Raw genomic sequence first — 115,343 nt, 5'->3', positions numbered from 1 at the left:
CTTTGACCCATTCCCCCAATTAACGGAACTAAGTGGACGTGCGGTGTTTCAGTACCCTGAAATCGATCAACCATCGATCGGATCGTCTTCCCCCAGGAAATTCCGAGCGTTTGAATAGTCGGCAGCTTATTCCGCAAATAAGCTGATGCCGCTTCGCCCATGGCCCTGCGCGTTGCACCGGGAAATTCATCCGAATCCGAAACGACAATCGCTTCGGTCAACGCGTATTGTCGTTCGAGTAAGCGTTCCAATTCAACGGTATGAACGGTTTCGTCCTTAATATGAATTTCGACAATGTTTTTTTTGCGTGCTTGCTTCAGTAATTTGGAAACAATTGGTCTGGATAAGCCGACTTTTGTGCAAATTTGGTTTTGTGTCCAGCCTTCGAGATAATACAATTTGGAAACTTTCTCCATGAGCTGGCGTTCTTTGATCGTAGTTGCCATTACATTTTTCCCCCTGACGTTCCACGCGTTGTTTATATTTCAAATCTATTAATATGAAAGCCCTTTATTGACTTACTATTTTAAAAGGAATATACTAAAATTACAAGCATTTACAAATGATTTGATACATTACGTTTGTAAAGGATGATACATCTTTGCTGGTTACAGCCGGCAGCATCACACAAAAAGAAAAACAGATGGGGTGTAAAAAAATGGGGAACAACACATTTTCTTCGACTTTCCGTGGCACTGCCATAAAGGAAATGGAGAAGGAGCGCTTTGATGTATTAGTAATCGGGGGTGGAATTACCGGAAGCGGAATTGCGCTCGATGCCGCAACACGAGGTCTGAAAGTAGCTTTAATTGAAAGAAAAGACTTTGCATCCGGCACAAGCAGCCGCTCCGGAAAGCTCATTCACGGGGGGCTTAAATACCTGCAAAAATTGGATTTCCCTGTGGTGCGCGAAACGGGTCAAGAACGGGCGATTGTGTATAACAATGCGCGTCACCTCGTCTACCCGATTAACATGAATTTTCCAATCGTTAAAAAAGAATCTTATAACTTAGCGACATTAAAAGCTGGTTTGTCGATTTACGACCGGCTCGCAGGCGTTGAAAAATCCGAGCGCCATAAACTTTACTCAAAACGGCAAACGCTGAAGCAGGAGCCGTTGTTTAACCCAAAAACAGTCAAAGGAAGCGGCATCTATGTTGAATACCGGACGGATGACAGCCGGCTGACGATGGAAGCTGCCAAAACCGCTGCTGAAAAAGGCGCTTCGATTTTGAATTATGCGGAAATGACCGATGTATTAAAAGATGAAAACAACCGAATCAAAGGTGTCGTTGCCCGCGATCGTATCGGCGAACAAACATTCACAATCAAGGCGGCACACGTCGTCAATGCCGCCGGGCCATGGGTTGATAAGGTGCGGGAAAAAGACCGCCCTATTACCGGAAAATATATGGTGCTTGCCAAAGGGATTCATATCGTTTTCGATTATGACAAGCTGCCTGTTGCCTCACCGACTTATTTTCAGCATAAAGGCCGCATGATTGCTGTCATTCCAAAAGGAGATAAGACATTCGTCGGTTCTACGGAATCCCTCTACGATGACAATATGGATGATATTCACGTGAAACGCTCGGAAGTCGATTATTTGCTGGATTGTCTGCATGCCATTTTCCCATCGCTGGACTTGAAGGTAGATGACATCACCTCTAGCTGGGCAGGCATTCGACCGCTGATCGGCAAAGACGGCGATAACCCGTCCGAGTTATCACGGCATGATGAAATTTTTGAATCCGACAGTGGTTTGATTACGATCGCCGGGGGCAAGCTGACCGGCTATCATAAAATGGCTGAGCGGGTCATGCAATACATTGAAAAGCGTGAGAAACAAAAACCAACTCCTTCAAATACAGACCGGGTGAAATTTTCTGGTGGTAATTTTACATCCAAAAAAGATATGACTGCTCTGATTGATCAGCTGCATGAACAATACAGTCACTTGCGCCTGACCAAAGAAATCATTCGAGCGTATGTCACACAGTATGGAAGCAATACCGAAACACTTTTAAAAATCATAAAAGATTTCGATGATCTGTACAACGATGATGAACAACGAAACGTAGCTGCTGAGGTACGATACGCTGTTGACTATGAGATGGCTGCAACACTTGCTGATTTTTATGACCGGCGATCAAGCTATCTGTTATTCGACCTTGAAAAAGTAAAGCGGACAATGGCAACAGCAGCCGATGAAATGCAGTCTGTGCTCGAGTGGGACTTTGAAACACGGCAAAAACAGCTCGCCAGTATGGACTATCTTATTGCAAAAGCATTAACATTTCAGCAGGAATAATTGATCTTAAGGGGGAAACATCTATGCAAGCAGTCGCCCTGACAGGCAAACAGCAATTGGAGCCGCAAAAACGAGACGATCCGGCGGTTAATCAGGATGAAATTTTATTAAAAGTGCATGCCATCGGGGTATGCGGCTCGGACTTGAGAGTTTACAACCATGGCGATGACCGGATTGACTACCCGCGGGTTATCGGCCATGAGATTGCCGGAGAAGTTGTGGAAACAGGTGAGCGGGTGACGCGTTTTAAACCCGGAGACCGCGTAACGCTTGGGGCACATATTCCATGCGGCGAATGTATTTATTGCCAGCAAAACGAAGGCCATCACTGTGTCAAAGGCCATTCGATGGGTTACCAGGCAGACGGTGGTTTTGCTGAATACGTGGTGCTTCCCGCGGCTTTCGTGCAAAACGGATCGATTCAAAAAATTGCCGATACCACGTCATACGAGCTTGCCAGTTTATCTGAACCCTTTTCGTGTGTCCTGAGCGGGTTAGATGAAGTGGGCACCAAACCTGGTGAAACAGTGGTCGTATACGGCGCTGGGGCTATCGGATGCATGTATATTGCAGCTTTAAAACGAATGGGAGCTGCCAAAGTCATTGCTGTCCAGCGTTCTAAAACCCGGCAGCAAAAAGCGAAAGAAGCCGGGGCTGATGTGGTGATTGATCCATCGGCTGAAGATACCATCGAAAAGGTCAAAGCGGCAACAGGCGGACTCGGAGCTGATACTGTTATCGTCACCGCCCCATCTGCCGATGCACAGCGCGAATCATTGGAAATCGCCCGCACGACCGGAAAGGTGTTATTGTTCGCCGGGATTAAACCGGTGACGGAAAACCCGATTAACCCGAACCATTTTATCTATAAACAATTGAAGGTGGTCGGCACGCACGGTGCGCCGCGGCACCTGCACATGGAAGCTGTGAAATGGATTGACGAAGGTCTGCTTGATTTTTCATCATTTATCACGCACACATTTTCATTAGAGGAAACAGAAAAAGCCTTCCAAACGGCACTCGGCAAAGAAGGACTGAAATGTGTCGTGAAGCCGAGTAAGTGAGGTTGAAACTAAAAAGAGGCGAAACGTGCAGGCGAAGACCCCTGAGCTTTCGCTTCTTTTAGTTTGCGCCGCATGTAACCGCCAGCTATTTATGAATCACAGCTATTGTATCAACGCTTGGGCAGTCTGGTCATCAATAATTAGGGTATTGAGGTAACCGCCGCTTAAAGCTGCTTCAATACTGTCCAGCTTATATGATCCTTCGACAATCCCAATGACTTGTGGGATATTTTTTATTTCCTCCAAATTAAGCCCGATAACTTGATTGTTCAATGGGTGATCAATTTCCTCCCCTGCTGCGTCAAAAAACCGGGAACTGATATCGCCAACAGCGCCGGCCTTGCTCAACGAATGAATATCATCATCATCCAAATAGCCGATCGATTTCATGGTAGAACTTTTATAAGGTGTTCCGACACTGACAAACGCCATGTCCACATTTCTCGCTCGCTCAAGAACGTGGGCAATATCCTTGGAATTGACGAGCCGTTCTTTCAAGTCATCCGATTCCACCATTGCCGGTGCATATAGGTAAGAACAAGCTGTATTCATCTTCTGAGCCAGGTGGAACGCAAGCTGATTGGAATGAATATGAACATCTTTCGTTCCCATGCCACCGACGATCGGAACAATTTGAATATCATCGCGTCGTTCATACGGGTATTCTTCGACGAGCGATAAAAGTGTTGTCCCCCAAGAGATTCCGACACTTTTCACGTTTTGCAATTTCTTCCCGACATAAGCAGCAGCCGTCTTTCCAAGCTGCCGTTTCGCCATCACCGGTTCATAGCCGGCCGTGGAAACCACAATCACTTCATCAAGGCCATACATCTTTTCCAGCTTCTGTTCCAAATCAACCGTGTGCACGGTTTCATCTTTAATGTAGATTTCCACAAGCCCCTCTTTTTTAGCGTTGTTCAAAAGCTTGGAAATCACCGGGCGTGAAACATTATTTTTTCGGGCGATCTCCGCCTGTGTCCAGCCTTCGAAGTAATATAACTTAGCCACTTTGACCATTAACCGGCGTTCTTCCCAACTTAACATACGATCGCTCTTTTCTTTAATATATTATAGTATCACTATTACATTCGTTATTCGTTGTTACGTTTGTAAGAATGATAAAATATTAGGGCGGTAATGTCAAGAGGAAAACGGGGTCAAAACGGGGTCAGTCCCCCACCACTTTAATACGTCACCGTGGTGGGGGACTGTCCCCGCAATAATTTAGCCTTCTTCTGGATGAAACATTACTTTCACGTAATTGCCTTTGCGATTAATCAGATTATCAAAGGTTTCTGGTCCCTCTTCCAATTTCAAGCGATGGGAGATCATTGGTTCGACATTGATTTGACCTGTGCTCATATAGTGGACAGAGGATGTCCATTCTTTTCCGGGGAATGGTGAAGAAATCGCATTCCAGGAGCCGAGTACTCTGAGTTCATTCCGTACAATCCGCTCAAAATAGAAACGTTCAATATTAATATCAGCATAAGGAATGCCCATAAAAACAACTTCGCCGCCTTTTTTCGGCAAAGCGAAAACTTGTGCGGACGTGATCGGTGATCCTGCCGATTCAACTGCCAGATCAACACCCTTACCATCAGTATGCTCAGCAATCTGTTCGTGTGGCGGTTTTTCCTTAGAATTGATTAAAACATCAGCACCAACTTCTTTGGCAACTTCCAATTTCGTGTCATCGATATCAATCGCATACACTTTTTTGGCTCCGAAAATTTTAGCCCATTGAACAGCAAGCAGGCCAATACTGCCGCAGCCCATAATCGCTACTTCAGCGCCTGGCTGGATGCTTGTCTTGTAAAAGCCGTGGGCAACAACTGATGATGGTTCAACCATCGCTGCTGTATCGTAATCAACATTATCCGGAAGATGAATCACATTTTCAGCAGGAAGCTTGACATATTCCGCATAAGAACCGGGAATCCATGCACCAATAACATGCAGATTTTCACAGCGGGCAAGTTCACCCTTTTGGCAGCTTTCACACTTGCCACAATAAAATGCCGGACAGCCTGCGACACGATCGCCTTTCTTTATTCCCCCTGCTTCATCACCGACCGCTGTCACTTCACCGGAAAATTCATGACCGAACGTCATGCCTTCCACATACGGTCCCAGTTTTTTATAGCGCGAGATATCAGATCCGCAAATGCCGACCGATTTCACTTTAATAATCACATCATCTGCGTTTTCGATGACGGGTTCTGAAGTGTCTTCAAAACGGAGGTCCTGTTCACCGTATAGATTAAGGGATCGCATTGATTATCACCCTTTCGTAATTTATTCTGCTGTTTTTTCAGCGTTCTTTTTACTGAATAATAGTTTATAAAGTGCAAATCCAACAATCAGCGTATTAAAATAAATTTGGTATTCAACGTAAAAATCAGTTATACCGCGTAAAGGCCCGAGCATAAATTCCAGCATCATTTCGACCATTTTAAACCCTCATTTCTTTTGACTCATGTCAGCAAGACCGGAACGATTGAACAACCTACTTCTGCTCAATCGCCCCGCCTGAGCCCTTCATGTGTTAATAAGCAGCATTTGATTTACCACCGGTTACGATAGCAATCGCGCCGCTTGCACCAATTCGATCTGCGCCGGCTTCGATAATTGCCAGTGCATCTTCATACGTGCGGACGCCGCCGGCTGCTTTGACGCCGAAATCTTCACCTACAACGGATCGCAGCAGTTTTACATCTTCAACCGTTGCCCCGCCGCCATTAAAGCCGGTAGCTGTCTTAACAAAGTCTGCGCCTGCTTCAACAATCAGTTTGGCAGCTGTTATCTTCTCGTCATGACTCAACAAACCATTTTCAATAATTACTTTGGTCGTCAAACCTTCTGATACTTTAACCACTTCTGAAATATCATGCTTCACAACATCGTATTCCTGAGATTTCAAAGCACCGAGATTAATCAGCATATCGATTTCTTCTGCACCATTGTTAATTGCTTCCTTTGTTTCGGCAACTTTCGTCTTTGTTGTCGCCCCACCCAGTGAGAAACCAATCGGTGCGCCAACTTTAATGCCATGCGGGGATAAAAGTTCATATGCGTATGGCACATAATACGGATTTACAAATACCGTTTTAAAACCATATTCAATCGTTTCTTCGCAGAACGTTTTAATATCTTCTTTATTAGTGGTGGGCTTTAACAGCGTGTAATCAATAATCTCAGCAAGCTCCTGCTTTTGCATTGCTTTCAGCTCACTTTCTGGTATTAGTCGATAGGTGAGAGCAACACTTTAATGGCTTCACCATCTTTAATAGCCTTATATCCTTCATCCCATTGAGAAATGTCGTATTCATGCGTTACCATGTCGATTGCGTTAACCGAGCCATTATTCATTAGTTCGAGTGACGGCTCCCAATCAGCCGGCTTCTGGCTACGACTGCCGACAACACGGATTTCTTTCTGAATTACTTTTTCCATATCGAATTGAACAACCGCTTCAGGGAAAATACCAACTTGTGCGTATTGACCTTTTTTGCGAAGCAGATCAAGCCCTTGTTTGGCAGCAGGTACAGCGCCTGAACACTCAAACACAAGGTCGGCACCATAACCATCTGTTAAACGATTAATGAGTTCTTTCACATCTTGTTCCTGCGTATTCACAACATAATCGATTCCCAGTTCTTCTGCTTTATCCAGCCGAACTTTATCATTTGTAAGTCCGGTAATAATTACTTTAGCGCCACGGCTTTTTGCAACCTGAGCTGTGAATAGGCCGATTGGTCCCGGTCCAATAACGACAGCAACGTCCCGATCGTTAATCTCTGTTTTATCCACCGCATGATGCGTGCATGCCAGCGGTTCTGTCATGGCCGCTTCTTTATAGCTGACGTTTTCAGGTAAACGATGCAAGCTGTCTTTTCGGGCAATTAAATACTTGGCAAATCCGCCATTCTGCTGTGTCCCGAGTCCTTTCCGATGATTACACAGATTATAGTCACCGGCCTTGCAGTATTCACATTCACCGCATATATAGAATGTTGTTTCAGAAGTGACACGATCGCCCGGCTTGTAATCTGTGACGTCTTCACCAACTTCCACAATTTCACCGGCAAATTCATGGCCTAATGTGACAGGTGCTGCAACTTTGTAATGACCTTCATAGGTGTGAATATCAGAGCCGCAAATACCGGCGTGCTTAACTTCGATTTTCACCTGGCCATTTCCCGGTTTGGGTTCTTCGACGTCCTGAAGCTCCAAATTTCCGAAACCAAGTTCTGTTTTAACTAATGCTTTCATGAAATGCTTCCTCCTATCATTGTCTATTTATCTAGCAGTCTGGCAGAGGAATTGACTTAGTTAAATAACTCAAAGAATTTCCAGATAACCCAGTTAATTAAGTTACCGCCCTGATCAATACTTGATATCTTGGCAGACCCTTCAGGCATATCAAATGATGCATTTTCCGCCATTGTTGTAAAGACATTGGCGATATCGGTTGCCATGTAAAGCGACAATGCGATCATGATCGACCCGACGATAACTGAGTGAACAATATTACCTCGTGCTGCACCGACAATGAACGCCACAACAAACGGAATCGTCGCCAAGTCACCAAACGGAAGCAATGCGTTACCAGGCAAGATTACAGCGAGCACAACGGTAATAGGCACAAGAATTAATGCACTTGCAATGACAGAAGGATGTCCAAGCAAAACAGCAGCATCAAGCCCGATATAAATTTCTTTGTCGCCGAATCGTTTATTCAGCCACTCACGTGCAGACTCGGAAACAGGCATTAACCCTTCCATCAAAATTTTAACCATTCGCGGCATCAATACCATTACGGCCGCCATTGCCATACCAATATTAATTACTTCCCCGACGCTGTAACCTGCCAAAGCACCGATTGCAGCACCCAGGAACAAGCCGATGAAAATCGATTCACCGAAAACACCAAAACGTTTTTGAATCGTCTCAGGATCAGCGTTCAGTTTATTAATCCCAGGGACTTTTTGCAATAATTTTACGAGCCAGATACCCGGGGCGTAGGAAACAGTACTTCCGGTTGCAATTGACACACCCGGCAGTTCATAAAAGTCACTGACCATTGGTGCTGTCCAGTCTGCAATCTTCAGTGTAATAACCTGGAAGATAACAGCGGCAATTAAGCCTTGGACCATACTGCCTGAAATTGTGTAAACGACTGCTGCCATGAATGTATAATGCCAGAAGTTCCAAATATCCACGTTCATCGTTTTCGTTGTTTTCGTCACAAGCATTACAACGTTAACAACCAAACCAAGCGGAATGATAAATGCCGCGACTGCGGAAGCCCACGCAATAGAAGAAGTGGCAGGCCAGCCAACGTCAATAACGTTTAATTCAACCCCTAGTCGGTCAACCATTCCCTGAGCTGCAGGTCCTAAGTTTTCAACCAGTAAATCGACCACAAGAAAAATACCGACAAATGCAACACCGATTGTTATACCGGAGCGAAAAGCCTTACCTGGTTTTTGACCGAATAAGAGACCTAACAAGAATATAACAACGGGTAAGATAACGGTTGCACCTAAATCAAGAAATGCTTGAATGACATCTACAAAACCTTGCATGGTCTTTCACCCTCTTTCGTATGATGAATTCTCGGTTTCCAAGTCGATGGAAACCGAGATTATTCGTGTTATTTCTTAAGTTCTTCAAGAATTTGTTGTTTTGTATTATCTGTTCCGATTCCTGTCAGGAATGATTGTGCGTTGATAACAGGGAATGGAAATTCTTTTTTTGTTTTAGCTGTTGTAACCAGTAAGTCAGCAGTGTCTTCGTAGCTTGACACTTCAGCAATTTTAATTTGTTTTAAATCAACATCAATTTTATGTTCTTTAGCCATTTCTTCAATGGCGCTGTTTACAACAGTAGACGTTGCGATGCCTGCACCGCATGCTACCAATACTTGTTTCTTTTTCATTTTACTTCACCTCCTTCAAAGGATTTAAGTTCGAGGTTTTCCTCCAGTAAGTCTTTAAGTTCAGACTTATCAGTCGTGTTTGCTAATTTTTGGAGCAGCTCTTGATCCTGGAATACCTGCATTAATTTTTGCAGCAGGGAGAGTTGGGAATGGGCCTCTTCCATCGCGAGCATAAATACAACTTTTACGGGTGTTGTTTCGCTGTCATCACCCATGACATTGAAATCAACCGGGTCTTTCAATATGCCGACGCTGATCGTTTTTTGATTAACGTGTTCCACATCAGTATGCGGAATGGCAACCGGGATGTCACCTGTTGGCAGACCCGTGGCAAATTCGTTTTCTCTTGAAACAATCGCTTCCGTAAAGCTTTCTTTTACAAGATTTTTATCAATGAGGTTTTTACTCATCCGGGTCAGAACATCTTCTTTTGAATCGCTTTCCAAATCTAATAGAATAACAGATTCATTAAAATATAATTCACTCATTTGCAAAACTCTCCTTCATGTATACTTCAAACGCCAGTTACTTAATCCGAGGAATAGGACTGGATTATCGAATAAATCGCTTCTTTTGATTCAGCCTTAATCAATCTGTTGCGATCCGTTTCTGATGAGGCAAGTTCCATCAGCTGCATGAGAGCGTGCAAGTGCTGCTGCTTATCGACAGCAGCGATAACGATAATTAAATGAATGCGATAATCAGGCGTAAAGTTAACACCCTCATCCAGTTTCAACAGGCTCATCCCCACCTCGTTAACGCCATCTTCAGGGGAGGCGTGCGGGATAGCGACATTTGGACTGATTACAATATAGGGATCTTGTGAATATGAAAATATTGCTTCAACATAATTTGGCGTTATTATTTCTTTTTCAACGAGCGGTTCAGCACTGGTCCAAACTGCTTCTTCCCATGATTCAACGTTATTTCTGATCGCAATCATCTCCGGCGTAATCAACTCATCGAGATTGAGCGTGGGCTGTTCGCTATGCTGATGAACCGAAGATGCGTCATCCTGGTTTATATACTGCTGCAAATCGGCTTCTAACGCTTCTTCATTTTCAATGACTGCATGGTTCCGAATAATCCCAATCAATTCACTAACATCGATGTTTTGCGGCATAAAACCATGCAATTCAAGCATGACCTGTTTCCTGAGACGCTGTTTATCTTCCCGGCCAAGAAATGCTTTTGCAATAAATAATTTTTTGCTCGTTTCCAAATAAGTTGGTGCAAATACAATGTCATAATCCAACTTATAATTTAAAAATTCACGGACTGACAGCGAGTCAAGAAACACAAACTCCGGGAACAGCTCGCTTAATTCATTGAACATCAGCCTTGATACGGATACACCTTGCGGACAGACGACAATAGCTTTCGTTTTTTTCTCAATACTTTCACCCTGCCGCTTCATCCATCCACCAATCAACATCGTTATATAGGTAACTTCACTGTCCGGAATAGCACTGCCGATTAAATCCTTTAATGGGCCTGTTGATTGCCTGACAAGATGGTGTAATTCTTTAAATTCTTTGCTTAACGACCCTTGAAGCGAAACCGTCTCCGATAAGTGATACTTAATCCTGTAATATGCCGGTTTTAAGTGCTGCAGCAATTTATCCATCAGTTGCTCACGCTCCTGTAAATAAATACAGGCACTTTTTTCAAACAATCGCAGCATGTTATCGATTGCCGGCACTAGATTCGGAACCTCACCCTCTTCTGTCGGAAACTCAGTTCGATACACATTAGTTGTCAACAAGTGCAGTGTTATGAATAATCGCTCTTCCATTGGTATCTGTTCAGCGTCCTGAAAAATTTCTTCGGTCGCCTGATACTCTTTTGTATTGGATAGTTCCTCATACTCAATCGAAAATTGATTAACGGAATACCCTTTTGTGATTCTTCTGAGTATCAAAATGAGAACATAAGGCATCGTTTTCACTTTTTCATCCGTAAACTTTAAGTTCAGCTTATTTTCGACGTTTTCGATGCGATCCAAATATTCAGCTATTCCCGCTTCATCAATGGACGTGATGGACTTAAGCCGATTTGCCCCGTCGTGCATTTGCAGCACTTGATAAGTAATCGTGATGAGCAATTTACGGATTTGGAATTCCCTGCCTTCAAGCAAGTAACCAAATTTTCGTGTGTACCGAATGTTCAGATGATAGTTATCAAGCAACGTCTGCGCATCTTTCAAATCATTCAATACTGTGTTTCTGCTTACATCGAGTTCACTTGTAAAATGGTTAAGTGATAGTTCTTCTTCACTGCCCGCTAGCATCATAATGATTAATTGCACGCGTTGTTCACTTGTGAGAACGGCTGACTCAATTGGCGTGTTTTCAGTTTCAGCACCCAGACTGGTCATAATGGATTGATCCATTATGAAATAACCTTGGCGCGTTCGTTCAATACTTGGAAGGTTTTGATTGATTAACCAGTCATTAATTTTATTAATGCTGTAACCAAGCTGCCTGCGCGTTAAGCCGTATTTTTTCTCCAGCACATGACTTGTCGTCCCGGGGTTTCGAATTAACTCTTCAAACAATTTATTATCACGTTCACTTAACGGCACTTTGTTTCCCCCTCCTGCACTTTTATTATAGCATCCTTTTTTGTCTTAATGAATACGTTTTCAGCACAAGTTGTTGAACATTTAATGTACAATGTTGTGATTTACATAAATGATACCATGTTGCACATCAATTATTCACATTTATTGTATTGTACTTTCTTGTTTTCGACAAGTTTTCATTGTAATATGAAAGTGTCTTAAAATTTTGTGAAACATCTAACATAGTCTCTTACAGGAGGAATAAACGATGCCAAACACTACTGAACAACTGTCAATCGATACAATCCGAACATTATCAATTGACGCGATTGAAAATGCGAATTCCGGTCACCCGGGGCTGCCAATGGGCGCTGCGCCGATGGCTTATACGCTATGGACCGATTTCATGAACCACCACCCGAAACATTCGAAATGGTTTAACCGGGATCGCTTTGTCCTGTCTGCCGGCCATGGCTCAATGCTTCTGTACAGTCTGCTTCATCTCTCTGGTTATAACGTGACAATCGATGACCTGAAAGGCTTCCGCCAGTGGGGATCCAAAACACCGGGGCATCCGGAAGTTCATCACACAGACGGTGTTGAAGCGACAACAGGACCGCTTGGCCAGGGCATTGCCATGTCTGTCGGAATGGCGATGGCGGAGGCGCATTTGGCGGCGAAGTTTAACAAGCCGGATTTGCCAATCGTTAATCATTACACATATGCACTAGTAAGTGATGGGGATTTAATGGAAGGGATTTCGCATGAAGCAGCATCACTCGCCGGACACCTTGGTCTCGGTAAGCTGATTGCACTGTATGATTCAAATGACATTTCCCTCGACGGCGATTTAAATCGATCATTCTCTGACGAAACGCAAAATCGTTTCGAAGCGTATGGCTGGCAGGTGCTTTACATAGAAGATGGCAACGATACCGATGCAATCCGCAAAGCGCTTAACGAAGCTCGGCAAAATACGGAGCAGCCAACCTTGATTGAAGTTAAAACGGTCATCGGCTACGGTGCACCGAATAAATCAGCTTCTTCAGCTTCCCACGGCGCGCCGCTTGGGTCAGAAGAAGTGAAAGCAACGAAAGAATTTTATAAGTGGACGCATGACGAATTCCATGTACCTTATGCGGTCTATGCTGATTTCCAGGAAAAAATTAGTGAGCGGGGTGAAAAAGCAGAAGCTGAATGGAACGACTTATTCACGTCATATCAGGCAAGCTACCCTGATGCAGCACATGATCTTGAACGCGCTATGAATGATGCGCTTCCAGAAGGATGGGAAAAAACGCTGCCTGTATTTGAGCCGGGTGAAGATACGGTGGCCACACGGGCCGCTTCCGGAAAAGTGCTCAACGCTGTTGCCAAAACAGTGCCAAACTTCTTCGGCGGCAGTGCTGACCTTGCCGGATCAAATAAAACGACCATTAATAATGAAGATGATTTTTCACGCCGCGATTATGCTGGGCGCAATATCTGGTTCGGTGTACGCGAACATGCGATGGGAGCTGCTCTGAACGGGATGGCCCTCCACGGCGGACTAAACGTATTTGCCGGCACATTCTTTGTGTTCAGTGACTACTTGAGACCTGCTATTCGTTTGTCATCGATTATGCAGACGCCTGTCACTTACGTCTTCACCCATGATTCAATCGCGGTTGGTGAAGATGGCCCGACACACGAACCAATCGAGCAGCTGCCCGCCTTACGAGCAATGCCGGGACTATCGCTGATCCGCCCGGCTGACGGCAACGAAACGAGTGCCGCCTGGCGATTGTCGCTGGAATCTGACGATCAACCAACAGCACTTGTATTGACACGCCAGAACTTGCCAACGCTGGAAGGGACCAAAGAAAAAGCATATGACGGCGTTAGAAAAGGGGCATATATTCTTAGCCCAGCAGATAAAGACACACCCGATGCGGTCCTGCTGGCGACCGGTTCAGAAGTGCAGCTAGCTGTAAATGCTCAGAAAGAATTGAAAGAAAAGGGTATTGACGCAAGTGTTGTCAGCATGCCGTCATGGGACCGATTTGCCGCACAGGATGAGACGTATCGGAATTCAGTTATCCCGCCACACGTTAAAAACCGTGTCGCTATTGAAATGGCCGCATCATTCGGCTGGGAACGCTATGTAGGCGAAAAAGGCAAAGTCATCGGCATCGACCGTTTTGGCGCATCGGCTAAAGGTCATAAAGTTATTGAAGAATATGGCTTCACCGTTGATAATGTCGTAAAAATTGTTGAAGACTTTGTTGAATAAGAATTGATTGATAGAGATAATCTGAAGCAGCCGGTAAAAAGGCGTCTTGGTGTTTGAAAAGGGGTCAGTCCCCCACCACGTTAAAACGTTAAAGCGGTGGGGGACTGACCCCGCCTGCTTCTTTAATACAATTTCCGGGCTGTATTTTTGCTGATACCCATTTTGATTTGTTCGGCGTGGTTGTAGTTTTTAATGGTGAGTCCGGTGCAGATGAGGTCGATCAAGAATAACTGCGAAACTTTGGCCACGAGGGATCCGCTGTCGAGCGGGCTTTCTTTCGCAGATGACAATAAGACGTGATCGGCATATTGTGTCAGCGGTGATTTGATGTAATTGGTTAGCGCAATCACGGTTGCGTTTTGCTGTTTGGCGATTTCCACCGAATCCACAATGTCTTTGGTACTGCCAGTCAGGCTGAGGGCGATGACGACCGTCTCGGCATTCATGGATGACGCGCGCATGAATTGAAAATGCGGATCGGTTACGGCACTCACATGCTTGCCGATGCGCATAAGCCGGTTTTGCATGTCCAGTGCTGCAATGCCTGAAGATCCTACACCGAAAAGCACCACATCATCTGCGGCATTAATTGTTTCAATGCATTGTTGCAAGATATCGTAGTCGATTACTTCATGTGAATTCTCAATCGCTTGAACCATGTTATCCTTGATTTTATCGGCATATGTCGCCTCATTATGCCTTTCATCGTACACGGCCATTTCCTGCGCGTACAAAAATTTAAAATCCTGAAACCCTTTAAACCCCAGCTTGCGGAAAAAGCGAAGAACCGTTGCTTCCGCTACACCGCTTTCCTCTGATAACTCGGTTAATGAATGATACAAAACTTGCTGACTGTTGGACTGAATGTACTGGTATATTTTTTTCTCGGATTTCGTGAAACTGTGTTTGTACTGCTCCATTGTGATCGACGGTTTAACACCGTTTAGTTGATTAAGTTCCATCATCATCAGCCTCTTTCATTCAAAAAATGTTTCACCGCGCCCAAAAGATTGGCCTGATTGCCGTTTTCCGCCACCCGGACGTCGAGGTTCTTCCCATGATTCGGCATAATCTTTTGCTGCAATGACGCTTTGATGGCATTCACGAGGAAGTCACCTTGTGCAGATATTCCGCCGCCTATGACAATCAATCCCGGGTTCAGCATATGAACCATCGATTTCAAGCCCGTCGTCAAATCATCAATCCAGCGATTGAACAATGGTACACAATCCTCATCACCATCGCGCAACCGGTCAAAAAAATCTCTTAATTCCATTTTAACGCCTAAGTGCTCAAATAGCATCTCCTGCAACGCAGAACTCGAGGAATATTTTTCCAGACAGCCTTCATCGCCACACGTACAAGCCTTGCCGCCGGGATACAATGTCATATGTCCGATTTCACCGGCAGAAAACCCTGATCCCGTGTAAAGCTGCCCACCCGCAAACAATGCGCCGCCGATACCAGTACCGATCGTTACACAGACAAAATTGTCCGAATCGCTTGCTGCTCCGTTCCAATGTTCTCCGAGCGCCGTACAGTTCACATCATTCTCCACTGTGACAGGCAGTGCAACAGCTTCCCCGATCCGTTTGACAACATTCATGCCGGTGTAGTCGGGAATGGTGTCGGTGGCATGAACGACAATCCCTGTTTTATTGTCAATCTGCCCCGCTGAACTGATGGCGACACCATCGAGCTGCCAGTCGCGCTGCAACGTTTTTACTTTGTCAATTATCGTTTGCACAAGTGTTTCGCCACCGAGCTGTGCGTTTGTCGGAAAAGCATCCTCGATCAGCAAATCGCCTTTTTCCGTGGCAATGCCATACTTTACGGATGTTCCGCCAATATCAAAAACTGCAATGTACATAACATTACTCCTCTTCCATAAAAAGAGAAAAACCACATTAGGTTTTTCTCTTAAATAGTGTAAACGTCCCCTATTCATCCAAAAATTGATACGTTGTTGTGGTACCCTCACGAGTAATAAATAATCGTTTATCGTATGAAGCATCTTCTTGCGGGTAATCTTCACGGTAATGGGCGCCACGGCTCTCTTTTCGTTCGAGCATAGCCCGAAGCAATAGGCGAGCCATTTTAATAACGTTTCGCCCTTTCATTGCAAGCTTTCGTGACTGTTTGTGTTCCAGAAGCTCGTTGAATCGAAAGCCTTTTTCAAGTTCTGCGATTTGCCTTAAGGCTTCAACTAATCGTTCTTCTGAGCGGACGACATTTCCATCATACCACAGAATTTCTTTAATTTGATCAATCGTTTGATTAGCGGTTAAATCGCTCTCTTCTACGACGTCCGGCAACATAGATTCGGACAATCTCTCCAATTGTGTCAAACCATCTGCTTCACTCAACTCAAGGCGTTCAGCTGTCTGCAGATACGCGTCACAATCCATCGCCGAGCGCTTTCCAAACACCATGCAGGCTCCTGTAGAATTGCCGCCGAGTCTGTTGGCGCCTTCGATGTTAGCGGACAATTCACCGATCGCATAAAGACCGGGGATACTTGTTGAGCCGTTTTCATCAATCGATACACCGCCATTGCTCGCATGTGCGAATGGAGCAATCTTCACTTCCTGTTCAGTTAAATGAACATTTTTTCCTTTTAACCAATCGAGATAAACTTTATAAAATTCCTCTTCGTTATCATACAGTTCATCATCATACAGTAACGTAAATCCATTCTCGTTCTTCGTTTTAATAATGTTTTCCATCATGGCAATGTCGAAGTACTTGGATTCGAGTGAATGTGTAAAAGGACCATGCGTGCTTCTGATTTCCAACGCTTCATTTTTGGAAAGGTTCTCCGGAAGATAGGGATCAAGCAAACTTTTTCCTTCGTCATCCACGATATCCCGGCAATACATCAGCGTATGCTCGCCAAAAAGCGTTTTATAGCGTGGGGTGGTAATACCCGGAATAAACTGGATAAACTCCATGTTCACCAGGCGCGCACCTGCTTCAAGCGCGAGCATATGACCGGAGCCATCGACATCAGCCGGATTCAAGTTATGCTTGTAAATACTGCCAAAGCCGCCTGACGCGAGTATGACGGCTTGACATTCAACCATGACGAATTCGTTTTTGTTATCGAGCAAAACCGCACCTGCGATTTGCCCGTCTTTTTTAATCAATGATACAACGACCGTTTTTTGCATCACAATCAGATTGTCATATTGATTAAAGATCTCGGTCACATTTTTGCGAATCTGATCCCAGTCACTCAGCAGGTATATGTCCCGGGAGTGATTGGCAAAACAAGCTTTACGTTCGCCATCGAGTTTTTTGGCGTTAACGCCTATGTCAGGATATTCCGTCACACGCTCGGGAATATCGTTCACATAGGTTTCAGCCAATTTTTGATTGTGCATCCCCCTGCTCAAGTCCTCGATGTCGTCGAGGAAAACGTCTTTATCCGCTTCATTTTTTGTCACTTGAGTGCCCAATGATGCTTTTAACGGATAGAAGCTGGAGCCTGAAGCCAGCTTCGTCTTGGTCACCAGTAAAACGTCACGGCCCCGATCGGCCAATTCTTTAGTTGCTTTGATGCCGGAAAGACCGCTGCCAACAACCAGCACCTCTGTTGTAATTTTTCGTGTAATATCCAATTCAATCCCACCTACTTTACTTACTGTGCATAATAATCCTCATTGCGCTCGCTTTCATCAAACAATGTTTTTTGGTCGTAATATGTGAGCTCCAGACACTCATCTTCTGCCTTGCTTTTACCGCTGAAAATCAGGCTGAAGACATAACCGAAAACTAGTGAATTCACCAGGTTAATGATCGAATACGCCCAAAGTGAAATATCGGTGAAGTATGACACGTAAACGGCAATGATTGATGTGGCGATAAAGCCGAGCATTGCGCCTTTGGCATTCGCTTTGCGTGTCATGACACCAAGTGTAAATGTACCGCCAACAATACCAAGCACAAGTCCCATTAAGCCATTGAACCACTCGTAAGCGGAACTGATATCCGAATAAGCGAGTACAATCGCAAATAATATCGCAAAAATACCGACAATAGTCGAAACGGATTTGGCGATTTTCGTGCTCATCGCATCACTTAAGTCCGGTTTGATCACTTTTTGAATATCGAGCGTCCAGCTTGTGGCCACACTGTTCAAACCGGTCGACAGCGTTGATTGCCCCGCTGCGAACAAGCCGGCGATCAACAGACCGGAAACCCCGGCAGGAAGCTCACTGACAATAAAGTTTGCAAAAATCAGATCCGAGTTGCCGGTTGGAATATCACTTCCCATTTGCTGGGTGTAAAAGACGAACAAAGCGGTTCCGATGAAGAAGAATAACGTCGCCGTACCGAGTGACAGCACCCCGTTGCCGATTGTCATTTTGTTCATCTGTTTCAAGTCTGTTGTCGTCAAGTAACGCTGCACCATATCCTGACTTGAGATATAGGAAAAGGCAGTCGACAAGCCGGCCCCGATAAAGATGATGAACAGGCTGTCATTGACGAAGTTCGGATCAAACAACACTTCTTCACTGAAGAATTTATCATTTTCAAGGCCTGTGCTGAAGATTGCCGGCACACCGCCTTCGATTGAAAAAATCAGCACAATAAGCGCGAATATCCCGCCGCCGATTAACACAACGCCTTGAATGAAGTCCGTCCATAATACCGATTTGATCCCGCCGACAGTTGAATAAATCGTAGCGATAATACCCATAAACAAAATGATAAATACCGCATTAATCCCTGTTACAGCTGATAACGCAATCGCCGGCAGATACATAATAATCGACATGCGGCCAATCTGGTAAATGATAAACAAAACACTTGCCAATAGGCGTAAATTTTTATCAAAACGCCGTTCCAAATATTCATAAGCCGTGTCCAAGTTCAAATTACGATAAACCGGCAAGAAAAAGATGATCGCAACCGGGACCGAGATAAATAATCCAAGTTGAGCCACCCAAAGCTGCCACGAATCGGAATAGGAATTTCCGGCCAGTGACAAGAAAGAAATTGGACTCAACAGTGTCGCAAACAAACTGACGGATGTTACCCACCACGGAATTTTCCCGTCACCTTTAAAAAATTCTTTCCCTTTCATCCCTTTTTTGGCGACGGCCATTCCGATATAAAGAATGAATAGTAAGTACCCGATTAAAATAATATAATCAATAACCTCGAATTTACCTGGCATATATGACGCCCCTTCCGTTAATAGTTTATTTTGTCCTTAAGATATAAACCGTTTTCATGATTTAGTGAAAGTATGGTTGTGAATGACAGTTGTCATTATTTTCACAACCATGATTAGTAACTTTCAATTTGGCCCAAAAAAAATTAAAGATGTCGTTCGGCGATTTGTTTTGCCTGCTTAACGCCCGCTGCGTCGAGTGCTTTCATCGGCTTGCGGCAATAGCCGGCATCTACCCCTTGAACTTTTAAGATTTCTTTAATTGTTGGATAAAGTCCATTATCCAGAATAGCAGCGATCAGGTCATTGGTAACTTTTTGAAGTTCACGTGCCTCCCCAATCTGACCGTTTTGCGCTAGTTCAAAGATTTGCTTGGCGCGTCGGCCGTTTACGTTAAATGTGCTGCCGATTGCACCGTCAACGTTTAATACACTTGCTGACAAGAGCATTTCATCAAAGCCGGAATAAATTAATTTATCCGGATAGGCATGTCTGATGCGCTCAAGCAGGAAGAAATCAGGTGCTGTAAATTTCACTCCAATCACTTTTTCATTTTCAAACAATTCGCCGAACTGCTCGAGGTTCATGTTGACACCTGTCAGTGCCGGAATCGAATAAATAATCAAATCGTTATCAACACTATCCAGAATCGTATTGTAATAATCTTTTATTTCGTCAAAGTCAAACTTATAGTAAAACGGTGTCACAGCCGAAATGGCATTATAGCCGAGGTTCGTGGCGTATTGCGCAAGTTCCACCGCTTCATCAAGGTTAAGCGCGCCTACTTGTGCGATCAGCTTGACGTCGTCGCCTGCTTCATTTTTCACTACATCGAAAATCTGCTTCTTTTGTTCTTTGGAAATGAGGAAGTTTTCCCCGGTACTTCCATTCACATAAAGGCCATCAACTTGCTGGACATCAATGTTATACCTGACAATCTCCCGCAAGCCTTTTTCATTCACATTGCCCTTTTCATCAAATGAACACATGAGTGCTGTATATAAGCCTTTCATTTTATCACCTTTCCCTTTTTGGATTTGTCATCAAATTCGCGTAAAGCCTGGCTGAATTTTTCCGTTATCACTTGCGGGCGCGTAATCGCGCTGCCGACAACGACGGCGTGCGCGCCCATTTGCAGCGCGTTTTTCACTTTTTCCGGCGAATCAAAATTCCCTTCTGCAATCACCGGAACGGACAAATGGTCGAGTAAGTCGCTCAATAGATTCATAGGAACGGCGCCTTCTGAATAGTCCGTATACCCTGCCAATGTTGGGGCGACGATATCAACGCCTGCTTTTTCTGCGTTAATCGCTTCGTCAAGTGTGGAAATATCTGCCATAAACAGCTGATCCGAATAATTTTCTTTGATATCCGAAAAGAATGCTTGAAAATCTTTGCCATCCGGCCGCATCTGTTTCGTGGCGTCAAATGCTATAATGTCCACCCCTTCCCGGTACAGCGCATCAACTTCTTCAATTGTTGGCGTGATATAAACCCCGCTATTGTCAAAGTCTTTTTTTATAATGCCAATAATCGGAAGGTCCACTTCTTGTTTTATTGCCTGAATGTCCTGTACCGTATTGGCCCGGATCCCGGAAGCCCCGCCTTGTTTTGCCGCTAACGCCATCTTTGACATGATGAACGAACTATGCAGCGGCTCATCTTCCAGCGCCTGACACGACACAATTAATTTCTTGCTGAGTTTTTCCAATATGTCCATAAAAAGTCCCCTTACTTATTTCTGCCACTTTATTAAAACGATTTCATTGATAGCAATGTATCAGATTTGACTACTTACTGTCAACATAAATTTTATTTTGACAATTAATGGTCATTATGTGGGAGAGGCTTGATTGCTGTGAGGTGGGATAAGATGCATGAAGGGCAAGGGGTGTAAAAGGGGAGCTGGGCTGAAACAAAAAACCCGACTTTGCCGTACGTGGTGAAGCATGTGCTGCACCGATTGGGGGGTGTTTGCGGACCGTTTCCGAAGTCATTGTCGCACGATTTTTCGGTGTTCCCGCACGGTTCGGAGTGGTTGTCGCACGATTTCGGGAACTTCTCGCACGGTTCCGATGTGTTCTCGCACGGTTTGGCGATGACCCCGCACGATTTCGAGGCGTTCTCGCACGGTTTGGCGATGACCCCGCACGATTTCGAGGCGTTCTCGCACGGTTTGGCGATGACCTCGCACGGTTTCGAGGCGTTCTCGCACGGTTTGGGGTTGCTGTTGCACGTTTTGATGGTCATCCCGCACGTTTCTGAGTTGATCTCGCACGGTTCGGGTGCGTTCTCGCACGGTTCAGAAGCGCTCTCGCACGATCCGGTGCTGAGCACGCACGGTCCAGAAGCGCTCTCGCACGATTTGGCACTGATCCCGCACGGCTCCGAAGCGTCCTCGCACTGCCCCGCCGCCCCCTGCGCGAAACAGCACTCCTCCCACATCCAAAATAGGCAGCTTCATGCCAACCGTTCAGCGCAAACGAAAGCCGGGGTGTGCACCACCCCGGCTTTCAATTTACTTCACTGTATTTACGGCTTCTTTCACTTCCAACCGTCTTTTATGCAAAATCGGCTCGGTGTAGCCGCTCGGTTGTTCGCGTCCTTTAAAGACGAGGTCGCATGCTGCCTGGAATGCAATCGAGCTGTCATAGTCGGGCGCCATTGGACGGTATGCGGCATCGCCGGCATTTTGCCTGTCAACGACTTTAGCCATCCGCTTCAGCGTTTCCATCATCTGCTCCTCGGTGCAGATGCCATGGTAAAGCCAGTTGGTGAGCATTTGACTGGAGATGCGCAATGTCGCACGATCTTCCATCAACGCCACATCATTAATATCAGGCACTTTTGAGCAGCCGACACCCTGTTCGACCCAGCGGACAACATAACCGAGAAGGGTCTGCGAGCTGTTGTCCAGTTCTTCCTGAATTTCGTCTGCGGACCAATTTGTCTGCTGCGCTACCGGAATCTGCAAAATATCGTCCTGATAGTTTTGCAGGCTGTTCTCGATTTCCGCTTGTATTTCTTTCACATCAACCTGATGATAATGCAATGCGTGCAGCGTCGCGGCCGTCGGTGACGGCACCCACGCGGTATTGCCGCCTGCTTTCAAGTGACCAATTTTTTGCTCGAGCATGTCAGCCATCAAGTCCGGCATCGCCCACATGCCTTTGCCGATTTGTGCTTTGCCTTTCAAACCGGTACTGAGGCCTGTTGCCACATTATTTTTCTCGTAACCGTTCAGCCAAGCCGATGCTTTCATATCACCTTTTCGAATCATCGGACCCGCTTCCATTGATGTATGAATCTCATCACCGGTACGGTCAAGGAAACCGGTATTAATGAACACAACACGCTCGCGCACTTCGTTAATGCAATTTTTCAAATTCAGTGTGGTTCGGCGTTCTTCATCCATCAAACCGATTTTCAGCGTGTTTCGCGCCATGTCGAGCATGTCTTCAACACGGCTGAACAATTCATTGGCAAACGCTGCTTCTCTAGACCCGTGCATTTTCGGCTTTACGATATAGACCGAGCCGGTTTGCGAGTTTTGATATTTGCCATTCCCAAGCAGGCTGTGCTTCGCCATCAAACTGGTGAATATACCATCCATAATGCCCTCAAACACTTCATCCCCGTTTTCATCGAGGATGGCATTGTTGGTCATCAGGTGCCCGACATTGCGCACAAACATAAGCACACGGCCGTTCCGACTGATTTCCTCACCATTCGGTCCGGTATATATCCGGTCAGGGTTCAATTCACGTGTTACCGTTTTTCCATTTTTGCTGAACGACGCGGTTAAATCACCCCGGCTCAAGCCGAGCCAATTGCGGTAAATGTGCGTTTTGTCTTCCGCGTCAACGGCAGCCACCGAGTCCTCACAGTCCATAATGCTCGTTGTTGCCGACTCCATGAAAACGTCTTTGACACCGGCGGGATCAGTCTTGCCGATCGGATGATCCGGGTCAATTTGAATTTCGACGTGCAAACCGTTGTTCACGAGCAAGACCGCTTCAGGCGTATCAGCTGCCCCCTGATAGCCTGCAAACTGGGACGCATCTTTCAACCCGATAGTGCTGCCGTTCTTCAAGGTCACCTGAAGTTTTCCCGATTGAACCGCATAACGTGTCACGTCTTTGTGAGAGGCGGATTCAAGCGGCAGATTGTCATCAAGAAAGTCTTTGGCAAATGCGATAACTTTATCACCACGCACCGGGTTATACTGTGCCGTCTTCGCAGCACCGTTTTCTTCGCTGATCACGTCGGTGCCGTAAAGCGCATCATACAGCGAACCCCAGCGCGCATTGGCGGCATTCAAAGCATAGCGCGCATTATCAATCGGTACAACCAATTGCGGTCCGGCCTGTTTGGTAATGACCTCATCGACATTTTCGGTAGTAATATTAACGTCTGCCACGTCAGGCTCCAAATAGCCGATATCTTTCAGAAACGCCTTGTATTGATCAGGTTCAAACGTATTTTCCTTGTGCCACTTATCGATCTGTTTTTGCATCGCTTCACGCGTTTCTAACAACGCTTTATTTTTCGGCGTTAAATCAGCGACAAGCTGTTCAACATCTTCCCAAAATTTATCCTGATTCAGCCCTGTTCCCGGCAGCGCCTCTGAATTGACAAAGTCATAGAGTTCCTTGGCGACGTGCAAGTTTCCTGATTTGATATAATCTGTCATCGTTGAATCCTCCCCTTTGTTCTTTTCTCTATTATAATGGCGCCTGCGCTAAAACTAAAATACATGTTTTGCATAAACACTATTCCTTTTAGCTATACCTTGATGTATGATTGGACTTAACAACACATTGAGGGGCGTGGGTTCGCATGGATATCAGGCAATTGGCGTGTTTTGCCGAAGTCGCACGAGAACTGAATGTGACACGCGCAGCACAAACGCTGCATATTTCACAGCCTTCATTGAGCAAAACGATTAAAAATCTGGAAGCCGAAGTCGGTGCTGCACTTTTTGATCGGGGAGCTTACCAGCTTGAACTGACCGATGCGGGAGAAGCTTTTTTGAATAATGCCAAAAAAGTGCTCGACTCATTTGATAACCTGACATCAGAGCTTGAGGATGTGATCGATTTAAAGAAAGGCGAAATCAAAATCGGCATCCCTCCCATTATCGGTGCTGCTTTTTTTGCTGCTTTAATCAGCCGCTACAAAGAAGCCTACCCGTCTATTGATCTGCTGCTAACCGAAGTCGGCAGCAATACAATCAGAGAAGGTATCAGTGAGGGTGACCTCGACATCGGACTTATCTGCAATCTGCCGGCTAAACGGGATAATTTGGAAACGATTTCGCTCTTGAAAGACCCGCTCATGCTGATGGTGCATAAAGATAATCCGCTCTCTGAAAAAGACGAGATTGATTTTTCGAGGCTCGAAAATGAGCCGCTCATTTTATACCGGCACGACTTTTCACTCCATGACCGGATTATGGAAGCGTGTGCCTATTACGGATTCGATCCAAAAGTCGTCTGTGAAAGCTCGCAGAAAGACTTTATGATCGAAATGACGGGTGCCAAGCTCGGAAGTACACTTTTGCCAAGCCGGATTTGCAAGCAAATTGAGAATGATAAACTCGTGGCCATTCCATTCACACAGCCCGTTGTTAACCTCGAATTGACGATGATCTGGAATAAAGAAAAATATATGCCATACGCCGTAGAAGAATTTATTAACATGGCGGAAACGTTTAAGGCATAAAGCGTTCGCATGGATATGTAGATTTATCAATTTTGGTCGGCGTTTGAAATACACCCCCCCTAAATTTATTAGGGCCACACGTGAAACGAACCCGGGCTATTCGAATCATATTAATTTAAGCCTAGTCATTAAGAACGAATTATGCTTTCCTTCCGTTTAAACGATCGTTTTCCCGGTAAAATTGACAGTAAATTATCAGGAAAGGGGTTTTTGAATGAAACGCTGGATATTCCTGCTGATGCTGTTAACGGTCATCGTTGTTCTAACAGCTTGTGGAGGGAGTGGAAATAATGATTCGGACCAGCAAAACAATACGGAGGAAACTAGCAGCCAGCAGGAAGAAAGCAGTGGAGAACCTGTAACGGTTGATTTAATGAACGGAGATGATGAATCAGTTGCCACGGCCGAATTGCAGCAGACCTCAAATGGCGTCAACATTACGTTTGAAGGGACAAACATTCCAAAAGGCACACACGGTTTCCATATACATGAAAATGGCCAGTGTGAAGCACCGGACTTTAAATCGGCAGGCGGGCATTTCAACCCCGATGATAGCGACCATGGATTTGATACCGAAAAAGGGCCGCACGCAGGTGACTTGCCAAATATCACAGTTGGCGAAGATGGAACGGTAAGAATGTCTTATCTGGCAAAAAACGTCACACTGGAAAGCGGCCAGGACAACTCACTGCTTGGCGATGGCGGTACAGCTCTGGTCATCCATGAAGGCAAAGATGACGGCGAATCACAGCCATCAGGTGATGCCGGTGATCGCTTTGCATGCGGCACAATCAGCGAATAAAACGAAGAAGGGGTCAGACCCCTTCTCCGTTTTATTTATCCTAACTCGATTTCCTCAACTGTTCGTTCAACGATTCGTGCTTCTTTGATCGAAACGACGTCACCGCCTGTGGATGTGAAGGCGTTCTGGGCAATAATTTCGTCCATCGCCGATTTAATAGCTTGCGGATCAGCTGGTTCAATCGGCTCCTCCAGCGAATATGTCACGGTTTTGCCGTCTTCGTTTAAGAATTTCAACTCAAGCTTCCTCATTTCGTCACCCCCTCCCCCTGTCACGTGTACGAGCAACGCACCAAATTTAAGCCGCCGGAACGTGCGTGAAGCTCATCTTTAACAAGCAAGCTCACACGTGCCACCGCTCGCTTACACGGCTGTGATTTCGGATTCATCATTACGCTCCACAGTTATAAGTGGGCGCTCCTGCAGTCCCGTCACCGCTGTTGCGATCGCATAAAGCTGGTCAGCAGTCGCTGACGTTTTTACATTATTGAATCCTTTTGACTTAAAAAGCTGCTTACCGGACGTCTCATCAATGCCATCATCCAGAACCAAACGCATCCGTGAACCAACCATCTGTTGTTCAGCCATGTCTGTCACCTCCCTTCACCTCTATAATCGAAGGGAAAGGCGGGACGGGGGTAAATATTTTTAGAAAACTTTCTTACGACTGGGTCCTATCGTTTAATCAGAAGGGGTTGTTCGGAAATGGCAAATTGATGCTAAAGAAATAACCGGGGGACATCGATCACGTCCCCTTGTCCCCCGCTCTTGTCCCACTCACTCGGGGGACAGCGATGCCGTCCCCTTGTCCCGGGGGAGGTGAATCATGTTGCCGAGTGTGTTGAGGGTGGTTTCGTTATAATGTGTGGCCATGCCGCGATCGGGGGTGAAGGTCATTTCGCCCAGGACTGGCTGGCCGTCTGCATCGTAAAAGTCGATGCGGACAAAGAGAAAAGGGGTTGCGAGTTTTTCAGCGTAATACAGCATGTCTTTGAAAGATTTTGGCGGTGTGACGTTGTCGGGCTCTGCAGTCGCTGATCCTTTTTCAAAATCGATTGGGTTCCAGTCCAGGTCAAAAAAGAAACGCTTAACTTCAGTTGCCCGGTCGAGTGCCACCAGCACCAGCCTCGGCGTCCCATGAAAGCAAAAAATTTTATAATCAATGGGAAGCGCGCCGTCTTCTGTCTCGATAAATTTTTCACATATGATGCGTGGGGTCATTTTGGAGTAATGCAGTTCGGCACGTTCCAGACCATAGTCGATTTGCAGCCAGTGATTCAGTTTTGCTGCTGCAGCTTTCTTATCCAGCTGTTGTTTATCCGGACACACAATATTAAACCCGCACCCGCTGGTCACCTTCAATACAAACTTTTGCGGAAGAGCAGCCCAATCAATTTCTGACGCATTTGCATAAACACCATATAAATCATTTAAAATAACCTCGCATCCTGCCTCTTTGGCATAATGACGCAGCTCGTACTTATCACCGCAAGTTACAACGAGTGGATGCTGCCAGTACAGTTTCAGCCACTGAATCTTTTCGTTAAAATTAGTTGGATTCCGTAAATTAAGCGGTTTTTTCGTGGCCCTTTTGTAGAGAAATTTCGTTGCTAAATATGGTGAAATCTGAATGAACCGTGGGATAAACTGTGAATAGGCCCGGCTGAAAAGTGCATTGTTCTTAAGCTGTGTTTTGATCTGTACCATTTAGTTAACCTCTTTTCTTCTTGCAATTCGCAGTGTCATTACAATCAAGCCGATACTCAAAAGAGCCGCTGCAGCACTGAATGAAGCAATTGCCGCCACATCATCAGCAAACAGCGCGTACCCGCTCAGCATAGCGCCTGTCCGTATGATGACTGTTACAACCGAATATTTCAGAAAAAATCCTTGCGCCTTGAGTACCGGCAACGCATTAATTGCCGGCTGATTGATGAATATAAAAAAAATCCAAAGTGACATCCAACGCGCATATTCACCGGCAACTCCCCAATCAGCACCAAACACAAAGCTGAAGAGCCATGGCCCCAACACGATCATGATGCCGAATGGAATAACGCCAATTGCGGCAAGTCCAAGCGTGGCTTTTCCGATTAAGCGTGCAACATTTTCATTGTTGCGTTTTGCCTCGGTAACGCGTGGATAAAACACATCACCGGCTGATTTGCCGATTAATTGGATGGGAAGACTTAAAACTGTCCGTCCTAAGCTGTAAAATCCCGCCGACGCAGGTCCAAAAAAACTGGATAACAGCAAGACAGGTATATTTTGCGACACACCATTCAGTAAAACCTGCGGCGCGCGGTATGATGGGAAGTCTCTGAAACGCTGGGCAAGATCACGATAAGCTGACAGCTCATCATCTTGATCGCTGCGGAATTTCCTCTTTAATAACACCATCAAAAGTGCTTTTACGCCATTTCCCATAGCAGTCAACACAATAAGCACAGCCGGAATGGGGTAAAAAACCCCAATACCGGCTTTCCCGCCCTGCACGACTAAAGCCTGCAGAAATGCGGCTTTAGCGGAAACCGCGAACTGATGTGTACGGACAAGCCACTGTTCCTGCGTTTGCAAAAATGCTGAAAATAGGATAACGAGCGGGATGAGCAGTAAAAATGGTTCGATGGCTTCAATGCGGAACAGCTGCACGATCAGCTCATCAAATACGACAATGACCATGGTGGAGAATAGCGACAAACCAACCGCAATATAGATTCCCAACTGCATTAACCTCTTGGCATCCATGTCCCGCTCCGGGAGCACGATCGCAAGTGGATATGTGAGAGCAGCGACTGGTGCAACCGTTTGAATAATTGCCATGAAAACGCCCATCAAACCATAGGCTTCAGGCCCATAAAGCCTCGTGATGATTGGTGTTAAAGCCAATGCCACTGCCTGTGCTGCAGCAGTTCCGGAAGCCATGATGAATACATTTCGCACAAACGGACGGTTTACGAGTGTCATGATTTTTTGTTTCATCTGTAATTCCTTTTATTTATTAATATAATAGGGACGCTCGCGCCTGCGTTTTCTAAGGATAACCATCGTTTTTTCAACAAAACGGACCGGGTTTAAGAGTTTTGCTTCTAAAATGCGGACCCTATGATACTTAAGCTTTAAAAAAACGGAAATTGGTTTTTTCCACCCTATATCAACTGCTTTTATCAGCAATGGTCGGCCGCTCAGGCCAAGTAGTTTAAAATCCGCTTTGGAAAGTCGTTTTCTTAAGAATTGGTATTGTCGAATAAACACATTCAGTCTTACATCAAATACTGTGTCATTTATCGTCATCGTCAGGCTCCCTTTATTCGTGGTAGCGCAGTATATGACCTCTTCTGATATGTCATATGCGTTTAAATACCAGCCGGCTTTTGTGGCGAACATAACGTCATTTGCTGCAATAACGTCATCAAAATCGATAGAATACTTATTTACGAACGCCCGCCGCATTAATTTTGACCAGGGCACAATGAATTTATATCTTAGCGAAAGCTCGCTTTTTTTTGAATTGACTGTGCTGCCTGCATCACTGATCAGTTTTGCAAAAGGGATATGCCGGCTTGAAACTTCACCTGTATCAGCTATAATGCTCGTTGGCCTGAAGTAAACGACATCCACTTCTGACTCGAAATAACGCTGAACCGTTTCATAAAAACCATTTATAAAATAATCATCCGCGTCTGCAAATAAAAGCCATTTTCCTTTCGCATTTTTTAAGCCGATGTTGCGACAGGTCCCAGCCCCTTTTTTTCCTGACGAATTATGATAAAGCTCAAAGTTTTTGGTTTGGTGGAGTTTCATCAATTTCTCCTGGTGGCTTAGATCACTTTGATCATCTATTACAATGGTCTGTATGTCAGCCGACACCGGAATTGTATCAAGCAGTTCGCTTAAAGACGCCGTGTCATTAAAATGCGGAATAATAATTGTGAGCTGCAGCATGACAACTGGCTCCTTTTAATTTTATCCATAGTATTAGCAATAAATGCCGGTTATAAAACACCATTGTTTTTTAAGTGAGGAGTGGTACAATCGCGAATCAACAAATTTTGTTTTAGCTGAAACATCTCACTGTAACGTTTCGTCTAACAGTCGACATCCGATTGCAACCCGTTTCTAATCGAATTGTCATAAAAAACTAATTTACTTAACTCCCGATTCATAGTAAAATTAAGATTGGTCTATTATTAACTGAATGTAAATTTTTGAATAAATGTTTATTAAGTTTTTACTGGAGAGGACTATTCATATGAGTCAAGAAACAAGAAAATCAATACGAAAAAGGAAGAAACGCAGACTGCGAAAAAGAGCGTTTTTTATATTAATCCCGATGTTTTTAGTGGTGGTCGCTTTGTCATACGGCACTTATTTATATGTCAAAGCTGATTCCGTGTTCTCTGAATCCTACGAAGAAGACAGCCAGGCGAAATCCGACCTTCGTGAGGAAAAAGTTGATCCGACTGAAGACAATGTATCGGTTTTAATTGCCGGGGTTGATTCCAGCGATGTCCGCAATAATTCGGATAATGCGCGGACCGACACACTCATGCTCGCAACGCTGAACAAGAAAGACCACAGCGTCAAAATGCTGAGCATTCCGCGCGATTCGCTTGTTTATATACCCGAAGTCGGATACGAAGATAAAATTAACCATGCCCACGCCTATGGCGGAATGGATGCAACCCGCGAAACGGTTGAAAATTTGCTGGATATCCCTGTCGATTATTATGTAAAACTAAACTTTGAGGCGTTTATTGACGTGGTTAATGCAGTGAACGGCATCACCGTTGATGTTCCTTATGAGCTATCTGAACAAAACTCAAAGGATGAGGAAGGTGCCATCCATCTTATGCCGGGTGAACAGACGCTGAATGGCGAAGAAGCTTTAGCACTTGCCCGCACACGAAAACTTGACAACGACATTGAACGCGGCAAACGGCAGCAGGATATTATTAAAGCCGTTGTCGACAAGGCGATGTCGATGAGCTCTATCTTAAAATACGATAATATTATCGATGCGGTCGGCACCAACATGACAACGAACATGAAGTTTGGAGAAATGCGGAGCTTTGTTTCATACGGGACAAAGGGAAAGAATCTCGATTTTGAAACATTTACCCTTGAAGGAAGCAATTATATGCCGGCAGGAACGTATTACTGGCAAATTGATCAGACCGCGCTTGCCGAAACACAGCAAGTCCTGAAAAATCATCTTGATCTCAGTACGTCCGCCACCGCATCTGACAGTGATGGTACAACCACGACAAGCGAAGACCCTGAAAGTGAGAGTTCAGATTCATATTAAAAAATTGCCGACCTCAATTGAGGCCGGCAATTTTTTTATGTGCTTTTTCGAAATATAATTCTAAACATAAATTCGAATACCTTTAATATCCGCTTAAAGCGGGTCGGTTGCTTTAACAGGCGGTACAGCCATTCCAGGTTTAATTTGATCCATATGTCCGGCGCCCGTTTAAAGGTGCCGGCAAGTCCGTCAAGGCTGCCCCCTACCCCCATAAAAAGGCCTTTGGAAAATTTGTCAATATGCCGTGATATCCACAACTCCTGCCGCGGCAGCCCCAGCGCTACGAACACAAGGTCTGCTTTCGACCGTTCAATCTCTGAAGTGATCGTTTCGTCATCGATATCAAAGTATCCATGGTGCCTGCCGGCTATATGAATGGCCGGGAATTGTTTTTTCACTTCAGCAACAGCTTTTTCATTCACTTCTTCCTTAGCGCCGAGAAAATAGCAGCTCAGCTTATGCTCATTTGCATACTGAAGCAAATCAAGCATTAAATCATACCCTGCAATCCGTTCTTTTAATGGCAGTTTCAAATATTTTGCCGCCATTAGAACGCCTACACCATCGGGGGTGACGTAATCGGCTGACTGGACACTTTTTTTATAGCGTGGGTCTTCCCGCGTCTGCATGACAATTTCCGGATTAGCCGTAACTATAAAGCTTTTTTTCTCAGCTTCCAAGCGTGGCGCAATATGATTTTGCAACAGTTCCTTTTGTGTTGTATTGACAAAATCGATATCCATTATCGTTATCGTGTCGTTCATGATTTGCAACCTTTCTATTAGGCTGTTTTCAAATAAATTGTCATTATCTTCTGCGTACAAGATGTAAAGTGCGAACTTGTGAAAATTTCATTAGCCTCCCTGGCGACGCAGCTGGAATATACTCGCTTTCCGTGGGCTCACCACGAGCCTCCTCGTGAGCAAAAACCGCTCACTGCGGGGTCTCTTAGGCTCGCTGTCCCACAGGAGTCTCGCATATTCCAGCTGCTGGTGTGAGTGTATAAATATCATCACTGATTAAACATGTAAAACTTCAATGAGCAATTGTGAGCGAAGGAAATACATGCCGACTCCCTCCGGAAAGGTTGATATACCAGTGTTTATAAGGTGGCAAAATTTCTTTTAAAAAATTTTCGTTGTCAAAGAACGGCAGAAAGCTTTCTTAAAGGAAAAAAATGGAAATAACCCTGACGCGTTGCGGTCGCTAACAATCTCGTGTTAACGGAAAAGCGTATTCCGATGCCCTTTGGATCTCCGCACATCTTAGGAGAACGTACCCTCCCAGGTCTCTTGGCGTCGTGCGCATGCTTTCCTTCATTGGGTCTCATCCTAAGGCGGAGGCCGCATAATGCTCCTGCATGGACTCGAGGTCGTATGTCGACGTTTGGCGGCTTCTCCGGATCATCTTTGTTGTTATAAACAGGGGGACGAGAGTGCACGGAAACGCTATGCCGCTTGGTTCACTGGAAGATGACTCGATAGATCTCGTCTCATTTGATCGCCGTCAAAAGGGCACTGGTGTTTACTCATCCCGTAGACAACTTGCAGGATCTTTCGGCATAACGCCACCTTCGCTTCCTTCTTCTTGAGTGGATTGTCAGAACGATCGATATAATACTGATAGATAGCCTTAAACGCTTCATTATTAGGAAGAATGGTCGTCACCATCCGGAACAGGAGCGCTCGCAGGGCTTTTCGTCCTCGCTTCGACAGTCGTTTCTCGCCTTCCCGATCACCGGAAGAGTCATCCCGCAGCGTCAATCCCGCTAATTTAATCAGTTGGCGTGGATGACTGTATTGGGAAAGTGGTCCGGTTTCGGCAAGGAGCTCAGCTGCCTGAAGGTCACTTACTCCGCGGATAGATGCGATCCATTCGAAATCAGAAAGCTGACGGGCATAGAAGCAGAGCTTTTCTTCGATCGCCTGGATTTGTTTTTCCAACAAGGCATATTGATCTAAGAGGTTGACCAATTTGAAATAGGCCATCTCCTGTCCTTGCGTGCGGCCAATGGATAATGATGCCCGTTCCTTGAGCTCAGCTATTTTGTTTCGGGATAAGAATCGGGCGCCCTTGTCTTCAAGGTATAAAGCCATACACTCCTCGACTGAACGTGTCTGGACATCTTTGGGATACGGGGTATACCGGAGAACGGTACGTGCCTGAATACCCCAGTCTTTAAAGACTTCCGTAAATTCCGGAAAGTATTGATCGGTCCAGTTAGCCAGCTTATTTTTTAAGCTCGCCCGTTCATCAATAAGATCTCGCCGCCACATGGTGCACTCACGAAGTTCTGCTTCGATGTCTTTCAGAAAGCGGTGAAAGGTAAAGTAGCCATTTTCGACGAGACGGGCAATCAACCGAGCGTCTTTTTTATCATTTTTGGACTGGTTGTTATCCTCGAACTCTTTGGAACGCTTGACATGCATCGGATTAACAATGACATACAAAAGTTCTTCGTCCCGTAAGCGTTCCGCGAGATTTTTCCAGTAATGACCGGTGGCTTCAAAGCCAATGAGCACGTTCGTTTTTTGATGTTTGGTTTTCAACTCATTGATAGCCTGAATAAAGTTTTCGAAACCTTGATATGACTGTTTAAACGAAAAGGCGCGCTTAAGCTCCCGCCCGCGGTCATCAATCGCACAGGCATAGTGTTTTCTCTTAGCGATATCAACACCAATAATTAACGTGTCTTCTGTCACTTGATTAATTTTGTCATTCACTTTATCATGCATTGTAAGGTCCTCCTTAGATGTGTGGTGTTGTATATCTGCATCTTAACGGAGGACCTTGTTTTGTTTCAAGAGGGGGAATGCCTCCCCCAATAGGAATGCTCCTGCGGGAGCAAAGGCATAGGTGAGACTTCGCGTGCGATAGCACGAGAAGGCTCATCAGCCGCCCGCGGAAAGCGGCGTGTATTTCCGGAGCGGTGGGATACACACAACCTCAATCTCAAAGTTACGTTACATTTTATGGAAACTGCGAAGGTTAACAAGCAACAAAGTTTCTGAAAAGAGCCTTCTATAAAGACGGGGACCGTAATGTCCACAATTCCGGCAACAAGTGCACGGCTTAGAACCGGATGCCTGTCCCTTAAGGCCGCTGCCGCAGCAATTTCACAAAATTAGTAAGCGGCTTGTAATCACTATTAATCATTTCAAGATTTTCAATTAGCACTTGCATTGTCAGCAATGTAATCGAAAAGATGACAATCGATCCCCACACTGTTGTCATTGAAAACAGGATGGCCGAGATACAGAACATAGCGCTTAATGCGTAAATAAACAGCACCGTTTGCTTATGCGTGAACCCGGCACGGATTAGCCGGTGGTGCAAGTGCGCACTGTCCGGGCTTGACAACGGCTGTTTGTTGATAAAACGCCGTATCATCGCGATCAGTGTGTCGGTAATTGGCACACCTAAAATGAAAATGGGAATGATGAATGAGATAACGGTGACATTTTTAAAACCGAGCAGTGCCAGTACTCCAATCATATACCCTAAAAACAAGGCACCGGTATCGCCCATGAAAATTTTTGCCGGAAAAAAATTGTAGCGCAAAAATCCTGATGTACTGAAAAACAGAATAAATGCCATTGTCGCCACATACACATTTCCCATAATGACAGCCATCACGGCCAGTGTTAGCAGCGCTATTGAGGAAACGCCTGCAGCGAGTCCATCCAGTCCATCAATCAGGTTGATGGCATTCGTAACACCAACAATCCATAATATCGTAACAATCGAGCTGAAGAAACCAAACTCAATCTCGCCACCAAACGGCAGATTGATAAATTCCATCTGCAGACCGCCCCAATACACGACAAACAAGGCCACGGCAAGCTGTGTGATAAATTTAGTCTTTGCCGCCAAATTAAATATATCGTCAAAGAAGCCTAATCCCACAATGACAAAGGCACCTGTTAAAATTGCAACGTGGTAGTCACCTGCCGGTTGCAGGATTAAAACGCCTATTAGAAAACTCACGAAAATCGCGAGCCCGCCCAGCGTTGGAATCGGTGCAGTATGGACTTTTCGAAAATCGGGTTTATCTGTTGCTTTAACCCAACCCGCAAATTTTATCATAACTGGTGTGATTAAGAGTGACACCAGCATTGTTATAAAGGCTAATAAAAAGATTTTGGCCACTTAGCCCACCTCGTTTATTTTGTCTCTCTCATTAGACGTTCGTAACAGCAAAAATGTTTCGCTACGCTTTACATACAATTTACAAACATACGTTAACTATACCTTATAACCATTGTTGTTGGAAGACTTTTTCATTTATTTTCCGTATATCTTAATAATGCGTTAACTTATACGTAACATACCCGCTTACCTTCTCATTCATGCGTCACGTTCGTACAGTGTGCAGGATAATCTTTTGAAAGCCGTTTATGTCGACGCTATACTGTAATCAGACATAACAAATTGGAGTGAAAAACATGCCATTAAATTTTGCCCATCGGGGCTCACTGACCGAAGCGCCGGAAAACACACTCCCCGCGTTTCATAAAGCAATTGAACACGGGGCAAGAGCAATCGAATTGGACATACAATTATCCAAGGATAATCATTTAGTTGTCGCCCATGACCATAAATTCGCCCGGTTCAACAAAAAGTTTGACGGGCTAATAAACGATTATACGCTGGAAGAAATCCGGCAAATTGATGTTGGGTCTGCGTTTGGAAACGAGTATGCCGGCACAACGCTCCCGACACTGGATGAGGTGCTTGATATTTGCCCGCCTGAACTTTTTCTGAACATTGAAATCAAAAATATTCCGGTTATTTATGATGGCATTGAGCGGAGACTGCTTAATACGCTGAATGCGCACAACCGACTTGAAAATGTCATCATTTCGTCATTCGACCACGTCGCTTTGAAAAAAGTCCAGGACATGCATCCTGGGATCGATCTGGGGATGCTTTTTTATTACCGGATGCTTGAACCATGGATCTATGCTGCGAACAGCGGTCTAAACATAAGAAGCCTGCATCCGAATCACGTGTATGTTGATCAAACGTTTGTTCAAGAAAGCAAGCAGCAGGGCTATGAGGTTTATCCGTTTACTGTGAACGATACCAAGCGGTACGACGAGCTGCTCCAATACGGCGTTGACGGTGTGTTTTCGAATGAACCGGTGATTTTTAAAAAATAACGCCCTGCAAACACAGGACGCTAATTGTTACTAAGAGAGATGATAGTATTCCGGAAGATTTATATTGTCCCTTTTTGCGAGCTTAAGGTTATCTTCTTCATAATACTGATTGATCTCATCCTGCAAGGTTTTGGGTAATTCATACCGCTTGTAATGCAGCTTGAAACTTAAGTTATTTTTCAGGAGTGTTCTTGGCGATATGGTGACTTTTCGTTTTGGTTTACCGGTTAATATTTCAGCAAGTTTCCTGCTGTTTTTCCGCTTGAGTGTAATTGAAAACTGCGGGATTTTTCCCTTTGGGTTTTTCTTTGATTTAAACAGTTTATTAAGCAGGCGGGCAAGCTTTGCCTGAAGCACACCATAACTGCGATTCAACCTCACATTGTTATATTCCGGAATGTTTTCCACACCTATGTAATTTAATAGTCTTAACAAGTAGTTTTCTTGTTCTTTTTTAAAATTTTCATAGATGAAAACAAAATAGTTATCTCCAAAAAGCTGTTCAACAGTGGTCAAATAATCATTATATAAATAATGCCTTAGTTTGTTATTCTTCCTGAGCTCTTCAAAATACGCCTCTTCTGTTTTAGTGCCGCCCTGATGCAGAAATTCCACATATAAGGATGTCATAATATCTACTTGCTTTCGGATGCCAATAATAAGGTGAACATCATAATGTTCTTGCGGAAAAAGCCGGTGCAAATCCTTTAAAATTGTATAGGCACTTTTGGATTTTTTCTGTGAGAAAGGGCTGCCCGTCCATCCCTCATAGGACACGAGAATCGGTCCGCTGTCTGACACCTTACTTTCAAGTCCGGATCTGATTCGTTTGATATCATTATCGCTTAATTTTTTTAACCGCACTTCGGTCAACAGTTTTTTGGCATCTGCCTTTTTTATTAAATTAACTTCACTTAATTGGGGAAATACCTTCCATTGCAGAAACGTTGTCGCTGTTTTATGAAACCCGACATGCAAATAAACGATTCGTTTCAAAAAAACGCTCCTTCACATCAATTTGTTTCCCTCTTATCTTCATAATAGTAACTTGGCAGGTTTATCCCTTCCCGCTGCGCAAGTTTCTCATTATCTTCATTAAAGTAACGGTTGATTTTTTTCTGCAGGTTTTCTGACATATGATATCGTTTGTAGTGCAATTTGAAACTTAACTTGTTTTGCAGCAATGTCCGCGGAGACAGCGTGATCGTTTTTTTCTTTTTGTCCAACAGTTTTTCAGCCATTTTTTTACTATAATTTCGTTTTAGTTTGATTTTTATTTCAGGTATCTTTCCATCAGGGTTCTTCTGGGTCTTGAATAATGTGTTCAGTTTTCTTGCCATTTTCGCCTGAAAAACGCCATAACTGCGATTTACTTGCTGATTGCTGTATTCAGGAACTTTTTTAACCCCGAGATAGTTTAATAGCTCCAATAGATAGTTATCTTTTCCTTTTTTAAAATTCTCATAAATGAAGATAAAATAGTTTTTGCCAAACAGTTTCTCTACAGCATCCAGGTAATCATTGTACAAGTAGTTGGTAAATTTATTATTGCGTTCAAGTTCGTCGATGTAGTCTGCTTCGGTCTTATTTCCCCCTTGGTGAAGGAACTCAATATACAAGGATGTCATCAGGTCCACCTGCTTCCGGATACCGATAATCAGGTGAACATCATAGTGTTCCTCCGGGAAAATTCGTCTCAAATCTTGCAAAATACTGTAAGCGCTCTTTGATTTTTTCTGGGAGAACGGGCTCCCGCTCCAACCCTCATAGGAAATTAACGTCGGTTTTTTGTCAGAGCCTTTCTTGTCAAACGCGTTTCGGATTCTTAGAACGTCGTCCTCATCTAATTTACGCAACCGTACTTCATTCAATAAATCCTTTGCATGGGTCTTTCGAATAAGTTTTACTTTTTTCAGCTTCGGAAAGATACTCCATTGCAAAAATGTAGTTGCTGTTTTATGGTAGCCTATGTGCAAATAAATCGTCTTTTTCACAACTTGTCACCCTCGTTTATGTAATTAAAATTAACGCTATCTTATGGACTGCTGAAGCCGATTGCCGAATCTCACCTATCAGGCTCCGGTTAACCGCTTTCAATATGAATGGCTTTAAGAGTTGGAACAAAAAAGTAATCACTAAAAGAACTGCCAATAAGTGCGAATTAATTAGTGCTCAAAAAATATACGTCACTTCGTTCGTCTTTCCAAAGCTCTTTTAGTTATGTCCCAACCTCCTATGCTGGCGACTAGTCCCATTATACTATTTACTCTTCTCCTTTTAAACAAATGTTCACTTATTTTATCAACTTACACGCTTTCGCAGATAAATAATGAAGACCACCAGCAGAATGATTGCAATGCCCCCGGCAATGTACAGCATGGTATTGGCTTGCTCATCGTTTTCTGAAGCAATATTCGTTTTCTGTGCCGATTCATCTTTGGTAAAGTCAGTCAATGGAACAGCGTACACATTAGAATCCTGACTCCCTATAAAAAGTGTATCGTTTATAATAACCGGTCCTGAGGGCGCCAGTATACCATTCAGTTCTTTCTTCCCGATAACTTCACCGGTTTCAGTATCAAGTGCATACACCATTCCTTCTTTGTTTGAGAAATATACAATGCCATCCTGGGCTGCTGGCGGGGCTTTAATCACTTCATTTTCAAATTCCCAAAGCTTTTCACCTGATTCCAAATCATAAGCATAAAATGTTTGTGTTATTGGACTGCCGACCAAGACCTTATCGTCATAAATGATTGGTGCGCCCGATTTGTTATTTCTGACAAATGCACCGGTCCCCAGGCTTTCTTCCCAAAGTATCTCACCGGTTTCAGCATTTAGCGCATAAAGCCAGTGCTCCGGACTGTCAATGTCTCCCGTCACTGCTGTTGTCACGACTGTGTTATTGGCAACTGCCGGCGGAACATCATCCAGACCTGCAAACACATCAGGAAATTCCATCTGCCATTTAAATACATCTTTTTTCACGTCATAAGCATAAAATGTATATGGCAGAGGTCCGCTTCCACCCATATAAAGTGTTTCATCTGTTATGTTGGGGGAGGACATGCTGACGGTTGATCCAATTTCAGCTTTATGCAGTAATTCGCCTGTTTCAGGGTCAAGCTTATAAAGATGTTTGTCCCCGGTTGCAATATATAAAGCATCCTCATAATACGCCGGAGTTGGCATAACTTCTCCCTCAGTGGTAAAAGTCCACAGCTTTTCTCCTGTTTCGGCATCGAGTGCTATGACACCGTTTTCTCCTGTCCCCCGAATGCCATTACCTTGAAAAAAACGATTTCCAAAACCAACATATACTTGCCCGTCATTGTAAATCATTTCGGAATGAATCCAGTTCGGCGCTTGATTTTGCCATAACTTTTCACCGGTCAGCACGTTAAAAGCAAACAGGTCGCCTGTATTATGGTTGCCAACGAACAATTTATTTCCCGCGATTACCGGTGTCGCTCTAATTTGATCAGCTGTTTGATAAGTCTGGTTTTCAAGCGGAGGTCGTCCATTATCGAACACAGCATTCTTGTCACTATTCATCCGGTATTGATGCCATTCTTCAGGACCAAAGTCATCTGCAGCGTGGATAACAGGTCTTGTAAAGAGGCTCACTATAAGCATTGCTAATAATATTGAAGAGCATTTTTTAGTCATCTGCACAACCCTCTCACATTTCTTCCATCAATCAGTCCTGTAAATGGTTCTGATGGATCCACACGTATGCCCCATTCAGGAAACCATGGTACCATATATTCCCCCCGACTTTTTCTGTTTTATTCACCTTGAAAGGAGCATTTTCAAAGGTTGCCAAATCAGCAAAAACCAGGTTTTTCTTGCCACCCCATGGGCGCTCGAAGGCTTTCCCTGTTCCTTTTAATACAAATTCCTTCGAGTCATGATCAATCACGACATGGTTGCGAACGGCAACATCAGTTGCTTTGACCCAGCCAATCACCCCCTGCTGGGCACTGGGCTCATTGCTTAACAAATAATACAATTCATCGTTATAGAACAGCTGCTTTTTTACGTAATAAACACTGTTTTTATACTCATCTGTCTCAGATTCGAACGTGTGCTGGACAGGATCACTGTAAACATATGATTTGGCGCCCTTAAAATGGCATAAAAGGCTTGTGGGACTCTCTGTATAGCTGGATTCATTATTACCTTGTTCTTCAACATAATGGCCAAGGAGTTCATCTGTAGGTTCGCCTGCCAGCACTTTATCTTTATACAATCCCCGTTCTTTTTTTGACATCTTCTTCCATATGGTTAAAAACTGTTCATATTTTGGGATAATCTCCCCTGTTTCCCCAAAGTCTTTGACCTTTCCATACTCGAGCCAGAGGATTTTATGACAGAACTGTTTCATTTGAGCGGTTGAGTGGCTCACAAAAATGATTGTTTTTCCGCGTTCCTTGAATTCGTTCATTTTGTTGAAGCTTTTTTCAGCAAAGGCTTTATCTCCGACTGATAATGCTTCATCAATTACCAGGATTTCCGGATCGATGTTAACGGAGATAGCAAAACCGAGTCTTGATTTCATCCCGCTGGAATATGATTTAACCGGCTGGTCAATAAAACTTTCCAACTCAGCGAATTCGATGATATCCGGTTCAAGCTTCTTAATCTCGTCCCTGTTAAACCCCAGCATCAGACATTTCAGTTCAATATTGTCTCGGCCTGTTAAATCATTTTTTAAGCCGGATGCCACAGCAATAAGGGACGTTTGGCCGTTAACTGCCATATCCCCTGACGTTTCCGGCACAATCCCTGCAATAATATTCGACAGCGTCGATTTACCGGAACCATTAATGCCGATAAAGCCGATGACATCCCCTTTTTCAGCCTTAAAATCAACTCCGTTCAGTGCATAAAAATCATCACCATAGTTTTTCGGCGTGACAAGGTCCAGTATTCTCTCTCTCATGCCGTGGTATAATTTATATTTTTTCGTTATATTTTTCATTTCAATTGCATTTTGCATTCCCATCACATGCCTTTATAAATAATCAATAAAGTGCCGTCTGAATTTGATATGAATCTTTGCACCTATCAGGAATAAAACCGTGACAACGCCCCAGAAGAAAAGTGTATACTCCCAGTGCGTTATGAAATACCAATCAACGCTGAACAAGGCATGCCTGTATCCTTGCAACAAGTAATATATCGGGTTTAATTGCATCAGATTCATCAATGTTTCAAAATCACTGAGCAACGTCAGCGGCCAAAGCACTCCGGATAAATATAGCATCATTCTGAGTGTTGACGTCAAAAACATGTGAACATCCCGGATCATCGTTGACAAAGTCGACGTGATGAGTGATACCGCAAAAAACAGGCAAAACGCCGCAAATATAAAATAAATCAGCTGCAAATAGTAAATACTCGCATGGTAGCCGACCAATTGAAAAATTACAATTGTAATACCGAGAAGCACTAAGTGAACGTAAAACCTTGAAAAAATCACATAGTTTGGGATAACACTTATTGGAAAGTTCATTTTCGATAACATTCGCAGTCTTGAATAAATCGATTTTGAACCTTGAATTGTTGACTGATAGAAGAATATCCAAAGGAAGAATGCTGCAATCAGCCAAGGAAAAAATGGCACAGTCTCCCCGCCGACTTCAACCGGTTCGCGTGACCTTAGCGTGCTGAAAACAAACCAGTAGATTGTTACCTGAATCGCAGGGCTGATAAGTTCCCACAGCATCCCCAGATAATTGTTGTTGTTTTGGCTTTTCAGCTCAAATAAAGATAGTCTTCTGACTAAATAAAAATAATGGATCTGTTCTTTTATAACCGTGATAGCTGATTTCATCGTTTTACCCTTTCACATCAGATGTTTAGCGCCATTAAATTATACAAGGTTCATTGTCAAATGACAATGTCCAAAAATAAAGCCTATACCTGACTGGTATAAGCTTAATTCCCGATAAAGACTTCTTCTGCCACCCGGCGGCTTGCATTGCCGTCTTCGAGATAACAGAACTTCTGGTAAAATGCTTCAGTCGTGCCATAGGGTTCATACCCTTCCCGGTCAATTGCTTTAATTTCGTTCAACAGAGCTTCGGTGGTTTTGACCAATGGGCCTGGCGCTTTATTTTCAAAGTCAAAATAAAAACCGCGCAAATTATCCCGATAATCATCGATATCATACACATAGAACAGCATCGGCCGCTTTAAGTTTGCGTAATCAAAAAAGACAGAGGAATAGTCGGTTATCAACATATCAGATATTAAATAAAGTTCCCGGATATCTTCATGAGCCGACACATCATAAACGAAATCGTCGTAGCCTGTTAAATCAAGGTTTTCAGCTACCAGGTAATGCAGCCTCAAGAGCAGGATATAATCCTCGCCGAGCCCTGCACGCATTTGGTCTAAATCCATTTCCAGATTGAATTTGTACTTGCCGCGGCTGTAGAATTGGTTATCACGCCATGTCGGTGCATATAACATCACTTTTTTGTGTTCCGGAAGGCCAATCTTCTGTTTAATCTGCCTTATCGTTTCTTCATTGTTTGAATTGATTAAAAAATCATTTCGCGGATAGCCCGATTCGACCATTTTTTTATCAAATTGAAATGCTCTGCGAAATATTTCCGTGGAATATGCGTTTGGCGAAACCAAGTAATCCCATTTACTGGACGCCTGTAAAAAATTCCGCTTATACTTCTCTGTATTTGTCCCCGGCATGTGAACTTCATCCATATCAGCTGCCAGTCTTTTCAATGGGGTGCCGTGCCACGTTTGCAAATAGGTCGTATGCCCCGGTTTTGGGATCCATAACGGCAAACGACTGTTGGACACCCAATACTCAGCGCGTGACATTTTAAGCAGCCATCTAATTGAAAACCTTCTGATATACGGGACATTTTTATTCTCAAAATACGCAAGATGCCGTCGATCGGCACTCCAGTACATGTCAAAGTCCGGATGATGCGTCTTCATATACTCGTAAATAGCCCTTGGACTGTCACTGTATTGCTTGCCAAGAAAGCTTTCAAACATAATTGTTTTCTTCCGCACCGGCAACTGACCAAGAATTTTAAATGCAACTTTATATAAATATTTTAGTTTTTCACCTCTGCGGACTTTCACCCAGGCTGATTTTAAATTTCCGATCACTTCATTTTTAAAATTATAATCAGATAGTTTAAATGACAAATAGTGAGAGGTCTTTGTCGGTTTGATTAAAACTTTTCTTTTAACATTTCTTCCAGGCATAACCTTTTTAATATAATGCTGAGGTTCTTTACGGACGCGAAGCCTGGGACTTCTGCGTATACCCGTTGTTCCATCAGTTGTCGTATAGTGCATTTCCAAATAGAATTTGAAAAACAACTGTTCACTTTCTTCTAAAAAACGAGAAAAATCAAACGTTCCGTTAAACCCGGTCCGTAGCATTTCATCATTTCCGTCATAGTTATCCGCTATGTCCTTCCGTGGCACACGTTCAACAGGTATCTCCACCTCTTCAGCCGACTCACCGACTGTCACAATCATCTTCAACTGATCAACTGTATAATCAGTCGTTTTATAAAGCGGTGGAAAGTTAAATAAGCCGCTGATGTGCAGCTGCGTTTCTTTCAATGTGAGCTTCTCAATTTTGGCATATAAAAAATAGTGATTTAACCGGAATGATAACTTTCCTTTATCAGTCGTATAGGGGTAAAACATTTTCTCTTCTTCAGGAAACAGAATCGTAAGAAATCGGTAGTCATCACGATCGGCTTTAATGCGACTTCGCTCAACATCGTTGCCTTTCCGGCGGTTAAGATACAGGTCCCAAATATCATGACGCATGAATGTTTGTTCATGATCTGAAAAGGGTACAAGCAATCGAATAACACTATAATCGTCAACTTTTTCGTTTATTGAATAATCTATATGTAGCGTTTGATCTGTGTCACGTTCTTCCAAAGTAAAATAATAATCGTCATAATCATCTAAAGCAGATGCTTTTAAAGGAAGCGTTATTTCATATGTACGGTCTGACAGTTGAATATGCTCAGCTTTGTTATGGCTTCGTGTAGACATGTTAAGAAAATACACCTTTCCTCAATAACAGTTGTAGTCAATATTATATATCTGTGTCGTTTGATTTTCAAACTGGAAATTAATATACTCTTTAAAGATATTTGGTATATACTAATTGCACACTTAAATTTATATCAGTCGTTAAACACAATTAAAAAGTGAGGAGCAGCCATGAAACCAACAATTTTTTTCCTGATTAACTCAATCAATCTTGACCGTGGCGGTCTGACACGAGCTTCATTGAAGCAGGCGTCTTTTTTTGCTGAAATGGGCTACAAAACCTATATGCTGACATTTAACTTCAATGCAAATTACCCGAAAATCCGTAAGAAACTATACGATATGGGCAAAGTTCATAAAAATGTTGTAATTCCGAATATGTATGAAGAACTTGAAGGGTACGACAAACCTCTGATTGCCAGACGACCGCCAAAGAAAGCTTCACTGACAGAACTTTCAGAAGGCTATACGCTGGAGAAGCGTTCTGACAGGAATGCGTACAGAGTGCATAAGAATGGTCAATACTACAAGTATATAGCTCTGAATAAAAACAACGTATTAAATTTCATTGATTATTACAATGAAAACCGTTACCGCATCAAACGCGAAACGTTTGATCTATGGGGAAATATGAAAAAGACGGCCTACATGGATTTCGCGACCAATAACGCTCGCCAGATTGTTTATTATGATTTGAACGGCCATGCCTACTTGTCACAATGGAATCATCCGGCAAAGAACACCGTTCAGCGGCTTTTTTTATTCGATAAAGATTCATCCGTTAAGGCAGCATATGTTAACGACGATATCTCACACAAAGTCGATTGGCTCCATCATACGATTGAACGCCTGGGCGGCAATAAATCGGTTGTCATATCTGATACCAGAAGCACTGATGAAGTTTTGCTCCAACTGAACCACCCAAAAGCGGCCAAAATTTGGCGAATGCACAGCAGTCACCTGGAAGTACCATTCACAGAGGATGCACCTATATCCGATAAGGTGGCCCCAGGACTTAACAATATTGAAAAGTTTGATTCAGCTGTATTTTTGACTGAAGAACAGAAAAGAGACGTTATTGATCGGTTTGGTGACACCGGCAATATAAACGTTATCCCACACTATCACGCCTCCCCGGGCACGAAGATGGATAAGATTAAATCCTTTTTCTCCCGGGATGAAAAAGACAAAAAATTGGCTGTCATCATAAGCAGATTGTCTTCGCTAAAGCGAATTGACCATTCCATTAAAGCTTTTAAAACGGTGGTTGAAAAAATGCCCGACGCAAAACTGGAAATTTGGGGGACAGGTGAAGAAGAAAAGAAATTGCAGCACTTAATTAACAAATCAGGGCTGAGTCACAATGTCATTTTAAAAGGTTACACACATGACCCTGACAAGATTTATCAAAGAGGTTTGTTCTCGTTAATGACTTCGAAAAAAGAAGGGTTCGCCCTATCTGTGCTGGAAAGCATGTATCACAAGACACCGGTCATCAGCTACAAAATCAAATACGGCCCGAGCGACATGATTGTTAATAATGACAACGGCTTTATTCTGGATCATGCAGATATTGAAGCATTGGCTGACAGAATGATATACATGTTTGAAAACCCTGAAGAAACAATCAAAATGGGCGAAAATGCCCGTCGCTATATCGACAAGCACTTTAACAAAACGGTCTATAAAGAAAAATGGATGGCTACCGTGGATGCAGCACTGAAAAGTAAGTTCGGAAAATAACCCCGGCTGCTAATCCGGCCTGGCACTGCAAAACCAACGGGGTAAAAGGAGCAGGTGAGACCTTGACGGTGTATCACCGAGCTCCTGGACTGTGCCAATATATATCGATCACGCACTTATACACCCGCTGGTTCAAGTTTTCACTTATCCCTTTTGTCCAGGTTGTGACGAAATATGGCATACCAGGACGAACTTTCTGTATTTGTGCTATTTTTACATTAAATTCTTGTTTATATTATACGAGATACATAGTATAATAAAAGATAGTGTATGAAGGATTTTGTGAATTGAATGTAAAGCTGACACAAAAAACATCTGCAGAAATACAATATCCATTCAATGGAGGTTTAATAAAAAATGAAAAAAGTTATCACGTATGGAACATTCGATTTGCTCCATGTCGGGCATATCAATATTTTGCGACGCGCCAAAGAGTATGGTGATTATCTGATCGTAGCAATTTCATCTGACGAATTCAACGCGATTAAACATAAAGAAGCCTATTATTCTTTTGAACAGCGAAAAGCAATTCTGGAAGCCATTCAATATGTGGACGAAGTGATTCCGGAGCATAACTGGGAACAAAAAGTTCAAGACGTTGAAAAGCATGAGGTCGATGTATTTGTGATGGGAGATGACTGGAAAGGCAAATTTGACTTCCTTAAAGACTATTGTGAAGTCGTTTATTTGCCGCGTACAGTAGGCATTTCAACCACTCAAATTAAAGAAGATCTGAACGGCAAGGCGAATAATGGTTAGAGAACTGGTCATTACACTGTATCTTTCTGTTTTTCGTGCGATCTTTATCATCTTTAAACAATTTCCCCAAAAGAAGAAAACAACATTTGTTGCTTCATTTGGGGAAAATATTTTGTACACTGTACACGAGCTCGAAAAACAGACAAACGATCAGGTTGTTATTCTTAAAACCTCCCAATGCAAAACCGACTTTGGTTCTGAACATTTAACATTAAACTTTGAAACTAGCAGTCTTACTGATTGGATACGTTCAGTCTATCATTTGGCAACCAGCGAAAAAGTTTTTATAGACAATTACTTTGGCTTTCTGGCAGCAGCTCCGTTCAAATCGAATGTCGCATGCATCCAGTTGTGGCATGCTGCAGGAGCAATTAAACAGTTTGGCTCAAAAGATCCTGCAATCGTCGGGCGCTCCAAACGGGCACACGAGCGGTTTAACGAGGTATATCAGCAGTTTGATCATGTTGTGGTCGGTTCGGACCAGATGGCATCTATCTTTCGTGACAGTTTTAATTTGCCCGAGGACAGGATGCTGCGAACGGGCGTTCCCCGAACGGACTTTTTCTTTGATGAAACAGCCAGAAAAAAAGCTGAACAAACACTGGCAGAGAACTATCCGGTGATTAACGAGAAGAAAGTCATATTGTACGCGCCAACCTATCGTGATAATCAACTGAATTCAGCTGACCTGGCATTGGAAATGGATAAAATGTATCAGAAATTGAAAGATAAATATGTCCTATTCCTGCGGCTTCATCCCGCTGTGAATGCCGATTTTCAGAATAAGTATCCTGGTTTTGTTATTAATGTTTCTAGCTATCCTTATTTAAATCATTTATTAACTGTCACGGATTTGTTAATAACCGATTACTCATCGATCCCTTTTGAATTCGCTTTATTGAATAAACCAATGGTTTTCTTCGCTTATGACCTGGACCGATATACGATGGATAAAGGGTTTTGGACCAGTTATGAAGACCTTGTTCCCGGTCCCGTTGCTGAAACCACCCGAGATCTGGTCTCTATCATTGAAACCGAATCATTTGATATGAGTCGCGTTCGCAGATTTGCGCATGAATGGAATAAATATTCACAAGGAAAATCAAGCGAGCGATTAATCAAAGCGATTTATACCGAAGACGAACAAACAGAATTTAACAAAGAGTTTGTTAACAGCTGACCCGGACGTGTAAACGCCCGGGCCAGCTTTTTTCATATGTTTTAGTATTTTCCGTTGTTCCTGATCGACGTCAAGATACGTTCATTATTCTTATTATCAATATGTTTAAAAATTGATCTTTTCTTCCGTTTGAGTGCCTCGCTCTCATTAAACCCGTTTTCAATGGCTTGTTCAATTGAATCAACCAGCGTTTTTTTATCAGTACATATTTCCCCCAGGAAGGTCTTATCGGCAGGCCGCAGCAAACCGTGCTTAAAAAACCGGCTAAAATCAAAATGATAAAAGAGAACAGGTTTTGCCATGTAATTAAAATCAAACGACACCGAAGAATAATCCGTTATCAGCAGTTTACTTCTGATTAAAAGGTCCTGAACATCCTCTTCACCAAATTTGATAATATTAATATAATCCGAAGGCGTATCCTCAAAATAACGGATATATGGCTGCATGCGGTAATGAACATAAAAGTCCAGTTTCACTTGATGTTTTTCCAATAAACCATTGAGCCTGCTGTCATGCAGAAGCGCTTTGTATTTTTGGAAGTATTCTGAGTCAGTAAATGTCTCGTCTTTAATCCAGTCCCGCCAGGTCGGAATCAACAAAATCGACCTTTGTTCATTCCGCTGTTCCATTAACCGGTCAAAGCGTGATAGTCCGGTGATTGTCACTTCATTCGTCTCGTATCCCATTTTTTTCGTAACGAGATTAAATTCCGGTTTTGAACTGACACAAAACAACGAGAACGGGTAGCGGTAATAGTGTTTGTAATAGTCAACTTTCTTCCTTCCAAGTACGCCATGCTGCAGAAACACACGTTCACTTTTTTGGTAATTGGGCCAGTCCACTGCTTTTGTAGGCAATATATACTCCAGGTCGTGAGAGCCGATAAATATGTCCGCTGCTGCTGCCAGCCTAAAATGTTTCCATGAGCCAAAGGTCACAACATTCCCAAGCCCCTTTAAGTTTTTTTTGTCCGGCGAGTCAGCGCTTATTACATAATAAGCTTTAATTTCAGGATGGTTTTCCCGGCAGTATTTAAAAAAATGATAACCTGTGTCTTGTGCTGTATCAGGTCTTTCGCCGATCAGCCATATATCTTTGGCGTCCTTCAAGGGATGTGTTTTCCGGTATGACATATACTTCAATTTGCCAAGGGAATAAGTGTACGTTTCCAGTTTTAAATATCCTGCAGGTGTAAAAAGCAGAAAAGCTCTTATACCACTTAAGCGGTGCTTGAGCGAATCTGTCGCCAGCGGCTCATCTACGATGTATTCATACTCTTTGCATACGAGCCTTTGTTCATATGTTTGATTATGATAAATGAGACAAATCGAAAAGTCATAAATCCCTGTTGGATTCTCCTGCATTGAAAATATTTGATTCAGAGGAATTCTTGCGTCAAACCCGGCAGATCGATAGTCGGGTTCAATCTCCAATTCGTTAAGCATTTCATTGTCAATCGGAAACAAAAGCTCCTCATTTGTTTGCCTCTTCTTGACTTTTATATACCGCTTCAATTTATTGGGATCGTCAAACGTCATTAAATCAAAATATGCATACCCTTTAAAATGAATGTGGTGATTCTCAATGCTATACGACACGACGTTTCGTTTCATCGTTAATGTCACAAGGTTTATCGAAAGATTTCCATTAATGGTTGAATAAAGATAAGTCTGATAGACCTCATCTCCATATAATTCAACACATGTTTGTTTTTCCAGGTTCGGCTCGTTTTCCAAATGCACACGGAATAAGTAATATGTACCGGACAATTCAGCTTTTAAATAAATATCCCATCTCATCGGTTCCAGCTTTTCCGGCAGGATGTCACGATAATTGAAAGTCAAAACAGTGGTGTCTTCCGGGTTAAGCTGCAATGGGGCTTCATACGTCTTATGACCGCCTCGCTGCTGAATAAGGAGTTTGGTGTCAGACGCAGAACCAAGTAAATCACTATCAGCAGTCCTGCCAATTAATTGGATTGTTTCGGCTGCACTAACACTGCTTCTCAGGAGATTAAAACCGATGATCGGCATATAAATGGTTGAGGAAAGCGAATCTTTTTCCGTTATGTAGCACACGAGCTCATGTGACATATTCTCACTATTAAATAACGCTTTTCTATCCCAGTCAAAAATACATTTATCGTCAATTTTTAATCGATATTTATGTTCGTTTTGATAGAGCAAGTAATAATCCCATGTACCATTTGAAAAATCGAAATCATTGAAATTAATCGTTGCCTCCCAACAGTCTTTACTTAGCCATGTTATCGGAAACAAGAAATAGGTATGGGACTTTCTTTTTTTGACCATTAATTGAATGGTATTATCAATAAGTTCATCTGATTTGATTGTCCCCTGCACGGTTAATAAACCATTTTTGCTCATTTCTACAGATTGAACAACATGTATGACAGGTGCTTCAGGATTAACCACGCAATGCCCTCCTCTTCTACAACGTTCCTCCCACTATAATTAAGTTAACTATATCAAATAGCGTATTGTATCGTCACGCTTAAATCGTTATATTTACATATTGTTAATGATTTAGGCTCTTTTTGTAAACTAGTTTATTTGTTAACCTTCGCAATTTCCATAAAATGCGACAAAGTGCTTGTTGATTTCCGTTCCAGGCATTCGCTTTCCGCAGCGGTGGCATAGCACTTACTGAAGAATTTTCACTGGTTCGCAGTTTACATCGAATACGGAGAAGATAACAGATTTATGCGAAAAAGAGACATGATTTATTTCGCTTCGGCTGCAAAGGATTTTTAAAAACAACAATTCAATCGATTAACTTATCGCAAGCAATGCATACTATAATTAATACGAACTTTTTTCGATTCGGAGGTCAGACAGGTGCGAAAAGTTATCACATATGGTACGTTCGACATCCTTCATACCGGGCATATTAACTTACTGCGGCGTGCTAAAGCATTCGGTGATTATTTAGTCGTTGCGATTTCGTCGGATTCGTTTAATGCCTTAAAAGGGAAGCAGGCATATTATTCGTTTGAACAGCGCAAAACGATTCTTGAAGCGGTCCGTTACGTTGATGAAGTCATCCCTGAACATGTTTGGGAACAGAAACAGGATGACATTAAAAAGCATCAAATTGATGTGCTCGTTATGGGAGATGACTGGGAAGGCAAGTTTGATGATCTGAAAGCGTATTGTGAGGTCATTTATTTGCCGCGAACGATTGGAATTTCGACAACTAAAATTAAAACGGACTTGAACAAGCCGAGCCATGATTAGAGAAATGGTGATTGCTGTTTATTTGTTGGCCTTTCGAATGGTCTTTGCTTTTTTTAAATGGTTCCCTAAAACGAATAAAACAACGTTTGTCGCTTCATTCGGTCATAATGTGTTATACACCGTGAGGGCTTTGGAAAACATGACGGATCAGCGCGTGATTATTTTAAAAACACACAAGTGCTGCATGGCGTTTGATGACAGCCCGCGCCGCCGTGTCATTCGGTTTAAATTCCCGCACGTGTTGCACTGGCTGCGCGCGATTTACCATTTAGCCACATGCAAAAATGTCTTTGTTGACAATTATTACGGCTTTCTTGCCGTAACTCATTTCAGGACAAACGTGTCTTGCATTCAATTATGGCATGCAGCAGGCGCCATTAAAACGTTCGGATTAAAAGACAAAACAATCAAGCATCGCCATCCACTTGCGTTAAGGCGCTTTAAAAAGGTTTATAACCGATTTGATTATGTTGTGACGGGCTCTGAAAAAATGGCGTCTATTTTTGAGGAAGCTTTCGGTTTATCGGGGGAACACATTTTAAAGACAGGTGTACCACGAACGGATTTCTTTTTCGATACAGAAGATCAGTTCAGAAAAAAATCAGCGTTGACCGGGCAGTTTCCTGGTATAGGCCACAGAAAGATAATACTCTATGCCCCGACATACCGGGATGGCGCGTTGGATGATTCAGATCTCAGGCTTGATATCGCTAAAATGTATACTGAACTGCACCGTGATTATGTTTTATTTTTAAGTCTTCACCCGAAAATGCGTGTGCAGACGGCGTATGCCTATCACGATTTTGTCTATGATATATCCGGTTTGGAAAACATTAACCACATGCTCTTCATGACAGATATTTTAATTTCGGATTATTCATCGGTGCCGTTTGAGTTTGCCCTTTGCTGTAAACCAATGGTGTTCTTCGCATATGACTTGGAGGAATACAGTGAATCGAAAGGCTTTTGGACCAATTATGAGGAACTTGTTCCCGGACCTGTGGTGAAAGACACTGAATCACTCATCGACGTGTTGAAAGCGGGGCGTTTTAACATTGAAGAGATCGGGACTTTTAATCATGAATGGAATTACACTTCAACGGGACGCTCAAGCGAAAAACTAATCCAAACGTTATACCATCCGAACGACACATCTACACCTCATCGATAAAGTTCTCGATTAATTGATGAATTTGTCCCTGGCCGGATTGAAACGGACTCGGCTGAAACGCATCAGCTTGTCTGAGAAGTGTTTCAAGACTGGTCGTTTCATCAAGGCTTAATAGGTGTCCCTGTCTATTGAGTGCTGAGGCAATCTGCAGCTGATGATCATCATTGTGTTCACCGTATTCGGCGCGTCTGGGACAGGCGATCACGCATTTTTCTTTTTTCAGGCCTTTGATAATTGACCCTGTACCGGCGTGCGTAATAATTAACCGTGCCTGTTCATACAACAGCTCCATTTCGTCAAAACTGACAAATTGTTTGAGAATCAGATGTTGGCTTTCGTAAGGTGTATGCCCATGCTGCACGACAACATCGTCGGTAATAATGTTCGATTGCTTTAAACGCTCAACTTCATTCAATAACCGGGTAAACGGCAGTTCATGGGTTCCTAACACAACGAGTATCAATAGATCGGCCCCCCGTATATGGCATTTGGATAAACGCGTTTCATCGATTCCCACTGCACGATAAATAAATCTGCAATCGGATAAACCAATCTGCCCGATAACGTCGGACTGTCCGTTTTAGCGAAACTTTCAATGAATATGATCTTTTTGCGGAAAAATTTCGCAATATAACACATCGGGACTGCTGTATGAGCGCCGGTTGTGATAACAATATCGGGTCGAAGCCGTACAAAAATACAAAACGTTTTAATCATGTTATAGGAAAACTTAAATATGTAGCGGAACAAATAGTTTCGAGCGCCGTAAACAAGCATGGAAACAGGATGTTTTTCTTTAAGATCCAATGTGACAGCACATTTTTCGGTAACAATATGATATGGATAATGTTTAAACAAGGGTTCCAGCTCCAATAGCTGAGCTAAATGCCCACCGACTGATGATATAAGAAGCAGTTTTTTTTGCTGCATCATCTCAGCACTCCTATTTCTGATGGTATAGGTCGATCAACTCTCCAACCATTTTCGCTTCATGGTAGCTTTGAGCTTTTCGCTCGCCATTACTGATCAGCTCGTTCTGCAGCGTTTGATTGGTCAGTACGCTTTCAATTCCCTGCATCAGGGATTGTATGCTCCCCGGTTCGACGAGCACCCCGGCGCCGTCTCGCAGCAAATAACTTAAGCCACCGACGTCACTTCCAACAACAGGTGTATGGCACGCCATCGCTTCCAATGCAACCAGTCCGAACCCCTCCATATGCGACGGAAGGACAAAAACGTCGGCGGCAGACAGCCATTCTGCCAAAGTCTGCTGATTTTGAGGCGGATGGCAGTGAATGTATTCCGATTGAGAGATATCTGTTTTAATTTGCTGTGAAAACGACGGTTCCTTTTCCGGACCAACCAAATGAAGTTCCAGGTCAGGATGCTTTTTTTTCAGATGATGACAGGCGCTAATCAGTTCAGCGATCCCTTTTGCCCGAATTAAGTTTCCTGCATACAAAACAACTAAGGCAGAAGGATTAAGACCGATGCGTTTTCTGGCATCGTTGACCGGCTTGAAAACGTCGCGATCAACCCCCATATTTAGCACCGTGATTTTAGTCTTATCTGTATTAAATCGGTTAATCATGTCATCTTTAAGTTTTTCACCGACAGCAATAATCGCATCAGCACCTGAAAGAACTTGTTTGGTCTGTCTGAAAAAAAAATTTCCTTTAGCGGGCATCTTGTCGAGATCACCACCATGAGCAGTTATAATGACACGGCTGCGAAACATTTTTTTGAACAAGAGTGCCAGTTTTCCGCTTGGATACACATAATGGGCATGGACAATGTCATAGCTCTTGCCCTTTAGCAACAACAGGAAAACGACTTGCGCAACCAACAAAGTGTATTTCAAAAACAGCGCAAGCAACGTTGCTCCCGGATTTTTGACAGCTGCAACTTCGACTGAATATCCACGTTCGCGGAGAGCTTCAACCTGGTTTTTTACAAAAATGCCAAAACTGGGATGCTTATCGCTGGGATACATCGTACTGATTACTAATATCTTCTCCATCCTCCCCGCTCCTTTATACGTTACTTTGCCAAGAACCTTCTCGGCCGGCCAATGTATGCAAATAACCGATAAGAACCGCCAAATAAATGCTTACAGCAGGTGATGACAGAACGTGTCCGGCGACAAAGGCACTGCCCATACCTAAACAAACGGCCGCTCCTGTGAATATTATAGGAGCGGTTATGTCGCTAAAACGGTATTTGAATAGCGAAGACAAAATCCTAAAACCGATGCAAAGCAATGGTAAGAACAAAAGAACAAAACCAATCAAACCGAAATTAAAATACCAATCCAGGAAGTCCATCTCGATTAATTTCGGGTGAATCGTGTAATTCCCGCCAAAGCCCATACCAAGCAGTTTTTGCGAAAGGGGAGCTTTACTGTATTGCGCGGTCATGTCATATAAAAAATCACTTCGACCGCTTAATATGTTTCGCCTTGCTGTTCCCTTTTCACTTTGACTGACATCTGTTTCTTGTTTCACAACGTTTGTGCCGAATGTCAAACCAAGATTATTTCCAATTGGCGTCGCCGGGGTCATGAGCAGCGATGCTGTCAGTAATACCAATAGAATAATGATATTGAGCCAATTTTTCAGATTATAAATTGTTTTTATGCTGTAAAATGTCAGGGCTATTCCCAAAACGATGATGACTGAACCAAAACTCACCTTCGTGCCCACAGTCAGCATCGCCCAAATCACGAGAATGGAAACGGGCAATAACAGTATTTTAGATCGCGTGGATTTAACCTTAAGTATGTACAATAGCATAATGCTGAATCCCATCCCCAAAATGACACTCAGCTCATTAGCGGAAAAAAACCAGCCGGAATGGCCTTCTTTAGCAAGCGCACCGTAACTTCGATGGCCGCTGTTCGTCATATTTGCTGCCAACATCACAAACGATATAACCAGCAAATTAATAAAAACGATTACCTGCAGCACTTTTTGCCAATTTTTCTGTTTTGAAAATGACTTTATAACAAACACATAAACAATCAGCATGACAATAAAATAAACGGTTTTTAACACATACGTCAGTTCAATCGATATACTGAAAGGCGCTTTAACCATGTGATTATTCAAGATATGGCAAATCATAAAGGCTCCAAGTACGATCAGGTAGGTGATCGATAACTTCTTCCATTTTCCATCAGGCAAACACAATAAATAGCCAGCAGCCACGCCGATTGCCAATCCCCGTAAAATCGTCGAAACCGGGACATTCACGTAAGCCAGTATATCCAGAGCCGGCTGCGCGAGAATAAAAAAAATAAAGGCTTTTTCCACGTAATTCATAAACATACGATTTGTTTGACTCAAGGCCATGAAGCCGCCCCTTTCCCATTTTTCATCTTTTTCCTAGTATTTGACATTACCAGGAAAAATAAAACAAGAAAAAAGATGCCTTGTGAAAGGCACCTCTAGCTGATCGGAAATATTGCCGGACGGCCAATTGAGTAGTATTCCATTCCATTTTCTTTCATTATTTTTAAGGAAAAGCAGTTGCGGCCGTCAAAAATAATCGGCCGAGCCAAATGCTTTTTAAATAATTTAATTGGATAATCTATTATTTCCTTCCAATCAGTTATAATAATCGAACAATCAGCGCCTTTTAATGCCCCATCGATCGTTTCGTAATAGAAAACCTTATCAGACAATAGCGTTTTGGCCGTTTCTGTTGCAGCGGGATCAAACGCGTTTATGTTTGCGCCATTCTCAATAAGTTTTTGTATTAACGGAATGGAGGGAGCATTGCGCATGTCATCCGTGTTCGGTTTAAATGACAGACCCAATACAGCAATTGTTATTCCCTTAAGTCCTCGAAACCTTTTACTTACTTTTCCAGCTAATATGTCCATTTGTTTTTCATTGACACGCTGCACACACTCCAGAATCGACAGTGGCTGTTCCACTTTTCGCCCATATGCAATGATGGCGCTCAGGTCCTTAGGGAAACATGATCCGCCATATCCCGTGCCCGCTTTTAAAAAATGATTGCCAATCCGTTTATCCATGCCAACTCCTCGTGACACATCATCAATATTGGCGCCCGCACGCTCACAAAGATTGGCAACTTCATTAATGAAACTGATTTTTGCTGCCAAAAAAGCATTTGACGCGTACTTTATCATTTCGGCACTGCGCAAATCAGTTTTAATGATAGGGATATTAAATGGCTGGTAGACTTCCGCAACTGTTTCCACCGCCTCGGTATTTTCACCTCCGATTACAATACGGTCACCATGAAACGTGTCTTGAACAGCTGACCCCTGCCGCAAAAATTCAGGAACAGAAACAACACTCACAGCATTATTATTTACAGCATGTTGTTTAATATAGTCCTGGATACGCTCATTTGTTCCAATTGGCACTGTACTCTTCGTCACAACAATTACATCTGTGGATAAATGTTCTGCAATTGCTCTGCATGCTGAAAAAAGAGCACCTAAATCAGCTGAGCCGTCGTTTTTCTGAGGCGTGCCGACAGCCAGAAGTATCATCTGTTTATCAGCCAGACCCATGTCATAATCTGTTGTAAATTCGATTCGTTTTTGTTGCCGATTTTCCCTTAGCAGCTTATCCAAACCTTCTTCATAAATAGGAGAGTGCCCTTTTTGCAGCTGGTCAATTTTATTAGTATCAATATCAATGCACGTGACATAATGGCCCACCTGTGCTAAACACAAACCTGTTACCAGCCCGACATAGCCGGTGCCGATCACTGCTATATTCACATTTCACCCCACCTAACAAAAAATTGTTTTACTCTCGTTAATGTTTATGATGCGGGAGGTTGATTTAGTAATAGCCTTTAGTTTTCGTGTATTTATAAAATGTAAGGGGTAGATGAAGACCTGCGGAACGAAAAGAGACGCGGTGCTGCTCTGGTATCACCCGCTTATCACAAAAAATAAAACTGTGCAGCAGCCGACTTAAGACGTTGGCTTACACAGTTTTATAGAATAGGCTTCTTATTGGACGGGATGAGCAAGGGGGCATTCGCTTAATGCAAAGTCATCATGAGGCTGAATCTGGATTTGCAGCTTTATCATCTGAACGTTTGCTGGATGTTTTCTCATCTGCTGGTTTGCCTGAATTCGCCCCATCTTCACCGTTAGTTTCGCTATCCTCGCCTTTTGGATCTTCAGGAGGTTGAGCATTGTCTTTTGGATCTTCCGGTGTGTTGTTATCTTTCCCGGATGACGATTGCTCCTCCTCTGAATCGTTTGGTTCGTTGTCTTCCGCAGATTTATCGGTTGATTTTGCCGGATCCGTTGTTGATTTATTTGTTTCGTCATTGTCCGTTCGCGTGTTATCCGATGATGACGAACTGGCAGTCCTATCAGCTTGGCTATGCGATGTACTGGATGAAGAACTTCCGTTTGAATAGTCCGCAGAGGAATTTACAGAATTGGCTTCAGTTTCATAATCGGCACTGCTTTCTGATTGAGGGGCCTTTTCTTCATCGCTCAGTGTATTTGCTCGATGATTTTCCGCTGCTTCGTCTTCTCGATTTTCTTCCTCATTTTCTACTGTTGTTGCTTCTGCTTCTTTTTCAAATGGCAATATGTATTCTTTATGATTGCGCTCGGCATTGATGACAGGCTGGAGGCGTGCTGTTTCTGTCTCAACGCTAGTTACTTCTGCTTCCCCCGGCGCTTCGCTCACCACAGCCGGGCTTGATTTATGTAATGAAATAATTAATATAATGGCTATGATACCAAAAATATTGCCTACTATTATGATTTTCCTTATAGTTGGCCCGCCCATATGACACCTCCGAATACAAGATTGTCTTCATCATATATAATTTTTCATAAAATGTAAAATGCAAGGGAATTTTGTTGGAATGCCATAAAATTACGTTCGTTTTATGTTATATTTATTCTGGATAATGTTCACGTCTTTGAAGGAAGTGAAATATTTGATAAAAAAACTACTAATCTCTTTCAGTTTATTCACGCTTATTTTCGTTGCAGGAAGCAAGAGAGCAAACGCGCCAAAGCGAAACATACGAGTTGACAGCGTCCCCCTCTACAACCAGTACCCCGAACTTCCTACAGGATGCGAGGCGACGTCGCTTGCTATGCTGCTTAGCTGGGGGCTTGAGCGGCCTGTGAGCAAATTTGGGGTGGCCGATGCGCTCTCAAAGGGGCCAAAAGTGCATAAAACAGACAAGGGCTGGCGGGGCGCCCACCCGAATAAAGCGTTTGTCGGTGATCCGTATACTGATTCGGAGGACGGCAGTTACGGTGTGTTTGAAAAACCGATTCTTGATACGCTGGAGACATTCAGCCCGGAGACAGGCGTAAATCTGACCGGCAGGCCGTTTCACACGATTCTGGATACGGTTCGCTCGGGAATGCCGGTCCTTGTATGGACAACACTTGAGCAACGGGCTTCCTATTATGGGTTGTCTTGGTCGGATAACGAAGGCGATGTGATCGACTGGTATGAGAATGAACATGCTGTGGTGCTGGTTGGAATTGAGGATGATGCTGTCGTTGCACATGATCCGCATACAGGTCAGGCAGAACGTTATAACCGGGAGTTGTTTGAGCGAAATTGGCGTGCGATGGGGTGCAGGGCAGTGACACTCGAATTGAATAAAAATTTGAAAGCCAAGGCCCTTGGTGGACAGTGATCGTGTCCCTTTGACCCAACAAAAAATTTTGAGGAGTCGAATAATATGAAGCGATTTATTATCGGGGGAGTCATAGGCGTTATTGGGTTGGCCGTTGTGGTTTTTCTGATGAACACAACTGACAATCCTGCAACTGACGAGCAAAACACAAATGAGGAAGCAAGTCCTGATGAATATAAATATCCGCCCGAAAAGGCTCAAAACCTTCTGGACGAACAGGATGAATTGGAAGCTTCCATTTTAGAAGAAAGTAAAGGCAGCACGTTTGACGATCCTTATGTCAGCCATGATCCATATGACCGAAGCCCGTTGTCAGCGCTTGTTATTTTTGACACAGAAGAGCCGGCGAAAGTTTCGTTTACGGTTAAAGGCAAAACGGAAAAAGCCGATATTACAAAGACTGCCGATTCTTACAAAACACACCATGAACTGCCGGTTGTCGGGCTCTATCCTGATGAGGAAAACACCGTGTCGATAACAGCAGAAACAGAGAACGGTTATAAGATGGAAAATACCGTTACGGTTAATACAGAACCATTGCCTGACTATATACCAACGATTCGTATTAAAACGGCTCAAACTGAAAAAATGTCTATTGGCGACAGTGAATTGACGTTTGCGATTCCGAGTACGAAATTCGTCTACGGTTTTGATGTGAACGGGGATGTCCGGTGGTACGGCTCCGGGTATAACAGCCATGTGCTGCAGGAGCTGAACAATGGAAATCTCTTATATTTAGGCAAAGACGATAACAGCGGCAGTGCGTATAACCGTTTATTTGAAACAGACTATATCGGCAAGCTGTATAACGCCTTCAAAATCAGTGAGGCTGCCGCTCAAGCTGAAAGTGAGGAGCTGGAGTCGACGCTGATCCACCATGACGCTGAAGAACTGCCCTCAGGCAATTTGATCCTGACGGTTAATGACGGTGAAGGCGACTATATGGAAGATATTATGGTTGAAATGGACCGCGAAACGGGTGAAGTTGTTAAAGAAATCGACCTGAAAGACATTTTTCCGGCTGAAGCATACGAAGAGCATGACAGCACGGAACCGAAAGATGGTCTCGTTGACTGGTTCCACCAAAATTCAGTGACCTATGATGAAAGCGACAACAGCATTACCATTTCCGGCCGCAATAGTGACACTGTGATGAAAATTGATTATGAGACGGAAGAAGTTAAGTGGGTTCTGGCACACCCTGAAGGCTGGTTTGACGAAATGGAAGATGATCGTTTGAAAGGTGTCGGGGATAATTTCAAATACCCTGCCGGTCAGCATGATGCCCGAATTTTGCCGGACTTCGATGACAACCCTGATACACTTGATCTGCTAATCTATGACAATAACATTGTGGTCACACGCGGTAATGAGGAACTGTCGAAAGAATACAGCGCTGCCAGCCATTACCGTATTAATGAAAAAACGAAAGAAGCCGAGATGATTTGGAGTTTCGGTGAAGAACTCGGCGAAGATTACTTTACAGCTATTGTCGGCGGCTCCCGTTATCAGGAAAACACCGGAAACATCCTGATCAATTTCGGCCACGTTGATGATGGCAATCAAAGCAATATCGTCGAAGTCACACGCCATGACAACCCCGAAATTGTATTTGAAGCAGAGCTGACAGACTTCCCAACAGGCGCATGGGTTTACAGAGCAAAACGAAACGCCCTCTACACCAACACATGGGAAGACCAGTTCACGTTGAGTGACCAATAGTTGAATGGGACAAATGGGGGTCTGACCCCTACAAATGGGGTCAGACCCCCTTGTCCCATTCCTAATTCCGGTTTTTGGCTTCGATTTTTTTGTTGCCGAGTATCAGGTAGTTGAGTTCTTCTTTTGGTATGTCTTTTAATTCTTTCCGGTTCATTGAATAGAATATGACACCGAGAATAATCCAGATGACAAGTGCGATGAACGACTCCATGCCTAGAGCTGCGGGTGATCCCGGAATTAAAAGCAGGCCCAGGAACGTGACACTCGCGAGCATTCCCAGCGCGGCAAGGATCTTTTTGCCCGGTGCCACAACGTGTTTTTTTGGATTGAATGATTTATCTTTGGACCGCTTAAATAACGTAAACGCGGTGTAACACGTATAAAAATAAGCAATCGTCACACCGACCGATGACATATCAACAACCCATGTCAGCGCCTGGCGCCCGAACCAAGGTGCGAGCATCGTCACAAGAACTGTAAAGATAATCCCGACATATGGTGTTTCGTATTTCGGATGCAATTTGGAAAATGCTGCCGGAATAATTTTGGCCCGCGACATGGCGAACAAAAGACGGCTTGATGAAATCGTGAATCCGTTGAGGCCGGTGAAAATCCCCATTGTCAGCGCCGTTACCAGTATCACAACACCCATATTGCCGAGTGTGCCCTGAATTGCTTCTGCGGTGCCCCATGTCTCTTCCTGAGCAACAGCTACCTGCCATGGCCCCGTCATGGATGTGGCAATAATCATCATGCTATATAAAAGCGCGGCAAAGAAAATCGCCAATATGATCAGTGTGAAAGCTTTTCTCGAGGAAAAGTGAAATTCTTCTGCGGCTTGCGGGACATTATCAAACCCGACAAATGCCCACGGCGCAATCGCCACAATTGAAATGACAGCAGCAAATGCGGTCGTATCCGCCGGGAATAGCGGATCGATAGTAGTAAGTCCTGTCCCTGGCTGTGCCCCCACCATGAATGTAATCGCCACGACGCCAATTATCATAATCGAGCAGAATATAAACTGCATACGTCCGGAAAAACTCGATCCTCTTACATTAAAATAGCCAAAAGCGCCAAGCAGGACAGACGCAATAATTACTTCAGTAAAATAAACATCCCATCCTGCAATCGAATACATATACATGTTTTCGAGAATGGAAGGGAATACAAATTTAACCATTAATGCAAATGCGGATGCGTTCAACGCCACGATACATAAGTAACCGAGCGTCAGGAACCAGCCGCTGATAAATGCGTGTGTACGTCCAAGACTTATGTACGAATAAGCGAATTCCCCGCCTGATACAGGAAAACTTTTAATCAGGAAACCATAGCTCACGGCAATCAGCATCATCAACAGCGCGCCGATGCCGAAGCCCAGAATAACGCCGAGCGGACCTGCCGTTGACATCCAGCTCGTCGGCTGCACAAATGCTCCCCAGCCAATCGATGAGCCCAGTGCAATCGCCCAGACCCAATGCGGCTTTAATGAACGTTTCAATGTTTTACGTCGTTCCATACTTCGTCTCCTTTAGTGTCCTCTTTATTAAGATACCCTTCTTTTGTATCAAAATTCGAATTCTGACGCAAAGTTCATTTGGGTGGGAAAACCGGTATTATCCAATATGAATAGGAAATAAATAGTCTTTATTTGATCGTCAATTCAAATCTCAGCCCTTTTTGCATGTATTTCAGTCGAGATCATATAAAAAAAGGTATTCGACCGTCGCCGAATACCAACATCTTAAAAATTATTTTTTGGATAAACAAATGGTGCACCTCTGCTTTGAATAGCTGCCGCCCCATATTTTTTAATATGCTGAAGTCTTCCATAAAATAAATATGATGCAACAAACACAAGCGGTGTAAACATAATATTCCAAATGAGTGTATCTTGCACACTCACTATATCTATTCGGGTAATCACGACTTCAATTGTTTCCATAATAAATACATGTGATACATAAATACCTACTGCGCGGGACCCAATCTGTGACAACCGGGTGCCTTTTCCGATTGAATTATGCTTCATGATGAACATAAACAATATGCTGATTAATGGAATTGTCGTCAAATAGTATTCACCAGTGTTGCCACCGAATAGTTTAATGGTTACGTATCCTTCAAGTAATTGCATCAGAGTAAGCATCACAAACAATACAACGTAATGAAGATCCGGAATATCATTTGCTGCATGTTTTAAACGATCACTGTAACGGGCAAACAACCCGCCTAGACCCGTGTAAAACCCCCCAAAAAACAAAGCATCCCTTGTACTGAATGGCAGATCCAACACAAATGAATACGATTGACCGGTGAGACCATATATATTTAGGCCCAAGCCGATTACAACAAGCACGCGAACAAGTCTGGCTTTTGAGAAAATGAAAAGCGCTATGACGGACCATATTAATGCAAGCAAAAACCACAAATGGTACTGACTATGCCCCGCTCCATAGTAAAAGGTTTCCAACGACAAAAAACTTTCGATATAATCATGGTACATAGCCAAAAGTGCTGTCCGGCTTTTTTCCGTTTCGATAAAGTTTATGACAAGATCAAAACAAAAATAAAATGCAAACCAAGCCGCCCATAGCTTAATCAATTTTATAATATACTTATTGGCATAACGCCACTGTGCCTTAACCCCATGGAGCGTAAGCAACTTCTGATAAAACAAAAATCCGGATGCTGCAAAGAAAAATGGAACAGCAAAACGCGCAGCTGTGTCGATAATAAAATCAATTGTTGCACCATCAACGACGGTGCCCTGCACATCCTTTAGAGTCCCTGTATGAATACAGACGACAGCAAAAATAGCAAAAAATTTTACGAAATCAATACTATAATTGCGTTCCATTGCACTGTACACTCCCTGTTACGATCATTCACAACTTACTAAAAATCATTCGAAAGCGCGTCTCTGGTACAGGGTGTGATACAGTTTACATTCCAATAACAAAAAAGCCACTGTCTGTAATGTGGCTTTCGTCAGTTAGATCCCTTTTTCATTATGTAATTTTTGTTGCAGTTCCTTCAAATAATTCATCAGCGGCTCACGCAGGTCTTCCCGCGACAGCGCAATTTCAATCGTGGTCTGGATAAAGCCGAGCTGCTCCCCGACATCATAGCGTCTGCCGTCAATTTCTAGTGCGAATACCTCTTGAGTTTTGTTCAATTCATGAATCGCATCGGTCAATTGGATTTCCCCGCCGGCGCCGATTTTTTGCTGATCAAGGAAATCAAATATTTCAGGCGTTAGAATATACCGGCCAATGATGGCCATGTCGGATGGCGCTTCACCATGTGGCGGTTTTTCAACAAAATTCCTCACCTGATGGAGATTTCCGAATTTTCCCTGCGGTTCAATAATCCCGTAACGATGGGTTTCATCCTCTGGCACTTTATGAACACCGATAATCGAGCTCTGGGCTTTTTCATACTCACTGATCATTTGACTTAAACCCGGCTCATCACTTTGAATAATATCATCACCCAACAGAACGGCGAATGGCTCATTGCCAATGAATTTACGCGCGCACCAGACGGCGTGCCCAAGTCCTTTTGGTTCTTTTTGCCGGATATAATGGATATCAACATTGGCTGATTTTCTAATCCGTTCAAGCAGGTCAAATTTTTCCTTTTTCATCAGGTTATCTTCCAATTCAAGCGAGTGATCGAAATGATCTTCAATCGACCGCTTGCCCTTGCCGGTGACGATAATAATATCTTCAATGCCTGACTTGATCGCTTCTTCGACAATATACTCAATCGTTGGCTTGTCAACGATCGGCAGCATTTCTTTCGGCATTGCCTTTGTTGCCGGCAGAAACCGTGTGCCGAGCCCTGCTGCCGGTATAATCGCTTTTTTGATTTGCTGCATGTGACTACCTCCATTCAAGTTTTATTGTAGCTCAATTTGTGTAATCGTGCATTGAGCAACTAACAAAACGAATTGACGATCTTAATTCGACACGATTTATTTTTAATATTACCCGGGAAATATTTTGTCGGAAATTAGCGCATTAAAATTTTCCTTAAAGTTAATCTATTACATGTCGCTGTCCCTTTTTCGAAAGGCTTTTCCCAACTTATCAATGACAGGTTTTTTTCCGCCCAAAATCAACCCGCCAAATTCAGCGAATATATGCAGAAGGACGAGAACGAAAAATGTCACGATAAGCGCAGTTGTTAAATTGGCATAGGAAAACAGTATCGCCATGCCGCCAAACAGTGCACTAAAGGCATAAATAATCAGGACGGTTTTCCGATGGCTGAATCCTGCCCTGATCAGCTGATAATGAATATGCTTATTATCCGGCATCATGATTGGTTCTTTATTGTACGCACGCCGCACCACCGTATAAAGTGTGTCAAAAATGGGAATCGCGAGAACAATCACCGGAATGATGAAGCTGAACAGAGCAATATTTTTAAACAATCCGACGATGGAGACCACCGCAATCATGTAACCGAGAAAATTCGAGCCTGTATCACCCATATAAATTTTAGCCGGGTAAAAGTTATGATATAAAAAGCCTAAATTGGCACCAATTAAAACGACACACAAATAGGCTGCCAGCACACGATAATCAACGATCGCCATAATAAACATACTCGAAAGCGCAATCGTTGTAACACCGGTCGCCAGTCCATCCAATCCATCAATCAAATTTATCGCATTTGTGATACCCACAATCCATAACACCGTAATGAGCACACTCATAAACCCTAGATCAACCACTCCGATTAAAGGCAGCGTAATCCGTTCGATGATCAATCCGGACGAAATAAGAAATGATGCTGCGATCAGCTGACCGGTCAGTTTGACGACAGGCTTGATGCCAAAGCGATCGTCCAATGCACCGGTTATAACAATCACAATCGCGCCCATAATAATTTCCGGTAAGTGCGAGTGGTGCGGCTGCAAATAAAGTCCGCCTAAAAAAACGCCGGAAAATATCGCGAGACCGCCCAGTCTTGGTGTGACATTTTTATGGATTTTGCGATAATTCGGCAGGTCAACCGCTTTTATTTTTACAGCCAGCTTTTTGACTGGAAACGTCAACAAGAAAGTTGATAACAGCGCAATGGAAAAAGCAATTGCCAGCTCGGTATAATTAAACATGATGGTTCTCCTTGGATTTTTGAATTGTCGAATGATAGCATTATCGCCTAAATTATAGCGGAGTTTGGGAGTGCAGGGCAAATTTATGCTCCGGACCACCTGTACTCACGTCAATCACCTGTTCGGTCATACCGGTTTTGGGCCGGTTTCAAAAATATCTTCACAATGTCCGATGCCGCTTGAGCGCCATCACGTTCAGTATAATAAATGCAGCCGAAAAACCGATTAATACGGCAATTTCCATAGTGACCGCATCCAAGTTATCCCCCCGTATCATGATTGCTTTCAAGGCATCAGCCCCATACGTGAGCGGCATGATTTTTCCGATTGCGTTAATCCATTCGACCGATTCAATCGGAAAAACACCAGAAAAGAAAACTTGCGGGACAATGACAACCGGGATGAACTGAATCATCTGGAATTCATTTTTAGCGTACGCCGACAGCAAGGTTCCCAGGCTAAGCGCGGTAACGGCAAGCAGAAGTGTTATGACGAGCAGCGACAGAAACGAACCTGCCATATAAATGTCCAGAACATAAATGGAAAATGCCGCGATAATAATCGATTGAATGATAATGAATAGGCCAAATCCAAGCAGATAGCCGGCAACTATTTCCCAGCGCCGCAATGGGGTTGCCATCATGCGCGCCAACGTACCTTGTGTCCGCTCACGCAAGAAAGAGACACCGCCGATAATAAAAACGAAAAAAAAGACAAAAAAGCCGATCAGCACTGAACCGGTATTATCAAACAAGTTTAGATCAGATGAACCATGGAGAAATGAAAGCTCGAAGGCCGGTGCATTTGGGTTGAGCTGCTTAACGGCACGGCTCATAACATTTTGGACAGCGGATGTGGCCGTCGGGTTGCTGCCTTCCATTCTCAACTCAGGCTGGCCGCTGTCGAATAACAGGTGGGCATCGGCATCCTGATTCTCGAGTGCTTCCTTGCCACGCCCGGCATCTGTCTTTAAAATTGTTGCTTCCTGTGCTTCCAGTGCTGCCTCCATTGGCTCAGGTGCATCCGTGACGGCGATGGTCGGAACATGATCCTCCATATCGAGGACAAGCCATAACAATGTCATGACAAGGAGCGGCGCAGCCATCATAAGGGCGATGCTTCGTTTATCCCGCAAAAATTGCCGGATGATCCGCTTAATGATTGCCTGTATGCGCATTTTCAGTACCTCCAAAATGCAAAAATGCCGCTTCAAGTGTCGCCGTTCCGCTTTTTGCTTTTAAATCCGCAGGGCTTCCCTCAGCGATAAAAGAACCGTCCCGCAAAAGCGCCAGATTATCACATTTTTCCGCTTCATCCATCACGTGCGTCGTCATGATAATCGTCGTGCCCGCTTGCTGCATTTTCCGGAACGCGTCCCAGATTGAAGCCCGCAGAACAGGGTCAATCCCAACCGTCGGTTCGTCCAGAATCAAAAGTTTCGGCTGATGAAGCAACGCAATCGCTAATGACAGGCGTCGTTTCATGCCGCCGGAAAAGGTTTCAAGCGTCTTGTCGAGCTCATCAGACAAGCTGACCAATTCCGCTGCTTCTGAAATGCGTTCTTTCTGCCGCTTTTTGGGAATTTGATACAATGAAGCAAAAAATTGAATGTTTTCTCTTGCGGTTAGTTCATTGTACAGTGCGTCAGATTGGGCCATGTAACCAATTTTTTGCATCAATTGAAATGACGGCATCAGCTCCCCGTCAATCCGGACTGTTCCGCTGTCGGGTGTCAGCAGGCCGATAATGATTTTAACGAGCGTTGTTTTGCCTGAACCTGATGGTCCGAGCAGGCCAAACAGCCGACCTTCCGGAATAGCAAGACTGATTTCGTTTAAAACAGTTTTCTTATGGTAACTGTGGTGAATATTGTCCAGATTGACAAGATTAGCCATAACGAACCCCTCCATTTGTGCGCGTGTTTATTCGTAATAGTAAAGAACGCTTTTATTTTGTAAAGGTAATATTTTTAAAAGCCGGTTCAACGCATAACGTTTATCAGGTAGTCCCTTTATTAATGAGGGTGTGACCGCGGAAGGCCGTATGGCAGTTCGGATACTTTTATCGGCTCTGCGCCTATTTTCCTTTCCAAACGTCCGGCGAAACCTTATAATATGGAAAGAAAGGTGGTGCAGCCAATGAATCGGGAGTCGATTGCCAGTATCTCGATGCTAGCCGGGAAGATTATGCTTGAGAGTGGTGCGGAAACGTATCGCGTCGAGGATACGATGGAACGGATTGCTTCATCTTACGGTTTGGAAAATGTGCAAAGCTATGCCACACCGACAGGGATTAATTTCTCGGCTGATTTTGCTGCCACTACCCATTTTATCCGTATTCAAAACAGAGCGACAGATTTGCAGAAGATTGATGAAGTCAACCGTGTTTCACGCAATATTACCGCCGGCAATGTGACAATTCAAGAAGCGTTTGAAAGCTTGCGTGCCATTGAAGCGTCTAAAATGACGTTCCCCTACTGGCTTCAGATTATCGCAGCGGGGCTTGTGAGCGGAAGCTTTTCCTTTATGTTCGGAGGTATATGGCCCGATTTTCTTCCGGCGCTTGTGTCCGGTGCTGCCGGGTATGCGATTATGATCCTCACATCGAAACTGATTGAGATTAGCTTTATCGCCCATTTTGTAGCTTCATTTTTTATCGGTTTATTTGCCATCCTTTTTATCGAATACGGTTTTGGCATTCATTTGGACATGGTTATTATCGGAGCGGTGATGCCGCTCGTGCCAGGGCTGCACATCACCAATGCGGTGCGTGACTTGCTTGCCGGACATCTCGTTGCAGGCGTCTCCAAAGGTGCCGAGTCCGTTTTAACAGCCTTTGCCATCGGGGCTGGCGTAGCGGTCGTTATTTCCCTTTAACGCTTACGCGGGGTCAGACCCCCCTTAACGAAAGGAGATCATGATATGCTGACTGCTCAGCTTGTTACAAGTTTCATTGCTGCCGCCGGGTTCGGCATTATTTTCAACGCACCCAGAAGAGCGCTCATTCAATGCGGCATTGTCGGCATGGCCGGCTGGGTTTTATATTATACACTGGCAGAAACCGGCATGGATGTTGTCCCGGCAACCATATTCGGTGCTATTTTAGCCGGGGTTCTAAGCCAATTTTGCGCCAAACTATTTAAAATGCCGGTCATCGTCATCAGCGTCTCCGGCATTATACCGCTCGTCCCGGGAGGCGTTGCCTACAATGCAATGCGGCATTTTGTGGAAAATGATTATTACACAGCTGTGCAACTGTCCGCAAAAGTGATGTTGCTCGCAGGAGCGATTGCGCTTGGCTTAATGTTTTCAGAGGTGGCAAACCAGCTGATGAAAAAATTAAGCCGGAAAGATGTGGCGTCTTAAGGCCGGGTTACTGTTTGTTGGTCGCAGCGTCGAGCAATAAGACAATCGCGGTAATGATGTGCATAATCATACCGACAACCGGAATCACCCCGATGAACGATGTGACCATACCAAGGATACTGCCTGAAATGTTCCCTTTTTCATTGCGCGCTATAAATAACGTGATGGTGTGCAGGATAAACATGACGAGCAAAGCTCCCCAGCTCGTGCTCAAGATAAAGGAACCGCCGATGAGCGGAATACCCAGAAATGCCTCACTTCCGCCAGTAATCCATTTCATAATTCTGGAAAGCGACATAGATTGACCTCCATTCAACATTGCTTCTTTTATCATAGCATATATGTTTATGGCAATACTATTTTGAAAGGACGATTTTCTTTTTGGCGAGGTTGCTGGGGGTTTCAGGGGTTGCCGACAGGTGGTGGAATCACGCGATTTTGTGGGAGACTAACCGAAATCGGCCTGAGATCACGCGATACTCCAAGGGGACCAACCGATATCGGCCTAGGACCACGCGATATAACAGGAAGAGCAACCGGAACTAACCCGGGACCACGCCATATTCATGGGAGAACCACCGATATCCACGCTCATCACGCGAACTCGTCCCACTATTATGCGAACGGGAACTTCAACCGGCCCCCCTGCTCCTCCTTGTCTTCTTATGTTTCTTTAACCCAATGCTTATTTTTTTGCAAATAAACGAGACCACTGTTTTTTAAAATTCTTGTGGCTGTGCTGGGTGAAGGGAGTCCCAAAAACCAGATACATTCTCTATTCGAGATGGAACCATTCAACAAGACGAAATCGGCAAGGGCTTTTAAATGTGCACGGTTACTTTTAAACCGGCATTGGTGGCACTGCCATCCGCCATGAAGCCGTTCCATCCCGCGCGCACCACAATTTGTGCAAAAGACACCCGGAAGCAAGTCGCGCGGCGTGATGCCGTATTTCGTCATAATATCCATATCAAATTCACCACTTGCATGCAGCAGTTTTTTTCCAATTTGGTAGTCTTGTAATCTGGGGAAGCCTTCCTCGGCTAGTTCTTTGTCTTTTTTGATGATCATTTTTGGGATACGGGCAGCGTGGGCAACAACTTCTGCGATAGACCCGCGATCACCCTCAACTTTAATAATAGTCGCCGGTTCGGCAATAGCTACCAAGTAGAAAACCGGTACATTGAAGAGGTTATGGCGCCGAAGCCAACTTTGGAGGTGTAACTGCTGATTTTCAACCTGCGTTATGGGATATTCGAACCCTGATTCAACTTGCCCATCATCGCGAATCAGCTGACGAAGTACAGAATCAAATATAATGGTGCCCAAATAATTTTTCGATTCAATGATGAAAATAGCGCGGGTGGCAATGACAATGAAGTCGATTTGAAAGTTTTTACCATTATTGTGGAGATAAACATCGTTGAGGATGGTATGCTCACTGGCTAGTACATCTATGTGATAGGCAACTTTGATCTCACCCGAGTAGCCCCTTCCCAGTCGACGGGCTTCTTCTTTCATCTCAGCGAGTTTGGGGAAATTAGGAGTGAGACGCGGTATAGTGGCGTCGTGTTTCTGGAGCGGCAGAGGTTTGAAAAGTGGTTTAATTTTCATGGAAAACTCCTTTATTTAATTTTTAATAATAATCTAACTATAGCATAAGGGACAATTTTCGGCTATTGCCGAAAATATCTTTTTTAAGGATTACGATATTATAGAGGGGGAGGCCAACCGATTTCAGCCCGTGATCACGCGATCTTCACGGGAGATCAATCGATATCAACCGAGATCACGCGATTTTTTGGAAAGGCCAACCGATCTCCGCCCAAGACCACGCTAAATCTCTAGGAGACCAACCGATATCTGCCCAGGACCACACGATATTCACTAGAGATCAACCGATATCCTCCCAGGACCACGCGATCCCCACGCTCATCACGCGACCTCGCCCCCATACTACGCGAACGTGCACTTCCGCCGGGTGTGCCACACCACGCTCGCGTGCTTAGCCTCTATCAACAACCCCCGAACGCCAAAAAGCTCCCTGCCGCTGCAGGGAGCTTACCTTTCGACCGCACGATTTATGCTTTTTTGCCGCGGCGTGTAATTTTGGCTGTTAAATCGTCAAACAGTGTATAGACGACTGGGATTAAGACCAGTGTAAAGATACTCGAGACTGTCAGACCAAAGATGATGGTGACTGCCAGCGGCTGCTGCATTTCAGCACCTTCACCAAGAGCCAGACCCAATGGCACCATGGCGAGAATCGTTGTCAATGTCGTCATCAATATCGGGCGGAGACGACTGGCGCCTGCCTCGAGAATTGCTTCGTAACGGCCTTTTCCGTATTCTTCACGCCGCAGAATATTAATATAGTCAACCAGCACGATTGAGTTGTTAACGACAATCCCGACCAGCATAATAATACCAATAAACGCCGGGATACTGAGCGGCAAGCCCGTCACCAACAATCCGAGCAAAACACCCACAACTGTAGCAGGCAATGAAAACATAATAATCAGCGGGAACAGGAAGTTTTCAAATTGGACTGCCATCACGGCGTAGACCAAAAAGATTGAAAACACAAGCGCTATTGAGAGATCTCTGAATGAGCTGGCCATATCTTCTGCCTGACCGCCGATTTCATAATTATATTCTTCAGGCATCGCCATATTGTTCAACTTCTCTCTTATGTCACTTGTTATACTGCCTAAATCACGTCCGATGATTTCAGATGTAACATTAAGCTGCGGTTGCTGGTTTTCACGCTGCAAGGTAACAGGTCCTTCGACTTGGTCGAGCGTGGCAAGTGTTGTCAGCGGAACCGCCGCACCGCTCTCCGACTGAATTGTTACATTTTCCAAGTCATTGATCGTGCTGCGCTGTTCTTCGGGATACATTAACGTAATATCCATCTCGTCACCGTCTTCACGGTACTGGGCGGCAGTCTGTCCGGTGAACTGCAGCTGAATCTGACTTGTAATTTGCTGGTCTGTGAGTCCATACATTGCCGCTTTTTCTGAGTCCACCTCAATATGCATTTGCGGTGCACTGTCATCAGCTGACGTGGAAGCGTTATGCACGCCGTCTACCTCGCTGATCGTATCCACAACTTCCTGGGAAAGCTCACGCAGCACTTCATGCTCCGGACCGCTCAGACTAATTTGAACCGGGTCCCCCATACCGGCACCACTGTCTGTAGCTGTAACGGAGATCTCAGCTCCCGGAACCGAGGCCAGCTCATCGCTCATCGACTGCACGACATCATCTGTTGTCTGTGAGCGATCAGATGCCGGAACCAGCTGCATCATATAGGTCGCCTGGTTGCTGGAGCCACCCATACCAGGGGCACCACCGCCACCGCCGCCGACGTTCATGTAATTCGTTTCAATGACGTCTTCATACGACGACATTTTTTCGTTTACATTTTCCGCAACGCTTTGCGTATGTTCGAGTGAGCTTCCCGGCTGTGTTTCCACATTCACCTGCAGTTGTCCCTGATCAGATGACGGCATGAACGATGCGCCAATCATCGGGATAAGTGCAAGACTTCCTGCGATAATTAAAAGCGTGCCGAACACCGTTGACTTCCGGTGACCCAAAGCCCATTTGAGAACAGCCTGATAAACATTGTTGACACGGTCCAAGAGACGATTGAACCAATACCGCTTCCCGCTGTCCCGGGTCGCTTTTGCCAATAATTTGGATGAAAGCATTGGCACTAGGGTCACTGCTGCGACAAGCGATGCGATTAATGCAAATGATACCGTCAACGCAAGTGGCGTGAACATGTCTGATGCGATACCGTCAACGAACACCATCGGCAAGAAGACAACCAATGTCGTTGTCGTCGAAGCAATTACCGCCGGAGCCAACTCGGATGCCCCTTTAATGGCGGATTGCGTCAAGGAATAGCCACGCTGCCGGTATGAATAAATATGTTCAAGTATAACAATTGAACTGTCGACCATCATACCCAAACCTAGCGCAAGACCACCCAATGTCAGGACGTTCAACGTTTCCCCGGTAAAATACATCAATGTAAATGTTGAAATAATTGCGATTGGAATCGACAAGCCAATGACGATTGTCGCCCGCAGACTTTTCAGGAACAACAGCAAAATCAGAAAGGAGATAACGCCGCCGATCAGGATATTCTGAGCAACGGATTTAATCGACATGTTAATATACTCGGAAGTGTCGACAACAACATCCGTGCTCAAGCCTGACGGCAATTCACCTTCGATCTCTTCCATACTGTCATTTATATTGTTCGCCACTTCGACTGTATTGGCATCCGTCTGCTTCATAATCGATAAAACAACCGCCTGGTCACCGTTAACCAGCGTTTCACCTGATGAGTCTGTAAACGTGTCCTTAACGTTTGCCAGCTCATCAATATGTACCGTTTCCCCTGTCTGTGTCTGGACAAGGGTGTTTTCGATCGCTTCAACCGAGTCAAATCCACCGGTCACTCTGAGCTGCAAGTCCTGAGCGCCCTTTTCCACGACACCTGCCGATGAAGACTGACTTGAAGAATTCAACGCCTGCGTAATCGTCTGCGCATTAACGCCGTATTGCTGCAACTTTGCCTGATCAAGAATAAGCTGGATTTCCCGATTTTCAGCACCTTCCACCGTTACCGACGCTACACCGCCTTGACGTTCAAAAAACGGAACGACCTGATTATCGGCAACTTGTGTCAGCTTACTTGCCTCATCACCGGTCAGTCCAACCCACATGATTGGCATCTGGTTTGGATTGAACCGCAACACACTTGGATCCCCGGCATCTTCCGGGAGCATCCCTTTTACCTGGTCAATGCTTTCACGGACGTTAAGCAGTGCCTGGTCAAGATTTGTCCCGGTATCAAACATCATCATGACAAGCGATGACCCTGCCTGTGATTGGGATTGAACCGTTTGAATTCCTTCAACCGAGCTGACGGACGATTCAATCGGCCGGCTGATTAAATTCTCGACTTCCTCCGGTGCGGCGTCTTGATAAGAAGTTGCTACCACCGCAATCGGCAAGTCAATCTCAGGAAATAAGTCGACATTCAGATTACGCAGTGAAATCGTGCCGAGCGCAAGAATGGCCAGCACAATCATTATGACGCCAACAGGCCGTTTCACAGATGTTTTTATGAGTTTCAAGAGTTATCCTCCTCTTCGGCCACGGTGACGTTCATACCGTCTGATAACGTCAATAGACCATTCACGACAACCTGGTCACCTTCCTCGATATCACCTGTAACAGCCGTTTGGGCTGATTGTGACGCCTGAACGTTTATTGATTTCTGAACAGCTTGGTTATCCTCCACCACATAAACAATTGACTCGCCGCTTTCTGTGACGACGGCTTCAGTTGGAACAAGCAGTGTATCTTCCACACGATTCTCCGGTACATTCACTACGGCAACCATCCCGGAAACAATGGCATCATCCGTATTTTCGACTGTTGCTTCCACCGGATAAAGCCCTGTGTCATCAGGCATAGAGCCTACAGACGTGATTTCCGCCTCATATTCCTCATCATCTATAACAGCGGTATGGGTATCGCCCGTTGTAAATAAATTCAGCGCATCCGATGAAACCGTCAGATTAATCGTCATAGACGAAAAATCGGCAATGACCATCATCGGATCAGACTCACTTGCCATGGCGTTTTCCTCCACGTTTAAACTGGCAATCTCACCTGAAGCAGAAGCTGTAACCCGCTGGCTGCCTGCCGCAGTGCGGACAGTTGCTAAATGATCATCTTCTTCAACCGTATCGCCATTTTCGACTTCCAATTCGGTCACTTCCCCGGGTCCTGGTGCCATAACAGGTGTTGAACTGTCAGGTTGTGTGCGGCCATAGACCGATTTTTCGATGACAAGATTGTCTTGTGTCACTTCCCCCGTTTCGACCGCTGTTTCCTGTTCTTCTTGTTCGTCATCATTTTCTTCTTCCTGATTGCATGCAGCGAGCAAACTTATCAATAAAATTGCCGCTGTCATTATCAAAATTTTTCGCATGGCTGTAACTCCTCTTTTTTATGTATTAATTTTCTGCCCGGAAAGCGATGCATTCACAAATACGCTGCAGTCTATTCAAGCAGTTCCATCTGCAGAAGACGTGCGAGTTCCCGGCATTCCTCTTCAAATTCCGGCCTGCGCTGAAAATGGACGAGAAGACCCTGCATGACTGCCTTTTTTGGATCATCCTTTGCTATTTCACCGGACATGACTTCTATTAATGCATGCAGCTCGGCTTCCTTGTCTTCAGGCACACCCAATTCATCAATTTTATCTGTCATGGTATTTAATATGTCCTGTACCGGTGTCCTATTCGTATGGACAGCAGCAGGAATCTGATCCGATGTGACAAGCGGTGTTTCGCTTCGTTTGATGAGTCCGCTGACAACATCATCCAACCTTCGTACGATATAGGCGCCCAATTGGTTCCCATCAATCATAATTTCATCAATTATGATCCATTTAAAATACCCGTTCATCAAACCTTCGAGCTGGATGATGATATCCGGGTAATATGGTTCGGCTTTATTGCCGTATATGCTACTGACATTTTGATAGAGCCACCGAAAATTTTGTGCGTTCATTTTTTGTATGAGTTTATCAGTATCTTCATCAAATGAAATATTTTGGTTTAAATGCATTTTAATAAAATTTTTGTGCTCGTAAATATAAGCGGTCATGGTCTCAATCTGTTTGGCAAAACTTTCCTTCGGTGGCAGGCCTTCTTGCTGAACGGCTTCAACCCGCTTTGAGATTGCTTCATGGTAATAATCAAAAGCAGTTTTTGCAAAATCGTTTTTAGACTGAAAATGTAAATAGAAAGCACCTTTAGAAACGCCTGCACTCAAGGCAATCGCTTCGACAGAGGTGCTGTGATAACCTTTTTCAGCAAATAATTTCATCCCTGCTTCGATTAATTCTATTTTTTTTGCATTCATTTAAACACCTGGTTTCTTCAATGAGTCAGTTGGTTATACACGATACTAACCAGTCAGTCATTTTTACATTTTACAGGTGCCAACCGTGAAAAGCAAGTAAAATTATTTTTATGTAATGTAATAATCTTCAGTTAAGATTGTCCGGGAAAAAAGGGCTGCTGCCGAAGATAAACGAGCGGTTCAGCTTAGCTATAAGTGCGCCTGTCCGTTCTGATTGCTTATTTAAGGAGGTTTCAGATGTGCTGACATACATCCCGCTGCCATCTTGAAATGTCACATAAGTCCGGTTATCATGTTGTTCAAATTCTTTAATATGATAATATGACAGCCATACATTTTCTTTGCTTCTGGAAGCGTTTGTCGGCAGCATATAGACGCCTTTGTCAGGAACCACGGAGAGTGGGACTTTACTGTGTAATTTTAATATTTTTTGGGCTGATTTTCGCCGACCATCTAATGTGGATCCATATAAAAGACATGAGTGATCGATGATTTGTTCGGGGCTGTAAACAGATTCAATCTCTTTTCCTGATTCTAATATCCTCGAACGGAAATACGTCGAATCTTTTTTCATAATAGCTTTCGTTTTTCTGCTGATAATATAAACACCCGTTGAATTTTCTTTCATGTAACTTCCTCCTACATCGCCTTATTTTGTGGTTTTTTGTCAATTTTTAGATTTTTTCTGAGTCTATTTTACTATTTTTTCAAAAAATAATCCATATTTTTTATTATTTTTATTTTAAACTATGCCAATTTTTTGCCGATAAAGAAAGTAGTATGAAGAAGCACTCATTTTTTTGGGGGGGTTAAAATGGATGTTGCAGCGATGTCGGTTGCTATGTCACAGCAGCAAGTGCGTTCCGAGGCGAGTTTGTCAGTTATGAAGAATGTCAAAGAAGTGGCAGAACAACAAGGCTCGCAATTAGTCAAGATGCTGAACCAATCGCAAGGGGGCACACCACCGCATCCATCAATCGGAAACGCAATTGATGTAAAAGCCTGACAGAAGAAGCCCCTGCCTTGAAAATCGGCAGAGGCTTTTTTGTTCAGTTCATTTATGTGTCAATATTTGAAAAATCCCCTGTTAGTGGAGGGGATTTTAAGGTATGAACTTAGCCATTATTATTTTCGTCATCATCCATCATATCATTCTCATCTTCATTGACACCATTATTTTCGTCTTCGTTTGTGTTCGTATCACCTTGTCCTGAATCCGTTCCATCTTCGTTTGTGCCATTGCCGTCATTCTCAAGCTGCGGGTCGTCCTGGTTTTCACCATTCATATCCGGATTATCTTCTTCCTGATTTAGCGGCGCTTCATCTTCACCAGCCGGATCTTCCTGGTCATCCGTACCGCATGCTGCAACCAGTGACAATGCTAAAATGGATGCGCCAATCTTAAAAGGCCATTTACGTTGCATTTTGTTCCCTCCTTTGTTGTTTTTCGCCCTTAGGTTATCCATTTTATGAAATGAGATACTTATTTTTTTAAAAAATTCCTGGAGGGGAAATGCCCGCTGATTGAAGAAAGGGTAACGGACAGCAAAACGCGTGCCTGATTTGTAAAAATCCGGCAGGGTCCTGCTGTCCGTATTTGTTAAGAATGGCAAGGGAGACTATCTGACTGCAAATGTGATTTCGCCTTCACATACTACTTCACCGTCGATTGTTGCGACACCTTTACCTTTGCCGACCGGTCCTTTCACCCGGGTAATTTCAACTTCCAGCCACAGTTGATCTCCCGGCTTCACCTGCCGCTTAAATCGGAATTTATCAACACCGGCGAGGAAGCCAATTTTACCTTTGTTTTCTTCGATGCCAAGCACGCCCATCGCACCGGTCTGTGCCAGGGCTTCAATAATGAGAACACCGGGCATAACGGGGTGGTCCGGAAAATGCCCCTGGAAAAATGGCTCGTTTGCTGAAACGTTTTTTAATGCGACAACCCGTTTGCCTTCTTCCATTTCCAATACTTTATCCACGAGCAGAAACGGGTAGCGGTGCGGGATGGTTTCCTTTATTTGTTCGATATCCAATGTATCTCTCTCCTTTAGCGTATGTAAGCTGGTTTCATTATAACAGATAGGGAGGGTTAGTCAGAATATTTAAAACAACCTTCGCAGTTAGCAGTTATTATAAACTGCGAACTAACTTTAATTTTGAATTGGTGCGTGTTCCGCCGCTTCGGAAATACACTCCGCTTTTCGCGGGCGGCTGGTGAGCCTTCTCGTGCTGGCGCACTAACGAAGTCTCACCTATGCCTTTGCTCCCGGAGAAGTCTCCGTGTATTTCCTTCGCTGAGGTTGTTTATTCAATACTCCCAACGAATATTCAGTGAGCATTTTTAAGCGCAGGCAATATGCGTAGACTCCAATGGGAACAGCACGTGTCCGAAGACACCCGCAAGAAAGGTTCAAAGGCTAAGGCCGCCACGTCCTGTGGCAACGCCTTTGTGACCAACATCGTGTTGGCCCGAGGCCGTGCCCATGGAAAGCGAAGTATATTGCCGGAGCGGTGTCAATGCTTACCGAAATTAAGAAGGAAGAATTTTCACTAGTTCGCAGTTTACATCTATTACGAAGCAGCTAACAATAATCCATACGAAAACAGCTTGGTCATCTAAACAAAAATGCCCGGCATCATTACCGGACAACGGATGTTTATATTGAACTTGTTCGGGCTTTTGATGTGGATGGTTCTTTCCTTTATTAAGATGCTGCGTTTTAAGCTAGAGCCTATCGCTCTTTCACCACAATATCAATAATATGCTGCCATGTTTCCCACTCGAGGGCTTCCATTGGGTTACCGTCGCCGATGACACCATAGCCAACGATTAACCCGGAGGCCAAAGCAATTGCTGAAAGAAGTAAAACAACAATAATCCTGAGCCAAATGGGGAAAATGCGTCTTCGCGGTTTTTTATTTTCCCGTTTTTCTCTTTTTTGTTGTTTCTTTTGCTCCTGACGGGTTGCCTTGTCTGGTGTTTCTTCCTGCTGCGGCCTCGCGTCTTTAGTTTCTGTTTGTTGACTGTTCTCCCGGGATGTTGTTTTTTCCTTTTCATCTGTAGGCATGGCTTGTTTCTCCTTACTTCCATTTGTTGCTGTTGCTCTTGGCTGTTGGTTTCATAAGCATACGATTGAAAAACGATTTAGCGCAACTGATTGACGAGTCCCATCATTTGATCGCCCATCGAAATTGTCCGTGCATTAAATTGATATGAACGCTGAGCATTGAGTAAATCAGTCATTTGGCTGCCGATATCTACATTGGATTGCTCCAGCGCACCGCTTCTCAAAATTTCTGAGTTCTGGCCGGCCGGCTGCATAATTTCCGCGAAATCAAACGCTAATTCGTCTAAGTCAGGCAAACGGAACGTATTATCGCCGCTTGCTTCAAGCAATTGCGGGCGGACAGCTTCGGTAACTGCCAAATTCCCGGCATTTTCATTTACATTACCACGCTGGACGGAAATTTGTCCATCAGGGTCAATCGTGATGGCATCAAAACCTTCTTCAATAATAATCGGGCCATTTTCACCCAAGACCGGGTGACCATCTTTCGTTGCAAGCATGACGTCTTCCCCACCGTTCAGCGGTGATAAATAAAATGAGCCATCACGTGTGTAGCGCGTTTCGGTAACGTCATTTTCGGTCACCTGGATTTGAAAAAGATGATTTTTTTCCAGCAGAGCAGCATCCAATGCGCGTTCAGTTTCCTGGAGTGACCCTGGCGTAAGGTCAATGTTGACTGAGCCAAGTTTTGCACCTGAACCGACCCTTACACCGTCTGGGGTTAAGCGGCCATCGGCATTTGCAGGGTCTGTCATATTATCAATTTGCTGAAATAATAATGATGCAAAATCAGCCTGCCGTGTTTTATAGCCTGTTGTCTGGCTGTTCGCCATGTTGTTGCTGATCAGATCCATTTTGCTTTGCAGCTGATTCATGGTAACGGCTGCCTGTATCATAGAACGTGACATACGACCCCTCCTAGCCTAAGCGGGCAATTTCACTGACTGCTTTGCCCATGCTTTCATCGTAAGCTTTCAGTACACGCTGATTCGTTTCAAACATACGGTACGATTCCATCATCTGAGTCATTGACTGTGCCGAATCCACATTGGACCCTTCCAGCGCACCCTGCTGGACTGAAAACGTTGCTTCAGCCGGCACTGCTCCGGCTTCTCCTGTGAACAACCCGTCCCCTTCTTTAGCCAGTTGGTTGCTGTTTGCAGCGTAAGCAACGCCCAGCGGGATATTTTCATCAGCTGTCTGCAGCACGCCATCTTCGGTCACGTTAAATTCCATACCACCTGTTTGCACCGGCGCGCCTGTGTCATCCAGAACATAATAACCTTCCGTATTCACAAGAAACCCAGCGCCATCGACAGTGAAATTACCGTTTCGGGTGTAACGTTCCTCCCCGTCTTCATTTTGGACAGTGAAGAAGAGATTTCCCGCTGCATCCGGAAGATTGCCGTTTATCAGCGCCAAATCAGTCGAAACACCTGTCTCACGCACATCTCCCTGGCTGTAATCGGGAAGATTTTCGTGCACATACACCCCTGTGTTCATCGGCCCGACCGGTTGGTTGTCGGGCAAATTCACGCCGCGGGATGTCGGCACATGCTGATTGCCCATCTGATACATCAGCATTTCAGGAAAAGCGCGCAAAGCAGGCTGATCTGCCTTATACCCCGGCGTCTGGGCGTTTGATATATTATTCGACAGCGCCTCCTGTTGCCGCTGCTGGGCGATCATTCCGCTGGCAGCTGTGTAAAACCCTCTCAACATTTATGTCAGCCTCCTCACATCAGGCAAATGGTCCATGTAGACTGCAAGGCCCGTGCCAAATTTGAATCAGACGATTTTTTTCCGTTCTACTTTATCGATGTTTTCCAGCATAATGCCGGTACCTTTAGCGACACTGTCCATCGGATCCTCTGCGATCAGGACAGGCACTTTTAATTCATCTGCGAGCAGTTCATCAATACCATGAATCAACGCACCACCTCCGGTCAGGATCACACCACGGTCAATGATATCAGCTGATAACTCAGGCGGCGTCTTCTCAAGCACTTGCTTAGCAGCCTGCACAATTACTGCAACCGGCTCCCGAAGTGCTTTTTCGATCTCCTCGGACCCAACGGTAATCGTGCGAGGTAAGCCGCTGACCATGTCACGGCCGCGAATATCCAGCTCTTCATGCCGCGAACCTTCCCGGACGGTCGCAACACTGATTTTAATTTCTTCAGCCGTCCGTTCACCAATCAGCATTTTGTACTCTTTTTTAATGTACTGAAGAATCTCAACGTCAAACTTGTCACCGGCCATTTTAACGGTCTCAGCCGTTACAATATTCCCCATCGACAAAACAGCAACATCCGTTGTCCCACCGCCGATATCGACGATCATATTCCCGCTCGGCTGGTAAATCTCCATACCGGCGCCAATCGCTGCCACTTTCGGCTCCTCTTCCAGGTAAACTTTTTTACCGCCGGACTTTTCCGCTGCCTCTTTAATGGCTTTTTGCTCAACTTTTGTAATATTGGTCGGGCAGCAAATCAGCATTTTCGGTTTTGTTAAGAAACCTTTCACATTAATTTTATCGATAAAATGCCGCAGCATCGCTTCAGTCACATCAAAGTCAGCAATCACACCATCTTTCAAAGGGCGGATCGCTTCAATATTGCCTGGAGTCCGTCCTACCATGCGGCGCGCTTCCTCGCCAACCTCAAGCACACGGCCGGTATTACGGTCCATCGCCACAACGGACGGTTCATTTAAAACAATTCCTTTTCCTTTCACGTGAATCAACACATTGGCTGTCCCAAGGTCAATCCCGATGTCCCTTGAAAACATTCATCTGATCCTCCCTGTCCTCAATCCGTATGTAAACATACTGCTACTAATATTATATTTTACCACAAAATTCAACATATAACTGCCAATTTCAAAAAAAGAACAGGAAAAATTCACGGCCTGAAGGGTGACTGAAGTAAACGCCTCCGTGGCTCCGGGGCCGGCACATGTTTCGCTGGGCCGGAACATATCTGCTCGCTCCGGAACATATTTGGCCGCTCCGGAACATATCTGCTCGCTCCGGCCCATATTGCGCCGTTCCGGAACATATTCGCCCGTTCCCGCCCATATTGCGCCGTTCCGGAACATATTTCGTCACTCCGGAACATTTTTGCTCATCCCGGAACATGCCCCTCCCGCTCAGGCACATTTTTTAGGACTCTATCAAATAATTTTATAAAACAGTTAACATTTTTTGCAGGAATTTCCCGGGAAATGTCGAATTATTATTTTAATGAACAACATTAAAAGGAGTGTTTACTTTTGTTTTCGACCACAATCAAGTACCGCGAAAAATCGCATGAGCTTTTGGCGTACGAAGCTCTGTTCAGGCGCATTTTAGAAAAGTACCGTTTACATGAAGCCATTGTATCAGAATACAAGAGGGTAAAGGCTGGCTATGATGGCGAGAAGAATGTTGACTACAAACTTTCCACCTATCCGGATAAAGATTTCTTCATTATTCAGGGCATTCGATTGAAAAATCCCCCCTTTCCTTTTCAGATCGATACCCTTATCCTCACTACAAAAGCCCTTTACATTCTCGAGATTAAAAACCAAAAAGGAACATTTGCATACGATTCAGAACAACAACAAATGACCCAAACAGTTGATGGTGAAGTGAGATCCTTCAAAGATCCGATTCTGCAGGCTGAAGCCCAAAAAGACCATTTGCGGGGCTGGCTGGCACGGCATGGGATTTTTAATATGCCGATCGAAACCCTTGTGGTTATCGCTTACCCCACGACAATAATTAAAAATGTGCGGGACGAACCCGACGTATATCAGAAAATTATCCACAATGAAAGCTTGCATGAGAACCTCGACAGACGCCACCGCTGTTATACACGGGATATCCTTTCCTTCACCCAATTGAAAAAAATATGTCAGACACTGCTCGATGAGGACATACCACTCCGAACAGATATATTAGCGCAACATGGTATAAGCGCACAGCATTTGATTAGAGGCATACCTTGCAGAAACTGTGGCCACTATCCGATGACACGCGTGTATAAAAATTGGAAGTGCGCAAAATGCTCTGCTGTCAGTAAAAATGCCCACGAACGTGTGATTCTTGATTATTTCCTCCTGCATAACCCAACGATCACAAATAAACAGTGCCGTGAGTTATTGCAGATCAATTCAAGAAAAACTGCCTATACCCTTCTGCGGTCTATGGCACTTAATACTTCTGGTAATAATAAAGGTACAATTTATTATTCACCTTCAGTAAAAAATTTCCCGCAAAACTCAGCTATACCAATTACATTCAACAATGCCTTTGCGAAACAAAAGTTAATTTAACCATCCCGATGTTCTTACATTATCACGGCGTGTGTTTAGCAGTTATGCAACAATCCCCGGTTTGCCGTTTGCTGCCGGGAATCATGGGGGCCAACCCGCTTGTGCGTGCGCCACAGGGTTTATTTGCGCTATTGGAAGTGATATTTTATCGCTCCGGAACATATTCCTACCATCCCGGAACATTTTTGCTCGTTCCGGAACATATCTGCTCGCTCCGGAACATATTCGCGCGCTCCGGAACATATTCGCGCGCTCCCGCCCATATTTCACCGCTCCGGAACATATCTGCTCATTCAGGAACATATCCCGCCGCTCCGGAGCATTTTCGCCCGTTCCCGCCCATATCTCGCCGTTCAAATCCAACTTGCAGACACGCAGAAAACCCGGCACATGCGGCCGGGTTTTCGATGTATACCTCCCTTTAAAATGAGGTTGGTTTGAGCTGTGTTCCACTTTTATCCGATGATACTACACACTGTAATGGACTCGATTCTTGTACAGACACCTCCCGTGATAAGCGTCGATCAATACGAGTGCACCACCTCCTTTAATGTTCGTCAGTCATGGAATTGGCTTTTTCTATCCTACTGGCTTAAAGGTGGGATCTTCTGTTTTTTTATCTTCTCTGTATTTATTTCGTGTTGCTTCGCCTCCGCGGAGATGGCGGATTGATTTGTGATAATTAAGTACGTCTTTAACCTGGTTATAGAGTTCGGGGTTTATTTCAGGCAATCGTTCTGTCAGGTCTTTGTGTACAGTACTTTTCGAAACACCGAATTCTTTCGCGATCAATCTGACAGTTTGCCTCGTCTCCACGACATATTTTCCTATCTTGATTGTCCTTTCCTTGATGTAATCGTGCACACCATTCGCCTCCCTAAGTTGGATATTTCCGAGGTGTGGTTTGAGACAAGGTGAGACAATTGTTGCTGTTCACTTATCTTCTGACATGCATCTCTGTGCAGCTCTGGGTGTATTTATATCAATGACTAAATAAAGCGAGACGCCTTTCACAATTAAAATTGTATGTATGGAACAAGGACTTGGATGACTGGAGGAAAAGCTACACAAGCTCTCACCTCAGACTTTTCTGAATGTTGGGTTTATAACAGTTTATTACTGTCGCTGGTGGATTATGAATAAAACCTGCTTCTTTGAAGAAAAGGACGAGAAGTATTTTCGAGAAGGGAGGCAGGAAGGAAAATAGGGCCCGGCTAATATTTCTCTTAAACGTTCACGCTCAATGCGCTCAAGCTTTAAAGTATCAATCCTCATCTTCTGCTTGTGTTTCAGCCTGAATAAGCGGTGCCTGAACGTCTTTTGCATTCACTGAATCAAATATCAGGATACCTGCGAACAGTGTTCCAGTAATACCCGTCAGAATTATAAGTTTTCTCATATAAATGACCCCTCTCCGCAATATAATTGTCAGCCGGCCCTATTACAACCTATCTGGGAGACAACAGCGTAATGCAGTTTTTTTATGCCACACTGATGGGTAGTATCTTTAATAGGCAAAAGATTCTGTAAATATAATTTCTTGACTACATCGTATCACATACATGAACAAATGCATAACCTTTTCAGACACATTTTCCAATTTAATAGCCACATTTTTAACACAAAAAAATAACCCTAGCTGCATCACTAGGGTTTTTGCGCTTAATTCTGCGCATTTATAATATAGAAAGGGGGAATCGTTTACTGCTCTTCATTCGATTGATCATTTGATGATTCGTCAGCTTCCGTTGTGCTGTCTTCCTCATCATCTGTTTCTGAGTCTTCAGAAGTCCCGTCTTCTTCCTGGTTGGATTCTGAATCCTCAGCAGCATCGTCTTCTTCTGTGGCTTCCTCGTCACTGCCTTCTTCAGATGCTTCAGATTCTGTGTTTTCGTGTTCACTTCCGTCAGATGCCTCATTCACACTTTCGGTTTCATCACTTTCAGTCCCAGCGGAATCCAGTTCACTTAATGGCTGGTTGAAAAAGTTTTCCGGATTCACATCTTCACCATCTTTCCTGATTTCAAAATGCAGATGGGTTCCGTTATCTTTTCCAAAAAGATTTTTCCCTGCGGCGCCAATGACATCACCCTGTGCTACCTCATCATCAGCAGAAACTCCCACATCTCCTAAACTGGCATAATGGGTTGTCACATCGTTCTCATGTGTCAGTGTCACGACATTGCCCAGCAGCGGATCTTCCTTCACTTCCGTAACTGTTCCACTCAATGATGCCAACACATCAAATGTTTCGCCATCAGCAGAAGCAATGTCGATGCCAGTACTTTGGTAGTAACGGTCGTTAAAGACGACAATGGCATTCTCCTGATCTTCCTGGTCTGCGTCGTAATCATAGTATTTAGTTACGATTTCTGCTTGATCCATGTTTTCGACAGGCCTTTGAACGACTTCCTGCTGTTCCATGACTGGCTGAGCATCTTCTTCATGTTCGATTGGGGCATAGTCTTCTGTGTATTCCTCTTCCTGGCTTTCATCAATCTGGCTGCCGAGGTTCTGGTACCATACCACCAATGACAAGAGAAGCGCAGCAATCGTCAAGTAAACTGCTGGAAAAAACCACTTCTTGCGGAATATGCGGCTCCACTTATTTTTTGGAGTGCCGTTGTTTTCCTCATTCATATCTCATCACCTCACCAACCATTCTGAGCAGAAAAAACAAAAACTATACATTTTATTATAAAATTTTCCAGGTTTTATGCATTTTTTCTGAATTTCCGGGAAAGTTAAGTGTTTGATCACGCTTTCCGGCGTATTTGGACCTTTTGCAGCAACAAAAAATGCCCGGGATTTCGTATCCACCCCGGGTCTGTTTCACTTATATAGTTAGATGCCAGCATACCGTGTTATTTGGCTACTAATGTTGGCGCGGTCTTAGTAACCGTGCTGATTTCAACATCCTGGTAGTAATGCTTTACAATTTCCTTATATGTTTTGCCTTCTTCGGCCATGCCATTCGCGCCGAATTGGCTCATGCCAATCCCATGGCCGTAGCCTTTGGTCGTGAAAATGAGATGATCACGCTTCTTTTCAATGGAAAAGTCACTCGATTTCAATCCCAGCGTCTCACGAATCTTCCTCCCTGAGAATGCTTTGTCGCCTATCTTCAATTCACCAACCCGATTCCCCTCGGTCCTGCTCACATCCATCGAAATAGCTTCACTGGCAGGTAAATCTGTTTCGAGCAGTTCCTCAACTTCACTTATCGTGAAAATCTTCTGATCCATGAACTTGGGTGTATTTGTATCCCACGGGCTTTCGACACTCCGCAGATAAGGGACCTTATTTTCCCAGTAATCCTCTGAGTTTTCGGTATAGCCATTGCTGGTGGAAAAATAGGCCGCTGTAATCGGATTATTCTTGTACGTTAAAATCTCGCCTTCTGTTGCTGCAACGGCTTTACGAATTTTAGCCATGTCTTCATCATATGTGCTCCCCATCGTTTTCTTTAATTCTTGCTCATTATGATAGACTTGATCACTTGTTGTATCTGTCACATCTGCCTCATCGTTATCACTTTGATGGAGCAGACGATTCACGATAAATGTTCTCGCTGCCAGTGCCTGGGCTTTTAATGCCTCCATTTCAAATTCGGAAGGCGTTTCAGAGGCAACCACCCGTGCGACATACGTTTCCAATGGAACACTTTCAACTTGCTCCGAGCTTGCACGCATGACTTCAACGGAAAATGGCGAGCTTCCCATGGAAATTTCTATATCCTCGGTACTATTTTCAGCGGTTGTTTCCTGTTCCTCAGAATCGGACATAAATGGTACGACAATTAATGTTGGTATGATTAAAATAACGGTCATAAGAATTGCCGGCAACAGAAAGGCTGGCGATTTCCAAACTGATTTGCTGCCGTTAATGTTAAACGGCTTCCTGTTTTTTTGCAGCAGCTGAATTGATTGGTTTTTGCGTTTTTTGTTCTTTTTTCGAAGCTGGGAAATAATATTACTTTTTTTCATGAACTGCCTCCTTGCTTTTAAATAGTTGGTGTCCTGTGATTCTGGTTAAATAGTACAGCCTCTAGTATCCCTATTATTAAATTTATACAGTTCATGAAAACAATAGAACACGGATTTTTCACTTTTAAGAAATGAATTGTAAAAGTTTTAGACAACAAAAAACAGACAGGAGCGTTGTGCACTTCTGTCTGCTTATTTAAACATGTTATTACGATTGTGACAATTCAGCTATGGCGCTGTCGTTCATATTAACAACGTCGGCAAATGGGTTAACTTGATCGCCGTCTTCGTTCACGCGCTCAATATCGGCGCCCAGACCCGCCAATTTCTCTGCAAAGTTGACGTAGCCGCGGTCAAGGTGTTTTAATTCAGTTACGCGGGTATAACCGTCAGCTGTCAATCCCGCCAAAATCAGTGCAGCGGCAGCGCGCAGGTCAGTTGCAGCTACTTCTGCACCCTGAAGGTCGGCAGGACCCTCTATAATGACACTGCGTCCTTCGATTTTCATTTTCGCATTCATACGCCGGAATTCTTCTACATGCATAAACCGATTTTCAAACACTGTTTCAGTAATGACGCTGGTGCCATAAGCATTCAGCATGAGCGCCATCATTTGCGACTGCATATCAGTCGGAAAGCCGGGATGCGGCAATGTCTTAATATCCGTTGCGAGCAGTTTATCCGGACCAATGACACGGAGGCCATCGCCTTCTTCCAGGATCGTCACGCCCATTTCCTCAAGTTTAGAAATCACTGAGCGCAGATGTTCACTTTCTGCATTTTCAACGAGAATATTGCCACCGGTTATAGCACCTGCAATTATAAAGGTGCCCGCTTCAACACGGTCAGGAATAATGCTGTGTTCAGTGCCGTACATTTTTTCCACGCCTTCAATCCGAATCGTTTCGGTTCCGGCTCCAACAACTTTTGCTCCCATTTTGTTCAGGAAGTTTGCCAAGTCAACGATTTCGGGCTCTTTAGCAGCATTCTCAATAATCGTTTTGCCTTCAGCTAATGACGCAGCCATCATAATATTTTCTGTTGCCCCAACACTAGGCATATCCAAATAAACTTTCGCACCATGCAAGCGACCGGGAGCATTCACCTCAACATATCCGTTGCCCACGTGTACATGCGCTCCCATAGCTTCAAAGCCTTTCAGGTGCAAATCGATTGGTCTGGATCCGATGGCACAGCCACCGGGCATAGCAACTTTGGCGTGTCCGTAACGTGCCAATAACGGGCCAAGCACCAACACTGACGCACGCATTTTTCGAACATATTCAAATGGAGCCTCTGTCGTTAATTGATTTGTTGCATCAACGCTGACTGTATTATCAGCAAAATGGACATCTGCATTCATATTTCGCAATACTTCATTGATTGTATACACATCAGCCAGCACGGGAACATCGGTAATAACGCTTTTCTTTTCGCTTGCCAGCATACTTGCAGTTATGACCGGCAGCACAGCATTTTTTGCGCCTTCTGCTCGTACGGAGCCTTCAAGCCGATTCCCGCCTTTCACGATGATTTTATCCATATTCTATTCCCCTTATAATCCAATTTCACTATATTAGTATTCATTAATAAGGATAGGTGTGCCTATCGTCAAACGCGCGCTTCCGTGTGCATGGTCCTGGACCACTATTTGCAAGTTCATAGGTTCTTCTGTCGAAATTGCTTGGTTCCATAGTGGTGTATACCCGTACACAATTTTTTTAACCGTAGAATTTTCATTGTTATCTGTCTGCGTTTTCGTTATCGACAGATTTAATCGTTGTTGCAGTTTGTCAAAAAAATAAGCACCTTCTATTTTAGCATCAATGTCTGTCATTAAACAAGCAAACTTTGTCGACTTTTTTGTGAAATATGTCGTTTGTATTGTATTAATTCGGTCAAGATAGGCAGCAGCCTTTCCTTTATTCCAATCTTCCCCCTCCAAAACTGCGATAAACTCCGATTTATGTCGAGGGTTCTTTGAAATGACAACATTAAAGCTTTCGGATAGGCTGGTGTCTTTTTGTACGCGCTCAAAGAAATATTTTACTGTGTTTTCGTCCTCAGCACTAGAGACCTTATAACTATTTTTTGCTTGCAGTTTTTCCAGAATACCGTCGATTTTATTTTTATTCATCGTTTCTTTTATTGTCACCTGCCACCCGTCAACGGCCAGGCTACTGTCATTAACAATCGACGCAAGGTCAGTCAATTCATCTGATTGTTGTGCATCCGCTGCAGTATGTATGGTCATTAATAAAAAAACACTTAATATAAAGCCTATTATTCTCATAAAAAAATCCCCCTTGACAACTATATTCATAGTATTAACAAAAGGGGGCTGTTCCATACGACAGCTTTCATTTTTCGTTTTTATATTCGAATTCGGCGCGAGTGTAAGCGCAATCCGGCACATGTTTGTGCGGTCCGAAACATAATCGCGATTTCCGGAACATATTCACGCACGCCCGCCCATGTTCGTTCATTCTTGCCAGCCTTGGTTTAAAAAAGATATATGAGATCCTGTGACCACTGAATAAAATCAAGGAAAAAGCGGCTGACGCCTGTGCCGATTAAGATGGTGATAAATATTATCAGAATCCGCGCTTCCGTTTCCCGTCCCTTTCTGATAAGAGGATCAATGTTGATCGTTGTAATGACCCGCCACGTAATATAGATAAATATTAAATGCGATATCATACTGATAATGGCGGTTAAGCCGATGGATGACAACATACTTCCACACCTTTATTTAAAATCAAAATTCAATTGTTACTTTGCCATGCTGGGCATCATTTGTCAAATTTGATATGAGACAGGCGGGCCTGGAATAATCGACACCGATTTTATTGCCCGGGGAATATCGACAATTATGTGACCAAATCCGCACAATGTTCACCCATGCAAAAAACGGGCAATGATCATCACAAAGGATGATAAGTGCCCGTTAATATCCAATTCGACTACACCTGTAATGCGCAAGTTCCAGCAACGCTGCCACGGAACAAGTTAACCTTTTGTTCCACCAGGGCAAAATACCTCGATTTATGGTTAACGCGCTATATCGAGTCGATTCATTGCTCGTTTAAGTGCTAATTCTGCTCTTCGGAAGTCTATGTCATCCTGTTTGGCCTGGAGACGCTGCTCAGCACGCTGTTTAGCTTCTTCTGCCCGCTGGACATCGATAGAAGCAGGATCTTCTGCAGCCTGGGCCAGTATTGTTACTTTATCCGGGCGTACCTCAAGAAACCCGCCACTTACAGCCAGTTGTCTGGTATCACTCTCAAGTTTCAGCCGTACTGAACTGATCGTTAATGGGGCGACCATTGGAATATGCCCTGGCAAAATACCGAGCTCTCCATTTTCAGCCTTACAGCTGACCATTTCAAAACCGTCTTCGAGTACCGGACCATCAGGAGTAACAACACTTACAGTCAGTGTGCTCAATGTAACCCCTCCTTGAGACAGGTAATGAACTGGGCAGGATATTCACAGCAATACAAGGCGTCTTGTTTGCTGTGAAATTGTCCAGTATTACGCGTCATCATTTTTATTCCATATCTTTTGCTTTTTCGACCACATCCTCAATACGGCCAACCAAACGGAAAGCGTCTTCCGGCAGATCGTCATGTTTGCCGTCGAGAATTTCTCTGAAACCTTTAACCGTTTCGCTTACTGGCACGTATGAGCCAGGCTGCCCGGTAAACTGTTCAGCGACGTGGAAGTTTTGTGACAGGAAGAACTGAATACGGCGTGCACGGGATACGGTCAGTTTGTCCTCGTCAGACAATTCGTCCATACCAAGAATCGCGATAATATCCTGCAGTTCTTTGTATTTTTGAAGCGTCTGCTGCACTTCACGCGCCACTTCGTAGTGATCTTCACCGACGACCTCAGGGTCAAGTGCCCGTGATGTAGATGCCAGCGGGTCAACCGCCGGATAAATACCTTGCTCGGACAGTCCACGGTCAAGGTTGGTTGTTGCATCCAAATGCGCAAATGTTGTGGCCGGTGCAGGGTCTGTATAGTCATCGGCAGGTACGTAAATGGCCTGAATCGATGTGACAGATCCTTTATCTGTGGTCGTAATCCGCTCCTGCAGCTGTCCCATCTCAGTTGCGAGTGTCGGCTGATAACCAACGGCTGACGGCATACGGCCAAGCAAAGCGGAAACTTCCATACCGGCTTGTGTGAAACGGAAAATGTTATCGATAAATAACAGTACGTCCTGACCTTCTTCATCACGGAAGTACTCTGCCATGGTCAAACCAGTCAAAGCCACACGCATACGTGCTCCCGGCGGCTCGTTCATCTGACCAAAAACCATGGCTGTTCTGTTTAAAACGCCGGATTCCTTCATTTCGTAATAAAGGTCATTACCTTCACGTGTCCGCTCACCGACCCCTGCGAAAACCGAGATACCGCCGTGTTCCTGAGCGACGTTGTTAATCAATTCCTGGATCAGTACAGTTTTACCGACACCGGCACCACCGAACAGACCGATCTTACCACCTCTGGTATATGGTGCCAGCAGGTCAACAACTTTAATACCTGTCTCAAGAATTTCTGTATCTGTCGTCAGATTTTCAAATTCAGGCGGCTGACGATGGATTGGGTCACGTCGATTATCTTCCGGTACTGGTTCATCAAGGTCGATGTGGTTACCAAGTACGTTGAAGACACGGCCGAGCGTAGCCTGACCAACCGGTACTGAGATTGATGCGCCTGTATCCTCAATTGCCATATTGCGCTTAAGGCCATCAGTCGATGCCATCGCAATTGTACGAACTGCATTGTCCCCAAGATGAAGTGCGACTTCAAGTGTCAGGTCAATATCCGGATCATCTTCACCGGGGCGGACAACTAATGCATTATTAATGTCAGGGAGCTCTCCTTCGCCGAATTTAACGTCGACTACCGGCCCCATGACTTGTGTTATATGTCCGTTGCTCATTTGTTTCCCTCCTATCCTATGTCAAACTCCTGTAAAGAGCTATTCAAGTGCTGCGACACCGCCAATAATCTCAGTGATTTCCTGTGTGATTGCGGCTTGACGGGCACGGTTATATGACAAAGTCAAATCATCGATCAGTTCATTGGCATTGTCAGTTGCATTACGCATAGCTGTCATCCGTGCTGCATGTTCACTTGCTTTGCCATCGAGCAAGGCACCATAAATCAAGCTCTCAGCATATTGCGGCAGGAGCACTTTCAGAATTTGTTCCTGATTTGGCTCGTACTCATACTGGCTTGTGCTGGCAGTTGCTTTTTCTTCCATATCGGTCAGCGGCAATAATTGCTTAGACGTGACGATCTGGGAGATGGCACTTTTATAATGGTTATAATAAATAGTCAATTCATCAATTTCTTCATCAACAAACATCTGAACCGTTTCAGATGCAAGGTCTTTGATATCATTAAAATTCGGCTGATCCGACATCCCCAAAATACTTTTAGCTACAGGCATGCCACGCTTCCTGAAAAATTCATAACCGACACGGCCGACAACGATGATGGTGTATTCATCGGTTGATTGGTGCCGACTTTGAATTGTTTCGTAAAGCTTTTTAAGCACACCGCTATTATAAGCACCAGCCAAACCACGATCGGACGTGATAACAAAATAGCCGGTCTTTTTAACATCGCGTTTTTCAAGCATCGGGTGTACCGCATCCATATTACTGCTGGCAATACTGGCGACGACTTCCTGGATTTTTTCACTGTAGGGAACAAACCGTTTAGCATTTTCTTCCGCTTTACTCATTTTTGAAGCCGAAACCATTTCCATTGCCTTGGTAATCTGTTTCGTTTTGGATGTCGAGTCAATCCGCTTTTGAATATCTCTAAGTGATGCCAAGCTTTTCACCACCCTTCCTTTATCGAGGTCGGAGGTTAGAATTCAGAAGCCGAAAGCTCAGTTCCGGCTCTTCATCCAAACTCTGTCTTTTACTATTAATTACTGGTCACTCGGCAAGAACGTTTTCTTGAATGCCTCTACGGCTTCTCTCATATCATCGTCTTCAGCCAATTGGCCGGTTTCACGGATGGTGGAAAGCACTTCTTTCCGGTTTTCTTCAAGCCAAGCGTGGAATTCAGCTTCAAAGCGCGTAACATCCTCTACCGGAATGTCATCAATAAGACCTTTCGTCAGTGCATAAATGATCATAACTTGCTTCTCAACTGCTAATGGCTGATGCAGCCCCTGTTTCAAAATTTCAACAGTACGCGCACCACGATCCAGTTTGGCCTGTGTGGATTTGTCTAAATCCGAGCCGAATTGGGCAAATGATTCGAGTTCACGATACGATGCCAAATCAAGACGCAATGTACCGGCAACTTTCTTCATTGCTTTCCGCTGTGCTGAACCACCCACACGGGAAACGGACAGACCCGCGTTAATCGCCGGACGCACACCTGAGAAGAATAAGTCGGACTGCAGGAAGATTTGACCGTCTGTAATTGAGATAACGTTTGTCGGGATATAAGCACCGATATCGCCTGCCTGTGTTTCAACAAACGGCAACGCAGTCAGCGATCCGCCGCCTTTATCATCACTCAGTTTGGCAGCACGTTCCAACAGACGTGAGTGCAGATAGAAAACATCCCCCGGGAACGCTTCACGGCCTGGCGGGCGGCGAAGCAACAAGGAAAGTTCACGGTATGCTGCTGCCTGTTTCGTTAAGTCATCGTACACGACAAGTACGTGCTTGCCATCGTGCATAAACTCTTCACCCATTGAAACGCCGGCATATGGTGCCAGGTATAATAGCGGTGCCGGTTCTGAAGCACCTGCAGATACAACAATTGTATTATCGAGTGCTCCATAACGCCGGAAAGTTTCAACCGTACTTCTGACCGTTGATTCCTTCTGGCCGATGGCAACATAAATACAGATCATATTTTCGTCTTTTTGGTTTAAAATTGTGTCCACTGCGATCGTCGTTTTACCTGTTTGACGGTCACCGATAATCAATTCCCGCTGACCGCGTCCGATTGGAACGAGTGCGTCAATTGCTTTAATGCCCGTCTGAAGCGGTTCCTTAACTTCCTGACGATCCATTATGGATGGCGCCGGTGCTTCAATCGGACGGTTTTTTGATGTTTCCACCGGGCCTTTTCCGTCAATCGGCTGGCCAAGCGGGTTAACAACACGCCCAAGCAATTCCTCCCCTACAGGTACTTGCATAACTCTGCCTGTACGGCGGACTTCATCGCCTTCATTTATATCTGTGAACGGTCCAAGGATGACGATACCAACGTTTCCTTCTTCAAGGTTCTGCGCCATACCCATAACGCCGTTCGAGAATTCAAGCAGTTCACCGGCCATGGCGTCGTCAAGCCCATGGGCACGTGCGATACCGTCACCGACTTCGATAACTGTACCGACATCATTGACTTCCAAACCAGCGTCAAAACTTTCAATTTGCTGTTTAATCAGCGAACTGATTTCTTCAGCTTTAATGCTCATACCATTTCACCCCTATCTTCATTAGTTTGCCGTTGTCATATTCCGTTCGATTCGTTTGAGTTTGCCGCTTATTGTGCCATCATAAATCCGATTGCCAATCTGCAGTTTGATACCGCCGATAATTGAAGGATCAACGACATTATCAAGCTTAACTGCCTGTTTATTAAAGCGCTTTGCAAACGACTGTTCCAGCTGTTCTTTTTCATTTTGTGACAATTCGCGAACAGAATATACTGTAGCTTCTGCGATTCCTTTCACATCATTTACCATTTGGGTAAAATGGTCAATAATGGCCGGCACAAGGCCGATACGATGACGTGATGCGAGTAACTTCAACGTATTCCGTATATCTTCTGAGAAACGTTGAAACGCATCGTCAAGAAATTGCTTCTTTTTCTCATTATTAACACGCGGGTGTTCCAGGAATACAGCAAGCTGGTCGTTATTGGTAAATATCGATTTCAGGACATTAGATTCTTCAACCAATTGCTCCAGCGTTCCTTTTTCATTGCCGATTTGAAAAAGAGCTTCTGCATAGCGGCTGGCTACTACTTCGCTCATCGCTCTTCTCCTACCTCTTTAATGTATTCGTTGATCAGTTCTTCTTGATCCTGCTCACTGATTTCTTTTTCAATAACTTTGCTGGCAATCAGTACGGATAATGAAGAAACCTGGTCCTGCAATGTCTGAATCGCTTTTTCTTTTTCGTTTTCGATTTCTTCCCGGGCCGATACCTTGATGCGATCGGCTTCCTGGCGCGCCGATTCAATAATATCCTGTTCCTGTTTCGTCCCGGCGTTCCGTGCATCTTCAATAATCTGGGATGCTTCCTGCTTTGTTTGTTTGAGCTGCTCAGCTGCTTCTTCACGCGCTTTTTCAGCTTCCGCACGGCTTTGTTCAGCAGCTTCAATTTCCCCTGCTACATATTCTTCACGTTGTTGCATGACGTTCATTAACGGTCCCCATGCAAATTTACGGACTAAAGCGATCAGAACGATAAAGAAGAAAAGCTGCATCAGCATATCGCCGACGTGGAGGCCGCCGAGTACTGCGTATACATGCGTAAATCCGGTGAATGACTGCACGAAATTCACTCCTTTCACTGTACGTTATAGAGCTATTAAACTGGAATTTTAAACCTTCGTCATTTCAAACCTTCATGGCAACAAACAACGGCGAAGCTTAGCAAGTACAGTCTTCGCCATTATTCGTTTGACCATTTTATTACATGACCATTAGTGCTATAACAACCGCGATAATCGGCATCGCCTCGACCAAACCTACACCAATGAACATTGTTGTTTGAAGCTGACCTCTTAATTCCGGCTGACGTGCAATCCCTTCAACCGTACGACTGACGATAAGACCGTTACCTACACCTGCACCCAGTGCTGCCAAACCTACTGCTATTGCTGCTGCTAATGCTCCTGACATAATATGAATCCTCCTCAAAATTATTATATTAGTTTTTTTAGTATTCCCATTTCAGCATTTGGAACAGCCGAAACGGATTACCTAACAATTTTTAGTGAAACCTAGTGATCACTTGATACCTTATGTGAGATGTAAACCATTGACAGCATTGTGAAAATGAATGCCTGAATTGTTCCGATAAAGACACTGAATCCTTGCCATGCCAGCATCGGAATTGCTCCGCCCAAGAAGCCTAAGAAGCTTGATGTCGTTAAGCCTACCAAAAGGGTTAATAATACCTCGCCCGCGTAAATGTTTCCAAACAGACGCAGACCCAATGTCAGCGTGTTCGAAAATTCTTCAATGACCTTAATCGGGAAAAATAACGGGAATGGCCGTATGAAATCTTTGCCATATTCTTTTACCCCACGAGATTTAATTCCATAATAATGGCTCAGCACGATTACCATTGCTGCCAGTGTCAGTGTTAATCCGGCATCCGAGGTCGGTGACTTCCACCATAAGTCATGGCCGAAGACCCCCATTGTCATAACACCAAGCAAGTTGCTCACCAGAATATACGTAATGAGCGTCAGGGCCAATGGCAAAAAGATTTTCCCTTGTTTCCAGTCCATAGCGTCACTGATCATGCCTTTGACAAAATCAAGGATCCATTCCATAAAATTCTGGACACCTGTCGGCTTCATTTGAAGCTTCCTTGAGCCCAGGACACTAAGGATAAATACAATGAGTGAAGCAATCGCTATCATCATGACGTTTGATAAATTAAAATCAAGCCAGGATATCCCGAACACGTCATGTACAATCGGTGCTCCATGATCCATTTCTTTTCACCCCTCTTCCAAGAAATACTTCTTAGCTTTCCAAAAACCGGCGTCTTTCTCCACCTTGCAAAAGATGCGGCAGTGTCACTTATTAAAAAGCCCGGGAAGTGTTTAACTGTTTCGAAAATGAAACATAAAAAAATCTATCATCATAACCAGGTAGGAGGTCATCAACCCGATGATAACAAAAATCATGTCGAAATATTCTTCAAAACGAAGTGCAATAATGACAGTTAATGCTGCTGCCGCTACTCTGGACAACGTCCCGAGCCCCGCCCCGGTTTGTTCCTTTTGTGCCGCCTCTGCAAAAGCGTCTATTTTGCGCTGAAGCAGCCACAAATTATACAAGCTTGCAGAACCGCCTAAAAGAAGTCCGAGAAATATTCGAGTAAATGGCGTGAAACCCGCGCCAAGAACGAATATTGCGAGAAGGTAGAACATCCACTTCCGTTCTCTGGTAATGATACTTTCATAATGCGACATGATTAGACTCTTCTCCCACATATCCGGGCGTAATAGATTCTTCCTCAACACTCACAAAAAGGCAAAATTTTTTGTGATATCGTGAGGTAAATCACTGCTCATAAGGAACTGACATCATAATATTATGTAAGGATGTTAGCGCTATTTTTCCAAGCATAGTTGTAACCCTTACCATTCCACACTAAGCTAGTTTACATTAGCCATACCCTATTGTCAATCAGTATCCCGGTAAATCACACTGCCATCTTTTTTGGTGTTTTCCGTCATAATCTTCCCCCTGTTTCGGCAAAATTTAGCTGGCCCTGACTATTCATTATATAGGATAATAAAAACTTATTGTTATGAACATTATGTGACAAAATTTGACGGGCTTTTTAGAAAATTATACCCAGCCAAGCCCGTCTCCCCAAAATTTAAGTTTCATCTATATAAACCCTCGTCTGATAGCTCTCGATGGATCCGTCCGTCAATCTGACACTGATTACCGCCACATGCTCGCCCGGGCTGTCAATCTTAGAAGCTTTAATCTTACCTTCATTAAGACCGACTTGCACATTCTCTGATTCAATCAAGGTCTGTTCATACATAAGCGTTTGCGGGTGATACAATGCAACCTCGATGCTTTCGGCGGGATCCGGCAAATAAAGCTGATAGCTGTACGTATCGTTTGAGAAAGCTTCGAGTGAAAAATCAAAGCCCATCGCTTTCGGATACGCCGCCGTCCGGTTAACAAAAAGGTATGGAAGGTGATATGGTTTGTCACCTTCATTTAATGTAAGCCATCCCTGCTGAATGCCTTCATCAATCTGTTTCTGATTAACCGTCAGTTCGATCGCAAGTTTTTTGGTTTGACCGCCCTCTAATGTAAAACTTAAAGGCAACTTCCATGTAAGACCTTTTTGTTTTTTTGGAACGGAAAACGTATACGCCTTCGCTTCCTCGGATTTATTTTCAATCACAATCTCTGCTGTTTTCGTTTCCTGATGGTCTGTGATTTTACCAAATGAAAGCAATGGATCTTCAATAACGGTTTTTGTGTTGATCGCTTCTTCCGGCCGGATAGTGCCGGTGCCTTGAATGTTTGGAGCAATAGGGGAGCCTGCGTCGTTCACTCTTTCGGCGGTCGTCTTTAAAGCGCCTGTCAATTCTTCAACCGTCCAGTCTGGATGAGCTTCCATTAACAGTGCCATCGCACCTGATACTTGAGGTGCCGCCATACTTGTTCCCTGCAATTCACCGTAGGCTTCCGGCACAGTACTCAAAATACGCGTCCCCGGGGCACTGACGTCCGGTTTCAGATCCCAGTTCACAGTAACCGGTCCCCGTGAACTGAAATCGGCTATTCCAAGCTTGGTTGTCGCAAATTTTGTCTCCATGTAAAGGTAATTATTTTTAGCTTTTTTTGAAAGCCACTCGCCGTCCTTTTTTGAAATGGATGCCACTGGGATTCGGACGGGTACTTCCCCGTCTGTAATTGTTCCTTGAAAATTTCCTTTTTCGTGATTATAAATGAGCGCAGCTGTCGCACCGGCTTTCTGTGCCTGTCTGGCTAATTCGGTAAAGGGCGTTTTGCCGCGTTGTATCAAGGCTATTTTACCTTTGACGTTTTGCCCGTCTAATGATGCTACGTCATAACTTTTATCGAGCTGCCATGGTTTCGAGCCGCGCATTTCAACAAGCGGGATTTTTTTATCTGAGAGTGATTCAAATAAAAAGGGAACGGTACGCGGATTGGATGACGCTCCGACAGAAAGCGCATTCGTTGCTGTGGCCGGGGATCCGATAGTCCAATTTTCCGGTCCGGCATTGCCATTTGCAATGACAACAGGAACACCGAGATCCACCGCGCGATTAACTGCCGCACTTGTCGGAAAATCCGGTCCATTAACGGCATTCCCCAGAGACAGATTGATAATATCTGCACCATCATCAATTGCCTCCTCAAGCGCAGCAATAACCTGAACCGATGTTCCCATCCCCCCGGGGCCGAGCGCACGGTACGCGTAAATAGCCGCATCCGGAGCAACGCCCTTCAATTGGCCATTTGCCGCAATTATGCCCGCTACATGTGTGCCGTGCATCGTTGGAATGCCTTCTTCAACAGTCGTTTCCATCGGATCTTCATCCAAATCGACCAAATCATAGCCGCCTGCATAGTTGTCTTTCAAGTCGGGGTGATTATAGTCAATGCCGGTATCAATGACCGCCACCTGAACACCTTCACCCGTGTAAGATGTCTTATTCAAGTCAGATGGCATGACACTGTTTTCCGTTTGATTCAATGGAGGAACCTGCTCCTGTTCGATTTTATAGGAGACAGCAGGGTGCACAGATTTTATGAAATCAAGCGATTCCAGCCTTTTGAATCGCTCCGGTTCACCTTTTAAGGCAAGCCCGTTGAATAGTGTGTCATATACAGCAATCACATCGATATATGGGTGATACGTTTCCAGGTATGTTTTATGTTCTTTCGGAGATCCGTCAACTTCAATAATAATGGAAGTTTTTTCATTTAAGTCCTTTTCAGCCGTTGCGGATCCGGCCGTAAATAAAAAAATAACTGCAGCAGACAGTACCAGTAGTATGCGCCTCATGACCTATGCTCCCTTTTTCACATGTGATTGTCCGTAGCATTTGAAAAATAAGTCGAAAGCATACATACAAAGCTGTTTTGCTGTTCATAAAAAACGAGCACTCTTTTAGAAACCAGCCATAATAGGAAAAGATCCGGCGGCGGGCCGGATCTTCGGTTAGACTACTTATTAAAATATTCCTGAATGGCATCGGCAATTTTGCCTGATGCTTCGCCATCACCATAAGGGTTTGAGGCCTTAGCCATTTTCTCATGAGCAGCGGCATCACGTAATAGGTCATCAGCAAGGTTAAAAATAGTTTCTTCATCGGTACCTGCCAATTTAAGCGTGCCTGCATCGATGCCTTCCGGGCGTTCAGTCGTGTTGCGCAATACGAGCACCGGAACGCCGAGCGACGGTGCTTCTTCCTGCACGCCGCCAGAGTCTGTCATGATTAAATGCGACCGGGCTGCAAAGTTATGAAAATCAACCACTCCAAGCGGTTCAATTAAGTTAATCCGGTCATCCTCTCCCAAAATTTCGTTTGCCGTCCGTTGTACAACCGGATTCAGGTGGACCGGGTAAACCACGTGAATATCGTTGTGTGCATCCACCAACCGCTTAATCGCTCTGAACATCTGTTCCATGTTGCTGCCCAGGTTCTCTCGCCGGTGTGCCGTAACCAGCACCAAACGCCTGTCTTCCGTCTCATCTAAGACAGCACTGGTGTAACCGTCGTCGACCGTGGTTTTCAATGCATCAATCGCTGTGTTTCCCGTCACCACAATGCGTTCAGCCGACTTATTTTCTTCGAGCAGGTTTTGCCTGGATTTGTCCGTCGGTGCGAAATGCAGATCAGCCATGACACCTGTCAGCTGGCGATTCATTTCTTCCGGGTATGGTGAATATTTATCCCACGTACGCAAGCCAGCTTCGACATGACCGAGCGCGACCTGATTGTAATAGGCGGCAAGTGATGCTGCAAACGTTGTTGTTGTGTCGCCATGGACAAGAACCATATCAGGCTCGGTTTGCTTCATGACTTCATCGAGCCCTTCGAGAACGCGTTTTGTGATCTGAGCGAGCGATTGCTGCTTTTTCATGATGTTCAGGTCGAAGTCAGGCGTAATACCAAAAATATCGAGCACCTGATCGAGCATTTCCCGGTGTTGTGCCGTTACCGTGACGATTGGTTCAAACACGTCAGGACGTTTTTTCAGTTCCAGGACGAGCGGGGCCATTTTAATCGCTTCCGGACGCGTTCCAAATATCGTCATAACTTTAATACGTTTTTTCATTTGCAGCACCTCCTTTATTTGGTGCCGTATAAGCGGTCACCGGCATCGCCGAGACCCGGCTCGATATAACCATGGTCGTTCAGCTTTTCATCGAGTGCAGCGAGAAAGATATCGACATCGGGGTGTTCATTTTGTATGACTTCTACGCCCTCCGGTGCAGCGACCAGACACATCAGGCGGATTTGCTTTGCACCACGCTTTTTCAACGAGTGGATCGCATCGTTGGCGGAACCGCCGGTGGCAAGCATCGGGTCTATCACGATTAATTCGCGTTCTTCAATATCAGAAGGCAGTTTTATGTAATATTCGTGCGGTTTTAATGTTTCCGGATCACGGTACAGCCCAACGTGACCGACACGGGCCGCAGGAATTAATTTCAGCATGCCGTCAACCATACCGAGGCCTGCGCGGAGGATTGGTATTAATCCGATTTTTTTACCTGCCAATACGTGCGTTGTTGCTTCCATTACCGGCGTTTCAGTCGTCTGTTCCTGGACCGGCAGATTACGTGTAATCTCAAACGCCATTAGCATGGCAACTTCATCGACAAGTTCGCGGAATTCCTTTGTTCCAGTATGTTTATCGCGTATGTACGTTAATTTGTGCTGAATTAACGGATGATCCAGTACGTGTACTTTTCCCATTTCACCGATCACTCCTTGATTATTAGTGGCATCTTTAAAATTGTACTTAAAAATAGACGTGCTTTCAAGTGTACATGGTAAAGTTATTAAGACAGCAGCACAGTTTGGGGGGTTTTTACGCGAAATATGGGGGTGAACCAACCGAAATCAGGGGGGACCACGCGCTATCCGGAGGAGACCAACCGAAATCGGGCGGGGACCACGCGACATCCGGGGGAGACCAACCGAAATTGGGCGGGGATCACGCGAAATTCAGTGAGGCCACGCGATATCCACCGAACATCACGCAATCAGGCACTCTAGCCGGTCGTGCCGCGCTCCCCCTTATCAGAAAAGGATGCTCCCATAAGGAACATCCTCAACGTTATGCATATAATGGAAATTTGCCGGTCAATTCTTCAACACGCTGTTCAGCTTCGCGGAGCACATTTTCATCTTCATGGTTCTTCAAAACCGTTGCGATAATCGAAGCAATTTCTTTCATTTCTGCTTCTTTAAACCCGCGGGTCGTTACGGCTGCTGTGCCGATGCGCATTCCGCTTGTAACAAACGGGCTTTCTGTATCAAATGGAATCGTATTTTTATTGGCGGTGATTCCTATATCATCCAATACTTTCTCCGCGACTTTACCGGTTAAATTGAGCGGCGTTACGTCGAGCAGCAGCAGATGGTTTTCAGTTCCGCCCGATACGATGCGCAGACCTTCATCGGTCAAGGCCTCGCTCAGTGCTTTGGCGTTATCAATAATTTGTTTCGCATATGCCTTAAACTCATCCGTCAATGCTTCCTTGAATGACACTGCTTTGGCGGCAATAACATGCATGAGCGGTCCGCCCTGCATCCTCGGGAAGACGTTCTTATCGACGAGTTTGGCGTGTTCTTCTTTGCACAAAATCATTCCCCCGCGCGGCCCGCGCAAGGTTTTATGTGTGGTCGTTGTTACAAAATCGGCATACGGCACCGGGTTTTGGTGAAGCCCTGCAGCAATCAGCCCTGCAATATGCGCCATATCCACAAGCAAATACGCACCGACTTCATCGGCAATTTCGCGGAATTTGGCAAAGTCAATTCCACTGGAATACGCACTTGCACCAGCGATAATCAGTTTTGGCTGCACTTCTTTTGCCCGTTCGCGAACGGCGTCATAATCCAGTTTCTCGGTTTCTTTATCGACACCGTAATCTGCAACATTGTACAATTTGCCACTGAAATTGACCGGGCTGCCATGGGTTAAATGACCGCCATGGTTTAAATTCATGCCAAGAATCGTGTCACCCGGATCCAAGACAGAAAAGTAAACCGCCATGTTAGCCTGCGCGCCTGAATGCGGCTGGACGTTCGCATGCTCAGCTCCGAACAGTTCTTTTGCCCGGTCACGAGCAAGGTTTTCCGCAACATCGACATGCTCACAGCCCCCATAGTAACGCTTGCCGGGATAACCTTCAGCATACTTGTTTGTCATGACCGAACCCATCGCTTCCATAACGGCTTCTGAGACAAAATTTTCTGACGCAATTAATTCAATTTTATCCTGCTGGCGTGATTTTTCAGCCTGTATTGCTTCATACAGTTCGTGATCAGTCTGCTTTAGATTTTGCATATGTAAGTCCTCCTTGTGGATTTGGGTGATAAAATAATCGCAGTCCGGTGGAACCGCCACAGCCAAGTTACTCGCCTGTCATGTTTTCTGCTGTTTCCTGATCGTACACGGCACGTTCCCCGCCGATTAATTTGGGACGTGTGCGGGCGGCAGTGGCCCGTGCCCCGCCAATGGATCGCTGGCTGAACCTGAGCGGTACGGCGACGGGTTTCAAATGCATGCCAATCATCGTTTCGCCAATATCCAGTCCGCCATCTGCCTCGATTGATTCTACCAGAACAGGGTTTTTCATATTTTTATAGGCAAACGATGCCATCGACCCGCCGGCACGTGGCACAGGGACTGCCGAAACTTCTGTCAGGTTCTGTTTTTGCATCGTTTCTTTTTCAACAACGAGGGAGCGATTCAAGTGTTCACAGCACTGAAAAGCGATCTGCACGCCTGTTGCAGTCTGAATCGCTGTCAATTCTTCAAAAAGCGCAGAAGCAACCGCTTCACTCCCTGCTGTGCCAATTTTTTCTCCGACCACCTCGCTGGTCGAGCAGCCTATAACAATTACATCGCCCGGTTTCAGGCAGCCGCTCGCTTGCCACTCCTTGGTAATAGTCTTGATATCGCGGGTGACTTGTGTTTTAAGATTCATGATTACTCACCTCTCGCTGGCGTGGCGGGTTTGACGACACAACAGCTGTTCACGCTGTCATACTCATCCCTCTTGTTGTGTGAGGTTACGGTGTGCTTTCCATTTTTTTCGCAAGTGCTTCAATATGTTTCTTAAGCTCATTTCTTGTTTGCTGATAGGTGCCTAATTCCCCGCCAAATGGATCGGAAATATCAAAATTGATCAGACTGGATTCAAGTTTATGAATTTTTTCCCAATCTTCGTGTAAATAATTTCTTAATTGACGGTCCAGCTCAGATGCATCCATTTTATACTGATTCTTATAAATGAACCGGGATCTTTTTTCCTCATAATCAGCATATAGCCGCTTCAATTCATCCCATATCTTCTTATCCTGATTGGATACGTATTCGATTAATGTGTAATATTTATCCTGAAAATCAGGGTGTTCGATGATCAGTGATTGTTTATGCTGGGTTGTCATCGTGAGTACGACGTCTGCCCATTGCAGCAATTTGCCGTTTATCGGCTGCGTTTTCGTTTCCAGTGGAATCCCAATTTCTTTTAAAGCGGCTGCGGCATGATCATTGGGGCGTTGGTTGGGCACAGCAAAAATACCCGCCGATTGCACTTCAGCCCCGGGGACTTTATCTTTCAACAATGCTTCGGCCATAGGACTCCGGCACGTATTTCCTGTACATACAAACAAGATCTTCATAGAGTGGACCTCCGATATGGGAAAAATCAATCCTATTCAAACTATATCATAGAATGGTAACGTTGTCAGAAAAAATTCCGCAAAAAACGAGGCCGGGATAAAAGGTTTAAAAGTAAATGAAAAGACGAACGATTATTAGGATGGGGAGCGGGATACACCGCTCCGGAAATATACTTCGCTTTCCGCGGGCGGCTGGTGAGCCACTCGTGCCAAGGCACTTCGCTGTCTCACCTATGCCTCTTCTCCCGCTGGAGTCTACGCATATTTCCTCCGCTAACCATTCTTTTATCGTTCGTATTTTAATATTGAAGTTATAAGTTATGTCCCAACATCATTTGAACGGCAGTGATGAAAAGACGAGGAGGACAAATTTAACGGCGAAGATTGTGAACTTCAGCGAAAAGGGGGCGACTTGAGCGGACATACGGGACGCTTGAGCTGATTTTGTAACAACTTGAGCCGATATGCTTCCCTTACAGTCGGGTCAGCCGAATAATATATGCAACCCAAACCCGCAGAGAATGCTGCCGCCTAAGATTTCACTGTAAACACCAAATAGGCCGTGCATTTTTTTTCCTAAAACCATGCCTGTCCATGTCAGGACCATACTTGCCGTTCCAAACAACAACAAAGCGATAACCGTTTTCACTTCTGACAAACCAAGGCTCAGACCAACTGAAAAGCTATCGAGACTGACACTGAGCGCGAAAAATATTAATCCAATTCCAATGGGCTGTGCGAGCCTTTTGGATACGTGGTTGAAGGAGGAGAATATCATCTGAGCGCCTATGCCAAAAAGCAGCAACCCACCGGAAAGCGTTGCATAGCCACCGATCTGCTCTGAGATGAAATGCCCCAGCAATATACCGAGAAATGGCATGAAGACATGAAATAATCCAATAACCGCACCAACAATCGCGATTCGCTTTAACCGAATCTTTTGCATCCCCATGCCAAGACTGACCGAGAAAGCATCCATCCCCAAAGCGATTGCCATAAATACAAGTGATACTATATCTCCAAAATGAGCTGCCGGCATAAAAATCCCCCTTGAACATACTGTTACACTCTATGCCTGTCCAAGGGGAGTTATGCACTTCTTTCATTTGTACCGACGACCTGAAAATGCACCATATTTAGCGCAGCATATTTAATTAGCCACAAATTCGGTGGCGGCTTTTTCCAGCCGGTTCATGACGGCCTGACCGATGCCTTCAAGGTCAAATGTTTCACATAAAATTAAATCGACATCTTCATGTTTGAAAACGCGCAACGCATCATACAACGATGCGGCGATTTCCCGCAAATCAGACCCAAGTGGGATTGTTCGGTCAGCATGAAGTTTAGCGGCTGTTTCAGTACTCGCCATCACACCGACCCGTTTACCGCCTTTCCGTTCTGTATCAATAACAGACTGAATTGCTTCGGCAGATCCATCTACCAACCACATCGGAACGTCCGGTGCATAGTGTGTATATTTCATGCCGGGTGCTTTAGGCTGTGAAGCTGTGCCAGCCAGCGCCGGGTCAATCATCACCTGGCCGATTTCGCCTTCAAGCTGTTCTTTCGTAATCCCGCCCGGTCTGAGGATCACCGGTATTTCCTGCGTACAATCGATTACCGTCGACTCGACACCGACACCTGTCGCACCACCATCCACAAGCCCAGCAATTCTGCCCTCTAAATCGGACCATACGTGATCGGCGGTGGTCGGGCTTGGTTTCCCCGAGATATTAGCACTCGGAGCTGCAAGCGGCAGGTCGCATTTTTTCAATAAGCCTCTAGCGACTGGATGATCAGGAATCCGGACACCGATTGTGGATAATCCTGCTGTTACATTTTCTGCACATGTCCCATTACTCGGCAATACAAGTGTCAACGGCCCTGGTGTAAACGCATCAATCAGCTTTTCAGCAACTACCGGAAGTGACGTGACCAGGTTTTTCAGCTGTTTTTTGGTGGCGACATGGGCAATCAGCGGATTGTCTTCCGGCCGGCCTTTTGCCTTGAATATTTTTGAGACGGCTTCCTTTTTGGTTGCATCTGCGCCAAGTCCATAAACGGTCTCCGTCGGAAAAGCCACCGTCTCCCCCTCCCGCAAAAGTACTGATGCTGCTGCAAGTGCTTCTGATGCATCGTTTTCGTTATCGATATACATACGTTTTGTCTGCATGACTGTTGTCCCTCTTTCATGTTTAACTTCAAGGCTCAATTTTTGAAGATCCATTATTCTTCTAGTGATATATTCTATCTTCTGCAGATAACTTTTCTATTCTGTTGATATTATCGCTTATCTGTTGATTTCCCTGTTCTCCTGTTGATTTCCCTGTTCTTCCGTTGATTTATCGTCTCTTCTGCAGATTCTGTACCTCTTCTGTCGATACCGGGGCTGCCGACGAAACGATTCCTCTGCTTTTATCCTAATCGATTTTCCTTTTTTCTTAAAGAAATACAGTAATGTATGAGGCTGCCTTTTTCTTTTATCCACATAAAAAAATAGCCATGCAGATTTTCTCCACAAGACTATCCACAACATGGAACAAGCACGCAGTTTTCCCATTTAATCTTGCCCATAACCGGATAAACAATAATCATTTCATTTACAATCGTCTATCCTAACTTCATTTTCCACAAGGGTGTTTAAATTACCACATGGTTATCAACCCGTTTTTAACAAGTTATCCACTGTTTGCTGTGTATAAATGTGCATAACTTCTCAGGAAACGTTGTATGTCCACCAATAACCTTCTTTTTCAGGTGGCGCTTGGACCAAGGCGTTTTCCTTTTGCGGCTGAAACTGTAAAGCTTCGAGCAGGATATCCACCATTGGCTGATGGCTGTGGACGAATACTATCTTTGCGTGTTTTTCTTTTGCGAGTGCTAAAATCGATTCCAATAAGACGGGGAGTGAGGCCGCTGCATTTTTAGTAATAAAAAGCTGTTTCAGCCAATAAACATCTGCCTCAACCGCATCCAAAACAAAACAGCCCTCAATGGTCTCTTTCACCTCAACTACATAACCCTTTTCCAGCAGTTGTTCCCGCTCAACATCCTTATTATGTTCTAAAAATATGTTTAGCTTTTCCTGGGGGGCATAATTTGCTGCAATCAATTCCATTTTTTTCACCTCAATGAATTTAGTATTTTCTGTTCAGAATCAAAAGCTGGCCTGTCTTTTGTGCACCAATCTTTTAAATAGCCTTTGCCAATAGATTATGCAGAATTGAGCCACTCTATGACTTAACTGAACCATTCAAAGAGGAAAAATTTTACTTCGGGATCTTCGTTTTCTTTATCGGATGCTTCTTCAGCATCTTCTGTCTCTGCCTCTGCCTCAGCTACACTTGCCCCATTTGAAAAATCCAAAAAACAGAGCGGCGGGAACAGGACACACCACCAATTAGAACCTTTCCCTTCACCGAGCGTAATCAGCACCGCTTCATATTCACCGGGCGGGTACATATACGCCCCGTATAACTTTGCCGGAAAAGTAACATTCTCACCGTACTCTACCTTGAGCGCCTGCTCTTTATCTTCTGCTTTCAATACATCGCGCGCGATTTTTCTGATTTCAGGAATGCGCGTTTGGATCAACTTTCGGGCTTCATTAATATCGGTCATTTGTTCCACCCATTGCGTGATAACGGCGTTCACCTCATCCCGGACTTTTCGTTTTAACGCCTGGTCGTCCTCACCATCACTGTTGGCTAATATACGCAAGCGAATTGCCTCATCCGGTATCACCTTGATTTCGGAGTCGGCATTGTATTCTTTTTCTTCGCTGGTCGTTTTAACCGGTATCGCAAAAACAAAAATAATAATAATAATAATAGCTGCAACCGCATACTTCCACATGACAAAAACCCCTCTCCAACCTGATTTATCAATCAGTATGGACAGGAGCCCCTCACTTCATACTATGAATCTATTAATTTTCCGGGACGCGGGGACGGGATCGCTGTCCCCCGGGTGTTTTCTCGATAAAAATTATTGGTCAGACGATAGCATGCCATAGGTGCCGTGGACAATCCGCTCTTTCCCATTCATATCCCTAATCACCGATACGTCGATTTCAGGCAGCGCTGATTTTAAAAGACGCTGCACATCCTTTCCCTGCCGGTCTCCGATTTCAAAAAAGACGCTCCCGCCGTCCGGGTTCAATGTCGAACGAAGTCGGTTGCTAATTGCCTTGTATGCGCCCAGCCCATTCTCATCGGCAAAGAGCGCTTCCGCAGGATCGAAATTTTTCACCGTATCAGACAGCAGCGTCTTTTCATCCAGGCTAATATAAGGCGGATTGGCGATGACTATATCCGGTTTGATTTGCTGCTCGATCAGCGGCTCCAGGTAGTCGCCTTGAAGAAATGTAATATCAGCACCCAAGCGTTCTGCATTTTTCCCGGCAACTTTAAGCGCTTTTGCTGAAATATCGGTTGCATAAACAACCGCTTGCGGCAACTCGAGCGCGAGCGTAATCGCAATAATACCGCTGCCGGTCCCAATGTCAGCGATGGTTATCGGTTCCGCCTCAATTTCAGCCGGCAGCGATTGCAGAACCATCTCGATAAGTTCTTCGGTTTCAGGCCGGGGGATCAGTGTATGTTCGTTCACGAGGAAATGCCGGCCATAAAATGGTGCAAAGCCGGTGATATGCTCAAGTGGGACGCCCGTTTCCGCGTGCTTACTCAAGGCATCCTGAAAGTCACTTAAAACGTCCTCCGGCACGTCTTCACGCATCATCGTGAAAAATTTTGCGCGTGATACGCCAAGGTAATGCTGGAGGAGCAGTTCTGCCATTTTTGGCTCGCGCTGATTTTCTTCTAAAAAAAGAGAAGCCCGTCTCAGGACTTCATGCTGTTTCCGATTTATATCCATTATTTAGTCACCGATTTCTTCAAGTTTCTGTGCCTGCTCTTCCATAAGCAATGCATCGATAAATTCATCCAATTTGCCTTCCATTACCTGATCGAGCTTTTGAATGGTAAGGCCGATGCGGTGATCTGTTACCCGTGTCTGCGGGAAATTGTACGTGCGAATACGTTCGGAGCGGTCGCCTGTACCGACGGCCGATTTTCGGTTTTCGTCAATTTCTGCTTGCGCCTCTTGCTGGAATTTGTCATAAATACGGGCACGGAGTACGCGCATCGCTTTTTCCTTATTCTTAATCTGTGATTTTTCATCCTGGCACGAAACCACAATGCCTGTGGGCTCATGTGTCAGCCTGACAGCAGACATGGTCGTATTAACGCTTTGACCGCCCGGACCGCTTGAAGCAAAGGTGTCGACTCGGATATCCTTTTCATTGATATCCACTTCCACATCTTCGGCTTCAGGCAATACAGCCACCGTTGCTGTTGATGTGTGGATACGGCCGCCTGACTCTGTTTCCGGTACACGCTGCACGCGGTGGGCGCCGTTTTCATATTTCAGTTTGGAATACGCCCCAGTGCCATTTACCATAAAGATAATTTCTTTATAGCCGCCGACACCGGTTGACGTCGCTTCAACGACATCAATTTTCCAGCCATGTGTCTCTGCGTATTTTGAATACATGCGGTATAAGTCCCCGGCAAACAGTGCCGCTTCATCGCCACCCGCTGCACCGCGGATTTCCATAAATACGTTTTTGTCGTCGTTGGGATCTTTGGGCAGCAATAGAATGCGCAGTCTTTCTTCCAGTTCTTCTTTCTGTTCGGAAAGATCCTCGAGTTCTGCTTTTGCCATCTCCTGCATTTCATCATCTGATTCATCTTCAAGCATTTCTTTTGTACCGTTTAATTGCTGTTCAACATCTTTATACGTGCGGTAGGCTTGCACAACTTCTTCAAGCCCGGCCTGCTCTTTCGAATATTCACGCAGTTTATTTGTGTCGCTTATGACGTCCGGGTCACTAAGCAATTCGTTCAATTTATCATAACGATCTTCCAATGATTGCAGACGTTCTAACACGGCGTTCACCTCATTTCGAATAACACTCTAATTATAATACACTGACAGAAGGAGGTCAAAAAGGCAGGAAACCCTTATACAGCGTATATTGCCTGCGCTGGAAGCAAACAAACAACCTTTTAAAAAAAGAGCGCCGTGGCACTCTTTTTACTCCGATGCGTCACTCATGGCCTGTTCATTCTTAAAACAAGGTTTATTCGGGACATCATGATGATGGCGGCATCTCGGTTCATAGGACTCAGATGCACCGACCATAATGACCGGGTCGTCATATGAAGCAGGTTTGCCGTCAATCAATCGCTGTGTACGGCTGGCCGGCGAACCGCAAATTGGACAGATCGCATTTAACTTAGAAATGGACTCGCTTTGCGCCATCAATTCCGGCATTGGCCCAAACGGCTCCCCGCGAAAGTCAGTATCAAGACCGGCGGCGATGACACGGATGCCCTTATTCGCCATTTCATTTGCTGCCAGCACAACTTTCTTATCAAAAAATTGCGCTTCGTCAATTCCCACAACATCGATTTGCTTGTCTTCAACATATTCCAGAATATCGGCAGAATGTTTTACAGCACGTGCGATAATTGAAGTTCCATTATGCGAAACGACTGATTCGTTGGCGTAACGGTCATCAACCACCGGCTTAAAGACACGAACTGATAAATTGGCGTATGTTGCACGGCGAACACGTCTGATCAACTCTTCTGACTTTCCGGAAAACATGCTGCCGCAAATAACTTCCAGCCATCCACTGTGTTTCATCACGTACATGGGCGGGGGCTCCCTTCCAGGTGTATTCTTATTATATATGTATACGATTTAAAGATTTTAAACAAATTTTGGTAAATTCCCACTTAAAAAGTGAAAAAACAGGCAACATTTAGACATATTGCCTGTTTTCTGTATGATTCCATGAAATTTTAACGCAGCTTATGCGTCTGCTTCTGACCAGTCGCCTCAGCTTTTTATTTCATATTATATTTTTTCTTGAATCGGTCGACACGGCCACCGACTTTGTCGGCTTTCTGTTTGCCGGTATAGAATGGGTGTGAAGCTGAGCTGATTTCAGTACGGATCAAAGGATACGTGTTGCCGTCTTCCCATTCAATCGTTTCTTCAGAAGTTTGTGTTGACCCGCTCAGAAATTTATAATCTGAACTTGTGTCCAAGAAAACAACTTTTCTGTATTCCGGATGAATTTCGTTTTTCATAACTTTCCACTCCTTTTTGCCCTGAATCCTTAGGAAACAGAGTTATTGTCAGAGCTTTTGCTCAGGACGTTATCTAATCTTAACTCACTTAAAGAATTATAACAGCGTAATGGAATGATTGCAATAGTGATTCATTGGCATTACATTTAAGTTTTGGTTCCTTTGCGTTTCATTTCTTCTTCCATCTGCTGGAAAAACTCCATATTGTTTTTCGTTGATCTGAGCCGTTTCAGGAAACGATCAAGGAAGTTATGGGAATCCTGCATCGTCTTGCGGATCGCCCAAATTTTATCAAGATGATCTTTGGAAACAAGCAGTTCCTCTTTCCGTGTGCCTGATTTCAGTATATCGATCGACGGGAAGATTCGGCGTTCGGCCAGACTGCGGTCTAAGTGCAGTTCCATGTTGCCTGTCCCTTTAAACTCTTCATAGATGACATCATCCATTCGGGAACCTGTATCAACCAAAGCCGTGGCCAGCACCGTAAAGCTTCCGCCTTCCTCAATATTCCGGGCGGCACCAAAGAAACGTTTCGGCCGGTGGAATGCTGCCGGGTCGATCCCGCCGGATAATGTACGGCCGCTCGGCGGAATAACCAGATTATAGGCACGGGCAAGCCGCGTAATGCTATCCATTAGGACGATGACATCGCGTTTGTGCTCGACAAGGCGCATTGCACGTTCCAGCACCAGCTCGGATACTTTAATATGGTTTTCCGGGACTTCATCAAATGTCGAACTGACCACATCGACATCTTGATGAACCGAACGTTCGATATCCGTCACTTCCTCAGGACGCTCGTCCACAAGCAAAATGATCAGCTTGGATTCCGGGTGGTTCGCCGATATACTGTTGGCAATCTCTTTTAGAAGCATCGTTTTACCGGCTTTCGGCGGGGCCACAATCAGTCCGCGCTGACCAAAGCCAACCGGTGTCATCAAATCAATAATCCGTGTTGATAAATTTTTCGTATCACGTTCCAAACCCATAAGCCTGTCCGGATAGAGTGCAGTCAGTGCCGGAAAATGGACACGTTCCTTTGAAGTTTCCGGATCTTCCCCGTTGACTGCGTCTACATGAAGCAGACCGTAATAGCGCTCGTTTTCTTTTGGCGGTCGTACTTTGCCGGATACTTTATCGCCATTTCTTAAATCGAAGCGACGGATTTGGGATGCGGATATATATATATCTTCTGCACTTGGGGAGTAATTGATTGGACGAAGAAAGCCAAACCCTTCTGAGGGAATTATTTCCAATATGCCATCCATAAATAGAAATCCGTCTTTTTCAGCTTGTGCTTTCAAAATAGAAAAAATAAGTTCTTTTTTTGTCAGTTTTGCATAATAAGATACTTTGTATTCCCGTGCCAGAGCATAGATTTCCTTTAAGTTCAATGTCTCCAGGTGGGAAATGGTTAACGCTGCCATTAAATAAATCACCACACCTATTCATTTTTGAAGTTTTGTCTGTAGAATGTTATATGTGAAATTCTCTTTCTATGTGAATGGTCAGTTTAAAACGATAGGAAGAGTTTGCAAGGAGCTAGAATGGAAGTTTCCCTTTATTATAATATTATAAATATCATTGCCGGGTAACCTGGATTATAAACATATCCATCATACCTTTTTCTGGCATGATATTCAATACTATGGCGATTATTTTTTCACACATCCAGCAAGGGGCAAATAACCACATCTTTATAAAAACAGCCAAAGTAAATGAAAAAACGAACGATTATTGGAAAGAAAGCGGGATATACCGCTCCGGAAACATGCACCGCTATCCTTCCTTATTGTTCGTCTTTTACATTAAATCATAAGTTTTGTCCCAGCCTCTAACGATTATTAAGGCTGAATAACCAGGTTTGGCTTTTTCTTCAGACTGTGCTCGCCATCAATGAAACGGACGGTTCCGCTTTTGGCGCGCATGACAACAGATTGGGTCGTTGCTTTTGTACCTTTGAATTGAACGCCTTGCAGCAATTCTCCGTCTGTAATGCCTGTGGCTGCGAAAATAGCATCGTCTCCACCGCAGAAGTCGTCCATATAGTAAACTTTTTCAAGATCATCGATGCCCATTTTACGGCATCGCTCAATCTCACTGTCATTGGATGGGTGCAATTTGCCCTGGATTTCGCCGCCAAGGCACTTAAGTGCGGCTGCACTCAGCACACCCTCGGGAGCGCCGCCAATCCCCATTAAAATATCGACGCCCGTATCCTCAAAGGCAGTATTCATGGCAGCAGCCACGTCGCCATCCGGAATGAGTTTAATACGCGCACCGGCACTGCGGATTTCTTCAATAAGCTCGGTATGGCGCGGCCGGTCCAGCACAATCGCCACTACGTCTTCAACGTCTTTATTTTTTGCTTTGGCAACCGCTTTTAAATTATCGTGCGTTGAAGCATTAATATCGACTTTTCCAACAGCTTCAGCTCCAACGGCAATTTTTTTCATATACATGTCAGGCGCGTGGAGCATATTGCCCCGGTCGGCAATTGCCAGCACCGCAAGGGCGTTCCACGTGCCCTGTGCCACGATATTGGTCCCTTCAACAGGATCAACGGCTACGTCTGCTTCAATGCCGTTTCCGGTACCGACTTTTTCACCGATATACAGCATCGGTGCTTCGTCCTTTTCCCCTTCACCGATAACAACGGTACCCTGCATCGGAATCGTATCAAAAACGTCACGCATCGCTGTCGTCGCGGCGTCATCCGCTTCATTCTTTTTCCCGCGTCCCATCCAGCGTGCAGAAGATTGTGCAGCCGCCTCCGTAACACGGACAAGTTCCATC

At 44.5% G+C, this 115,343-nt stretch carries 108 protein-coding genes (2 of these 108 cut by a window edge); 19 read left to right on the top strand and 89 right to left on the bottom strand.

Going from position 1 to position 115,343, the window contains the following annotated elements; translation table 11 throughout:
• On the bottom strand, positions 1–446 hold the 5' portion of the coding sequence (locus BMZ22_RS11995; protein WP_090085872.1) for a sugar-binding transcriptional regulator. It extends 514 nt beyond the left edge of the window; the window shows 446 of its 960 coding nt (coding positions 1–446); the start codon lies at positions 444–446; its stop codon lies off the left edge, out of view.
• A gap of 155 nt (positions 447–601) precedes the next feature.
• Between BMZ22_RS11995 and BMZ22_RS11990 the strand changes: the two genes are divergently transcribed.
• Both BMZ22_RS11990 and BMZ22_RS11985 read left to right on the top strand, forming a co-directional pair.
• On the top strand, positions 602–2,311 hold the full coding sequence (locus BMZ22_RS11990; RefSeq protein WP_090085871.1) for a glycerol-3-phosphate dehydrogenase/oxidase: 1,710 nt from the start codon (positions 602–604) through the stop codon (positions 2,309–2,311).
• Between the two features lie 23 nt (positions 2,312–2,334).
• A complete protein-coding gene (locus tag BMZ22_RS11985) occupies positions 2,335–3,375 on the top strand; it encodes a zinc-dependent alcohol dehydrogenase (protein WP_090085868.1) in 1,041 nt (346 codons plus the stop codon).
• A gap of 102 nt (positions 3,376–3,477) precedes the next feature.
• Here the strand turns inward: BMZ22_RS11985 and BMZ22_RS11980 are convergent, their stop codons facing one another.
• From BMZ22_RS11980 to BMZ22_RS11945, 9 genes are all read right to left on the bottom strand, one after another.
• Positions 3,478–4,419, bottom strand: a complete 942-nt coding sequence (locus BMZ22_RS11980) for a sugar-binding transcriptional regulator (RefSeq protein WP_090085865.1) — start codon at positions 4,417–4,419, stop codon at positions 3,478–3,480.
• A gap of 180 nt (positions 4,420–4,599) precedes the next feature.
• Positions 4,600–5,652, bottom strand: a complete 1,053-nt coding sequence (locus BMZ22_RS11975) for a galactitol-1-phosphate 5-dehydrogenase (protein WP_090085863.1) — start codon at positions 5,650–5,652, stop codon at positions 4,600–4,602.
• A 21-nt stretch (positions 5,653–5,673) separates the two neighbouring features.
• Positions 5,674–5,829, bottom strand: a complete 156-nt coding sequence (locus BMZ22_RS16975; protein WP_177183435.1) for a hypothetical protein — start codon at positions 5,827–5,829, stop codon at positions 5,674–5,676.
• A gap of 94 nt (positions 5,830–5,923) precedes the next feature.
• Positions 5,924–6,595, bottom strand: a complete 672-nt coding sequence (deoC, locus tag BMZ22_RS11970; protein ID WP_090085861.1) for a deoxyribose-phosphate aldolase — start codon at positions 6,593–6,595, stop codon at positions 5,924–5,926.
• 23 nt (positions 6,596–6,618) lie between these two features.
• Entirely contained in the window at positions 6,619–7,650 is a 1,032-nt protein-coding gene (locus tag BMZ22_RS11965) for a zinc-binding dehydrogenase (protein WP_090085858.1), read from the bottom strand.
• Between the two features lie 56 nt (positions 7,651–7,706).
• Positions 7,707–8,966 (bottom strand): galactitol-specific PTS transporter subunit IIC, encoded by a 1,260-nt coding sequence (locus BMZ22_RS11960; RefSeq protein ID WP_090085855.1) that lies wholly within the window; start codon positions 8,964–8,966, stop codon positions 7,707–7,709.
• Positions 8,967–9,034: 68 nt separating this feature from the next.
• On the bottom strand, positions 9,035–9,319 hold the full coding sequence (locus BMZ22_RS11955; protein ID WP_090085853.1) for a PTS sugar transporter subunit IIB: 285 nt from the start codon (positions 9,317–9,319) through the stop codon (positions 9,035–9,037).
• Positions 9,316–9,807, bottom strand: coding sequence for a PTS sugar transporter subunit IIA (locus BMZ22_RS11950; protein WP_090085851.1), 492 nt, complete (start codon positions 9,805–9,807; stop codon positions 9,316–9,318). Before BMZ22_RS11950 ends, BMZ22_RS11955 begins: the two co-directional genes overlap by 4 nt.
• A gap of 41 nt (positions 9,808–9,848) precedes the next feature.
• Positions 9,849–11,903 (bottom strand): BglG family transcription antiterminator, encoded by a 2,055-nt coding sequence (locus BMZ22_RS11945; protein ID WP_090085848.1) that lies wholly within the window; start codon positions 11,901–11,903, stop codon positions 9,849–9,851.
• A 247-nt stretch (positions 11,904–12,150) separates the two neighbouring features.
• Here BMZ22_RS11945 and tkt point away from each other — a divergent pair, with 247 nt between their 5' ends.
• The gene (tkt, locus tag BMZ22_RS11940) at positions 12,151–14,154 is read left to right on the top strand and encodes a transketolase (RefSeq protein ID WP_090085846.1); all 2,004 of its coding nucleotides are present in this window, start codon (positions 12,151–12,153) and stop codon (positions 14,152–14,154) included.
• Between the two features lie 122 nt (positions 14,155–14,276).
• On the opposite strand, the gene BMZ22_RS11935 is transcribed toward tkt, so the two are convergent.
• The 6 genes from BMZ22_RS11935 to BMZ22_RS11910 all read right to left on the bottom strand — a co-directional run bounded on the left by BMZ22_RS11935 (position 14,277) and on the right by BMZ22_RS11910 (position 21,053).
• The gene (locus BMZ22_RS11935; RefSeq protein WP_090085948.1) at positions 14,277–15,116 is read right to left on the bottom strand and encodes a MurR/RpiR family transcriptional regulator; all 840 of its coding nucleotides are present in this window, start codon (positions 15,114–15,116) and stop codon (positions 14,277–14,279) included.
• Positions 15,117–15,121: 5 nt separating this feature from the next.
• The gene (locus tag BMZ22_RS11930; protein ID WP_090085844.1) at positions 15,122–16,024 is read right to left on the bottom strand and encodes an ROK family protein; all 903 of its coding nucleotides are present in this window, start codon (positions 16,022–16,024) and stop codon (positions 15,122–15,124) included.
• A 70-nt stretch (positions 16,025–16,094) separates the two neighbouring features.
• Positions 16,095–17,774 carry an FAD-binding protein gene (locus BMZ22_RS11925; RefSeq protein ID WP_090085842.1) on the bottom strand — a complete coding sequence of 560 codons (1,680 nt, stop codon included), beginning with the start codon at positions 17,772–17,774 and terminating at the stop codon, positions 16,095–16,097.
• Between the two features lie 20 nt (positions 17,775–17,794).
• A complete protein-coding gene (locus BMZ22_RS11920; RefSeq protein WP_090085839.1) occupies positions 17,795–19,336 on the bottom strand; it encodes a sodium:solute symporter family protein in 1,542 nt (513 codons plus the stop codon).
• Positions 19,337–19,479: 143 nt separating this feature from the next.
• Positions 19,480–20,346 carry an N-acetylneuraminate lyase gene (locus tag BMZ22_RS11915; RefSeq protein WP_090085837.1) on the bottom strand — a complete coding sequence of 289 codons (867 nt, stop codon included), beginning with the start codon at positions 20,344–20,346 and terminating at the stop codon, positions 19,480–19,482.
• The gene (locus BMZ22_RS11910) at positions 20,343–21,053 is read right to left on the bottom strand and encodes an N-acetylmannosamine-6-phosphate 2-epimerase (protein WP_090085835.1); all 711 of its coding nucleotides are present in this window, start codon (positions 21,051–21,053) and stop codon (positions 20,343–20,345) included. The genes BMZ22_RS11915 and BMZ22_RS11910 overlap by 4 nt, the downstream gene beginning before the upstream one ends.
• 254 nt (positions 21,054–21,307) lie before the next feature.
• On the opposite strand from BMZ22_RS11910, the gene BMZ22_RS11905 reads away from it, so the two are divergent.
• The gene (locus tag BMZ22_RS11905) at positions 21,308–21,598 is read left to right on the top strand and encodes a hypothetical protein (RefSeq protein ID WP_090085833.1); all 291 of its coding nucleotides are present in this window, start codon (positions 21,308–21,310) and stop codon (positions 21,596–21,598) included.
• Positions 21,599–21,851: 253 nt separating this feature from the next.
• Here BMZ22_RS11905 and BMZ22_RS11900 read toward each other — a convergent pair whose 3' ends face one another.
• Positions 21,852–24,026 carry a malate synthase G gene (locus BMZ22_RS11900; protein ID WP_090085832.1) on the bottom strand — a complete coding sequence of 725 codons (2,175 nt, stop codon included), beginning with the start codon at positions 24,024–24,026 and terminating at the stop codon, positions 21,852–21,854.
• A gap of 146 nt (positions 24,027–24,172) precedes the next feature.
• Between BMZ22_RS11900 and BMZ22_RS11895 the strand changes: the two genes are divergently transcribed.
• Both BMZ22_RS11895 and BMZ22_RS11890 read left to right on the top strand, forming a co-directional pair.
• Complete coding sequence (locus BMZ22_RS11895) at positions 24,173–25,057, top strand: LysR family transcriptional regulator (protein ID WP_090085830.1); 885 nt, start codon at positions 24,173–24,175, stop codon at positions 25,055–25,057.
• A gap of 214 nt (positions 25,058–25,271) precedes the next feature.
• Entirely contained in the window at positions 25,272–25,859 is a 588-nt protein-coding gene (locus BMZ22_RS11890; RefSeq protein WP_090085828.1) for a superoxide dismutase family protein, read from the top strand.
• Between the two features lie 35 nt (positions 25,860–25,894).
• On the opposite strand, the gene BMZ22_RS11885 is transcribed toward BMZ22_RS11890, so the two are convergent.
• The 5 genes from BMZ22_RS11885 to BMZ22_RS11865 form a co-directional block, all read right to left on the bottom strand.
• Positions 25,895–26,110, bottom strand: coding sequence for a DUF2922 domain-containing protein (locus tag BMZ22_RS11885; protein ID WP_090085826.1), 216 nt, complete (start codon positions 26,108–26,110; stop codon positions 25,895–25,897).
• 111 nt (positions 26,111–26,221) lie between these two features.
• Complete coding sequence (locus BMZ22_RS11880) at positions 26,222–26,446, bottom strand: DUF1659 domain-containing protein (RefSeq protein ID WP_090085823.1); 225 nt, start codon at positions 26,444–26,446, stop codon at positions 26,222–26,224.
• A 189-nt stretch (positions 26,447–26,635) separates the two neighbouring features.
• A complete protein-coding gene (locus BMZ22_RS11875; RefSeq protein ID WP_090085820.1) occupies positions 26,636–27,565 on the bottom strand; it encodes an ATP-grasp fold amidoligase family protein in 930 nt (309 codons plus the stop codon).
• Entirely contained in the window at positions 27,566–28,840 is a 1,275-nt protein-coding gene (locus BMZ22_RS11870; RefSeq protein WP_090085817.1) for a lipopolysaccharide biosynthesis protein, read from the bottom strand.
• 12 nt (positions 28,841–28,852) lie between these two features.
• Complete coding sequence (locus BMZ22_RS11865) at positions 28,853–29,803, bottom strand: glycosyltransferase family A protein (RefSeq protein WP_090085813.1); 951 nt, start codon at positions 29,801–29,803, stop codon at positions 28,853–28,855.
• Positions 29,804–30,110: 307 nt separating this feature from the next.
• Between BMZ22_RS11865 and BMZ22_RS11860 the strand changes: the two genes are divergently transcribed.
• Positions 30,111–31,166: an LCP family protein gene (locus BMZ22_RS11860; RefSeq protein ID WP_090085811.1), complete on the top strand. Its 1,056-nt coding sequence runs from the start codon at positions 30,111–30,113 to the stop codon at positions 31,164–31,166.
• Between the two features lie 35 nt (positions 31,167–31,201).
• On the opposite strand, the gene BMZ22_RS11855 is transcribed toward BMZ22_RS11860, so the two are convergent.
• From BMZ22_RS11855 to BMZ22_RS11845, 3 genes are all read right to left on the bottom strand, one after another.
• The gene (locus tag BMZ22_RS11855; protein WP_177183434.1) at positions 31,202–31,930 is read right to left on the bottom strand and encodes a WecB/TagA/CpsF family glycosyltransferase; all 729 of its coding nucleotides are present in this window, start codon (positions 31,928–31,930) and stop codon (positions 31,202–31,204) included.
• 684 nt (positions 31,931–32,614) lie between these two features.
• Positions 32,615–33,901: an IS110 family RNA-guided transposase gene (locus BMZ22_RS11850; protein WP_090085809.1), complete on the bottom strand. Its 1,287-nt coding sequence runs from the start codon at positions 33,899–33,901 to the stop codon at positions 32,615–32,617.
• Positions 33,902–34,259: 358 nt separating this feature from the next.
• Positions 34,260–35,282: an MraY family glycosyltransferase gene (locus BMZ22_RS11845; RefSeq protein ID WP_090085944.1), complete on the bottom strand. Its 1,023-nt coding sequence runs from the start codon at positions 35,280–35,282 to the stop codon at positions 34,260–34,262.
• 329 nt (positions 35,283–35,611) lie between these two features.
• Between BMZ22_RS11845 and BMZ22_RS11840 the strand changes: the two genes are divergently transcribed.
• Positions 35,612–36,328 carry a glycerophosphodiester phosphodiesterase gene (locus BMZ22_RS11840; protein WP_090085807.1) on the top strand — a complete coding sequence of 239 codons (717 nt, stop codon included), beginning with the start codon at positions 35,612–35,614 and terminating at the stop codon, positions 36,326–36,328.
• A 30-nt stretch (positions 36,329–36,358) separates the two neighbouring features.
• On the opposite strand, the gene BMZ22_RS11835 is transcribed toward BMZ22_RS11840, so the two are convergent.
• The 6 genes from BMZ22_RS11835 to BMZ22_RS11810 form a co-directional block, all read right to left on the bottom strand.
• A complete protein-coding gene (locus BMZ22_RS11835; protein WP_090085805.1) occupies positions 36,359–37,324 on the bottom strand; it encodes a hypothetical protein in 966 nt (321 codons plus the stop codon).
• Between the two features lie 17 nt (positions 37,325–37,341).
• Positions 37,342–38,322 carry a hypothetical protein gene (locus tag BMZ22_RS11830; protein WP_090085802.1) on the bottom strand — a complete coding sequence of 327 codons (981 nt, stop codon included), beginning with the start codon at positions 38,320–38,322 and terminating at the stop codon, positions 37,342–37,344.
• A gap of 307 nt (positions 38,323–38,629) precedes the next feature.
• Entirely contained in the window at positions 38,630–39,955 is a 1,326-nt protein-coding gene (locus BMZ22_RS11825) for an outer membrane protein assembly factor BamB family protein (protein ID WP_245745378.1), read from the bottom strand.
• A 73-nt stretch (positions 39,956–40,028) separates the two neighbouring features.
• The gene (tagH, locus tag BMZ22_RS17445; RefSeq protein WP_090085942.1) at positions 40,029–41,330 is read right to left on the bottom strand and encodes a teichoic acids export ABC transporter ATP-binding subunit TagH; all 1,302 of its coding nucleotides are present in this window, start codon (positions 41,328–41,330) and stop codon (positions 40,029–40,031) included.
• A gap of 15 nt (positions 41,331–41,345) precedes the next feature.
• Positions 41,346–42,167, bottom strand: a complete 822-nt coding sequence (locus BMZ22_RS11815) for an ABC transporter permease (RefSeq protein ID WP_090085796.1) — start codon at positions 42,165–42,167, stop codon at positions 41,346–41,348.
• 104 nt (positions 42,168–42,271) lie between these two features.
• A complete protein-coding gene (locus BMZ22_RS11810) occupies positions 42,272–44,389 on the bottom strand; it encodes a CDP-glycerol glycerophosphotransferase family protein (RefSeq protein ID WP_090085794.1) in 2,118 nt (705 codons plus the stop codon).
• A 171-nt stretch (positions 44,390–44,560) separates the two neighbouring features.
• On the opposite strand from BMZ22_RS11810, the gene BMZ22_RS11805 reads away from it, so the two are divergent.
• The 3 genes from BMZ22_RS11805 (at position 44,561) to BMZ22_RS11795 (ending at position 48,071) form a co-directional block, all read left to right on the top strand.
• Complete coding sequence (locus BMZ22_RS11805; RefSeq protein ID WP_090085792.1) at positions 44,561–46,132, top strand: glycosyltransferase; 1,572 nt, start codon at positions 44,561–44,563, stop codon at positions 46,130–46,132.
• A gap of 357 nt (positions 46,133–46,489) precedes the next feature.
• Positions 46,490–46,891 carry a glycerol-3-phosphate cytidylyltransferase gene (gene tagD, locus BMZ22_RS11800; protein ID WP_090085789.1) on the top strand — a complete coding sequence of 134 codons (402 nt, stop codon included), beginning with the start codon at positions 46,490–46,492 and terminating at the stop codon, positions 46,889–46,891.
• On the top strand, positions 46,884–48,071 hold the full coding sequence (locus BMZ22_RS11795) for a CDP-glycerol glycerophosphotransferase family protein (protein ID WP_143069981.1): 1,188 nt from the start codon (positions 46,884–46,886) through the stop codon (positions 48,069–48,071). The genes tagD (BMZ22_RS11800) and BMZ22_RS11795 overlap by 8 nt, the downstream gene beginning before the upstream one ends.
• A 41-nt stretch (positions 48,072–48,112) precedes the next feature.
• Here BMZ22_RS11795 and BMZ22_RS11790 read toward each other — a convergent pair whose 3' ends face one another.
• Positions 48,113–50,509, bottom strand: coding sequence for a CDP-glycerol glycerophosphotransferase family protein (locus tag BMZ22_RS11790; protein WP_090085787.1), 2,397 nt, complete (start codon positions 50,507–50,509; stop codon positions 48,113–48,115).
• A 423-nt stretch (positions 50,510–50,932) separates the two neighbouring features.
• Here BMZ22_RS11790 and tagD (BMZ22_RS11785) point away from each other — a divergent pair, with 423 nt between their 5' ends.
• Complete coding sequence (gene tagD, locus BMZ22_RS11785; protein ID WP_090085785.1) at positions 50,933–51,331, top strand: glycerol-3-phosphate cytidylyltransferase; 399 nt, start codon at positions 50,933–50,935, stop codon at positions 51,329–51,331.
• The gene (locus BMZ22_RS11780; protein WP_143069980.1) at positions 51,324–52,502 is read left to right on the top strand and encodes a CDP-glycerol glycerophosphotransferase family protein; all 1,179 of its coding nucleotides are present in this window, start codon (positions 51,324–51,326) and stop codon (positions 52,500–52,502) included. Before tagD (BMZ22_RS11785) ends, BMZ22_RS11780 begins: the two co-directional genes overlap by 8 nt.
• On the opposite strand, the gene pssE is transcribed toward BMZ22_RS11780, so the two are convergent.
• The 6 genes from pssE to BMZ22_RS11750 all read right to left on the bottom strand — a co-directional run bounded on the left by pssE (position 52,486) and on the right by BMZ22_RS11750 (position 58,297).
• Positions 52,486–52,965, bottom strand: a complete 480-nt coding sequence (pssE, locus tag BMZ22_RS11775; RefSeq protein WP_090085783.1) for a PssE/Cps14G family polysaccharide biosynthesis glycosyltransferase — start codon at positions 52,963–52,965, stop codon at positions 52,486–52,488. The two genes, BMZ22_RS11780 and pssE, sit on opposite strands and share 17 nt — an antisense overlap.
• Complete coding sequence (gene pssD, locus BMZ22_RS11770) at positions 52,962–53,432, bottom strand: PssD/Cps14F family polysaccharide biosynthesis glycosyltransferase (RefSeq protein WP_245745376.1); 471 nt, start codon at positions 53,430–53,432, stop codon at positions 52,962–52,964. Before pssD ends, pssE begins: the two co-directional genes overlap by 4 nt.
• Before the next feature lie 13 nt (positions 53,433–53,445).
• Positions 53,446–54,522 (bottom strand): glycosyltransferase, encoded by a 1,077-nt coding sequence (locus BMZ22_RS11765; protein WP_090085779.1) that lies wholly within the window; start codon positions 54,520–54,522, stop codon positions 53,446–53,448.
• Positions 54,523–54,535: 13 nt separating this feature from the next.
• A complete protein-coding gene (locus BMZ22_RS11760) occupies positions 54,536–55,822 on the bottom strand; it encodes an O-antigen ligase family protein (protein ID WP_218144053.1) in 1,287 nt (428 codons plus the stop codon).
• A gap of 125 nt (positions 55,823–55,947) precedes the next feature.
• Positions 55,948–57,261, bottom strand: coding sequence for a UDP-glucose dehydrogenase family protein (locus BMZ22_RS11755; protein WP_090085774.1), 1,314 nt, complete (start codon positions 57,259–57,261; stop codon positions 55,948–55,950).
• Between the two features lie 283 nt (positions 57,262–57,544).
• Complete coding sequence (locus BMZ22_RS11750; protein WP_090085772.1) at positions 57,545–58,297, bottom strand: prolipoprotein diacylglyceryl transferase; 753 nt, start codon at positions 58,295–58,297, stop codon at positions 57,545–57,547.
• Between the two features lie 154 nt (positions 58,298–58,451).
• On the opposite strand from BMZ22_RS11750, the gene BMZ22_RS11745 reads away from it, so the two are divergent.
• Together BMZ22_RS11745 and BMZ22_RS11740 are read left to right on the top strand one after the other, a co-directional pair.
• Positions 58,452–59,171 (top strand): C39 family peptidase, encoded by a 720-nt coding sequence (locus BMZ22_RS11745; RefSeq protein ID WP_245745374.1) that lies wholly within the window; start codon positions 58,452–58,454, stop codon positions 59,169–59,171.
• A 45-nt stretch (positions 59,172–59,216) separates the two neighbouring features.
• On the top strand, positions 59,217–60,893 hold the full coding sequence (locus BMZ22_RS11740; RefSeq protein WP_090085770.1) for an aryl-sulfate sulfotransferase: 1,677 nt from the start codon (positions 59,217–59,219) through the stop codon (positions 60,891–60,893).
• Positions 60,894–60,954: 61 nt separating this feature from the next.
• Here BMZ22_RS11740 and BMZ22_RS11735 read toward each other — a convergent pair whose 3' ends face one another.
• The 6 genes from BMZ22_RS11735 to BMZ22_RS11710 form a co-directional block, all read right to left on the bottom strand.
• A complete protein-coding gene (locus BMZ22_RS11735) occupies positions 60,955–62,415 on the bottom strand; it encodes an APC family permease (protein WP_090085768.1) in 1,461 nt (486 codons plus the stop codon).
• Between the two features lie 225 nt (positions 62,416–62,640).
• On the bottom strand, positions 62,641–63,756 hold the full coding sequence (locus BMZ22_RS11730; protein ID WP_090085766.1) for an acyltransferase: 1,116 nt from the start codon (positions 63,754–63,756) through the stop codon (positions 62,641–62,643).
• Positions 63,757–63,891: 135 nt separating this feature from the next.
• Positions 63,892–64,779, bottom strand: coding sequence for a UTP--glucose-1-phosphate uridylyltransferase GalU (gene galU / locus BMZ22_RS11725; protein ID WP_090085763.1), 888 nt, complete (start codon positions 64,777–64,779; stop codon positions 63,892–63,894).
• Positions 64,780–64,947: 168 nt separating this feature from the next.
• Positions 64,948–66,024, bottom strand: a complete 1,077-nt coding sequence (locus tag BMZ22_RS11720; protein WP_090085761.1) for a glycosyltransferase family 4 protein — start codon at positions 66,022–66,024, stop codon at positions 64,948–64,950.
• A 160-nt stretch (positions 66,025–66,184) separates the two neighbouring features.
• On the bottom strand, positions 66,185–67,201 hold the full coding sequence (locus BMZ22_RS11715) for an ABC transporter permease (RefSeq protein WP_090085758.1): 1,017 nt from the start codon (positions 67,199–67,201) through the stop codon (positions 66,185–66,187).
• Entirely contained in the window at positions 67,179–67,919 is a 741-nt protein-coding gene (locus tag BMZ22_RS11710) for an ABC transporter ATP-binding protein (protein WP_090085756.1), read from the bottom strand. Before BMZ22_RS11710 ends, BMZ22_RS11715 begins: the two co-directional genes overlap by 23 nt.
• Before the next feature lie 243 nt (positions 67,920–68,162).
• Between BMZ22_RS11710 and BMZ22_RS11705 the strand changes: the two genes are divergently transcribed.
• Together BMZ22_RS11705 and BMZ22_RS11700 are read left to right on the top strand one after the other, a co-directional pair.
• Positions 68,163–68,900: a threonine/serine exporter family protein gene (locus tag BMZ22_RS11705; protein WP_090085754.1), complete on the top strand. Its 738-nt coding sequence runs from the start codon at positions 68,163–68,165 to the stop codon at positions 68,898–68,900.
• A 45-nt stretch (positions 68,901–68,945) separates the two neighbouring features.
• Positions 68,946–69,389: a threonine/serine exporter family protein gene (locus BMZ22_RS11700; protein WP_090085752.1), complete on the top strand. Its 444-nt coding sequence runs from the start codon at positions 68,946–68,948 to the stop codon at positions 69,387–69,389.
• 7 nt (positions 69,390–69,396) lie between these two features.
• Here BMZ22_RS11700 and BMZ22_RS11695 read toward each other — a convergent pair whose 3' ends face one another.
• From BMZ22_RS11695 to BMZ22_RS11670, 6 genes are all read right to left on the bottom strand, one after another.
• Complete coding sequence (locus BMZ22_RS11695; protein ID WP_090085750.1) at positions 69,397–69,687, bottom strand: hypothetical protein; 291 nt, start codon at positions 69,685–69,687, stop codon at positions 69,397–69,399.
• Between the two features lie 365 nt (positions 69,688–70,052).
• Positions 70,053–71,003, bottom strand: a complete 951-nt coding sequence (locus tag BMZ22_RS11690) for a nuclease-related domain-containing protein (RefSeq protein WP_090085747.1) — start codon at positions 71,001–71,003, stop codon at positions 70,053–70,055.
• Between the two features lie 467 nt (positions 71,004–71,470).
• Entirely contained in the window at positions 71,471–74,545 is a 3,075-nt protein-coding gene (locus tag BMZ22_RS11685) for an efflux RND transporter permease subunit (protein WP_090085745.1), read from the bottom strand.
• Positions 74,542–75,408: an efflux RND transporter periplasmic adaptor subunit gene (locus BMZ22_RS11680; protein ID WP_090085743.1), complete on the bottom strand. Its 867-nt coding sequence runs from the start codon at positions 75,406–75,408 to the stop codon at positions 74,542–74,544. Before BMZ22_RS11680 ends, BMZ22_RS11685 begins: the two co-directional genes overlap by 4 nt.
• A gap of 71 nt (positions 75,409–75,479) precedes the next feature.
• On the bottom strand, positions 75,480–76,346 hold the full coding sequence (locus BMZ22_RS11675; RefSeq protein ID WP_090085741.1) for a TetR/AcrR family transcriptional regulator: 867 nt from the start codon (positions 76,344–76,346) through the stop codon (positions 75,480–75,482).
• A 127-nt stretch (positions 76,347–76,473) separates the two neighbouring features.
• Positions 76,474–76,974: a competence protein ComK gene (locus BMZ22_RS11670; protein ID WP_090085739.1), complete on the bottom strand. Its 501-nt coding sequence runs from the start codon at positions 76,972–76,974 to the stop codon at positions 76,474–76,476.
• Positions 76,975–77,160: 186 nt separating this feature from the next.
• On the opposite strand from BMZ22_RS11670, the gene BMZ22_RS11665 reads away from it, so the two are divergent.
• The gene (locus BMZ22_RS11665) at positions 77,161–77,352 is read left to right on the top strand and encodes a YjfB family protein (RefSeq protein ID WP_090085737.1); all 192 of its coding nucleotides are present in this window, start codon (positions 77,161–77,163) and stop codon (positions 77,350–77,352) included.
• 109 nt (positions 77,353–77,461) lie between these two features.
• On the opposite strand, the gene BMZ22_RS11660 is transcribed toward BMZ22_RS11665, so the two are convergent.
• From BMZ22_RS11660 to BMZ22_RS17130, 7 genes are all read right to left on the bottom strand, one after another.
• Complete coding sequence (locus tag BMZ22_RS11660) at positions 77,462–77,770, bottom strand: hypothetical protein (protein WP_090085735.1); 309 nt, start codon at positions 77,768–77,770, stop codon at positions 77,462–77,464.
• Positions 77,771–77,965: 195 nt separating this feature from the next.
• Entirely contained in the window at positions 77,966–78,385 is a 420-nt protein-coding gene (gene fabZ / locus BMZ22_RS11655) for a 3-hydroxyacyl-ACP dehydratase FabZ (RefSeq protein ID WP_090085732.1), read from the bottom strand.
• Positions 78,386–79,084: 699 nt separating this feature from the next.
• On the bottom strand, positions 79,085–79,420 hold the full coding sequence (locus tag BMZ22_RS11650) for a DNA-directed RNA polymerase subunit beta (RefSeq protein ID WP_090085730.1): 336 nt from the start codon (positions 79,418–79,420) through the stop codon (positions 79,085–79,087).
• Between the two features lie 77 nt (positions 79,421–79,497).
• Positions 79,498–80,328, bottom strand: a complete 831-nt coding sequence (locus tag BMZ22_RS11645; protein WP_090085729.1) for a flagellar hook-basal body protein — start codon at positions 80,326–80,328, stop codon at positions 79,498–79,500.
• Positions 80,329–80,338: 10 nt separating this feature from the next.
• Entirely contained in the window at positions 80,339–81,142 is an 804-nt protein-coding gene (locus tag BMZ22_RS11640; RefSeq protein WP_090085726.1) for a flagellar hook-basal body protein, read from the bottom strand.
• 66 nt (positions 81,143–81,208) lie between these two features.
• The gene (gene mreB, locus BMZ22_RS11635) at positions 81,209–82,210 is read right to left on the bottom strand and encodes a rod shape-determining protein (RefSeq protein WP_090085724.1); all 1,002 of its coding nucleotides are present in this window, start codon (positions 82,208–82,210) and stop codon (positions 81,209–81,211) included.
• Positions 82,211–82,301: 91 nt separating this feature from the next.
• Positions 82,302–82,529, bottom strand: coding sequence for a hypothetical protein (locus tag BMZ22_RS17130; RefSeq protein WP_218144052.1), 228 nt, complete (start codon positions 82,527–82,529; stop codon positions 82,302–82,304).
• Positions 82,530–82,693: 164 nt separating this feature from the next.
• Between BMZ22_RS17130 and BMZ22_RS11625 the strand changes: the two genes are divergently transcribed.
• Positions 82,694–83,737 carry a nuclease-related domain-containing protein gene (locus tag BMZ22_RS11625; protein WP_090085720.1) on the top strand — a complete coding sequence of 348 codons (1,044 nt, stop codon included), beginning with the start codon at positions 82,694–82,696 and terminating at the stop codon, positions 83,735–83,737.
• Between the two features lie 579 nt (positions 83,738–84,316).
• Here BMZ22_RS11625 and spoIIID read toward each other — a convergent pair.
• The 32 genes from spoIIID to glpX form a co-directional block, all read right to left on the bottom strand.
• Complete coding sequence (spoIIID, locus tag BMZ22_RS11615; RefSeq protein WP_090085716.1) at positions 84,317–84,601, bottom strand: sporulation transcriptional regulator SpoIIID; 285 nt, start codon at positions 84,599–84,601, stop codon at positions 84,317–84,319.
• A gap of 400 nt (positions 84,602–85,001) precedes the next feature.
• On the bottom strand, positions 85,002–85,136 hold the full coding sequence (locus BMZ22_RS17395; RefSeq protein WP_281242087.1) for a hypothetical protein: 135 nt from the start codon (positions 85,134–85,136) through the stop codon (positions 85,002–85,004).
• Positions 85,137–85,438: 302 nt separating this feature from the next.
• Complete coding sequence (spoIIQ, locus tag BMZ22_RS11610) at positions 85,439–86,377, bottom strand: stage II sporulation protein SpoIIQ (RefSeq protein WP_090085714.1); 939 nt, start codon at positions 86,375–86,377, stop codon at positions 85,439–85,441.
• Positions 86,378–86,601: 224 nt separating this feature from the next.
• A complete protein-coding gene (gene spoIID / locus BMZ22_RS11605; protein WP_090085711.1) occupies positions 86,602–87,723 on the bottom strand; it encodes a stage II sporulation protein D in 1,122 nt (373 codons plus the stop codon).
• Between the two features lie 208 nt (positions 87,724–87,931).
• Positions 87,932–89,266, bottom strand: coding sequence for a UDP-N-acetylglucosamine 1-carboxyvinyltransferase (murA, locus tag BMZ22_RS11600; protein WP_090085709.1), 1,335 nt, complete (start codon positions 89,264–89,266; stop codon positions 87,932–87,934).
• A gap of 33 nt (positions 89,267–89,299) precedes the next feature.
• A complete protein-coding gene (locus BMZ22_RS11595) occupies positions 89,300–90,016 on the bottom strand; it encodes a YwmB family TATA-box binding protein (RefSeq protein WP_177183433.1) in 717 nt (238 codons plus the stop codon).
• A gap of 209 nt (positions 90,017–90,225) precedes the next feature.
• Positions 90,226–90,459 (bottom strand): DUF1146 family protein, encoded by a 234-nt coding sequence (locus BMZ22_RS11590; RefSeq protein WP_090085705.1) that lies wholly within the window; start codon positions 90,457–90,459, stop codon positions 90,226–90,228.
• Between the two features lie 315 nt (positions 90,460–90,774).
• On the bottom strand, positions 90,775–91,170 hold the full coding sequence (locus BMZ22_RS11585; protein ID WP_090085702.1) for a F0F1 ATP synthase subunit epsilon: 396 nt from the start codon (positions 91,168–91,170) through the stop codon (positions 90,775–90,777).
• Positions 91,171–91,273: 103 nt separating this feature from the next.
• Positions 91,274–92,677, bottom strand: a complete 1,404-nt coding sequence (gene atpD, locus BMZ22_RS11580; protein WP_090085700.1) for a F0F1 ATP synthase subunit beta — start codon at positions 92,675–92,677, stop codon at positions 91,274–91,276.
• A 39-nt stretch (positions 92,678–92,716) separates the two neighbouring features.
• Positions 92,717–93,580: an ATP synthase F1 subunit gamma gene (gene atpG, locus BMZ22_RS11575; protein WP_090085698.1), complete on the bottom strand. Its 864-nt coding sequence runs from the start codon at positions 93,578–93,580 to the stop codon at positions 92,717–92,719.
• Between the two features lie 99 nt (positions 93,581–93,679).
• Positions 93,680–95,191 carry a F0F1 ATP synthase subunit alpha gene (gene atpA, locus BMZ22_RS11570; protein ID WP_090085696.1) on the bottom strand — a complete coding sequence of 504 codons (1,512 nt, stop codon included), beginning with the start codon at positions 95,189–95,191 and terminating at the stop codon, positions 93,680–93,682.
• Between the two features lie 21 nt (positions 95,192–95,212).
• On the bottom strand, positions 95,213–95,752 hold the full coding sequence (locus tag BMZ22_RS11565) for a F0F1 ATP synthase subunit delta (protein WP_090085694.1): 540 nt from the start codon (positions 95,750–95,752) through the stop codon (positions 95,213–95,215).
• Positions 95,749–96,213, bottom strand: a complete 465-nt coding sequence (atpF, locus tag BMZ22_RS11560) for a F0F1 ATP synthase subunit B (RefSeq protein ID WP_425434285.1) — start codon at positions 96,211–96,213, stop codon at positions 95,749–95,751. Before atpF ends, BMZ22_RS11565 begins: the two co-directional genes overlap by 4 nt.
• A 202-nt stretch (positions 96,214–96,415) precedes the next feature.
• Positions 96,416–96,625, bottom strand: a complete 210-nt coding sequence (atpE, locus tag BMZ22_RS11555) for a F0F1 ATP synthase subunit C (protein WP_090085689.1) — start codon at positions 96,623–96,625, stop codon at positions 96,416–96,418.
• A gap of 101 nt (positions 96,626–96,726) precedes the next feature.
• Complete coding sequence (atpB, locus tag BMZ22_RS11550; RefSeq protein ID WP_090085687.1) at positions 96,727–97,449, bottom strand: F0F1 ATP synthase subunit A; 723 nt, start codon at positions 97,447–97,449, stop codon at positions 96,727–96,729.
• A gap of 111 nt (positions 97,450–97,560) precedes the next feature.
• Complete coding sequence (locus BMZ22_RS11545) at positions 97,561–97,932, bottom strand: ATP synthase subunit I (RefSeq protein WP_090085685.1); 372 nt, start codon at positions 97,930–97,932, stop codon at positions 97,561–97,563.
• A gap of 413 nt (positions 97,933–98,345) precedes the next feature.
• Positions 98,346–100,526 (bottom strand): S8 family serine peptidase, encoded by a 2,181-nt coding sequence (locus BMZ22_RS11540; RefSeq protein WP_090085683.1) that lies wholly within the window; start codon positions 100,524–100,526, stop codon positions 98,346–98,348.
• 161 nt (positions 100,527–100,687) lie between these two features.
• Positions 100,688–101,803 (bottom strand): non-hydrolyzing UDP-N-acetylglucosamine 2-epimerase, encoded by a 1,116-nt coding sequence (gene wecB / locus BMZ22_RS11535; RefSeq protein WP_090085681.1) that lies wholly within the window; start codon positions 101,801–101,803, stop codon positions 100,688–100,690.
• Between the two features lie 14 nt (positions 101,804–101,817).
• Complete coding sequence (gene upp / locus BMZ22_RS11530) at positions 101,818–102,447, bottom strand: uracil phosphoribosyltransferase (protein WP_090085680.1); 630 nt, start codon at positions 102,445–102,447, stop codon at positions 101,818–101,820.
• 364 nt (positions 102,448–102,811) lie between these two features.
• On the bottom strand, positions 102,812–104,047 hold the full coding sequence (locus BMZ22_RS11525; RefSeq protein ID WP_090085678.1) for a serine hydroxymethyltransferase: 1,236 nt from the start codon (positions 104,045–104,047) through the stop codon (positions 102,812–102,814).
• A gap of 67 nt (positions 104,048–104,114) precedes the next feature.
• Positions 104,115–104,690 carry a TIGR01440 family protein gene (locus BMZ22_RS11520; protein WP_090085676.1) on the bottom strand — a complete coding sequence of 192 codons (576 nt, stop codon included), beginning with the start codon at positions 104,688–104,690 and terminating at the stop codon, positions 104,115–104,117.
• A gap of 85 nt (positions 104,691–104,775) precedes the next feature.
• A complete protein-coding gene (locus tag BMZ22_RS11515) occupies positions 104,776–105,387 on the bottom strand; it encodes a low molecular weight protein arginine phosphatase (RefSeq protein WP_090085675.1) in 612 nt (203 codons plus the stop codon).
• Between the two features lie 484 nt (positions 105,388–105,871).
• Positions 105,872–106,426, bottom strand: coding sequence for a manganese efflux pump MntP (locus BMZ22_RS11510; RefSeq protein WP_090085673.1), 555 nt, complete (start codon positions 106,424–106,426; stop codon positions 105,872–105,874).
• Positions 106,427–106,537: 111 nt separating this feature from the next.
• On the bottom strand, positions 106,538–107,560 hold the full coding sequence (locus tag BMZ22_RS11505) for an L-threonylcarbamoyladenylate synthase (RefSeq protein WP_090085671.1): 1,023 nt from the start codon (positions 107,558–107,560) through the stop codon (positions 106,538–106,540).
• 543 nt (positions 107,561–108,103) lie between these two features.
• Positions 108,104–108,505, bottom strand: a complete 402-nt coding sequence (locus tag BMZ22_RS11495) for an amino acid kinase family protein (RefSeq protein WP_090085667.1) — start codon at positions 108,503–108,505, stop codon at positions 108,104–108,106.
• Between the two features lie 122 nt (positions 108,506–108,627).
• Entirely contained in the window at positions 108,628–109,242 is a 615-nt protein-coding gene (gene spoIIR / locus BMZ22_RS11490) for a stage II sporulation protein R (RefSeq protein ID WP_090085665.1), read from the bottom strand.
• 132 nt (positions 109,243–109,374) lie between these two features.
• Positions 109,375–110,262, bottom strand: a complete 888-nt coding sequence (gene prmC / locus BMZ22_RS11485) for a peptide chain release factor N(5)-glutamine methyltransferase (RefSeq protein WP_090085663.1) — start codon at positions 110,260–110,262, stop codon at positions 109,375–109,377.
• 3 nt (positions 110,263–110,265) lie between these two features.
• Entirely contained in the window at positions 110,266–111,336 is a 1,071-nt protein-coding gene (gene prfA, locus BMZ22_RS11480) for a peptide chain release factor 1 (RefSeq protein WP_090085661.1), read from the bottom strand.
• A 147-nt stretch (positions 111,337–111,483) separates the two neighbouring features.
• A complete protein-coding gene (locus BMZ22_RS11475; RefSeq protein WP_090085659.1) occupies positions 111,484–112,107 on the bottom strand; it encodes a thymidine kinase in 624 nt (207 codons plus the stop codon).
• A gap of 194 nt (positions 112,108–112,301) precedes the next feature.
• Positions 112,302–112,547, bottom strand: a complete 246-nt coding sequence (locus BMZ22_RS11470; RefSeq protein WP_090085657.1) for a type B 50S ribosomal protein L31 — start codon at positions 112,545–112,547, stop codon at positions 112,302–112,304.
• Between the two features lie 146 nt (positions 112,548–112,693).
• Positions 112,694–113,974 (bottom strand): transcription termination factor Rho, encoded by a 1,281-nt coding sequence (gene rho, locus BMZ22_RS11465; protein WP_090085655.1) that lies wholly within the window; start codon positions 113,972–113,974, stop codon positions 112,694–112,696.
• Between the two features lie 417 nt (positions 113,975–114,391).
• A protein-coding gene (gene glpX / locus BMZ22_RS11460) for a class II fructose-bisphosphatase (protein WP_090085653.1) crosses the window boundary here: on the bottom strand, positions 114,392–115,343 show its 3' portion. The gene runs 17 nt beyond the window's last position; 952 of the gene's 969 nt are visible here — the last part of the coding sequence; its start codon lies beyond the right edge, outside the window — the gene reads right to left on this strand; it ends in the stop codon at positions 114,392–114,394.

The organism is Lentibacillus persicus (genome assembly GCF_900112705.1).
Taxonomy (GTDB): domain Bacteria; phylum Bacillota; class Bacilli; order Bacillales; family Amphibacillaceae; genus Lentibacillus; species Lentibacillus persicus.
This window is presented reverse-complemented; position numbering and strand designations above follow the sequence as displayed.

Coding starts and splice junctions, on each gene's coding strand:
- BMZ22_RS11985 (WP_090085868.1), top strand. CDS start 2,335: ATGCAAGCAGTCGCCCTGACAGGCAAACAGCAATTGGAGCCGCAAAAA.
- BMZ22_RS11980 (WP_090085865.1), bottom strand. CDS start 4,419: ATGTTAAGTTGGGAAGAACGCCGGTTAATGGTCAAAGTGGCTAAGTTA.
- BMZ22_RS11975 (WP_090085863.1), bottom strand. CDS start 5,652: ATGCGATCCCTTAATCTATACGGTGAACAGGACCTCCGTTTTGAAGAC.
- BMZ22_RS16975 (WP_177183435.1), bottom strand. CDS start 5,829: ATGGTCGAAATGATGCTGGAATTTATGCTCGGGCCTTTACGCGGTATA.
- deoC (WP_090085861.1), bottom strand. CDS start 6,595: ATGCAAAAGCAGGAGCTTGCTGAGATTATTGATTACACGCTGTTAAAG.
- BMZ22_RS11965 (WP_090085858.1), bottom strand. CDS start 7,650: ATGAAAGCATTAGTTAAAACAGAACTTGGTTTCGGAAATTTGGAGCTT.
- BMZ22_RS11960 (WP_090085855.1), bottom strand. CDS start 8,966: ATGCAAGGTTTTGTAGATGTCATTCAAGCATTTCTTGATTTAGGTGCA.
- BMZ22_RS11955 (WP_090085853.1), bottom strand. CDS start 9,319: ATGAAAAAGAAACAAGTATTGGTAGCATGCGGTGCAGGCATCGCAACG.
- BMZ22_RS11950 (WP_090085851.1), bottom strand. CDS start 9,807: ATGAGTGAATTATATTTTAATGAATCTGTTATTCTATTAGATTTGGAA.
- tkt (WP_090085846.1), top strand. CDS start 12,151: ATGCCAAACACTACTGAACAACTGTCAATCGATACAATCCGAACATTA.
- BMZ22_RS11935 (WP_090085948.1), bottom strand. CDS start 15,116: ATGGAACTTAATCAACTAAACGGTGTTAAACCGTCGATCACAATGGAG.
- BMZ22_RS11930 (WP_090085844.1), bottom strand. CDS start 16,024: ATGTACATTGCAGTTTTTGATATTGGCGGAACATCCGTAAAGTATGGC.
- BMZ22_RS11920 (WP_090085839.1), bottom strand. CDS start 19,336: ATGCCAGGTAAATTCGAGGTTATTGATTATATTATTTTAATCGGGTAC.
- BMZ22_RS11915 (WP_090085837.1), bottom strand. CDS start 20,346: ATGAAAGGCTTATATACAGCACTCATGTGTTCATTTGATGAAAAGGGC.
- BMZ22_RS11910 (WP_090085835.1), bottom strand. CDS start 21,053: ATGGACATATTGGAAAAACTCAGCAAGAAATTAATTGTGTCGTGTCAG.
- BMZ22_RS11900 (WP_090085832.1), bottom strand. CDS start 24,026: ATGACAGATTATATCAAATCAGGAAACTTGCACGTCGCCAAGGAACTC.
- BMZ22_RS11895 (WP_090085830.1), top strand. CDS start 24,173: ATGGATATCAGGCAATTGGCGTGTTTTGCCGAAGTCGCACGAGAACTG.
- BMZ22_RS11890 (WP_090085828.1), top strand. CDS start 25,272: ATGAAACGCTGGATATTCCTGCTGATGCTGTTAACGGTCATCGTTGTT.
- BMZ22_RS11885 (WP_090085826.1), bottom strand. CDS start 26,110: ATGAGGAAGCTTGAGTTGAAATTCTTAAACGAAGACGGCAAAACCGTG.
- BMZ22_RS11880 (WP_090085823.1), bottom strand. CDS start 26,446: ATGGCTGAACAACAGATGGTTGGTTCACGGATGCGTTTGGTTCTGGAT.
- BMZ22_RS11875 (WP_090085820.1), bottom strand. CDS start 27,565: ATGGTACAGATCAAAACACAGCTTAAGAACAATGCACTTTTCAGCCGG.
- BMZ22_RS11870 (WP_090085817.1), bottom strand. CDS start 28,840: ATGAAACAAAAAATCATGACACTCGTAAACCGTCCGTTTGTGCGAAAT.
- BMZ22_RS11865 (WP_090085813.1), bottom strand. CDS start 29,803: ATGCTGCAGCTCACAATTATTATTCCGCATTTTAATGACACGGCGTCT.
- BMZ22_RS11860 (WP_090085811.1), top strand. CDS start 30,111: ATGAGTCAAGAAACAAGAAAATCAATACGAAAAAGGAAGAAACGCAGA.
- BMZ22_RS11855 (WP_177183434.1), bottom strand. CDS start 31,930: ATGAACGACACGATAACGATAATGGATATCGATTTTGTCAATACAACA.
- BMZ22_RS11850 (WP_090085809.1), bottom strand. CDS start 33,901: ATGCATGATAAAGTGAATGACAAAATTAATCAAGTGACAGAAGACACG.
- BMZ22_RS11845 (WP_090085944.1), bottom strand. CDS start 35,282: ATGCTGGTGTCACTCTTAATCACACCAGTTATGATAAAATTTGCGGGT.
- BMZ22_RS11840 (WP_090085807.1), top strand. CDS start 35,612: ATGCCATTAAATTTTGCCCATCGGGGCTCACTGACCGAAGCGCCGGAA.
- tagH (WP_090085942.1), bottom strand. CDS start 41,330: ATGCAAAATGCAATTGAAATGAAAAATATAACGAAAAAATATAAATTA.
- BMZ22_RS11815 (WP_090085796.1), bottom strand. CDS start 42,167: ATGAAATCAGCTATCACGGTTATAAAAGAACAGATCCATTATTTTTAT.
- BMZ22_RS11810 (WP_090085794.1), bottom strand. CDS start 44,389: ATGTCTACACGAAGCCATAACAAAGCTGAGCATATTCAACTGTCAGAC.
- BMZ22_RS11805 (WP_090085792.1), top strand. CDS start 44,561: ATGAAACCAACAATTTTTTTCCTGATTAACTCAATCAATCTTGACCGT.
- tagD (WP_090085789.1), top strand. CDS start 46,490: ATGAAAAAAGTTATCACGTATGGAACATTCGATTTGCTCCATGTCGGG.
- BMZ22_RS11795 (WP_143069981.1), top strand. CDS start 46,884: ATGGTTAGAGAACTGGTCATTACACTGTATCTTTCTGTTTTTCGTGCG.
- BMZ22_RS11780 (WP_143069980.1), top strand. CDS start 51,324: ATGATTAGAGAAATGGTGATTGCTGTTTATTTGTTGGCCTTTCGAATG.
- pssD (WP_245745376.1), bottom strand. CDS start 53,432: ATGCAGCAAAAAAAACTGCTTCTTATATCATCAGTCGGTGGGCATTTA.
- BMZ22_RS11765 (WP_090085779.1), bottom strand. CDS start 54,522: ATGGAGAAGATATTAGTAATCAGTACGATGTATCCCAGCGATAAGCAT.
- BMZ22_RS11760 (WP_218144053.1), bottom strand. CDS start 55,822: ATGAATTACGTGGAAAAAGCCTTTATTTTTTTTATTCTCGCGCAGCCG.
- BMZ22_RS11750 (WP_090085772.1), bottom strand. CDS start 58,297: ATGGGCGGGCCAACTATAAGGAAAATCATAATAGTAGGCAATATTTTT.
- BMZ22_RS11740 (WP_090085770.1), top strand. CDS start 59,217: ATGAAGCGATTTATTATCGGGGGAGTCATAGGCGTTATTGGGTTGGCC.
- BMZ22_RS11735 (WP_090085768.1), bottom strand. CDS start 62,415: ATGGAACGACGTAAAACATTGAAACGTTCATTAAAGCCGCATTGGGTC.
- BMZ22_RS11730 (WP_090085766.1), bottom strand. CDS start 63,756: ATGGAACGCAATTATAGTATTGATTTCGTAAAATTTTTTGCTATTTTT.
- galU (WP_090085763.1), bottom strand. CDS start 64,779: ATGCAGCAAATCAAAAAAGCGATTATACCGGCAGCAGGGCTCGGCACA.
- BMZ22_RS11720 (WP_090085761.1), bottom strand. CDS start 66,024: ATGTTTAATTATACCGAGCTGGCAATTGCTTTTTCCATTGCGCTGTTA.
- BMZ22_RS11715 (WP_090085758.1), bottom strand. CDS start 67,201: ATGCGCATACAGGCAATCATTAAGCGGATCATCCGGCAATTTTTGCGG.
- BMZ22_RS11710 (WP_090085756.1), bottom strand. CDS start 67,919: ATGGCTAATCTTGTCAATCTGGACAATATTCACCACAGTTACCATAAG.
- BMZ22_RS11705 (WP_090085754.1), top strand. CDS start 68,163: ATGAATCGGGAGTCGATTGCCAGTATCTCGATGCTAGCCGGGAAGATT.
- BMZ22_RS11700 (WP_090085752.1), top strand. CDS start 68,946: ATGCTGACTGCTCAGCTTGTTACAAGTTTCATTGCTGCCGCCGGGTTC.
- BMZ22_RS11695 (WP_090085750.1), bottom strand. CDS start 69,687: ATGTCGCTTTCCAGAATTATGAAATGGATTACTGGCGGAAGTGAGGCA.
- BMZ22_RS11690 (WP_090085747.1), bottom strand. CDS start 71,003: ATGAAAATTAAACCACTTTTCAAACCTCTGCCGCTCCAGAAACACGAC.
- BMZ22_RS11680 (WP_090085743.1), bottom strand. CDS start 75,408: ATGCGAAAAATTTTGATAATGACAGCGGCAATTTTATTGATAAGTTTG.
- BMZ22_RS11675 (WP_090085741.1), bottom strand. CDS start 76,346: ATGAATGCAAAAAAAATAGAATTAATCGAAGCAGGGATGAAATTATTT.
- BMZ22_RS11670 (WP_090085739.1), bottom strand. CDS start 76,974: ATGAAAGAAAATTCAACGGGTGTTTATATTATCAGCAGAAAAACGAAA.
- BMZ22_RS11665 (WP_090085737.1), top strand. CDS start 77,161: ATGGATGTTGCAGCGATGTCGGTTGCTATGTCACAGCAGCAAGTGCGT.
- BMZ22_RS11660 (WP_090085735.1), bottom strand. CDS start 77,770: ATGCAACGTAAATGGCCTTTTAAGATTGGCGCATCCATTTTAGCATTG.
- BMZ22_RS11650 (WP_090085730.1), bottom strand. CDS start 79,420: ATGCCTACAGATGAAAAGGAAAAAACAACATCCCGGGAGAACAGTCAA.
- BMZ22_RS11645 (WP_090085729.1), bottom strand. CDS start 80,328: ATGTCACGTTCTATGATACAGGCAGCCGTTACCATGAATCAGCTGCAA.
- BMZ22_RS11640 (WP_090085726.1), bottom strand. CDS start 81,142: ATGTTGAGAGGGTTTTACACAGCTGCCAGCGGAATGATCGCCCAGCAG.
- mreB (WP_090085724.1), bottom strand. CDS start 82,210: ATGTTTTCAAGGGACATCGGGATTGACCTTGGGACAGCCAATGTGTTG.
- BMZ22_RS17395 (WP_281242087.1), bottom strand. CDS start 85,136: ATGAGAAAACTTATAATTCTGACGGGTATTACTGGAACACTGTTCGCA.
- spoIIQ (WP_090085714.1), bottom strand. CDS start 86,377: ATGAATGAGGAAAACAACGGCACTCCAAAAAATAAGTGGAGCCGCATA.
- spoIID (WP_090085711.1), bottom strand. CDS start 87,723: ATGAAAAAAAGTAATATTATTTCCCAGCTTCGAAAAAAGAACAAAAAA.
- murA (WP_090085709.1), bottom strand. CDS start 89,266: ATGGATAAAATCATCGTGAAAGGCGGGAATCGGCTTGAAGGCTCCGTA.
- BMZ22_RS11595 (WP_177183433.1), bottom strand. CDS start 90,016: ATGAGAATAATAGGCTTTATATTAAGTGTTTTTTTATTAATGACCATA.
- BMZ22_RS11590 (WP_090085705.1), bottom strand. CDS start 90,459: ATGTTGTCATCCATCGGCTTAACCGCCATTATCAGTATGATATCGCAT.
- atpD (WP_090085700.1), bottom strand. CDS start 92,677: ATGAGCAACGGACATATAACACAAGTCATGGGGCCGGTAGTCGACGTT.
- atpA (WP_090085696.1), bottom strand. CDS start 95,191: ATGAGCATTAAAGCTGAAGAAATCAGTTCGCTGATTAAACAGCAAATT.
- BMZ22_RS11565 (WP_090085694.1), bottom strand. CDS start 95,752: ATGAGCGAAGTAGTAGCCAGCCGCTATGCAGAAGCTCTTTTTCAAATC.
- atpF (WP_425434285.1), bottom strand. CDS start 96,213: ATGCTGATGCAGCTTTTCTTCTTTATCGTTCTGATCGCTTTAGTCCGT.
- atpE (WP_090085689.1), bottom strand. CDS start 96,625: ATGTCAGGAGCATTAGCAGCAGCAATAGCAGTAGGTTTGGCAGCACTG.
- atpB (WP_090085687.1), bottom strand. CDS start 97,449: ATGGATCATGGAGCACCGATTGTACATGACGTGTTCGGGATATCCTGG.
- BMZ22_RS11545 (WP_090085685.1), bottom strand. CDS start 97,932: ATGTCGCATTATGAAAGTATCATTACCAGAGAACGGAAGTGGATGTTC.
- BMZ22_RS11540 (WP_090085683.1), bottom strand. CDS start 100,526: ATGAGGCGCATACTACTGGTACTGTCTGCTGCAGTTATTTTTTTATTT.
- wecB (WP_090085681.1), bottom strand. CDS start 101,803: ATGAAAAAACGTATTAAAGTTATGACGATATTTGGAACGCGTCCGGAA.
- upp (WP_090085680.1), bottom strand. CDS start 102,447: ATGGGAAAAGTACACGTACTGGATCATCCGTTAATTCAGCACAAATTA.
- BMZ22_RS11525 (WP_090085678.1), bottom strand. CDS start 104,047: ATGCAAAATCTAAAGCAGACTGATCACGAACTGTATGAAGCAATACAG.
- BMZ22_RS11520 (WP_090085676.1), bottom strand. CDS start 104,690: ATGAATCTTAAAACACAAGTCACCCGCGATATCAAGACTATTACCAAG.
- BMZ22_RS11515 (WP_090085675.1), bottom strand. CDS start 105,387: ATGAAGATCTTGTTTGTATGTACAGGAAATACGTGCCGGAGTCCTATG.
- BMZ22_RS11510 (WP_090085673.1), bottom strand. CDS start 106,426: ATGCCGGCAGCTCATTTTGGAGATATAGTATCACTTGTATTTATGGCA.
- BMZ22_RS11505 (WP_090085671.1), bottom strand. CDS start 107,560: ATGCAGACAAAACGTATGTATATCGATAACGAAAACGATGCATCAGAA.
- BMZ22_RS11495 (WP_090085667.1), bottom strand. CDS start 108,505: ATGGAATTGATTGCAGCAAATTATGCCCCCCAGGAAAAGCTAAACATA.
- spoIIR (WP_090085665.1), bottom strand. CDS start 109,242: ATGTGGAAGTATGCGGTTGCAGCTATTATTATTATTATTATTTTTGTT.
- prmC (WP_090085663.1), bottom strand. CDS start 110,262: ATGGATATAAATCGGAAACAGCATGAAGTCCTGAGACGGGCTTCTCTT.
- BMZ22_RS11475 (WP_090085659.1), bottom strand. CDS start 112,107: ATGTACGTGATGAAACACAGTGGATGGCTGGAAGTTATTTGCGGCAGC.
- BMZ22_RS11470 (WP_090085657.1), bottom strand. CDS start 112,547: ATGAAAAACGAAATTCATCCGGAATACAGAAAAGTTGTTTTCTTGGAC.
- rho (WP_090085655.1), bottom strand. CDS start 113,974: ATGGCAGCGTTAACCATTTCCCACCTGGAGACATTGAACTTAAAGGAA.